This window comes from Actinoplanes sp. NPDC004185 (assembly GCF_053603475.1).
The window spans coordinates 167,068-251,367 of the sequence record NZ_JBSGFR010000007.1 but is presented as its reverse complement, the minus strand read 5'-3'; the positions used below and the strand labels follow the sequence as shown (position 1 = coordinate 251,367).

General features: G+C 71.3%; 77 protein-coding genes, 1 tRNA gene, 1 rRNA gene and 2 pseudogenes (1 of these 81 only partly in view). 50 read left to right on the top strand and 31 right to left on the bottom strand.

What is annotated here, in order from left to right; genetic code table 11:
- Positions 1-88 (top strand): 5S ribosomal RNA (gene rrf / locus ACWEOZ_RS10280); the annotation flags it as partial.
- A 144-nt stretch (positions 89-232) separates the two neighbouring features.
- On the opposite strand, the gene ACWEOZ_RS10275 is transcribed toward rrf, so the two are convergent.
- Positions 233-2,368: a hypothetical protein gene (locus ACWEOZ_RS10275; protein ID WP_451910407.1), complete on the bottom strand. Its 2,136-nt coding sequence runs from the start codon at positions 2,366-2,368 to the stop codon at positions 233-235.
- A gap of 18 nt (positions 2,369-2,386) precedes the next feature.
- On the opposite strand from ACWEOZ_RS10275, the gene ACWEOZ_RS10270 reads away from it, so the two are divergent.
- Positions 2,387-3,250 (top strand): Replicase polyprotein 1ab, encoded by an 864-nt coding sequence (locus ACWEOZ_RS10270; protein WP_451910406.1) that lies wholly within the window; start codon positions 2,387-2,389, stop codon positions 3,248-3,250.
- Complete coding sequence (locus ACWEOZ_RS10265) at positions 3,247-4,224, top strand: HAD-IIA family hydrolase (RefSeq protein WP_451910405.1); 978 nt, start codon at positions 3,247-3,249, stop codon at positions 4,222-4,224. Before ACWEOZ_RS10270 ends, ACWEOZ_RS10265 begins: the two co-directional genes overlap by 4 nt.
- Before the next feature lie 301 nt (positions 4,225-4,525).
- Here ACWEOZ_RS10265 and ACWEOZ_RS10260 read toward each other — a convergent pair whose 3' ends face one another.
- The 5 genes from ACWEOZ_RS10260 to ACWEOZ_RS10240 all read right to left on the bottom strand — a co-directional run bounded on the left by ACWEOZ_RS10260 (position 4,526) and on the right by ACWEOZ_RS10240 (position 8,426).
- Positions 4,526-5,194 (bottom strand): response regulator transcription factor, encoded by a 669-nt coding sequence (locus ACWEOZ_RS10260; protein ID WP_451910404.1) that lies wholly within the window; start codon positions 5,192-5,194, stop codon positions 4,526-4,528.
- Complete coding sequence (locus tag ACWEOZ_RS10255; protein ID WP_451910403.1) at positions 5,191-6,297, bottom strand: sensor histidine kinase; 1,107 nt, start codon at positions 6,295-6,297, stop codon at positions 5,191-5,193. Before ACWEOZ_RS10255 ends, ACWEOZ_RS10260 begins: the two co-directional genes overlap by 4 nt.
- A gap of 5 nt (positions 6,298-6,302) precedes the next feature.
- Positions 6,303-7,124, bottom strand: a complete 822-nt coding sequence (locus ACWEOZ_RS10250; RefSeq protein WP_451910402.1) for an ABC transporter permease — start codon at positions 7,122-7,124, stop codon at positions 6,303-6,305.
- Complete coding sequence (locus ACWEOZ_RS10245; RefSeq protein ID WP_451910401.1) at positions 7,117-8,007, bottom strand: ABC transporter ATP-binding protein; 891 nt, start codon at positions 8,005-8,007, stop codon at positions 7,117-7,119. The genes ACWEOZ_RS10250 and ACWEOZ_RS10245 overlap by 8 nt, the downstream gene beginning before the upstream one ends.
- Before the next feature lie 83 nt (positions 8,008-8,090).
- Positions 8,091-8,426, bottom strand: coding sequence for an SCP2 sterol-binding domain-containing protein (locus ACWEOZ_RS10240; RefSeq protein WP_451910400.1), 336 nt, complete (start codon positions 8,424-8,426; stop codon positions 8,091-8,093).
- 116 nt (positions 8,427-8,542) lie between these two features.
- Here ACWEOZ_RS10240 and ACWEOZ_RS10235 point away from each other — a divergent pair.
- The 13 genes and pseudogenes from ACWEOZ_RS10235 to ACWEOZ_RS10175 all read left to right on the top strand — a co-directional run.
- Positions 8,543-9,088: pseudogene (locus ACWEOZ_RS10235) on the top strand (phasin family protein); the annotation flags it as partial.
- 395 nt (positions 9,089-9,483) lie between these two features.
- Positions 9,484-9,783, top strand: a complete 300-nt coding sequence (locus tag ACWEOZ_RS10230) for a hypothetical protein (RefSeq protein WP_451910399.1) — start codon at positions 9,484-9,486, stop codon at positions 9,781-9,783.
- A gap of 25 nt (positions 9,784-9,808) precedes the next feature.
- A complete protein-coding gene (locus ACWEOZ_RS10225; protein WP_451910398.1) occupies positions 9,809-10,669 on the top strand; it encodes a TlyA family RNA methyltransferase in 861 nt (286 codons plus the stop codon).
- On the top strand, positions 10,666-11,553 hold the full coding sequence (locus ACWEOZ_RS10220; protein WP_451910397.1) for an NAD kinase: 888 nt from the start codon (positions 10,666-10,668) through the stop codon (positions 11,551-11,553). The genes ACWEOZ_RS10225 and ACWEOZ_RS10220 overlap by 4 nt, the downstream gene beginning before the upstream one ends.
- Positions 11,554-11,607: 54 nt before the next feature.
- A complete protein-coding gene (gene recN / locus ACWEOZ_RS10215; RefSeq protein ID WP_451910396.1) occupies positions 11,608-13,365 on the top strand; it encodes a DNA repair protein RecN in 1,758 nt (585 codons plus the stop codon).
- A 114-nt stretch (positions 13,366-13,479) separates the two neighbouring features.
- A complete protein-coding gene (gene steA, locus ACWEOZ_RS10210) occupies positions 13,480-14,658 on the top strand; it encodes a putative cytokinetic ring protein SteA (protein WP_451910395.1) in 1,179 nt (392 codons plus the stop codon).
- Positions 14,659-14,685: 27 nt separating this feature from the next.
- Positions 14,686-15,615 carry a copper transporter gene (locus ACWEOZ_RS10205; RefSeq protein ID WP_451910394.1) on the top strand — a complete coding sequence of 310 codons (930 nt, stop codon included), beginning with the start codon at positions 14,686-14,688 and terminating at the stop codon, positions 15,613-15,615.
- Positions 15,616-15,712: 97 nt separating this feature from the next.
- The gene (locus ACWEOZ_RS10200) at positions 15,713-16,579 is read left to right on the top strand and encodes a hypothetical protein (protein WP_451910393.1); all 867 of its coding nucleotides are present in this window, start codon (positions 15,713-15,715) and stop codon (positions 16,577-16,579) included.
- A complete protein-coding gene (murJ, locus tag ACWEOZ_RS10195; RefSeq protein WP_451910392.1) occupies positions 16,576-18,201 on the top strand; it encodes a murein biosynthesis integral membrane protein MurJ in 1,626 nt (541 codons plus the stop codon). The genes ACWEOZ_RS10200 and murJ overlap by 4 nt, the downstream gene beginning before the upstream one ends.
- On the top strand, positions 18,198-19,331 hold the full coding sequence (locus ACWEOZ_RS10190) for a glycosyltransferase family 4 protein (protein WP_451910391.1): 1,134 nt from the start codon (positions 18,198-18,200) through the stop codon (positions 19,329-19,331). The genes murJ and ACWEOZ_RS10190 overlap by 4 nt, the downstream gene beginning before the upstream one ends.
- 158 nt (positions 19,332-19,489) lie before the next feature.
- A complete protein-coding gene (locus ACWEOZ_RS10185) occupies positions 19,490-22,198 on the top strand; it encodes a hypothetical protein (RefSeq protein WP_451910390.1) in 2,709 nt (902 codons plus the stop codon).
- A gap of 141 nt (positions 22,199-22,339) precedes the next feature.
- Positions 22,340-24,127, top strand: a complete 1,788-nt coding sequence (locus ACWEOZ_RS10180; protein ID WP_451910389.1) for a CTP synthase — start codon at positions 22,340-22,342, stop codon at positions 24,125-24,127.
- Positions 24,124-24,720, top strand: coding sequence for an NUDIX domain-containing protein (locus ACWEOZ_RS10175; RefSeq protein WP_451910388.1), 597 nt, complete (start codon positions 24,124-24,126; stop codon positions 24,718-24,720). Before ACWEOZ_RS10180 ends, ACWEOZ_RS10175 begins: the two co-directional genes overlap by 4 nt.
- Before the next feature lie 46 nt (positions 24,721-24,766).
- Here the strand turns inward: ACWEOZ_RS10175 and ACWEOZ_RS10170 are convergent, their stop codons facing one another.
- Positions 24,767-25,771, bottom strand: a complete 1,005-nt coding sequence (locus tag ACWEOZ_RS10170) for an LLM class flavin-dependent oxidoreductase (RefSeq protein WP_451910387.1) — start codon at positions 25,769-25,771, stop codon at positions 24,767-24,769.
- A gap of 100 nt (positions 25,772-25,871) precedes the next feature.
- Between ACWEOZ_RS10170 and ACWEOZ_RS10165 the strand changes: the two genes are divergently transcribed.
- From ACWEOZ_RS10165 to ACWEOZ_RS10125, 9 genes and pseudogenes are all read left to right on the top strand, one after another.
- Complete coding sequence (locus ACWEOZ_RS10165; RefSeq protein WP_451910386.1) at positions 25,872-26,495, top strand: RNA polymerase sigma factor; 624 nt, start codon at positions 25,872-25,874, stop codon at positions 26,493-26,495.
- A complete protein-coding gene (locus ACWEOZ_RS10160) occupies positions 26,492-27,490 on the top strand; it encodes a CU044_5270 family protein (protein ID WP_451910385.1) in 999 nt (332 codons plus the stop codon). The genes ACWEOZ_RS10165 and ACWEOZ_RS10160 overlap by 4 nt, the downstream gene beginning before the upstream one ends.
- A gap of 137 nt (positions 27,491-27,627) precedes the next feature.
- Positions 27,628-28,743, top strand: coding sequence for an alanine dehydrogenase (gene ald / locus ACWEOZ_RS10155; RefSeq protein ID WP_451910384.1), 1,116 nt, complete (start codon positions 27,628-27,630; stop codon positions 28,741-28,743).
- Complete coding sequence (locus tag ACWEOZ_RS10150; protein WP_451910414.1) at positions 28,740-29,669, top strand: site-specific tyrosine recombinase XerD; 930 nt, start codon at positions 28,740-28,742, stop codon at positions 29,667-29,669. Before ald ends, ACWEOZ_RS10150 begins: the two co-directional genes overlap by 4 nt.
- A 112-nt stretch (positions 29,670-29,781) precedes the next feature.
- Complete coding sequence (locus ACWEOZ_RS10145; RefSeq protein ID WP_203774887.1) at positions 29,782-30,714, top strand: ParA family protein; 933 nt, start codon at positions 29,782-29,784, stop codon at positions 30,712-30,714.
- A gap of 1 nt (position 30,715) precedes the next feature.
- Positions 30,716-31,399 (top strand): hypothetical protein, encoded by a 684-nt coding sequence (locus ACWEOZ_RS10140; protein WP_451910383.1) that lies wholly within the window; start codon positions 30,716-30,718, stop codon positions 31,397-31,399.
- Between the two features lie 124 nt (positions 31,400-31,523).
- Positions 31,524-32,669 carry an RNA ligase RtcB family protein gene (locus ACWEOZ_RS10135; protein ID WP_451910382.1) on the top strand — a complete coding sequence of 382 codons (1,146 nt, stop codon included), beginning with the start codon at positions 31,524-31,526 and terminating at the stop codon, positions 32,667-32,669.
- Between the two features lie 30 nt (positions 32,670-32,699).
- Positions 32,700-32,984 (top strand): annotated as a pseudogene (locus ACWEOZ_RS10130) (peptide chain release factor H); the annotation flags it as partial.
- Between the two features lie 73 nt (positions 32,985-33,057).
- A complete protein-coding gene (locus tag ACWEOZ_RS10125) occupies positions 33,058-34,512 on the top strand; it encodes a vanadium-dependent haloperoxidase (RefSeq protein WP_451910381.1) in 1,455 nt (484 codons plus the stop codon).
- A gap of 89 nt (positions 34,513-34,601) precedes the next feature.
- On the opposite strand, the gene ACWEOZ_RS10120 is transcribed toward ACWEOZ_RS10125, so the two are convergent.
- Both ACWEOZ_RS10120 and ACWEOZ_RS10115 read right to left on the bottom strand, forming a co-directional pair.
- Positions 34,602-35,057, bottom strand: a complete 456-nt coding sequence (locus tag ACWEOZ_RS10120) for a hypothetical protein (protein ID WP_451910380.1) — start codon at positions 35,055-35,057, stop codon at positions 34,602-34,604.
- 35 nt (positions 35,058-35,092) lie between these two features.
- Positions 35,093-37,327: a molybdopterin oxidoreductase family protein gene (locus ACWEOZ_RS10115; protein ID WP_451910379.1), complete on the bottom strand. Its 2,235-nt coding sequence runs from the start codon at positions 37,325-37,327 to the stop codon at positions 35,093-35,095.
- A gap of 92 nt (positions 37,328-37,419) precedes the next feature.
- On the opposite strand from ACWEOZ_RS10115, the gene ACWEOZ_RS10110 reads away from it, so the two are divergent.
- Positions 37,420-39,519, top strand: coding sequence for a M6 family metalloprotease domain-containing protein (locus tag ACWEOZ_RS10110; protein ID WP_451910378.1), 2,100 nt, complete (start codon positions 37,420-37,422; stop codon positions 39,517-39,519).
- Between the two features lie 3 nt (positions 39,520-39,522).
- Here the strand turns inward: ACWEOZ_RS10110 and ACWEOZ_RS10105 are convergent, their stop codons facing one another.
- Positions 39,523-40,119 carry a DUF6518 family protein gene (locus ACWEOZ_RS10105; RefSeq protein WP_451910413.1) on the bottom strand — a complete coding sequence of 199 codons (597 nt, stop codon included), beginning with the start codon at positions 40,117-40,119 and terminating at the stop codon, positions 39,523-39,525.
- A 129-nt stretch (positions 40,120-40,248) separates the two neighbouring features.
- On the opposite strand from ACWEOZ_RS10105, the gene ACWEOZ_RS10100 reads away from it, so the two are divergent.
- Complete coding sequence (locus ACWEOZ_RS10100; protein WP_451910377.1) at positions 40,249-40,626, top strand: VOC family protein; 378 nt, start codon at positions 40,249-40,251, stop codon at positions 40,624-40,626.
- A gap of 4 nt (positions 40,627-40,630) precedes the next feature.
- Here ACWEOZ_RS10100 and ACWEOZ_RS10095 read toward each other — a convergent pair whose 3' ends face one another.
- Positions 40,631-41,917, bottom strand: a complete 1,287-nt coding sequence (locus ACWEOZ_RS10095; RefSeq protein WP_451910376.1) for an ABC transporter substrate-binding protein — start codon at positions 41,915-41,917, stop codon at positions 40,631-40,633.
- Positions 41,914-43,242 carry an L-fucose:H+ symporter permease gene (gene fucP, locus ACWEOZ_RS10090; RefSeq protein ID WP_451910375.1) on the bottom strand — a complete coding sequence of 443 codons (1,329 nt, stop codon included), beginning with the start codon at positions 43,240-43,242 and terminating at the stop codon, positions 41,914-41,916. The genes ACWEOZ_RS10095 and fucP overlap by 4 nt, the downstream gene beginning before the upstream one ends.
- A gap of 136 nt (positions 43,243-43,378) precedes the next feature.
- Here fucP and ACWEOZ_RS10085 point away from each other — a divergent pair, with 136 nt between their 5' ends.
- Positions 43,379-43,867: an inorganic diphosphatase gene (locus ACWEOZ_RS10085; protein WP_451910374.1), complete on the top strand. Its 489-nt coding sequence runs from the start codon at positions 43,379-43,381 to the stop codon at positions 43,865-43,867.
- On the opposite strand, the gene ACWEOZ_RS10080 is transcribed toward ACWEOZ_RS10085, so the two are convergent.
- Positions 43,852-44,736 carry a UbiA prenyltransferase family protein gene (locus tag ACWEOZ_RS10080; RefSeq protein WP_451910373.1) on the bottom strand — a complete coding sequence of 295 codons (885 nt, stop codon included), beginning with the start codon at positions 44,734-44,736 and terminating at the stop codon, positions 43,852-43,854. The two genes, ACWEOZ_RS10085 and ACWEOZ_RS10080, sit on opposite strands and share 16 nt — an antisense overlap.
- A 131-nt stretch (positions 44,737-44,867) precedes the next feature.
- Here ACWEOZ_RS10080 and ACWEOZ_RS10075 point away from each other — a divergent pair, with 131 nt between their 5' ends.
- Positions 44,868-45,584, top strand: coding sequence for a VOC family protein (locus tag ACWEOZ_RS10075; RefSeq protein ID WP_451910372.1), 717 nt, complete (start codon positions 44,868-44,870; stop codon positions 45,582-45,584).
- Between the two features lie 25 nt (positions 45,585-45,609).
- Here ACWEOZ_RS10075 and ACWEOZ_RS10070 read toward each other — a convergent pair whose 3' ends face one another.
- Positions 45,610-46,524: an NADP-dependent oxidoreductase gene (locus ACWEOZ_RS10070; RefSeq protein ID WP_451910371.1), complete on the bottom strand. Its 915-nt coding sequence runs from the start codon at positions 46,522-46,524 to the stop codon at positions 45,610-45,612.
- Positions 46,525-46,597: 73 nt separating this feature from the next.
- Between ACWEOZ_RS10070 and ACWEOZ_RS10065 the strand changes: the two genes are divergently transcribed.
- Positions 46,598-47,200 (top strand): TetR/AcrR family transcriptional regulator, encoded by a 603-nt coding sequence (locus tag ACWEOZ_RS10065; protein WP_451910370.1) that lies wholly within the window; start codon positions 46,598-46,600, stop codon positions 47,198-47,200.
- Positions 47,201-47,204: 4 nt separating this feature from the next.
- A complete protein-coding gene (locus tag ACWEOZ_RS10060; RefSeq protein ID WP_451910369.1) occupies positions 47,205-48,443 on the top strand; it encodes an MFS transporter in 1,239 nt (412 codons plus the stop codon).
- Here the strand turns inward: ACWEOZ_RS10060 and ACWEOZ_RS10055 are convergent.
- Positions 48,406-49,392, bottom strand: coding sequence for a helix-turn-helix transcriptional regulator (locus tag ACWEOZ_RS10055; protein ID WP_451910368.1), 987 nt, complete (start codon positions 49,390-49,392; stop codon positions 48,406-48,408). The two genes, ACWEOZ_RS10060 and ACWEOZ_RS10055, sit on opposite strands and share 38 nt — an antisense overlap.
- A 61-nt stretch (positions 49,393-49,453) precedes the next feature.
- Here ACWEOZ_RS10055 and ACWEOZ_RS10050 point away from each other — a divergent pair, with 61 nt between their 5' ends.
- From ACWEOZ_RS10050 to ACWEOZ_RS10035, 4 genes are all read left to right on the top strand, one after another.
- Positions 49,454-49,942 (top strand): hypothetical protein, encoded by a 489-nt coding sequence (locus ACWEOZ_RS10050; RefSeq protein WP_451910367.1) that lies wholly within the window; start codon positions 49,454-49,456, stop codon positions 49,940-49,942.
- A gap of 88 nt (positions 49,943-50,030) precedes the next feature.
- Positions 50,031-52,361 (top strand): S8 family serine peptidase, encoded by a 2,331-nt coding sequence (locus ACWEOZ_RS10045; protein WP_451910366.1) that lies wholly within the window; start codon positions 50,031-50,033, stop codon positions 52,359-52,361.
- 30 nt (positions 52,362-52,391) lie between these two features.
- Positions 52,392-53,066 (top strand): ElyC/SanA/YdcF family protein, encoded by a 675-nt coding sequence (locus ACWEOZ_RS10040; protein WP_451910365.1) that lies wholly within the window; start codon positions 52,392-52,394, stop codon positions 53,064-53,066.
- Positions 53,067-53,073: 7 nt separating this feature from the next.
- Positions 53,074-53,850, top strand: a complete 777-nt coding sequence (locus ACWEOZ_RS10035) for a glycosyltransferase family 2 protein (RefSeq protein ID WP_451910364.1) — start codon at positions 53,074-53,076, stop codon at positions 53,848-53,850.
- A 21-nt stretch (positions 53,851-53,871) separates the two neighbouring features.
- On the opposite strand, the gene ACWEOZ_RS10030 is transcribed toward ACWEOZ_RS10035, so the two are convergent.
- Positions 53,872-55,044 (bottom strand): hypothetical protein, encoded by a 1,173-nt coding sequence (locus tag ACWEOZ_RS10030; RefSeq protein ID WP_451910363.1) that lies wholly within the window; start codon positions 55,042-55,044, stop codon positions 53,872-53,874.
- A 265-nt stretch (positions 55,045-55,309) separates the two neighbouring features.
- Between ACWEOZ_RS10030 and ACWEOZ_RS10025 the strand changes: the two genes are divergently transcribed.
- The 7 genes from ACWEOZ_RS10025 (at position 55,310) to ACWEOZ_RS09995 (ending at position 63,791) form a co-directional block, all read left to right on the top strand.
- A complete protein-coding gene (locus ACWEOZ_RS10025; RefSeq protein WP_451910362.1) occupies positions 55,310-56,443 on the top strand; it encodes a segregation and condensation protein A in 1,134 nt (377 codons plus the stop codon).
- 476 nt (positions 56,444-56,919) lie between these two features.
- Positions 56,920-57,825, top strand: coding sequence for an SMC-Scp complex subunit ScpB (gene scpB, locus ACWEOZ_RS10020; RefSeq protein ID WP_451910412.1), 906 nt, complete (start codon positions 56,920-56,922; stop codon positions 57,823-57,825).
- On the top strand, positions 57,812-58,552 hold the full coding sequence (locus ACWEOZ_RS10015; protein ID WP_451910361.1) for a pseudouridine synthase: 741 nt from the start codon (positions 57,812-57,814) through the stop codon (positions 58,550-58,552). Before scpB ends, ACWEOZ_RS10015 begins: the two co-directional genes overlap by 14 nt.
- A gap of 56 nt (positions 58,553-58,608) precedes the next feature.
- Complete coding sequence (gene cmk / locus ACWEOZ_RS10010) at positions 58,609-59,289, top strand: (d)CMP kinase (protein ID WP_451910360.1); 681 nt, start codon at positions 58,609-58,611, stop codon at positions 59,287-59,289.
- Positions 59,286-60,692 (top strand): ribosome biogenesis GTPase Der, encoded by a 1,407-nt coding sequence (gene der, locus ACWEOZ_RS10005; protein WP_451910359.1) that lies wholly within the window; start codon positions 59,286-59,288, stop codon positions 60,690-60,692. Before cmk ends, der begins: the two co-directional genes overlap by 4 nt.
- 95 nt (positions 60,693-60,787) lie before the next feature.
- Positions 60,788-60,861: transfer RNA gene (locus tag ACWEOZ_RS10000), tRNA-Pro, on the top strand.
- 860 nt (positions 60,862-61,721) lie between these two features.
- On the top strand, positions 61,722-63,791 hold the full coding sequence (locus ACWEOZ_RS09995) for a heavy metal translocating P-type ATPase (protein ID WP_451910411.1): 2,070 nt from the start codon (positions 61,722-61,724) through the stop codon (positions 63,789-63,791).
- A 112-nt stretch (positions 63,792-63,903) separates the two neighbouring features.
- Here the strand turns inward: ACWEOZ_RS09995 and ACWEOZ_RS09990 are convergent, their stop codons facing one another.
- From ACWEOZ_RS09990 to ACWEOZ_RS09980, 3 genes are all read right to left on the bottom strand, one after another.
- Positions 63,904-65,040 carry a C40 family peptidase gene (locus ACWEOZ_RS09990; RefSeq protein ID WP_451910358.1) on the bottom strand — a complete coding sequence of 379 codons (1,137 nt, stop codon included), beginning with the start codon at positions 65,038-65,040 and terminating at the stop codon, positions 63,904-63,906.
- Positions 65,041-65,180: 140 nt separating this feature from the next.
- Positions 65,181-65,600 (bottom strand): hypothetical protein, encoded by a 420-nt coding sequence (locus ACWEOZ_RS09985; RefSeq protein ID WP_451910357.1) that lies wholly within the window; start codon positions 65,598-65,600, stop codon positions 65,181-65,183.
- Positions 65,601-66,063: 463 nt separating this feature from the next.
- Positions 66,064-67,494: an MFS transporter gene (locus ACWEOZ_RS09980; protein ID WP_451910356.1), complete on the bottom strand. Its 1,431-nt coding sequence runs from the start codon at positions 67,492-67,494 to the stop codon at positions 66,064-66,066.
- Between the two features lie 175 nt (positions 67,495-67,669).
- Here ACWEOZ_RS09980 and ACWEOZ_RS09975 point away from each other — a divergent pair, with 175 nt between their 5' ends.
- Together ACWEOZ_RS09975 and ACWEOZ_RS09970 are read left to right on the top strand one after the other, a co-directional pair.
- On the top strand, positions 67,670-67,954 hold the full coding sequence (locus ACWEOZ_RS09975; protein WP_451910355.1) for a metal-sensitive transcriptional regulator: 285 nt from the start codon (positions 67,670-67,672) through the stop codon (positions 67,952-67,954).
- Between the two features lie 44 nt (positions 67,955-67,998).
- A complete protein-coding gene (locus ACWEOZ_RS09970; protein WP_451910354.1) occupies positions 67,999-68,271 on the top strand; it encodes a heavy-metal-associated domain-containing protein in 273 nt (90 codons plus the stop codon).
- 158 nt (positions 68,272-68,429) lie between these two features.
- On the opposite strand, the gene ACWEOZ_RS09965 is transcribed toward ACWEOZ_RS09970, so the two are convergent.
- From ACWEOZ_RS09965 to ACWEOZ_RS09945, 5 genes are read right to left on the bottom strand one after another with little or no spacing between them, the layout of a single operon-like run.
- A complete protein-coding gene (locus tag ACWEOZ_RS09965; RefSeq protein ID WP_451910353.1) occupies positions 68,430-69,239 on the bottom strand; it encodes a YibE/F family protein in 810 nt (269 codons plus the stop codon).
- A gap of 53 nt (positions 69,240-69,292) precedes the next feature.
- Entirely contained in the window at positions 69,293-69,697 is a 405-nt protein-coding gene (locus ACWEOZ_RS09960; protein ID WP_451910352.1) for a hypothetical protein, read from the bottom strand.
- A 31-nt stretch (positions 69,698-69,728) separates the two neighbouring features.
- Positions 69,729-69,956, bottom strand: a complete 228-nt coding sequence (locus tag ACWEOZ_RS09955; protein ID WP_451910351.1) for a heavy-metal-associated domain-containing protein — start codon at positions 69,954-69,956, stop codon at positions 69,729-69,731.
- A 10-nt stretch (positions 69,957-69,966) separates the two neighbouring features.
- Positions 69,967-70,683 (bottom strand): alpha/beta fold hydrolase, encoded by a 717-nt coding sequence (locus ACWEOZ_RS09950; protein ID WP_451910350.1) that lies wholly within the window; start codon positions 70,681-70,683, stop codon positions 69,967-69,969.
- Positions 70,680-71,762: an urease accessory protein UreH domain-containing protein gene (locus ACWEOZ_RS09945; RefSeq protein ID WP_451910349.1), complete on the bottom strand. Its 1,083-nt coding sequence runs from the start codon at positions 71,760-71,762 to the stop codon at positions 70,680-70,682. Before ACWEOZ_RS09945 ends, ACWEOZ_RS09950 begins: the two co-directional genes overlap by 4 nt.
- Positions 71,763-72,081: 319 nt before the next feature.
- Here ACWEOZ_RS09945 and ACWEOZ_RS09940 point away from each other — a divergent pair, with 319 nt between their 5' ends.
- Both ACWEOZ_RS09940 and ACWEOZ_RS09935 read left to right on the top strand, forming a co-directional pair.
- The gene (locus ACWEOZ_RS09940; RefSeq protein ID WP_451910348.1) at positions 72,082-72,252 is read left to right on the top strand and encodes a hypothetical protein; all 171 of its coding nucleotides are present in this window, start codon (positions 72,082-72,084) and stop codon (positions 72,250-72,252) included.
- A gap of 126 nt (positions 72,253-72,378) precedes the next feature.
- Positions 72,379-72,678: a metal-sensitive transcriptional regulator gene (locus ACWEOZ_RS09935; protein ID WP_451910347.1), complete on the top strand. Its 300-nt coding sequence runs from the start codon at positions 72,379-72,381 to the stop codon at positions 72,676-72,678.
- 48 nt (positions 72,679-72,726) lie between these two features.
- On the opposite strand, the gene ACWEOZ_RS09930 is transcribed toward ACWEOZ_RS09935, so the two are convergent.
- The 4 genes from ACWEOZ_RS09930 to ACWEOZ_RS09915 form a co-directional block, all read right to left on the bottom strand.
- Positions 72,727-74,991, bottom strand: coding sequence for a heavy metal translocating P-type ATPase (locus ACWEOZ_RS09930; protein ID WP_451910346.1), 2,265 nt, complete (start codon positions 74,989-74,991; stop codon positions 72,727-72,729).
- A 12-nt stretch (positions 74,992-75,003) separates the two neighbouring features.
- Complete coding sequence (locus ACWEOZ_RS09925) at positions 75,004-75,951, bottom strand: hypothetical protein (RefSeq protein ID WP_451910345.1); 948 nt, start codon at positions 75,949-75,951, stop codon at positions 75,004-75,006.
- Positions 75,948-76,160, bottom strand: coding sequence for a heavy-metal-associated domain-containing protein (locus ACWEOZ_RS09920; protein ID WP_451910344.1), 213 nt, complete (start codon positions 76,158-76,160; stop codon positions 75,948-75,950). The genes ACWEOZ_RS09925 and ACWEOZ_RS09920 overlap by 4 nt, the downstream gene beginning before the upstream one ends.
- Positions 76,161-76,339: 179 nt before the next feature.
- Positions 76,340-76,774, bottom strand: a complete 435-nt coding sequence (locus tag ACWEOZ_RS09915) for a hypothetical protein (protein ID WP_451910343.1) — start codon at positions 76,772-76,774, stop codon at positions 76,340-76,342.
- A gap of 368 nt (positions 76,775-77,142) precedes the next feature.
- Between ACWEOZ_RS09915 and ACWEOZ_RS09910 the strand changes: the two genes are divergently transcribed.
- Both ACWEOZ_RS09910 and ACWEOZ_RS09905 read left to right on the top strand, forming a co-directional pair.
- On the top strand, positions 77,143-77,589 hold the full coding sequence (locus ACWEOZ_RS09910; RefSeq protein WP_451910342.1) for a DUF6153 family protein: 447 nt from the start codon (positions 77,143-77,145) through the stop codon (positions 77,587-77,589).
- Between the two features lie 96 nt (positions 77,590-77,685).
- Positions 77,686-78,342, top strand: a complete 657-nt coding sequence (locus tag ACWEOZ_RS09905) for a DUF305 domain-containing protein (protein WP_451910341.1) — start codon at positions 77,686-77,688, stop codon at positions 78,340-78,342.
- Positions 78,343-78,818: 476 nt separating this feature from the next.
- Here the strand turns inward: ACWEOZ_RS09905 and ACWEOZ_RS09900 are convergent, their stop codons facing one another.
- Positions 78,819-79,853, bottom strand: coding sequence for a tellurite resistance/C4-dicarboxylate transporter family protein (locus ACWEOZ_RS09900; RefSeq protein ID WP_451910340.1), 1,035 nt, complete (start codon positions 79,851-79,853; stop codon positions 78,819-78,821).
- On the bottom strand, positions 79,822-81,549 hold the full coding sequence (locus tag ACWEOZ_RS09895; protein ID WP_451910339.1) for a molybdopterin-dependent oxidoreductase: 1,728 nt from the start codon (positions 81,547-81,549) through the stop codon (positions 79,822-79,824). The genes ACWEOZ_RS09900 and ACWEOZ_RS09895 overlap by 32 nt, the downstream gene beginning before the upstream one ends.
- 354 nt (positions 81,550-81,903) lie before the next feature.
- Here ACWEOZ_RS09895 and ACWEOZ_RS09890 point away from each other — a divergent pair, with 354 nt between their 5' ends.
- Positions 81,904-82,872 carry an aldo/keto reductase gene (locus ACWEOZ_RS09890; RefSeq protein ID WP_451910338.1) on the top strand — a complete coding sequence of 323 codons (969 nt, stop codon included), beginning with the start codon at positions 81,904-81,906 and terminating at the stop codon, positions 82,870-82,872.
- Positions 82,873-83,146: 274 nt separating this feature from the next.
- Positions 83,147-83,446 carry a hypothetical protein gene (locus tag ACWEOZ_RS09885; RefSeq protein ID WP_451910337.1) on the top strand — a complete coding sequence of 100 codons (300 nt, stop codon included), beginning with the start codon at positions 83,147-83,149 and terminating at the stop codon, positions 83,444-83,446.
- 123 nt (positions 83,447-83,569) lie between these two features.
- On the opposite strand, the gene ACWEOZ_RS09880 is transcribed toward ACWEOZ_RS09885, so the two are convergent.
- On the bottom strand, positions 83,570-84,300 hold the 3' portion of the coding sequence (locus tag ACWEOZ_RS09880; RefSeq protein ID WP_451910336.1) for an alpha/beta hydrolase. The gene runs 358 nt beyond the window's last position; 731 of the gene's 1,089 nt are visible here — the last part of the coding sequence; its start codon lies off the right edge, out of view — the gene reads right to left on this strand; it ends in the stop codon at positions 83,570-83,572.

The following is an 84,300-nucleotide window of genomic DNA, read 5'->3' as shown; positions in this document are numbered from 1 at the left end:
CGGTCTCATTCCGAACCCGGAAGCTAAGCCCTCCAGCGCCGATGGTACTGCACTCGGGAGGGTGTGGGAGAGTAGGACGCCGCCGGACTTAACGTACAGTCGAGGGCCTTCCCCATAGGGGTTGGCCCTCGACTGCTTTTGTGCGTCAGGGCCCTAGTAGCGTTGGATGGACGCGTGCTCGACCCGCGCCCCCCGCGGCTGATGGCTGGGCCGGCACCTGAACGATCTTGTACTACCCGTAGTGATCTGCTCCGTACTTGATGTGCTCCGGCGGCCCCGCCGATGTTGTGAGGGCCTTGCCGAACTTGGAAGGACTTGACCCGTGAACCCAGGACCGCAGGACGGCGGCTCCAGTAACCGCGACGACGAAGGCCGGGACGGCCGCGGTCGCGACGGAGGCTCCGGCGCGAACCCCCGTGGTGACCGGGGAGACCGAGGCGGCCCGCGCCGCGAAGGCGGCTTCCGCGCCGGCGGCGACCGGGGCGGTTTCCGAGGCGGCGACCGCGGAGGCTCGTCCGGCGGCGGTGACCGTGGTGGCTTCCGGGGCGGCGACCGTGACCGTGGTGGTTACCAGGGTGGCGGCGACCGGGGTGGCTCGTCCGGTGGTTACCGCAGCGGCGGCGATCGCCCGCAGGGTGGCGGCTATCAGGGTGGCGGTGACCGTGGCGGCTTCCGGAGCGGTGGTGACCGTCCGCAGGGCGGCGGCTTCCGTAGCGGTGGTGACCGTCCGCAGGGCGGCGGCTTCCGCAGTGGTGGTGACCGCCCCCAGGGCGGTGGGTTCCGCAGTGGTGGTGACCGTCCGCAGGGTGGTGGCTTCCGCAGCGGTGGTGACCGCGGTGGATACCAGGGCGGCGGTAACCGGGGCGGCGACCGTGACCGTGGTGGTTACCAGGGTGGCGGCGACCGGGGTGGCTCGTCCGGTGGTTACCGCAGCGGCGGCGATCGCCCGCAGGGTGGCGGCTACCAGGGTGGCGGCGACCGTGGCGGCTTCCGTAGCGGTGGTGACCGTCCGCAGGGCGGCGGCTTCCGTAGCGGTGGCGACCGCCCCCAGGGCGGCGGCTTCCGCAGTGGCGGCGACCGGCCCCAAAGCGGCGGATTCCGCGGCGGCGACCGCGACCGTGGCGGCTACCAGGGCGGCAGCGACCGCGGCGGTGACCGCGGTGGGTTCCGCAGTGGCGGCGATCGCCCGCAGGGTGGTGGCTTCCGTGGTGGTGACCGTGACCGTGGTGGCTACCAGGGTGGCGGCGATCGTGGTGGCTTCCGTAGCGGTGGCGACCGGCCCCAGGGCGGCGACCGTGGCGGTTACCAGGGTGGCGGCGACCGTGGTGGGTTCCGCAGTGGCGGTGACCGTCCGCAGGGTGGTGGCTTCCGTGGTGGTGACCGTGACCGTGGTGGCTACCAGGGTGGCGGCGATCGTGGTGGCTTCCGTAGCGGTGGCGACCGGCCCCAGGGCGGCGACCGTGGCGGTTACCAGGGCGGCGGCGACCGCGGAGGGTTCCGCAGTGGCGGCGATCGTCCGCAGGGTGGTGGCTTCCGTGGTGGTGACCGTGACCGTGGTGGCTACCAGGGCGGCGGCGACCGCGGCGGTTACCAGGGTGGTGGCGACCGCGGCGGATACCGCGGTGGCGACCGCTCCGAGAGCGGCCCGCGCAGCAGCTTCCAGGGTGGTTCCGGCGGCGGCTACCGGGGCGATCGTCCCCAGGGCGGCGACCGTGGCGGCTATCAGGGTGGCGGCGACCGGGGCGGATACCGCGGTGGCGACCGGCCGGGCAACCGCCCGGACGGCGGCGGCTACCGGGGCGACCGTCCTCAGGGCGACCGTCCTCAGGGCGGCGACCGCGGTGGGTTCCGCAGCGGCGGTGACCGTCCGCAGGGTGGCGGCTATCAGGGTGGCGGCGACCGCGGCGGATACCGCGGTGGCGACCGTCCCACCGGCGACCGTGGCCCCCGTGACGGCGGCTTCCGCGACCGCGCACCCCGCGACGACCGCAGCCCTCGGCCGGACCGGGCGCCTCGGGACGACCGCGGACCCCGCGACGACCGCGACTTCCGCAACGACCGCCCGGCTCGTGACGACAGGGCCCCCCGCGACGACCGCGCGACCCGTGACGACCGGGCTCCCCGGGACGACCGGGCTCCCCGGGACGACCGTGGGCCTCGCGGTGAGCGGGGCTTCGAGCAGCCCGACCTGCAGCAGCCCGCGTTCCAGGCGCCCGAGCTGCCCGAGGACATTGTGGCGACGGATCTCGACAAGGAGGTTCGTGCCGAGCTGCTGAGCCTGTCCCGGGACACCGCCGACCTGGTCGCGCGGCACCTCGTTGCCGCCGGTCAGATCATCGACGAGGATTCCGAGCTGGCGCTGCAGCACGCCATCGCCGCTCGGCGGATGGCTTCGCGGATCGCTGTGGTGCGGGAGGCCGTCGGTCTTGCCGCGTACGCCGTGGGGGACTGGACCACCGCGATCGCCGAACTGCGCACGTACCACCGGATGACGGGGCGGCAGACGCACCTGGCCGAGCTGGCCGACTGTGAGCGCGCCCTGGGTCGGCCGGAACGGGCGATTGATCTGTTCCGTGGTGCCGACAAGGACACCCTCGACAAGGCGGGTGCGATCGAGCTGCTCATCGTGGCCGCCGGCGCCCGTGGTGACCTCGGTCAGCACGACGCCGCTGTGGCGATGTTGCAGGTCCGGGAGCTGACCGCGGACGAGGACGCCGAGTGGGCGGTCCGGCTGCGGTACGCCTACGCGGACGCGCTGCTCGCCGCCGGCCGGCGGGACGAGGCCCGGGAGTGGTTCGCTCGGGCCGCGGCCGCCGACGAGGACAACCTCACCGACGCGGCCGAGCGGCTGCTCGAGCTGGACGGCGTCACGATCGAGGGCGACGAGCCCGAGGACGACGACGACCAGCCCGTCGAGACGCCGGCCGCCGCGGCGGAGACGGACGCCGACGAAGCGGACGAGGAATACCGCGACGAGGCTTTCGCCGACGAAGATGACGACGACGAGGACGACGAGGACGACGATCTGGTCGAGGACGTCGACGCCGGCATCGACGAGGACCAGGTGGACGAAGACCAGGTGACGGAGGCCAAGGCCGCCGACACTGAGGCCCAGGACGACGACACGGAGGCCGAGGTCGCCGACACGAAGGCCGGGGGCGACGAGATCGCCGGCGGAGGCGCGGAGGTCAAGGCCGCCGCCGACGAGGAGAGCTCCGGCGAGGCGGCGGACGACAAGGACAAGGCGTGAGCCTGGTTGAGGCGTACGACCTGGTCATCTTTGACCTGGACGGCGTCATCTACTTGATCGACAAGCCGATCGACGGGGCGGCCGAGGCGGTCGAGCGACTGCGCTCGGCCGGCACGGCTATCGCGTACGCGACCAACAACGCGTCGCGGCGCGCCCCCGATGTCGCCGCGCTGCTCACCGGCATGGGTGTTTCCGCCGCCGCCGACGAGGTGCTCACCTCGGCCGGCGCGGCGGCCGCTCTGCTGGCCCAGCGGCTGCCCGCCGGCTCTCCGGTGCTGGTCGTCGGGGCGGAGGCGTTGCGGGCCGAGGTTCGCGACGCCGGGCTGGTTCCGGTCGAGCGGTTCGAGGACGAGCCGGTGGCTGTCGTGCAGGGTTACGGCCCCGACGTCGGCTGGAAGGTGCTGGCCGAGGCTTCCCTGGCGGTCCGCGCCGGGGCGCTGTGGATGGCGACCAACACCGACCGCACCCTGCCGAGCCCGCGCGGCCCGTTGCCGGGCAACGGTTCGCTGGTGTCTGTGCTGCGGACCGCGCTGAACCGCGAGCCCGATGTGGTGGTGGGCAAGCCGGCGCCCGCGTTGTTCGAGACCGCGGCTTCGCTGTCGAAGTCGCAGCGGCCGCTTGCGGTCGGCGACCGGCTCGACACCGACATCGAGGGCGCGGTCGGCGCGGGCATGGACAGTCTGCTCGTGCTGACCGGTGTCAGCGGGCCCGCGGAGCTGCTCTCGGCCCCGCCGGCGCGGCGGCCGACGTTCGTGGCGGCGGACCTGTCCGGTCTGTTCGGTCCGGCGCCGGCGGCGCGGCTCGCTGCCGGCACCGACGAGCTCGGCGGCTGGCGGCTGGTGGACGGCAAGCTCGACGGCTCCGGTGACCCGGTCGACGCGTTGCGGCTGCTGACCGGATTCGTCTGGGACGGCGGCAAAGCGCAGGCCGGCTCGGACGCGGCCCGCGAGCTCTTCGCCACCTGGGGTCTGTAACCACTGCTCGTGAATTGTCGGAATCCCCCGTGGGCATCACGCCCACGGGGATTTCTGTGTCCGGGTAGCTGGAGACAGCGGACGCGACAATTCTTGGCACGACGGCGATCCTGAGCGCCGGCTGACCCAGCGCCGACCCCACCCGGCGCAGGGCGTCGGGAGCGACATCGCCATTCCTGCGGGCCCCGGGACAATCTCAGGCCGCACCATTCACCGGACGGCGCCGGCGACGCTCGGCCGCCCGGTCAGCCCGGCTAGCCTGGTCTGCCTGGGCCTGCTCGCGCCGGCGGGGGCGCTGCGGTCAGTCGACCAGGCCGGACTGGTAGGCGAAAACCACGAGCTGGGCCCGGTCGCGCGCGGTCAGTTTCACCATGGCCCGGCTGACGTGGGTGCGAGCTGTTGCCGGGCTCAGCACCAGGCGGGCCGCTATTTCTTCGTTGCTCAGGCCTTCGCCGACCAGGCTGACGACTTCGCGTTCACGGTCCGTCAGGGCGTCGAGGCGGGGGTGCGGGCGCAGCACGCGGCTGGGCCGGGACGCGAACTCGCGGACGACCCGGCGGGTCACCGACGGTGACAGCAGAGCTTCGCCCGCGGCCACCAGGCGGATCGCGCGGACGAGTTCGGCCGGCTTGGTGTCCTTGATCAGGAAGCCGCTCGCGCCGTGGCGGAGGGCGTCGAAGACGTAGGCGTCGATCTCGAAGGTGGTCAGGACGATCACGCGGGTGCCGGTCAGCGCCGGGTTGGCGGCGATGCGGCGGGTGGCTTCGATGCCGTCGATGCCGGGCATGCGGACGTCCATCAGGACCACGTCCGGGCGGTGCGTTCTGGTCTGCTCGACCGCGGCCAGCCCGTCAGCCGCCTCGCCGGCCACGAGCATGTCGTCCTCGCTGGTCAGCAGGGTGCGCAGGCCCAGCCGGACGAGGTCCTGGTCGTCGGCGATGACCACGCTGATCGTCCGGTCGGTGGTCATCGGCGTACCGGGAGGGTCGCGGTCACGGCGAAGCCGCCTTCCGGGCGGGGGCCGGCGGTCAGCGAGCCGCCGAGGGCTGACACGCGTTCCTTCATGCCGGCCAGGCCGTGGCCGTCGCGGGCCGGTCGGGGCGGGCTTCCCCGGCCGGTGTCGCTGATCGAGACGGTCAGGTCGTCGCCGGTCACGGCGAGGCGGACCGAGGCGGTGGCCGTGCCCGCGTGACGCAGGACGTTGGTCAGTGATTCCTGCACGATCCGGTACGCCGCCAGGTCGACCGCCGCGGGCAGCGAACCCAGCGGCCCGGCCACGTCGACCGCCACCGGGACACCGACGGCGCGGGTGCGGTCCACGAGCTCGTCCAGGCGGGCCAGGCCCGGGGCGGGGGAGCGGTCGTCGGGGTCGTCGCCGCGGCGTACCGCACCCAGGGTGGCGCGCAGCTCGTCGAGGGATTCGCGGCTGGTGCGGCTGATCGCCGTCAGCGCCGCTTCCGCCTGCTCCGGTTGCTTCGGCAGCACGTGCAGGGCGATGTCGGCCTGCATCATGATCGCGGCCAGGCCATGGCCGACCACGTCGTGCACCTCCTGGGCCACTCGCAGGCGTTCGGCGTCCGCCTGGCGGCGGGCCTCGTCGCGACGGTTCTGCAGCACCTGCTCGCGTCCCACCCGTACGGTCACGCCGATCGCCAGCGGGCCGGCCACCCAGGCCACCTGCGGGGCGACAGCCTCCATGCCGAGGCCGTCGCCGATCAGCCCGGCGATGATCAGCAGGCCGAGGGCGCCGGCCGCCGCGATGGCGGCCTGGCCGAGCGGACGGTGGGCCGCGACCGTGTAGACAGCGACGGCCAGGCTCAGCAGGATCGGCCCGAACGGGTTGCCGCCGAGCAGATAGAGGGACACGGCGACCGTCGTGACTGCCAGGACTGTCACGGGCAGCAGGCGCCGGGCCACGAGCACCAGAGCCGCGGTGACCACCAGGGCGTACGCCCAGCCGGAGACGGACGGGATGCCCTGGTTGCGGCCCGCGGGTGCGGTGCCGGCCAGGCCGATCGCCAGCAGGACGAGCACGAGCAGCCCGTCCGGCAGGTATCCGCGGACCCGTTTCATGACGCTCACAGGATGTCACGGCGACGCAGCAGCGCGCCGCCCGCCGCCGCGAACACCAGCAGGTAGGCCGCCACGATCAGCGCAGCCTGGCCGCCCCCGACCAGCGCCTCGACGCCGGGGGTGTCGCCGCCCGCGCCCAGGGCCGCGACCAGTGAGCCCGCGTTCGGGCCGGGCAGGGCCTTCTGCAGCTGGGCCACCCAGTCGAGCAGGGGCGCGGCGATCAGAGCCAGCAGATTCTGCACGGCGAGCAGCCAGACCAGGCCCAGGCCGACCGGCAGGGCGACGCCGCGCAGGACGATGCCCAGCAGCGCGCCGAGGGCCGTCCACATCGCCGCGATCAACCAGCCCGCGGCGATCCCGGCCAGCACGTCACCGGCGCCCGGCCAGGCGATCGGCCGGCCCTCGGCGAGCGCGACGGCGACGCTCGCCACCGCGCCCGCGGCGAACACAGCGAGCACACCGATGAGCGCGGCCAGGCCGAGCGTGACGAGCTTGGCGGCGTAGACCCGCAGGCGGGCCGGGTCCTGGATGAGGACCGTCTTCCAGGTGCCCCAGGCGTACTCGCTGCCGACGGCCAGCACGCCGAGGATCAGCATCAGCGCCCCGAGGAACACCGGCAGGCCACCGATGGAGTTGCCGACCAGCTGATCCGGCAGCAACGCGGTCAGTCCGCGGTCGGCACGGGGGCCGCCGGTGCCGCCCGCGTAACCGGCGTAGGGAATCAGATAGGTGAAGGTCAGGCTCAGGCCGAGGGCGATCGCCAGCAACGCCCGGATCGCCGGGCGGCGCACCAGCTTGGTCGTCTCGGCGCGGATGTCGTCACGCATGGCTTGCTCCTGAGGTCAGGGCCAGGAAGGCGTCCTCGAGGCTGCGTTCGTCGGCGCGCAGCTCACTGACCGCTATGCCCGCGCCGACCAGGGCGGCGTTCACCTCAGCGGCGCGCTCCGGGGGCACGGTGAGCCGCAGAGCGCCGTCGGTGACCTGAACGGCGTGCCCACCGAGCAGGCTGCGGGCCTGCGCCGCGGCGGCCTCCAGCGGCTCGGCGACCAGCCGCAGGCCCGGCCGGCCGCGCAGCTCGGCGACCGTGCTCTCGGCCACCAGCCGGCCGCCCGCGATGACGCCCACCCGGTCGCACAGCTCCTGCACCTCGGTCATCAGATGGCTCGACAACAGCACCGTGCAGCCGGCCGCGCCGAGGCGGCGCACCAGCAGGCGCATGTCCGCCAGGCCGGCCGGATCCAGGCCGTTGGTCGGCTCGTCGAGCACGACCAGGCGCGGATCCTTCAGCAGAGCGGCGGCCACCCCCAGGCGTTGCTTCATGCCGAGCGAGTAGGTGGCGTAGCGGTCGCCGGCCCGGCCGGTCAGCTCGACCTGGTCGAGCACTGCCGCGACCCGGCCGGGCCCGACGCCGGCGTGGCGGGCCATGACCCGCAGATTGTCGCGGCCGCTCAGGTACGGGTAGAAGCCCGGCCCCTCGATCAGCGCGCCGACCCCGTCGAGCCGCCCCGGAGCGCGGCCGAACAGGCGCACTTCGCCGGAGCTGGGCCGGATCAACCCGAGCAGCATGCGCAGCGTGGTGGTCTTGCCGGCGCCGTTGGGACCGAGAAAGCCGTAGACCTCGCCCGCCTCGACCCGTAGATCCAGACTGTCGACGGCGGTCAGGGTGCCGTAGCGCTTCGTGAGTCGCCGGGCCTCGACGGGTGCTGTCATGAGCCCATCGTGGTCAACCGCGGGACTACACGCGTCCTACCTGAGACGTCATTTCCCGTACGTCTCAGGTCGTACGGCAGTGGCTAGAGCAGCTTGCGCAGCTTGAGCAGATCGAAGGGGTTGGCCTTGATCGACACCTGCCGCGAGGCGATCGCCCGGGTGACGTCGAGCCGGCCCGTGACCAGCGCGATCAGGTCGTCGCCGGCCGCGATCAGGGCGATCTTGGCTTTCGGGTCGTCGCCGTCGGCGATGTCGACCAGGCGGCCGCCGGCCAGGCGGGCGTGGAAGGCGGTGTCCAGGTCGCTCACCCGGCAGGCGAGCGTGCGGTCCAGGTCGAGCTTGCCGCGGGTCTCGGCGTTCGCGTCCAGCCGGGCGGCGAGATCGTGCAACGCCTGCCGGCACTCGTCCACGCTGGCCAATTCCGGACCTCCTCCACGACACCACTTCGACGCTCCGCACGGTACCGCAATGCACCTGCGGGTACGCCCGGTAGCGTTGCACCAGCACACGCGTGGCGCGAGCCGGAGGGAGCAACATGCAGGACGCATGGCGGGCGTATCTGGAGATGGCGCTCGGACTGACCGAGGCACCGCGCAAGCGGGCGCAGCAGGTGGCCGGTGAGCTCGTGAACCGTGGCGGCGCGACGGCCGCGCAGCTGCAGGGACTGGTCGAGGATCTGATGTCGACCGGCCTGGCCAACCGTGAGGCGCTGACGAACATCGTGCGCTTCGAGGTGGACCGGGCGCTCGGCCTGGTCGGCCTGGCCACGGCCGAGGAGGTCTCCGACCTCAACACTCGGGTACGCGACCTGGAACGTCAGCTGCGCCTGGCCCAGGCGCGCGCCGGCACGGTGGAGGGCGCGGCCGGCGGTGCGGGACCGGCTGCCGCTGACGTGACACTGGCCGAGCCCGGCCCGGCCGATGTCGTGCCGCCGGCCAAGAAGGCGGTGGCGAAGAAGGCCGTGGCGCGCAAGGCGGTCAAGGCGACCCCGAACGCGATGCCGGCCGCCGCCGCACCCACGACGACCACGAGGCCCGCCGCGGTGACGCCGGGGCGCAAGGCCGCGAAGGCCGCACCGCCGGCGAGCGACGTCACCGCCCCGGCCCAGCCCGCTCCGGTCAAGGCCGCGACGCCCGGCGCTGCCCCGGTCAAGGGCGCACCGCCGAAGCCCGCGCCCAGCAAAGCGGGTCCGGCCAAGGCGAGTCCCGCCAAGATCGGCCCGGCCAAGGCGGCGAAGGCCGCAATCGCGGAACCGGCGACTCCCGCGGGAACCGTGGCCGCGCCGACCGCTCCGGTGAAGGCGGCCGCCGCGGCGACCGAGCTGCCGCCGGCCACGGCTGCGAAGAAGACAGCCGCCAAGAAGACCGCGGCGAGGAAGACGACCCCGGCCACCGGTGAGCCGGCTGCCACCACGAATATCCCGGCCAAGAAGGCCGCGAAGAAGACGACCAACCCCGCCACGCCGGAGGCCACGCCGTGACGTACCCGAACCAGTCACCTCGCCCCGGCCCGCCGCCCGGCGGCTTCCGGCCGGGCCCGCCCCCCGGTGGTTTCCGTCCCGGCCCGCCGCAGGGTGCCGGACAGCCCGGCGAGCAGACCCCGCGGACGGACCCGGAGTACCGCCTGGACGCCACGGGCGGCACCGGTCACCCGGCCGTCGACGCCGTGCTGCAGTCGCTGGCCAACGCGGCCACACTCGCCCCGGGCGACCAGATCGCCGAGTACGAGGCCGCGCATCAGGTGCTGCAGGAGACCCTGGCCGGCATCGACCGCTGATCCCCGTACCGGAGAATAGGTTTTCATGGCCCGCCGTGCGCGTCTCGACGCCGAGCTCGTCCGCCGTAAGCTCGCCCGTTCCCGCGACCAGGCGGCCGCGCTCGTCGCGGCCGGCCGGGTGCAGGTGCGCGGCACCGTGGCGCAGAAGGTCGCCACCATGATCGACCCGGCCGATCCGATCGTGGTCACCGGCGACGACCCGGCCACCGAGTACGTCTCCCGGGGCAGCCACAAGCTGGCCGGGGCGCTCGCCGCCTTCACCGGGCTCGCCGTCGAGGGCCGCCGCTGTCTCGACGCCGGCGCCTCCACCGGCGGCTTCACCGACGTGTTGCTGCGGCGGGGCGCCGGGCACGTGTACGCCGTGGACGTCGGCTACGGGCAGCTCGCCTGGCCCCTGCGTACCGATGAGCGCGTGACCGTGATGGAGCGCACGAATGTGCGTGCCTTGACGCCCGACGTTCTCGGCGGCCCGGTCGACCTCACCGTCGCCGATCTTTCTTTCATCTCCCTGCGGCTCGTGCTGCCCGCGCTCGCCGCCTGCACCGGCCTCGACGGTGATCTCGCGCTGATGGTCAAACCGCAGTTCGAGGTCGGCAAGGAGCGGGTGGGTTCCGGCGGTGTCGTCCGTGATCCACTGCTGCGCGCCGAGGCCGTCCTCGACGTCGCCGCCACCGGCGCTCAGCTGGGGCTCGGCGTCGCCGGGGTGGCCGCGAGCCCGCTGCCCGGCCCGAGCGGCAACGTCGAGTTCTTCCTGTGGTTCCGCCGCGACGCCCCGCCGGCCGACGAGGCCCGCGTGCACGCGGTGGTCGCCGCCGGCCCGTCCGGCGCGGTAGCCTCCGCCGGGCCGGCACCGACGCCGGTTTCGCCCCTGATGGAGGATTCGTGACGCGGTCCGCCTTGCTGGTCACCCACACCGGCCGCCGGCAGAGCACCCAGCATGCCCAGACCGTCGCCCGCGACCTGGTCGCGGCCGGTTTCGAGGTACGGGTGATCGCCCAGGAGGTCGCCGACCTGGAGCTGCCGCCCGGCGTCACGCCGGTCGACGACCCCACGGCCGCCCAGGGAGTGGAGATCGTCCTCGCGCTCGGCGGCGACGGCACCTTCCTGCGCGCCGCCGAGCTGGCCCGGCCGGCCAAGGCGCCGCTGCTCGGCATCAACCTCGGCAAGGTCGGCTTCCTGGCCGAGGCCGAGCTGAACACCATCGACCAGACCGTGCGCGAGATCGTCGCCGGCGACTACACGGTGGACGAACGGCTCACCCTGGACGTGCGCGCCGAGTACGACGGCCGGCTGATCGCCGACTCCTGGGCGCTCAACGAGGTCAGCGTCGAGAAGGGCCAGCGGGCGCACATGCTCGAGCTGCTCGTCGACGTGGACGGGCGGCCGCTGTCCCGGTACGGCTGCGACGGTGTCGTGTGCGCCACACCGACCGGCTCCACGGCGTACGCGTTCTCGGCCGGCGGCCCGGTCGTGTGGCCCGAGGTCGAGGCCCTGCTGCTCGTGCCGATAAGCGCGCACGCCCTGTTCAGCAAGCCCATCGTCACCGCTCCCACCTCGACATTCGTGATCACCGTCGATCCGTACACGTCGTTCGCGGTGCTCTGCTGCGACGGCCGGCGCACGTGGGATCTGCCGCCGGGTGCGCAGGTCACGGTGCGGCGCGGGGAGCTGCCGGTCCGCCTCGTACGGCTCAATCCGCGCCCGTTCACCGACACGCTGGTGGCGAAGTTCGCCCTGCCGGTCGACGGCTGGCGCGGCAACCGCCGCTGACGGCTGACCGGGCTCGGTGGGCAATTGTCGGTGGGCACCGATACTGTTCGCCCTGTGCTGGAGGAACTGCGCATCACCGGGCTCGGCGTCATCGACGACACGACCTTGAGGCTGACTACGGGCATGAATGCCATCACCGGCGAGACCGGTGCGGGCAAGACGATGGTGGTGACCGGTCTCGGGCTGCTGTTCGGCGGCCGCGCCGACGCCGGGCGGGTCCGCGCGGATCCGGGCCGGGCGGTGGTCGAGGGCCGGTTGCGTCTCGCCGGGACGCTCGGTGACGCGGTGCAGACCCGCATCACCGACGCCGGTGGTGAGATGGACGACGACGGCTCGGTGCTGCTCAGCCGCACGGTGACCATCGAGGGCCGGTCGCGGGCGCACGTCGGCGGCCGCAGCATGCCGGTGGCGATGCTCAGCGAGGTCGGCGAGCAGGTCGTCGCCGTGCACGGGCAGTCCGACCAGCTGCGCCTGCTGCGTCCGTCCGAGCAGCGGGCCGCGCTGGACCGCTTCGCCGGCCCGGAGCACGAGAAGCTGCTGGAGAGCTACCGCGAGGCGTTCACCCGCTGGCGGGCCGTGGTCGAGGACCTGGCCGACCGTCGCCGGCACGCCCGCGAGCGCAGCCAGGAGGCCGACCTGCTGACCCTGGGTCTCGACGAGATCAGCCGGGTCGACCCGCAGCCCGGCGAGGACGACGACCTGCGCGCCGAGGTGCAGCGCCTGGAGCACGCCGAGGGCCTGCGCACCGCGGCCGCGATCGCCGCCCAGGCGCTGGCCGGCGGCGTGGAGGCCGCCGACGACACCCCGGACGCCACGGTGCTGCTGGGCACCGCCCGGCGCACGCTGGAGGCGCAGGCCGGCGTCGACCCGGCGCTGGGCGAGCTGGCCGCCCGGGTCGAGGAGGCCGCCACCCTGGTCGGCGACGTCTCCGCGGAGCTGTCGGCCTACCTGAGCTCGCTGGACGCGGATCCGGCCCGGCTCGAGGTCATCTACGAGCGGCGGGCCGCGCTGCGCGCGCTGACCCGTAAGTACGCCGACGACGTCGAGGGCGTCATCGCCTGGGCCGAGAACGCCCGCACCCGGCTGGCTGCGCTGGACAGCTCCGACGAGCTGCTGGAGGAGCTGGACAGGGAGCGCCTGCGGCTCGCCGCGACCGTCGGTGAGCTGGCCTCCCGGCTGACCGCCGCGCGGGTCGAGGCCGCCGGTCGCTTCTCCGACAAGGTCAGTGTCGAGCTGGCCGGGCTGGCCATGCCGCACGCCCGGGTCGAGATCGTCGTGCAGCCGCGGGCCGGCGGGCGCGACGAGCCCACCGTCCCGGTCGACGGGACCGAGGTGGCCGTCGGGCCGGACGGTGGTGACGAGATCGAGCTGCGGCTGATCGCGCATCCCGGCGCGCCCGCTCTGCCCCTGCAGAAGGGGGCCTCGGGTGGTGAGCTCTCCCGGGTGATGCTGGCCATAGAGGTGGTGTTCGCCGGTGCCGGTGGCCCGCCCACGCTGGTCTTCGACGAGGTCGACGCGGGTGTCGGCGGTCAGGCCGCGGTGGAGATCGGCCGGCGGCTGGCCCGGCTCGCGCGCACCCACCAGGTGCTGGTCGTGACCCACCTGCCGCAGGTGGCCGCGTTCGCCGACCGGCATCTCGTGGTCGCCAAGGACACCGGCGGGGCGATCACCACCAGCGGTGTGCGGATCGTCGAGGAGACCGAGCGCGCCCGTGAGCTGGCCCGCATGCTGGCCGGCCTGCCCGACTCCGACCTGGGCATCGCCCACGCCGAGGAGCTGCTGGCCGTCGCCGACAAGGAGAAGCGCGCCTGAACGGGCCGGGAACGCCGCGGGCCACGATGAGTGACGGGTGATTCATACCTTTTGTCGGTGACCTTGTGCATGTCGCGTGCGGCCCAGGTGAAACGGCGTGTCAGGATGGCCGGGATGCGACTTCCCACCTTGCGCCGGACCCGGAGCGTCGAACCGGGAGCGTTCTCCGGCACCGCCCGACTGGATCGCCGGACCAAGCGCCTGGTCGGACGGCTGCGCCCCGGTGACATCGCCGTGATCGACCACGTCGACATCGACCGCGTCGCGGCCGACTCGCTGGTCGCCGTCGGCGTCGCCGCGGTGCTCAACGTCAAGCCCTCGATCTCCGGCCGGTACCCGAACCTGGGGCCCGAGGTGCTGATCCAGGCCGGCATCGTGCTGATCGACGACCTCGGCGAAGAGGTCTTCGACCGGATCAGCGAGGGTGACATCGTCAGCATCGAGGACGACACCGTGCTGCTCGACGGCGAGCCGATCGCCACCGGCATCCGGCAGGACACCCAGACCGTCGCCGCGGCCATGGCCGACGCCCGTGAGGGCCTGTCCGTGCAGCTCGAGGCCTTCGCGGCGAACACCATGGACTACCTCAAGCAGGAGCGCGACCTGCTGCTCGACGGGGTCGGCGTGCCGGACGTGCAGACCCAGATCGCCGGCCGGCACGTGCTCATCGTGGTCCGCGGGTACGACTACAAGGCCGACCTGGACGTGCTGCGGCCCTACATCCGCGAGTTCAAGCCGGTGCTGATCGGCGTCGACGGTGGCGCGGACGCGCTGGTCGAGTCCGGCTACACGCCCGACATCATCATCGGCGACATGGACTCGGTCACCGACGACGTGCTGCGCTGCGGTGCCGAGGTGATCGTGCACGCGTACCCGGACGGGCGCGCTCCCGGCCTGGACCGAGTGCACTCGCTCGGCGTGCCCGCGGTGACCTTCCCCGCCGCCGCCACCAGCGAGGATCTCGCCATGCTGCTGGCCGACGACAAGGGCGCCACGCTGATCGTCGCTGTCGGCACGCACGCCAACCTGGTCGAGTTCCTCGACAAGGGCCGGGGCGGCATGGCCTCGACGTTCCTGACCCGGCTCAAGGTCGGCGGCAAGCTGGTCGACGCCAAGGGCGTGAGCCGGCTCTACAAGCAGAACATCTCCGGGTCGTCGCTGGTGCTGCTGGTGCTCTCGGCGATCGCGGCGATGGCCTCGGCGGTCACGGTCTCCACGGTCGGCAAGGCCTATCTCTCCGTGATGTCCGAGTGGTGGGACAATCTCGTCTTCCAGTTAGGACAGCTCTTCTAATCCGCGAGTGACCAAGAGGCTTTTGGCGTGATCAACTTCCGGTACCACGTGGTGTCGCTCACCGCGGTCTTCCTCGCCCTGGCGATCGGGCTGGTGGTCGGCACCGCCGCGCTCAACGGGCCGGTCGTCGACACGCTCAAGGATCGCGTCGACGCCCTCAGCAACGACAACACCAACTACCGTGAGCAGGCGAACCAGTACCGCAAGGAACTGAACAGCACCCAGGACTTCGCCACCCAGGTCTCGCCCGCGCTGCTCAACGGCAAGCTCACCGGCCGCAAGATCCTCGTGGTGGTCCTGCCCGGCGGTCAGGACTACGCCGAGGGCACCATCGCGATGCTCAAGGTCGCGGGGGCCGCGATCACCGGTACGGTCACCGTGCAGGACAAGTTCTTCGAGCCCGCGAACGCGTTCGAGCTGCTTGACCTGGCCGACAAGGCGTCGCAGCCGACCGTGCCCGCCGAGGGGCTCCCGCTCAACAGCGACGGCGTCGAGACGTCGAGCGCGCTGCTCGCCGTCGCCCTGCTGCAGAAGCCGCTGGCCGTGACGCCCGGTGACCTCACCGCCGTGCTGACCGCCTACACCGAGCCCGGCTACCTCAACGTCTCCGACGACATCGTGGCCGGCGCCGAGGCCACCGTGGTGGTCTCCGGGCTGCCGCCGGTCGACCGGGACGCCGCCAAGAAGAACCAGAACGCGGTCACCCTGGCCACTCAGTTCCACAAGGACCGGCCGCTGGTCGTCGGGGGCAACGGCATCGGCGACGGCAACCTGGTCGCCGAGATCCGCTCCGACCCGACGCTGGTCAAGGAGATCTCCACGGTGGACAACGTCAGCACCGCGCAGGGGCAGCTGGCCACGGCACTGACCGTCGTCGAGCGGATGGTGGCGGGCAAGGTCGGCCAGTACGGGCTGTCGGCCGGCGCCAGCGCGCTGGTGCCCAAGGCAGCCGCCTGAGTTCGTCCACAGGGTGCGCCGGGCGCGGGCCCGGACCGCCTAGACTCGGCGATCGGTCGCCGAGGGGCGCGGCCCGGCGAGGCGGGAGTACAGGCAGATGGCCGGCAAGATCTGGAAGTCGTTCGGTACCGGGGCCGTGGTGGCCCGCGCGGCGTTGGCCTGGATCCGCCACGATCCGTACGCGGCCCGGCTGGAACGGACCAACTTCCACGGCCGTACGGTCACTCTGGCGGGTGGTCCTGCCCTCGCGCTGGGCGCCACCGCCGGGGCAGCGCTCGGAGCGCCCAGCACGGCCGCGACCGCCGCGGTGGTCACCGCGGGCGTGACCGCGGGGGCCGTCGGCTTCTACGACGACGTGGTCGGCAACCGGCCCGAGCAGAAGGCCGCCAAGGGCTTCGCCGGGCACCTCGGGGCGCTGCGCGAGGGCCGGGTCACCAGCGGCCTGGTCAAGATCGCCGGGGTCGGTGCCGCCGGGCTGGTCGCGGCGGCCCTGCTCGCCACCGACCCGCGGGTGCGCGCCCACCGCGGCCGCCGCCAGGGCGGGGCCGTGCGCGGCGCCACCGACGTGCTGCTCGGCGCGGGCGTCATCGCCGGCACCGCCAATCTGCTCAATCTGCTCGACCTGCGCCCCGGCCGGGCGCTGAAGGCCGGCACGCTCATCGGGGTCCCGCTGGCCGTAGGCCGTGGGGGAGGCGTCGCAGCCGGCACGCTGGGGGCGGGTGCCGCCCTGCTGCCGGCCGACCTCAGCGAAGAGATCATGCTCGGCGACGCCGGCGCCAACGCCCTCGGCGCGCTGCTCGGCGTGGCACTCGCCGCCCGCACCGGCCCGGCCGGGCGGGCCGTCGCGCTGACCGTGCTGGCGGCGCTCACCGCGGCCAGCGAGAAGGTCAGCTTCACCAAGGTCATCCAGGACACGCCGTGGCTGCGCGAGCTCGACGCGCTGGGCCGCCGGCCGGCGGAATGACCGCAACCGCACCTGCGCCGCGTTCCGGGGCCGGGCGCATCGCCGGGGCGGCCGCCCTCATCGCCGGTCTCACCGTGCTCGCCCGCATCGCCGGCTTCGGCCGCACGGTGGTGTTCATCAGCACGGTCCGCGACAACTCGCTCGGCGATCTCTACAACGCGGCCAACACCGTGCCGAACATCGTCTTCGAGCTGGTCGCGGGCGGCGCGCTGGCCAGCCTGGTGGTGCCGCTGCTGGCCGGGGCGGTGGCGGCGGGCGACCGGGAGCGGGTCAACGCGGTCGCGTCGGCCCTGCTGACCTGGACGCTGCTGCTGCTCGTGCCGCTGGCGCTGCTGGTCGCGCTGTTCGCCGGGCCCATCGTCGGCCTGCTGCCGCACATGCCACCCGACGCCCACGAGGTGGGCACGCGCATGCTGCGGATCTTCGCTCCGCAACTCCCGCTGTACGGGGTGGGCATCGTGCTCACCGGCGTGCTGCAGGCCCACCACCGCTTCGCCTGGCCCGTGCTCGCCCCGCTGCTGTCCAGCGTCACCGTGATGGGCGCGTATCTCACGTACGCGCTGGTCGACGGCCGCGGCAGCGGACTCGGTCGGCTGACCACCGGCGGTGAGCTGGCCCTGTCCCTGGGCACCACGCTCGGCGTCGTCGTGCTCAGCCTGTGCCTGCTGATCCCGCTGCGTGGCCTGCGCCTGCGGATGCGACCGGCGCTGCGCTTCCCGGGCGACGCGGGACGTCAGGTGGTCCGCCTCGGCTGGGCCGGCGCCGTCACTGTCGGCTCGCAGCAGCTCATGGTCGTGGTCGTGCTCGCCCTGGCGGCCGGCGACGGCGACCTGACCCGGTTCAACCTGGCCCAGGCGCTGTATCTGCTGCCCTGGGCGGTGCTGGCCGTGCCGCTGGCCACCGCCGCGTACCCGACGTTGTCCGCGACGGCCGAGCGTGGTGACGAGGACGGCTACCGTGCCGCGCTGGCCGGGACAGCCCGTACGGTCGCGCTGCTGGCCTGCCTCGGCGGCGCGGCCCTGGTCGCCGTGGCCCAGCCGGTCGCCGCGCTGCTCGGCACCCCGCAGGCCGCGCCCGGCATCGTGGGATTCGCACCCGGACTGCTGGGCTACGCCCTGTTCGCACTGCTCTCGCGCGCGCTCTACGCCCGCGGCGCGACGGCGTCCGCGGCCGGGGCCACGGCGGCCGGCTGGGCGGTCGCCGCGCTGGCCGCGCTGATCCTGACCGCCGCGCTGCCCGGCGACGACCGGGTGCTCGCGCTGGCCCTGGCCAACAGCGTCGGCATGCTCACGCTGGGGGCGTTGCTGGTGGCCGCCGTACGCCGCCGCGCCGGCCCCGGAGCACTGACGGGACTGCCCCGCGCGGCCGTCGCCGGTATCGTGGCGGCGGTCGTGGCCGGACTGGCCGGGTGGGCTGCGGTCGAGGGCCTGCGGCACGTGTCCGGGGCCACCCCGGCAGGCGGGGCGAGCCTGCTCTCGGGCATGCTGGGCGGTGTCGTGGTGGTGGTCGTCTTCCTTGCGGTGACCTACCCGCTGGACCGCCACGACCTGCGGCCCCTGGTCGCCACCGTGACCGGGCGGATCCGCCGGAAGCCGACACCGGACGAGAAAGGCGCAACGTGACCGACGCAGCGCGGGCGACGACGTGGCACGGCTCGGTCGCACTGGTGCTCGGCTCCAGCACCGGCGGCGTCGGACAGCACGTGGCCTCGCTGACCCGTGGCCTGATCGCGGCCGGCTGCCGGGTGCTCGTGTGCGGGCCCACCGCGGCCGACGAGCTGTTCGGCTTCTCCGCGGCCGGGGCCCAGTTCGCCCCGGTGGAGATCCCGGCCAACCCCGGCCCGCAGGACTCCGGCGCGGTCCGCGCCCTGCGCAAGGCACTGACCGGCCGCGACGTCGACGTCGTGCACGCGCACGGGCTGCGGGCGGCGTTCGTGGCCTCGCTGGCCCGGCCCGCCGCCCCGCTGGTGGTCACCTGGCACAACGCGGTCCTCGCCCGTGGCCTGCGCGGCCAGGCCTCGGCGCTGGTCGAACGGATCGTCGCCCGGGCGGCCACGCTGACCCTGGGCGCGTCCGAGGACCTGGTGCAGCGCGCCGCGGCGCTCGGCGCCCGCAACGCGCGCCTCGGGGCGGTCGCCGCGCCGGCCCTGACCGCGCCCAAGCGCAGCCGCGCGGCCGTGCGCGCCGAGTTCCGGCTCACGCCGGACACCCCGCTGATCCTGTCGGTCGGCCGGCTGCACCCGCAGAAGCGGTACGACGTCCTGGTCGAGGCGGCCGCCCGCTGGCGGGACCTGACGCCGGCGCCGATGGTCGTGGTGGCGGGATCCGGGCCCAGCTACATGCTGCTGGCCCAGCGGGCGTCGGAGCTGCGCGCCAAGTTCTTCCTGCTGGGCCACCGCAAGGACGTGCCCGACCTGCTGGCCGGCGCCGACCTGGCCGTGATCACCAGCGATTGGGAGGCGCGCCAGCTGTTCGCTCAGGAGGCGCTGCATGCCGGGGTGCCGCTGGTGAGCACGGCCGTGGGCGGGCTGCCCGGGCTGGTCGGGGACGCGGCGGTGCTGATCCCGCCGGGTGACGTGGACGCGCTGGACACGGCGGTGCGGGAGTTGCTGGCCGACCCGGCGAAGCGGGCGGACTATGCGGCTCGAGGGCCGCGGCAGGCTGCTACGTGGCCGTCCGAGGAGGACACGGTCGCGGACGTGCTCGCCGCGTATGCGTCGGTGACCGCTAACGCACGGGCAGGCCAGGGGTGAGCGACGCGAATTCCGGCGTCCACTCACCCGATCCGGACGACGAGTCGACGCCCGGGGCGGGCGCGGCGGGGGCTGAGCGCGTGCCTGCGGTGGATGATGCCGCGCGGGGCGACGCGCCTCGCGCAGAGAAGCCGGCCGTGGCCGCCGGGCGGGATGCGATGAGGGCTGATCAGCCCAACGTGGGGGAGGGGCCGGCCGATCGCCGCGACGCGGCGAAGGCGGCCGAGGTCAGCGCGAAGCCGGGTGACACGGCGCGCGTGGCCGGGATCGGCGCGGGACTTGCTGACGCGCAGCCGGCTGACACGACGAGCGTGCCCAGGACCGGCGCGGAGCAGGGCGACACGACGGCGACCACGGCCGAAGCGAAGCCGGATGGTGCGAAGACCGCGACCGGAGCAGATCCGACGGACGCGGCGACCGCCACGAGCAGCACCAGCCCTGAAGGCCTCGAGTCGACCCCGGCCGGGCATGCCGGAGACCGCAAGCCCGCCGGCCCCAGCCCCGAACCGAACAACCGGAAGCCCCGCGGGCCGGCCCGCAGACCCGCCGCGGCCCGGCCGAGGAGGACGGTGTCCGAAGGCCTGGGCAGCTGGCCGCGGAGGGTCCGCAACACCCTGCGCCGGGGCATCCGGCCGGACTCCGCGCCGCCCTCCCGGATGCGGCGGGGGCGGACCTGGCTGCCGTACCTGTTGATCGTGCTCGCCGCGGCCGCCAGCATCGCCGGGCTCGCCGTGCGTCCCGCCACCGGCGCCCCGCAGGACACCGCCGACTACGTCATCCTGGCCGGTGCGGCCGGCCTGCGCTGGGAGGATCTCGACCCGCAGCGCACCCCCGCCCTCTGGCAGGAGGCCACCCGCGGTTCGATCGGCTGGCTCTCGGTGCGGTCCGCCCACTCCACCACCTGCCCGGCGGACGGCTGGCTCACCCTCGGCGCCGGCAACTACGCGATCTGGGCGAACACCCGCGTCACCGGGCAGTGCCCGCCCGTGCAGCCCACCCTCACCCAGCCTGACGCCCTCGGTGCCAACCTGGCTGAGCTGGGCGGTGTCGTGCGCGGCAACCAGGACAACCAGCCGTACGGCGCCCTGCCGGGTGCGCTGGCCGAGTCCGTGCGGTGCACCGTGGCCGTCGGGCCCGGTGCTGCTGTTGCGGCGGCACGGCCGTTCGGGCGCGTCGACCGGTACGCGGCCACGCTGCCCGATGATCCTCGCAGCCTGCTGTCCTACTGTGTGCTCAGCGTGGTCGACCTGGGCACGATCACCGGTTCCGGCGCCGCCCGGCAGTCCCTGGTCGCCCGGGCCGATGCCACCCTGGCGCGGATCGTCGCCGCGCGGCCCGAGCGGTCGCTGATCATGGTGGCCGGGGTTTCCGACACCGACACCACCTCGCGTCTGCATGTGGCGATCGCCGAAGGACCGGGGTGGCAGGGTGGCTGGCTGACCTCCGCCGGCACCGGTCGTGACGGTTATCTGCAGCTTGTCGACCTCGCGCCGACCGTGCTCACCGCGCTGGGCCGGCCCTCGCCGGAGGGGCGGTTCAGCGGCTTCACCGCGCTGTCGGTTCCCGGGCGTACCGCTGATCCGGCCGAAGCCGTCGGGGGCGAGAACAACGCCGACAAGCGGGCCGGTGCTCAGCTCGGCATCGCCGGGACGTTCTTCACCGGGCTGGCCGCCGTACAGCTGCTGGTTTTTCTGCTCGTCGTGCCGTTGATGATCCGGGCCCGGCGGCATGCCGGGCCGACCGGGCCGGCGGCCGCGCCGCGACTGCTGGTGCTGGGCGTCGAGGTGCTGCTCATCGCCGTGGCCTTGGCCATTCCGGCCGCTCTGCTGGCCGACGCGGCGCCCTGGTGGCGGGCCGGGCGGCCGGGCATCGTGTTCGCCTCGCTGACGTTCGCGTTGATGGTGCTGGGCACGGCCGCGGTCCGGCTCGCGCCGCGCTATCCGCGCACCCTCTGGCCGATGGGTGTGGTCTGCGCGGTCGGTGCCGCCGTGGTCGGCTTCGACCTGCTCACCGGCGCGCAGTTGCAGCTCAACGGGGTCGCCGGCTACTCGGCGATCGAGGGAGCGCGGTATTCCGGGGTGGGCAGCGTCGGCCTGGGGGTTTTCGTCGCGGGCATGCTGTTCCTGGCCGGCTGTGTGGCGCAGTGGGTGCGCCGGCCGTGGCGGCCCGTCGTGGTCGTGATGATCGGCGGGCTGGCCGTCGTGATGGTCGGCAGCCCCTACCTGGGCGCCGATCCGGTCGGCGCGATCGCCGTCACCGCCGGGGTGTGCGTGGCCGCGGCGATCAGCACCGGCGGCTGGCTCACGTTCCCCCGTTTCGCCTGGGCGGCGCTCGCCGGGCTCGCGGTCACCATCGGCTTCGCCGTGCTGGACCTGCGCCGGCCCGAGCTCGAGCAGGGCAGCCTGGGACGGGCCCTGACGGCCCTGGGCGACGGTACGGCGGGCCCGGCCATCCAGCGCGCGGCGACCTCCAACGGTCACGCTCTGGACAGTCCGTTGACGCTACTGGCGGTGATCGGCGTCCTCATGCTGGCCTTCAGTCAGTTCTCGCCGTGGGGTGGCCTCAACCGGGTCTTCGGGCTGCACCCGGCCCTGCGCGCGGCGCTGGCCGGCACCACCGTCGCCACGATGATCGCCGGAGTGCTCGGCGGGGCGGCGTTCGCGGTGGCGGGTGCCGCCGCGGCGGTGGCCGTGCCGTTGGCCGTGCTGACCACCTTGCGGGTGCTCGGCCACGCCGCCGACCGCACCCGCCCCGAGGGTGGCACCGACGGTCCCGGCGGGCCCGGCCTGTCGATGCGACCCGGACCGGTGCCGCCGCCCACGGGCGACAAATCCGACTCGGCGGGCGTGACCGTGCGTCAGCTCTGACCCGGACACGCGTGACGACCAGCCCGAACGTGCGCGCGCCGGCGATGGTGTTACCGTGGAATCCCGTGGATGGCGCGATCTACCGATGAGGGTTGAGCGCCGGTCTGCACGATCGCATCTGACCGACCACGGGAGCAGGCCTTGGCTGCAACATCACGCGAGACGCGGCACATCTTCGTCACCGGGGGCGTCGCCTCCTCGCTGGGCAAGGGCCTCACCGCCTCCAGCCTCGGCAATCTGCTGACCGCTCGCGGACTTCGGGTCGTCATGCAGAAGCTCGACCCCTACCTCAACGTCGACCCCGGCACGATGAACCCGTTCCAGCACGGCGAGGTCTTCGTGACCGAGGACGGCGCCGAGACCGACCTCGACGTCGGGCACTACGAGCGGTTCCTGGACCGGGCGCTGGCCGGCAAGGCCAACGTCACCACCGGCCAGATCTACTCCTCGGTGATCGCCAAGGAGCGCCGCGGCGAATACCTCGGCGACACCGTGCAGGTCATCCCGCACATCACGAACGAGATCAAAGAGCGCATCTTCGCGATGGCCGACCCCGACGAGTACGGCCGCACCCCGGACGTGGTCATCACCGAGGTCGGCGGCACCGTCGGTGACATGGAGTCGCTGCCGTTCCTCGAGGCGATCCGCCAGGTGCGCCACGAGATCGGCCGCGACCACGTCTTCTACCTCCACGTCTCGCTGGTGCCGTACCTGGCGCCGTCGGGCGAGCTGAAGACCAAGCCGACCCAGCACTCGGTGGCCACGCTGCGCAACATCGGTATCCAGCCGGACGCGCTGGTCTGCCGCAGCGACCGGGAGATCCCGGAGAAGCTCAAGCACAAGCTGTCGCTGTACTGCGACGTCGACCGCGAGGCCGTGGTGGCCTGCCCGGACGCGCCGAGCATCTACGACATCCCCAAGGTGCTGCACCGCGAGGGCCTCGACGCGTACGTGGTGCGCCGGCTCGGGCTGTCGTTCCGCGACGTGGACTGGGCCAGCTGGGACGACCTGCTCGAGCGGGTGCACCACCCGCGCCGCACGATCACCGTCGCGCTGGTCGGCAAGTACGTCGACCTGCCGGACGCGTACCTGTCGGTCAGTGAGGCGATCCGGGCGGCCGGCTTCGCCAACCACGCCCGGGTGCAGCTGCGCTGGGTCCCCAGCGACGACTGCGACACCCCGGCCGGCGCCGCCTCCGCCCTGAAGGGCGTCGACGGCATCGTGATCCCCGGCGGCTTCGGCATCCGCGGCATCGAGGGCAAGATCAACACCTCCCGGTACGCGAGGGAGAACGGCCTCCCGATCCTGGGCCTGTGCCTCGGCCTGCAGTGCATGACCATCGACGCCGCGCGCAACCTGGCCGGCCTCGAGGGCGCCAACTCGCTGGAGTTCGACGAGCAGGCCCCGCACCCGGTCATCTCCACCATGGCCGACCAGGAGGACATCGTCGCGGGCAAGGGCGACCTGGGCGGCACGATGCGCCTGGGTGCGTACCCGGCGGCGCTGACCGAAGGCTCGATCGTGGCCGAGGCGTACGAGAGCACGGAGATCTCCGAGCGGCACCGGCACCGCTACGAGGTCAACAACGCGTACCGGGACCGGCTCGCCCAGGCCGGCCTGAAGTTCTCCGGCACCTCGCCCGACGGGCGGCTGGTGGAGTTCATCGAGCTGGACCGCGAGACGCACCCGTTCTTCGTGGCCACCCAGGCGCACCCGGAGCTCAAGAGCCGTCCGACCCGGGCGCACCCGCTGTTCGCGGCGTTCGTCAAGGCCGCGGTGGAGTACGCGGCGGCCGACGAGCTGCCCGTGGAGGTCGCCGACGGCACCAAGACCGTCGCCGATGGCAGCAAGACCGTCGCCGATGGCAGCAAGACCGTCGCCGACGGCGGCAAGGGCAAGGCCGGCAAGGCCGCGGTCGCGGCGTCATGACAGCCTTCGCGCACGAGACGCTCTCGCGCACCGAGCGGTACGCGGGACCGATCTTCACGGTCTACTCCGACCAGGTCACCATGTCCGGCGGCGGCACCGCCGGGCGCGACGTCGTGGTCAACAAGAACGCGGTGGTCGTGGTCGCCCTCGACGACGTCGACCGGGTGGTGCTGATCAAGCAGTACCGGCACGCCGTGGGCAAGCGGCTCTGGGAGCTGCCGGCCGGGCTGTGCGACGTCGACGGCGAGGACCTCGTCGTCACCGCCGCCCGCGAGCTGGCCGAGGAGGCGGACCTCAACGCCGGCCGCCTGGACCTGCTGGTGGACCTGCACCCGTCGCCCGGCTTCAGCGCCGAGAAGGTGCGGATCTTCCTGGCCCGGGAGCTGACCCCGGTGCCCGAGGACCAGCGCCACGAACGCACCGACGAGGAGGCCGACATCGAGATCGTCTGGCGCGACCTCGACGAGGCTGTGGCGATGGTGCTGCGCGGCGAGATCACCAACGCGGCCGCGGTCAGCGGGCTGCTCGCCGCGGCCCGCGCGCGCGAGGACGGCTGGGCCACGCTGCGCCCGACCGACACGCCGCCACTCTGAGCCGGTCACCGGTACGCCCGCCCGGCGGGCGTACCGGATCGGGCTGTCAGGCGGCCTTGAGGACGGCTTCGCCGGTCAGCTCGACCGAGCGCACCCGGTCGTCGATCTCCGAGGCGTAGTGCGCCACGATCACCTCGTCCGCCCCGCACGACGCCGCGAAGTCCGCCAGGTAGGCGCGGACCTCCTCGGGCGTACCGGCCGCGGTGTACTTCGTCATCGCGGCCAGCTGGCGACCGTTCGGCGAGGCCAGGAACGCGTCGATCTCCGCGTCGGTGAAGTTGGTGCCGACCGCGCCCCGCGAGATCATCGCCCGGGTGCGGGCCCGGTACGCCACCGTCATCTGCCGGACCGCCTCGTCGTGGTCCTCCGCCGCGAAGACGTTCGCGCCCGCGATCACGTACGGCTGCTCGAGCTGGGCGGACGGCTGGAACCTCTCCCGGTAGATCTCCACCGCCTGGTGCAGGTGGGTGGGGGCGAAGTGCGAGGCGAACGCGTACGGCAGGCCGAGCTGGGCCGCCAGCTGCGCGCCGAACAACGACGAGCCGAGGATGTACAGCGGCACCACCTCAGGCGCCCGGGGCACCGCCTGCACGCCGGGGACGCGGGTCTTGCCGCTGAGGTAGCCCTGCAGCTCCAGCACGTCCTGCGGGAACGAGTCCGCCGACGCGGGGTCGCGCCGCAGCGCCAGCATCGTGTTCTGGTCGCTGCCCGGCGCTCGCCCGAGGCCCAGGTCGATGCGGCCGGGGAAGAGGGTGGCTAGGGTGCCGAACTGCTCGGCGATGACCAGCGGCGAGTGGTTGGGCAGCATGATGCCGCCCGCGCCGAGCCGGATCGTGTCGGTGTGCGCGGCGATGTAGCCGATGAGCACGCTGGTGGCCGAGGAGGCGATCGACGGCATGTTGTGATGCTCGGCGTACCAGACGCGCCGGTAGCCGCTGCGTTCGGCGGCGCGGGCCACGGCCACCGAGGCCTCGAAGCTTTCCCGCGCGGCCTGGCCGGCGGTGATCGGGGCGAGGTCGAGCAGGGCGAGAGGCAGGGGAGAGGCGGCCATGGGTGAATCCTCCGTCGTGGTGGTGCCGCCGCCAACCGGCTGCGACCATGCGTGACGACCGCCACGGGAACCCGGCGTCGCGAGCGGACAGGAAGTGGTTGTGAACCCATCCCAGCGAGCCCGGATCCGCGCCGGTGATCCCGAGACGTTCGGGCAGCTCTTCTCGGACCACGCGCAGGCGGTGTACCGGCACGTCGTCCGGAGCACCGGCAACTGGAGCGCGGCCGAGGACATCGTGTCGCTGACCTTCCTGGAGGCGTGGCGGCTGCGCGGCAAGTTGCGGCCCGACGGGGACAGCGTGCTGCCCTGGCTGCTCGGCATCGCCGTCAACGTGCTGCGCAACAACCGGCGTGCGGCCCGCCGGCACGCCGCCGCGCTGGTCCGATTGCCTCCGGCCGAGGCGATGCCGGACTTCGCCGACGAGCTCGTCAACCGGATGCGGGACAGCGAGCAGCTCGCCGCCGCCACGGCCGCCCTGGACCGGCTGCGGCCGGCCGAGCGGGAGGTGTTCACCCTCTGCGTCTGGTCCGGGCTCGACTACGCGCAGACCGCGGAGGCGCTGGGCGTACCGGTCGGCACGGTCCGGTCCCGGCTGTCCCGGGCGCGGGCGAAATTGCGGGAGCTGGCCGCGGAGCCGGTCCGGCCGGCCCCCGGGACGGGCAGTGCACAGGCACACCTCGGTCGTAGCGATGCGGCCCGATCGAACCAGGAGCACCAGCGATGAAGCAGTCACCACGGCTCGATCCGGCCGAACGGGCCGAAATGGCGCGCCTGCTGCCGCCGCCGGGGGACCCGGAGCTGAGCCGCGTCCGGCACCGCCTGCTCAAGGACGCGTTCCTGCAGCACGTGGCCGAGCCCCGGGCCGTACGGTCCGGTCCTCGGTTCGCCCTGTTCGCCGCGCCGGTCGCCGCCGCGGTGCTGGTCGCGGCGATCGTCGGGGTGCTGGTGCTCAACGGCCGGACGGGCGGCGGTGCGACCTCCGGCGCGGATTCGCGCGTGGTGGTCGCCGCCGGCGACACGACCGGCGTGGCGCGGCTGATGGACCGGGTGGCGGCGGTCGCGGGCCGGGAGCCGTCGGTGCCGCTCGGCCAGGGCCAGTACGTCTACGTCCGGAGCCGGGTGGCCTGGCTGATGATCAACGGAGATGCCGACGCCGATCAGCAGGAGATCGGGGCGGCCGACGCCGTCCTCGACCGGGTGCACGACCGGGAGATCTGGCTGCCCGCGACGCGGGGCAGCGAGGGCCTCATCCGGGAGCGGGGCGAGACGTTCGGTCTGTCCGGCGCGTCACCGAACAGCAGGTACGCGGAGCTGCCCACCGATCCGGCCGAGCTGCTGAAGCGGATCTACGCCGAGACCGAGGGCCAGGACAGCGGTCCGGACACCGCCGCCTTCGGCTTCCTCGGTGACGGGCTGCGGGAGTCGTTGCTGCCCCCGGCGGTGGCCGCCGCGATCTACCGGGCGGCCGCGCGGATCCCCGGGGTGGTGCTGGTGGCCGATTCGGTCGACGCGCAGGGCCGGCACGGGATCGCCGTCGCGCGGACCCGCGAGGACGGCGAACGGCAGGAGTGGATCTTCGACCCGGCCACCTTCGAGTACCTCGGCGAGCGTTCATACCTGGTCCGGGACACCCCGCTGGGCCGGGCCGGCATGCTCACCGGTACGACCGCCGTCCTGCAGCGGGCCGTCGTCTCCGGCCCGGGCGTGCTGCCGCGTTAGCCGCCGGCCGGCACCAAATCTTGATCTTCGCGCAACGGATCGGCAGTATCTTCCACTTGGTGGGACGGTAATCTGCGAAGCAGCCCGTCTCGGGTATGAGCCATCGACGTCTCTCCCGGAAAGGACGGTGTCGACTCATGAAGGTCGGCATTCCGAGCGAAGTCAAGAACAACGAGTTCCGGGTCGCGATCACCCCCGCGGGGGTCTTCGAGCTGAACCGGGCCGGTCACGAGGTGTACGTGCAGGCGGGCGCCGGTGCCGGCTCGTCGATCACCGACGCCGACTACGTCGCCGCCGGCGCCACGATCCTCGACGGCCCGGACGACGTGTGGGCCACCGGCGACCTGATCCTCAAGGTCAAGGAGCCGATCGCCGAGGAGTACGGCCGGATGCGCGAGGGCCAGGTGCTCTTCACGTACCTGCACCTGGCGGCGTCCAAGGAGTGCACCGACGCGCTGATCGACCGCAAGGTCACCGGCATCGCGTACGAGACCGTCGAGCTGCCCGACCGCTCGCTGCCGCTGCTGGCCCCCATGTCGGAGGTCGCCGGCCGGCTGGCCCCGCAGGTCGGCTCCTACCACCTGATGCGGTCCGGTGGTGGCCGTGGCGTGCTCATGGGCGGCGTCCCGGGCGTCTACGCGGCCAAGGTCGTGGTCATCGGCGCCGGCGTCTCCGGCATGAACGCGGCCGCGATCGCGCTGGGCATGCAGGCCGAGGTGCTGGTGCTGGACAAGAACATCGCCCGGTTGCGCGCGGCCGACGCCGACTACCGCGGTCACCTGCAGACGATCGCGTCGAACGCGTACGAGATCGAGAAGGCCGTCATCGACGCCGACCTGGTCATCGGCGCGGTCCTGGTGCCCGGCGCGAAGGCGCCGAACCTGATCTCCAACGAGCTGGTGTCGCGGATGAAGCCGGGCAGCGTGCTCGTCGACATCGCCATCGACCAGGGCGGCTGCTTCGAGGACTCGCGTCCGACCACGCACGCCGACCCGGTCTACCGGGTGCACGAGTCGATGTTCTACTGCGTGGCCAACATGCCCGGCGCGGTCCCGCACACCAGCACCTACGCGCTGACCAACGTCACCCTCCCGTACGCGCTGGAGCTGGCCAACCGCGGCTGGCGCGACGCCGTCAAGGCCGACCCGGCGCTGGCCCTGGGCCTGAACACCCACGCCGGGCACGTCACCTACGGCCCGGTCGCCGAGGCGCACGGCATGCAGGCGCTGTCCCTGGCCGAGGTGCTCAGCTGACCTCGGCCCAACCCCTGCTGCGACGGGCCGTGCAGACGTATCTCGATCACCTGTCGGTCGAGCGCGGCCTGTCCCGCAACACCCTGGCCTCGTACCGCCGGGATCTGGACCGGTATGTGCAGACGCTGGCCGCGGCCGGCGTCGGTGATCTCGCCGACGTCACCGCGGCCCAGGTCACCGGGCATCTGGCCGAGCTGCGGGCGGGATCGCCGGAGCATCCGGCGCTGTCGGCCGCGTCGGCCGCCCGGGCCGTGAGCGCCGTCCGCGGCCTGCACCGTTTCGCCGCCCGCGAGGGCCTCGTGGCGCACGACGTGAGCCGCGAGGTGAAACCGCCGACCCCGCCCCGGCGCCTTCCCAAGGCGCTGGACATCGACCAGGTCACCCGGCTGCTGGCTGTTCCCGGCTCGCTGCGCGACACCGCCCTGTTGGAGTTCCTCTACGGCACCGGCGCGCGGATCTCCGAGGCGGTCGGGCTGGCCGTCGACGACCTGGACTTCTCCGACGAGGCGGCGGTCACCCTGCACGGCAAGGGTGGCCGCACCCGGCTGGTCCCGCTCGGGCGCTACGCCCGTGCCGCCCTGGAGGCCTACCTGGTCCAGGGCCGCCCCGAGCTGGTCGCGAAGGGACGCGGCACGCCGGCGGTCTTCCTGAACCAGCGCGGGGGACCGCTGTCCCGGCAGAGCGCCTGGGCCATCCTGCACCGGGCCGCGGAGGCGGCCGGACTGCCCGTGGAAGGCCCGCACGCCGTGTCGCCGCACACACTGCGGCACTCGTACGCGACGCACCTGCTCGACGGCGGCGCCGACGTCCGGGTCGTGCAGGAGCTGCTCGGACACGCCTCGGTGACGACCACGCAGCTCTACACCCTGGTGACAGTGGACCGGCTTCGTGAGGTGTACGCGACCTCCCACCCGCGCGCTCGTTAGAAGGTGAGCGTCAGTCCCTGCGACACGCCGAACGGCTGACCCCGGTCGGGCGGTCCTTGTGGCGTACAGTCGGGCATCGGCTCCGGCTGCGGGTCGAGAGGGGGCTGGGGACGTGAGCGGAAATCATGATCGCGCTGAGGCGTGGACCAATGCCCTGCGCGACCAGCAGAGCTCGCTGGACCTCGGCGCCGACCTCGGCCCGGCCGACCCGACGGCCTACACGATGCGCCGGCCGATCCCCGAGCCGATGCCGACCGACCGGCACGGTCCCGCGCGGATCATCGCCCTCGCCAACCAGAAGGGTGGCGTCGGCAAGACCACGACGACCATCAACCTGGGCGCCGCCCTGGCCGAGTACGGCCGCAAGGTGCTGCTCGTCGACTTCGACCCGCAGGGCGCCTGCTCGGTCGGCCTCGGCGTCAACCCGCACAACCTCGACCTGAGCATCTACAACCTGCTCATGCAGGACGATGTCACCGCCGAGGACGTCATCATCAAGACCGATGTGGCCGGTCTGCACCTGCTGCCGGCCAACATCGACCTGTCGGCCGCCGAGATCCAGCTGGTCAACGAGGTCGCCCGGGAGATGGCCCTGGCCCGGGTGCTGCGCACCGTGCGCAAGGAGTACGACTTCATCCTGATCGACTGCCAGCCCTCGCTGGGCCTGCTGGCGATCAACGCGCTGACCATCGCGCACGGCGTGCTCATCCCGCTGGAGTGCGAGTTCTTCAGCCTGCGCGGCGTGGCCCTGCTGCTGGACACCATCGACAAGGTCCGCGAGCGGCTCAACTTCGACCTGGAGCTCGAGGGCATCCTGGCGACCATGTACGACAGCCGCACCACCCACTGCCGCCAGGTGCTGCAGCGGGTCGTGGAAGCGTTCGGCGACAAGGTCTACCAGACCGTCATCACCAAGACGGTCAAGTTCCCGGAGTCCACCGTGGCCGGCGCGCCGATCACCAGCCTGGACCCGGCGAGCTCGGGCGCCCGCAACTACCGCCAGCTCGCCCGCGAGGTCATCGCCGCCAAGGCGGAACGGGGCTAGCTTGCTCTTCGCCCTCGGCGAACCGGTCGCGTTCGTCGCGCTGGTCGTCGCCTTCCTGCTCGGCCTGCTGCTGCGGGCCTTCGCGATCCGGATCACCGCGCGCACGCTGCGCCTGAGCGAGCGCCGCGACCCGGTGACCCCGCAGCTGCGCGAGGACGTCGACCCGTTCGGCGCGGTCGCGGCGGCCGTGGGCGGCATGGGCTGGGGCAAGACGATCTCGGTCGACGAGGTGCCCCGCTACCACGGCCGGGCCCGGGCGGCGGCGGTCTTCGCGGCCGGGCCGGTGGCGTGCATCCTGGTCGCGCAGGGGCTGTTCGCCGCGTACGTGGTGCTCTTCCCCGGCAACCTGCTGTCGGTGCTCAACATGTCCGATGTGCTGCACGGCTTCACGCTGCCGCTGGGCGAGCAGGTGCTGCTCTGCCTGGCGGTGGGGTTGCTGGCCTTCGGCCTGCTGGCGCTGATCCCGATCCCGCCGCTGGACGGCTTCGGCATCCTGTGGTCGGCGCTGAGGCGGCCGGGGGCGGGCGCGCAGCAGATGCGGCTGTGGCTCGAGGAGAAGAACCTCGGGGTGCTGATCCTGCTGATCTGCTGCTTCTTCCCGCTGAGCTACCCGTTCCTGCTGATGATCCTGGACGTGCTCGGCGTCCTCTTCCTGCGCCTGTGGGGCGGACCGGTCCCGCTCTGAGGCCGGACCGGGGAAAAGCGGTTGCCGCCGGCGGGTGATCTCCCGCAAGCTGCCTGCATGACGTACTGACGCGCACCGCCTCGCCCAGCCGGCCGTGCCCGTACGTCTTCAGAAAGAGCACTCATTGTCTCAGCACCAGTCTGCCTCCGTCACGGTGTTCGCCTCCGACGGAAGCTGGATCGAGTCCGACGCCGTCGCGCAGTGCCACCAGGTGGCCGCCCTCGACGGCATGTTCCACGTCGCCGCCCTGCCGGACCTGCACCCCGGCAAGGGCGCCCCGATCGGCGCCGCGATGGCGTCGACCGTTCTTTATCCGCACCTGGTGGGTTCCGACATCGGCTGCGGCATCGCCGTGTTCCCGGTCGACCTCAAGCGGGCCGTGCCCGAGCGCCTGGCCGGCCGCTTCCCCGACCTCGACCGCCCGGTCGAGCCGGACGACCCGGCCTGGGCCCACGTGGACGCCGACATCCCGGCCGGCCACACGGAGAGCCTGGGCACCGTCGGGCGCGGCAACCACTTCGTGGAGCTCGCGCGGGTCCGCGCCGTGCTCGATGAAGGCCACGCGGCCCGGCTCGGGTTGTCCGCCGGTGACCTCGTCCTCATCGTGGACAGCGGCTCCCGCGGCCTGGGCGAGCGCATCCTGCGCTCGCACACCGAGGTGCACGGCGCGGGTCCCGCCGCCGACCCGGCGGACTATCTGGCCCGGCACGACGAGGCCGTCCGCTGGGGCTCGCTCAACCGCCGGCTGATGGCGGCCCGGGTCGCGCTCGCCCTGGGGGCCACGCCCACCGCGCCGATCGTCGACGAGTGCCACAACCTGGTCGAGGCCCGCGACGGGGTGTACCTGCACCGTAAGGGCGCCGCGCGCGGGGACGGCCGGGACGTCCTGGTCGCGGGCACTCGGGGCACCCCGTCGTTCCTGGTGGCGGCGCACGCCGGGCCGGAGGCCAACCACTCCGTCGCCCACGGTGCCGGCCGCAAGATGTCGCGCGCCGACGCCCTGGTCCGGGGGCGGGCCAAGCACACGGTCGAGGAGCTGCGCCGCACGCCGGTGGGGTCGGTGGTGGTGTGCGGCGACCGGCAGCTGCTGTTCGAGGAGGCGCCGACGGCGTACAAGCGGATCGAGCGGGTCATCGCGGATCTCGTCGCGCACGGCCTGGCGACGTCCGTGGCCGAGACCGTCCCGGTGGTCACCTACAAGACCGCGGACCTCGGAAGTGCGCCGCGGCGCGACCGCCGCGACCAGCGCCGGGGCCGGGGAAGGTCATGAGCGGACACATGCTTCTGCTGCTGTCGGCCGGGCGCAGCCCGGTTCGCCGCTACGTGGACCGGCACCCTGTGCTGGCAGGCACCCAGTCCCTACGGGACGAGCGCCGGCCGCAAGAACTGGTACGTCATCGCCCAGCCGTGCGAGGCGGACGCCGGGCCCACGGCCTTCGCGGAGGCGGACGTCGACATCGTGGGGTGCCGCACCGGCGGACCGGGCGGCCGGGCCGTCATCACCGGCCGCCGGCAGATCCATGATGCATTGGTACGGGGAAATCCGATCCGCGTCGAACGGCCGGACGACTTTCCCCGGAAATGAAAGAACGGGTCTGTCGATATTGGACTGCACCGATTAACTATGCCTATCGCGCCGTTATGGGATATTGGCGGCGGTGGCAGTCCTGTTCGCCGCGTTCCTGCAAGTCGCCTGGCCCGCTCAGCCGGCCCGCGCGGTCATCGCCACCGATCACGTCACCTTCTGGAACACGGTCCTGATCAACACGTACCGGCAGCTCACCGGCGCCGCCGCCGCGCCGACGCGGATCAGCCGGGCCGGGGCGATCATGCACGTGGCGATCTACGACGCGGCGAACTCGGTGCTGTGCGCCCGGCGCGCGGCGGACTGCCTCGGCCAGCCGTACGCGATCAAGGTGGCCGGCGGCGGAGACTTCAGCACCGCGGTGGACTACGCCGCCTACACGACCCTGACCAGCCTGTATCCGTCGCTCGCGGCGGTCTATCAGAGCCGGCTCACCGAGGCCCAGGACGGGATCGCGGCCTCGCCGCAGCAGACGGCGGGCAGGTCCGTCGGCGAGCAGGCGGCGCAGGCCATCCTGCAGAGGCGCGCCACCGACGGGTCCGACGCACCGATGTCCTACGTGTACGACGGCGTCCCCGGCACCTTCCAGCAGATCGGCACCGGTGCGCCCGTGACCCCGCAGTGGGGGGCGGTGCAGCCCTTCGTGATGACCAGCGGTTCGCAGTTCCGGCCGCCCATGCCGGGCGACGGATCGAACTACGACGAAGTGCTGACCGGCGCCGAGTACACCGAGCAGTTCGACGAGGTGCGGCGGCTAGGCTCGCGCACCTCCACCGAGCGGACCGCGGACCAGACCCGGGCCGCGTTCTTCTGGGCCAGCGACGCCGACGGCACCTACAAGCCGCCGGGCCAGATCTTCTCCCACACGCAGATCGTCGCCAACGGTCAGAACGTCTCGGCGGAGTCCAGGGCCAAGCTGTTCGCGCAGGTCGCGGTGGCCATGGCCGACGCGGCGATCCTGGCCTGGGACGCGAAGTACAACACGCCGGTGGACCTGTGGCGCCCGGTCACCGCCATCAACCAGGCCGACACCGACAACAACCCGGACACCCCGAAGGAGACCTGGCAGCCGCTGGCCAAGGCGACGCCGAACTTCCCGGCGTACGTGTCCGGTCACGCGACGTTCGCCTACACCTGGGCCACCGTGATGAAGCACTGGTTCGGCCGGGACAACATCCGGTTCACCGGTGACCCCGACGACCCCGACGCCACCGTCAAGACGCGCACGTTCGCGAGTTTCAGCGCGGCGGCCGACGAGGACGCGCACAGCCGGCTGTGGCTGGGCGTGCACTGGCACTTCGACGCCGACGCCGTGCTCAACCCGGGAACGGAGCTCGGTGAGTTCTCGGTCGACAACTCGCTCTACTACAACACCTCGGCCACCGAGCTGCTGTACCAGCACCGCGACGGTGTCACCAATCCGCTGTCCACGTGCAACAACACCGGACGGCAATTGTCGAATGAGCACCGCTGGGAATTCTGGCGGTGTGCGGTCAGCGGCAGTTCATTCGATTTGTTCGTCCGCTGATCCGACCGTTCCGCGTTTCCCGCGATCGGAGAAGTCGACATCGGGTTTTCCGATCGCGGGATTCCGCGTGCGGCTTTCTGTTACGCGGCTCAGTCCGCGGCGGGCGAGGAGCCCGGCGTCCAGCCCGACACGTCGCAGAGCCGGCCGCGCCACAGGCAGCCGCCGCGGCCCGCGTGGTCGGGCGAGTGGATCCGGGCGTTGCGCAGGTGGATGTAGCTCGTCGGCGCCATCAGGGCGGTGTACTGCCGGTGGGTCACCTCGCCGCCGGTGTCGCGCAGCTTCATGGCCGCGTGGGCCAGCTCGGACTGCTCCTTCACGTGCTCGGCCATGCCGGTGTAGAAGGCGTCCTCGTTGTTGGTCATCTCGCTGACCTCGGCGAACCACTGCCACTGCGGGATCAGTTCGCCGCTGACCAGCAGCCCGTGCACCGTCAGGCTCAACGGGACACCCGGGTCCACCGCCTCGGTGAGCCGGTCCATCTGGGCGACGTAGGTGTCGAGGACCTTGTCCGGTCCACCCCAGTCGGCCCGCATCTGATCGGACACCGTGCACCCCCCGCTCAGGCTCCCCGGGTCCGACTCTAGGTCAGCACCTCCCCGGCCCGGCCGGTAACCGCGAATTCGGCCTTGACCTCGACCGGGATGCCGTTGAGCACGCTGTTGCCGGAGAGCTGGTCGATCACCGTCTCGTCGGTGAGCAGGTTGCTGTTCACCCCCGGGTGGGCGGCGGCCACCGTCATCCGGGTGCCGGCCAGACCGTGGCCCCAGCCGTGCGGCAGGCTCACCACCCCGGGCATGACCCGGTCGGTGATCTCGACGCGCGCCGACAGCGTGCCCGCCCGCGAGGTGACCCGGGCGTCGCCGCCGTCGGTCAGCGCGAGCCGCTCCGCGTCGGCCGGGTGGACCTGCAGCGTGCACCGGTCCCGGCCTTTCACCAGGGCGGGCACGTTGTGCATCCAGCTGTTGTTCGAGCGCAGGTGGCGCCGGCCGACGAGGACCAGGTCGTCGTGGTCGCGTCCGAGCGCCGCGCGCAGCCGCTCGACGTCGGCCGCGATCGGCTCGCCGTACAGCTCGACCTTGGCGCTCGGGGTCTGCAGCACCTCGGGGAGGCGGGGCTGCAGCGGGCCGAGGTCGACACCGTGCGGGTTCGCGAGCAGCCGGTCCAGGGAGAGCCCGTCGGGGTGCGCGCCGAACCGGTCGCCGTACGCCCCGGTGCGCAGGGCGACGTCGAGCAGGCGTTCGGCCGGATGGTCCCCACCGACCAGCGCCCGGAGCTCGGGCGCGGCGCGCCCGGTCGCTGCGGCGGCCCGCTGCAGTGCCTGCTCCAGCAGCTGCTCGTGCAGCACCGCCGGATCGGCGCCGGCGCCCTGGCCGGCCGCGATGAGCGTGAGCCGGGCCAGGATGTCGCACTCGTCCATGCTCGCCGGGTCGCCCGGCAGCACCGGCGGGGAGTACGCGGCGAAGTTGCGCACCGCCAGCGCCAGGAACGAGAAGTCGTAGTGACCCTTGCGGGCCGGGTCGGTCGGTGGCAGCACGACGTCGGCGTGCCGGGTGGTCTCGTTGAGGTACGGGTCGACGCTGACCATGAAGTCGAGCCCGCCGAGTGCCCGGTCCAGCCGGTCGCTGTTCGGCGTCGACAGCACCGGGTTGCCGGCCACCGTCACGAACGCGCGGACCTGCTCGTCGCCGGGCGTCTCGATCTCGTCGGCCAGGGTGGCGACGGGCAGCTCACCCTTGACCTCGGGCAGTCCCCGGACCCGGCTGTGCCACCGGCCGGTCCGGAAGCCCTTGCCGCCGGCGCGCGGGCGCGGGCTCAGGTGCGCGGCCAGCGGGAACATCACGCCGCCGGGCCGGTCCAGGTTGCCGGTGAGCACGTTGACGACGTCGATGAGCCAGCTGGTCAGCGTGCCGAACTCGACCGTGCAGGTGCCGATCCGGCCGTAGACCGCGGCGGTGGGCGCGGCCGCGAGCTCCCGCGCCAGGCCGCGGATCCTTTCCACCGGTACGGCGCAGACCGCGCTCACCCGCTCGGGGGTGAAGGCACCGGCGAGCTCCCGGACCTCGTCGACACCGGTGACGTGCCCGGCCAGCCCGCCCAGCTCGACCAGGCCCTCGGCGAACAGGGTGTGGACGATGCCGAACAGCAGGAACGCGTCCGTGCCGGGCCGGATGAACAAGTGCTCGTCGGCGTGCTCGGCGGTGCGGGTGCGGCGCGGGTCGACCACCACGAACCGGCCGCCGCGGGCCTGGATCGCCTTGAGCCGCCCCGGGAAGTCGGCCGCGGTGGCCAGGCTGCCGTTGGACTCCCACGGGTTCGCGCCCAGCACCAGCAGCAGGTCGGTGCGGTCGAGGTCGGGCACCGGGATCGTCAGCGGGTTGCCGTACAGGTAGCCGCAGGACACGTGCTTGGGCATCTGGTCGACGGTGCTGGCGGAGAAGATGTTGCGGGTGCCGAGGGTGCGCAGCAGCGGGGTCAGGTAGAGCCCGCCGGCCATCGTGTGCACGTTCGGGTTGCCCAGGTACAGGGCCACCGCGTGCGGGCCGTACCGGTCGATGATCGGGCGCAGACCCTGCTCGACCGCCTGGAACGCCTCGTCCCAGCTCACCTCGACGTGCTGGTCGCCGCGGCGGACCAGCGGCCGGCGCAGCCGGTCGGGATCGGCGGACAGCTCGCCGAAGGTGGCGCCCTTCGGGCAGAGGAAGCCGTGGCTGAACACATGCTCGCGGTCCCCGCGGGCGGCGACGATCCGGTCGTCGCGAACGGTCAGCTCCAGCCCGCAGGCCGCCTCACACAACGGACACGTCCGAAACGCCATGTCGATCACCCGTCTCCCGGTTACTGGTCAGTATCCTGCCATGACGACGGCCTTTCCCCCAGGCATTGATAGGTATCACTCGGACTGCGAGGATGGCTCAGGTGACTGGTGGCGTGGTGGCAACCGTGCGGCGGGCTGTGCTCCCGGCGTTCTCCTTGATGGTGTTGGTGCTGGCCGGAGCGTTGACGGCGACGCCCGCCGCGGCCGCGCCGCCGGACGGCGACCCGGATCATCCGTGGCGGATGCGGCACTGGCCGCAGACCCAGCCGTGGCAGCGTGACCAGCCGGCCGCGCGCCGGGCCGGCGCGGACGCTCCCCAGCCGATCGACCCGCAGAACTACGAACTGCCGGACACCATGACCTGGGACGACTACCGGGCGGTGCCGGGCACCGACTGGTCGGATCCCGCCGTGCCGGGCTCGCTGCGCAATTTCCGCGGCGCCCTGGTGCTCGTGGACTTCCCCAACCAGCCGTTCGTCGTGACCCAGCCGCCGAACTCCACCGTGTTCGGCAATCCGTCCACCGTGCACGACCTGCCGCGGGCCGACGTCCCCGCGTTCTACCGGGACTTCCTCAACCAGCCGGGCGAGCTCAACCAGGGCCACACCATCCACGAGTACTGGATGGAGGACTCCGGCGGTCGCTACGGCATCAGCCTGGGCTCCTTCGGCGTCTACCAGCTACCGGCCAAGAGCCACGAGTACGGCATCGAGAGTTCGATGCAGCGCGGCCTCGGCTGCCCGGCCGGCGACAAGTGCGGCCGTGACCTGCGCGCCGACGCCCGCGCCGCCTGGCTCGCCGACGTCGGCGAGACGGTGGCCGCTCAGTACGACTTCGTCTTCTATCTGGCCGCGGGGCAGGACGAGTCGTCCACCTGGCAGGAGTTCGGCCAGATGAAGTTCGCCGGCCCGGACAGCGTGCCGGACGCCTTCGGGCCGCCCGACGAGGCTTTGCCCAACTGGAACGCGACCCGGTACGTCGACTGGACCTCCTGGCAGGCCTCGGCCACGGTCTGGCCCAACGCCGCCAACGGCAGCTCGGTGCAGGCGGAGAGTTCGGGCATGTCCACCTACGCGCACGAGTTCAGCCACATCCTGGGCGTGGGGGACAACTACAACAACCCGTACTCGGTGCCCGCGCGGCGCGACTACAGCGGGCCGTGGGAGATGCTCAGCCGGGGCACGTTCAACGGTCCCGGTGGTCCGCACAGCCGCTGGCTCATCCCGGGCACCGCCGGGTCGTCGATGGGCGCCCAGCACATGCTGCGCAACAAGATGAAGCTCGGCATCATCGACGACGCCGCCGTGCTGCGCCTCTCCCGCGAAGCGCTGACCGGCTCGGGTGTCGTCGTGGCGCGGATCAAGGCCCGCGCGGTCCGGCCCGGCAGGGGGTTGTCGGGGATCAACGTGACGCTGGACGGCGGCGACAGCAGTCCGGCCTGCGACACCGCCGCCGACCCGTACTGCGACGGCGGCAAGTACGACAACTACACGGTCGAGGTGGTCGACCGGATGGGCTTCGACTCGTTCACCCCCGACTCCGGCGTGCTGCTGGCCAAGACCAAGAACGCCGACTCGGCCCCGTTCATCTGGACCGTCGACGCCAACCCGCAGGACATCGACAAGGTCGACTTCGTACGCCCGGACGGGACCCCGCAGAAGATGACCGTCGGCGACTACCGGCAGCTCTCCGACGCGCTGTTCCACGCCGGCACCGGCTCGGGCAGCGAGTACGAGTACGTCGACACCGCCAACCGGCTGCACTTCTACGTGCTGGACATGCGGCGGGACAGGGCGGGCGTGCTGTCGTACACGGTCGCGGTCCGATCCCTGGACGGCGCCGGACCGCAGGCCCGCGGGGTGGCGGCCGGCCGGGCCGTCGCCGCCGTGGCGCCGTCCGGCTGGGCCCGCTGCCGCATCCCGGTCCGCAACACCGGCCGCGCGGCCGCGACCGCAGGCCCGCTGAGCGCCTACACCGGCTCCGACGTCTACCGCGTGTCCGCCACGGCCGGTGCGGGCTGGACCACCTGGCTGCCCCGGGCGGTCACCGACGTCGCGAACGGCCGTACCGCGTCGGTGGACGTCCACGTCAAGCGCCCGGCCGGCACGCGGAAGGGGACCAGGGTCGCGGTCACCGTCACCTCGGAGAGCAACCCGGCCGCGACGACCACGACCTCGTGCCGGGTGCGGTGAGCCCTACTGGAAACGGGCCACGGACAGCAGGGCGAACCCCACAACCGCCAGGGGTACGGCGAGCAGCAGCGTGACCAGGCGACGCCGCCACGAGTCCACGATCAGCACCGTGATGAGCACGCCGAGCACCACGTCGAGGAGGGCCGGCCAGAGCGACTCGCCGTCGTTGCGCCGCGCGAGCACCACTGCCTCGGCGACCATGACGGCGCCGGGCATGGCCGACGCGGCGAGCTGCCACCGTCCCGGGTGTCGCGCGGCGATCCCGGCCCCGCCGAAGACCACCCCGGCGACCACGGCGAAACCCATCCACATGATCGCTACGGTGTTGTAGAGGTTCGAGAAGTCGTCGTTCTGGATCACCGCCGCCGCGAGGTAGTAGCTCGGCACGGCCACGACCAGCATGACGACCGCCGCGGCGATACCCCGTACCCAGTCCCACCGGCCCCAGTACGTGAACAGGAAGCCGGCCACCGCCCACACGGCGAGCGAGTTGCCCAGGTTCCCGAGCGGGAACGGCACGTACTTGATCCACACGAAGTCGAACGCCCCGAGCAGCAGCCCGCCGACGGGTGCCGCCACGGCGGCGTACCGGTTGATCATCACCTTCGGGAGCTTAGGCACTCACCCGGTCCGGCAGATCGGGCTCCGGGCCGGATTCACCGGCGGCCGGGTCGGCCGAAAGGCCGACCGAAGCTGTCGATTCCCGGCGTGCTCCTGCGTCGTACCGGTATGTCTGATCAGATCCGGCTCAGTGCCGTCACCCTCGACTGTCCCGACCCCCGCGCTCTGGCCGAGTTCTATGCGGCCGTCATCGGCGGCACGGTGACGTGCCTGGACACGCAGTGGGCCACGGAGCAGGGCCCGAACGGCCGCATCGACTTTCAGCGCGTCCCCGGCTACACCCCGCCGGCCTGGCCCGACCCGGCCTCGTCGATCAAGATGCACCTCGACTTCCTCGTCACCGACCGCGCCGCGACCGAGGCCCGGGTGCTGGCCGCCGGCGCGACGAAGTACGACTTCCAACCCAACAGCGGCCAGTGCTTCGTCTACGCCGACCCGGCCGGCCACCCCTTCTGCCTGACCACCTGGGACGGGGTGCTGCCCTGACGCCTCAGCGCTGCGGGATGCGGCCCTGGGAGACGGCGTTCTCCAGGTCGGCGGCGAAGGCGTCCGGGTCCCGGGTGCGGATGTAGGTCGACACCGCGTCGTAGAAGCCCTCCTGGAACGCCGGGCTCATGGACTCGCCGTGGGTGACCGACAGCAGCACCGGCGCGCTCCAGAACGTCTTCGACGCGTCACGCTGGTACGGCGGCAGCGCCGACACGTCCACCGTGCGCAGCACCGGGATCGACCCCTTGGCCCGGCTGAACGCGACCTGGACCTCCGGCTTGCTGATCTCGGTCAGGAAGGCGAGGGCGTTGCGGGCGTTCTCCGCCCGGGTCGCGGCCACGAAGACGTCGACGACGGCCAGGTAACTGTCGTCCGTACCGGGGAAGGCCACGCCGTTGAACTGGGTGCCTTCCCGGGCGCCGTCGGCGAGGAGCTCGCCGTAGGCGGAGTCGTTCATGGATTCGAACGCGCAGCCGGCCGTGGCCAGCTTCTTGGTGGCCGCGTCCCAGGTCAGGCCGCTGGCCTCCGGGTCGGCGTAGGTGAGCAGGCCGCCGAAGGTGCGCAGCGCCGAGGCCACCCGCGCGCTGCGCCAGTCCAGCTGGTCGGCCGCCATGTCCCGCCAGCCCTGCACCCCGATCGTGCTGAGCAGCACGTTCTCGAACAGCTCGACCGTGGTGAACGGGTCCTTGCCGCCCAGGCACAGCGGCGTGGCCCCGGCCGCCTTCACCTTCTTGAGGTCGTCCAGGAACGTCGCGAGCGAGTAGCCGGCCGCCGGCGGGGTGACGCCGGCCCGGGTGAGCACCGCGGGGTTGAACCACAGGACGTTGCTGCGGTGGGCGCCGGTGGGCACGCCGTACGGTTTGCCGTTGCGGCGTACCGACTGCAGGATCGCCGGTTGCATGCTCGCGTCCAGGCCGCCGGCGGCGTAGACGGACGAGACGTCGCGGACCGCGCCCCGTTCGGCGTAGCCCTGCACCGATTTGCCGGCGAAGGTCTGCCACACGTCCGGCGGGTCGCCGCTGTGCAGCCGCTTGGCCAGCGCGACGATCGCCTGGGAGCCGGCGCCACCGGCCACCGCCGCGTTGACGGTCTCGACGCCGGGATCGCTCCGGCGGTACGCGGTCAGGACCGTGCCGAGAGCGGCGGCCTCCGATCCGGAAGTCCACCAGGACACGACCTCGAGCTTGGTCGTCCGGGTCGTGGCACTGGTCGGTTCGTCGGTGCCGCAGCCGCTCGCCGCGAGCACCGTCAGCGCGGCCACGGCCGCCAGGACCCGCCGGGCGTTCATGCCGTCCTCCCCGCGCTCGGCCGGGTCCGCAGGTCATAGAGCGCGTAGAGCCCGACCACGGCGAAACAGAGGGCCGGAACGATGAACGAGAAGGCCGCGCTCGTGCTGTCCACCAGCGTGCCCTGCACCACCGGCATGATGGCCCCGCCCACGATCGCCATCACCAGCCCGGCGGCGCCGAACTTGGTGGCCGGCCCGAGACCCTTGAGCGCGACACCGTAGATCGTCGGGAACATCAGCGACAGGGAGAACGACAGACCCACCACCGCGAAGACGCCCGCCAGGTTGGGGCTCACCATCGCGAAGACGCACAGCACGACGGCCAGCGCGGCGAGCACCGCCAGCACCTTGGTCGCCCGGATCCGGCCGATCACCCACGTCATCAGGAACCGCGAGGCGAGGAAGACCAGCAGGCTCAGCTGCAGATAGAAGCCGCCCTTCTCCAGGCTCCCGCCGAGGGCCTGCTGGACGTACTGGATCAGGTAGGTCCACGCGCAGACCTGGGCCGCCACGTTGAAGAACTGCGCCACGACGCCGTAGCGGTACTGCTTGTTGCGCCACAACACCCCGAACAGGCTGCCGACCCCGCCCTCGTGCGGACCGGCGTCGGGGAACTCCTCGACGATCGGCGGCGCCTTCTGGCTGGCGATCGCCACGGCGATGAGCACCAGGACAAAGGCCAGGCCGAGGTACGGCGCCATCACCGCCCCCAGCTCACCCGCCCTGATCGTGTGCACCTCGGCCGGGGTCAAAGTCGCGATGTCCACCGGGTCGGCGAGCTTGGGCAGGATGAGCGTCGAGGCGAGCAGCACACCGATGTTGGTGCCCACCGGGTTGAACGCCTGGGCCAGGTTGAGCCGCCGCGTCGCCGTCTGCTCGGGACCGAGCGAGAGCACGTACGGGTTGGCCGAGGTCTCCAGGATCGAGCAGCCGGCGGCCATCGCGAACAGGGCCACCAGGAAGGCCTCGTACGTCATGATCTTGCTGGCCGGGTAGAACGAGAACGCGCCGATCGCGGCCAGGCCCAGCCCGGTCAGGATGCCGGTCTTGTAGCCGAAGCGCTGGTTGATGAAGGCCGCGGGCAGGGCGAGCAGGAAGTACGCCCCGAAGTAGGCGAGCTGCACGAGCGAGGCCTGGAAGGTGCTCATCTCGAAGATGCGCTTGAACCCGGCCACCATCGGCGTGGTCAGGTCCTGCGCGACGCCCCAGGCGGTGAAGCAGCCGATGAGGGCGATGAACAGCACCAGCATGCCGCGCCCGAGCAGCGGCTGACCGCGAGCGGCCTCGGTGTCGTCGACGATCGGAGCCGGGGCGATACTCGGCATCCGCAGACCTCCGCCCCGGACGGCACCACCCGCATGATTGCGAAGCGTCACCAATCCATTACGGCGACGCTACCCCTTTCGTTCATCGATGGGAACAACTGGGTGTAGCGTGCGAGTCCTGAAGGGGTGCGTGGTCATGGAGTTCGACGTCACGATCGAGATCCCCAGGGGAACTCGCAACAAGTACGTGTTCGATCACCGCACCGGCCGGCTCCGGCTGGACCGGACGCTGTTCACCGCCACCCAGTATCCGGCCGACTACGGCTTCATCGACGGCACGTGGACCGAGCAGAAGGATGCCCTCGACGCCTTGGTGCTGGTTCGCGAGCCCACCTTTCCCGGCTGCCTCATCCGGTGCCGGCCGATCGGCATGTTCCGGATGAGTGACGAGCACGGGCCGACGCCGAAGGTTCTCTGCGTGCCGACCGCCGACGTCCGCCTGGCGGAGCTGCGCGAGATCACCGATCTCGACCCGTTCCTGCAGCTGGAGATCCAGCACTTCTTCGAGATATACAAGGCGATCGAGCCGGGCAAGAGCGTCGACGTGGGCGGCGAGCGGTGGGCCGGCCGGGCCGACGCGGAGGCCGAGGTCGTCGCCGCCTTCGGCGGTCAGGAGCCGACGTAGGCGAGGGCGAAGCCGATCGTCGGGACGCCGAAGAGCACCGAGATCAGCGCCAGCTTGGTGATGGTCGGGCGGCGGGTGAGGATCGCGTACGCGGCCAGCAGCACCGGCGCCATCACCAGTTGCGCCGTCAGGGTGGACCGCGGCACCAGCACGTCGAGCCATGCGCACAGGATCGAGATCGCCAGGGCGCCGGCCCACAGGGCGATCCCGAGGCGGTGGGCGAAGCGCGCGCCGAAGCGGACCGCGAACGTGGTGTCCCCGGCGCCCGCGTCGGCGGCCAGGTCCGTCACCGTCGTCGGCAGATACAGCGCCGCGGCGAAGAGCACGCCGATCAGCCCGAACTGCCACGGGAACTCCCACGGCGTACGGGTGATCGCCCAGCCCGCCGCCGGCGAGACCAGCCCGACGACCAGGGCGTTGACCGCGACGTCCCAGCCGGGCCGCGTCTTGAGCCGCAGCGGCGGCACGCTGTACGCCCAGCCGAGGGCCAGCACCCCGGCGACGCCGAGCACGAACAGCGGCCCCACGAACAGGGCGCTGAGGATCGCGGCACCGGCGATACCGTAGTACCACCGTCGCAGCCGGGCGGCCGACACTGCTCCGGTGACCAGGGGTGCGGTCGCCTTGCGCGGGTTGGCGCGGTCGCTGCGCAGGTCGTGCAGATCGTTCTGGGCCAGCACCGCACCCCAGACGAGCGGGCCGAGCACGAGCAGAGCCACCAGGGCCCGGGCCGCGTCGGCGCGGGCCGGCAGCCAGGCGTGGCCGGCCAGCACGGTGCCCAGGTAGGCGGGAACCCAGGAAACCGGCCAGAACCAGGGCCGGGAGACCAGGACGAGCAGCGCGGCGGGGCGGTCCAGCACCGTAGTCATACCCGGCATGGTCCATCGTCGTGTCTGTGGGCGCGCTGAGAACCGGCCGCGCGTTAATCGGCTGCGGGCGACCGTGGCCCGCACCTAGGCTCCGATCGACAGCAGTCAGTCCGCACGGGGGATGGTCGGCGATGACGAGCCAACTGCACGCGATCTGCTTCCTGGCCGAGCAACCGCGGCGCTTCGCGCGGTTCTGGGCCGAGTTCCTGGGCCGCGAGCTCGTCGACGACGCCCGCGACGGGGTCGCTCTGCTGCCGGACGCGGACAACGCGTACCGGATCCGGTTCATCGCGCACGACGAGCCCAAGCGCGGCCAGAACCGGGCCCACTTCGACCTGACCAGCGCCTCCGAGCAGGACCAGCAGCAGAAGGTGGCCCGGGCGCTGGCGCTCGGCGCCCGGCACACCGACGTCGGCCAGCTGCCCGAGGAGGGGCACGTGGTGCTGGCCGACCCCGAGGGCAACGAGTTCTGCGTCATCGAGGCCGGCAACAACTTCCTGGCCGGCTGCGGCTTGATCGGTGCGCTGGCCGGCGACGGCACGCAGGCCGTCGGCTACTTCTGGAGCGCCGCGCTGGACTGGCCGCTGGTCTGGGATCAGGACGAGGAGACCGCGATCCAGTCACCCGGCGGCGGCACGAAGATCACCTGGGGTGGCCCGCCGCTGATGCCCCGGACCGGCAAGGACCGGCTGCGGCTCGATCTCGCCGTCGGTGTCCACAGTGCCGGGCCGGCCGAGATCGACCGGCTGATCTCGCTCGGCGCGAAGCGCGTCGAGACCGCCCCGGGCGACGACGGCCGGGTGCTGATGACCGATCCCGACGGCAACGAGTTCACCGTGCGCGCCTGAGCCGGTCGCGTCCGAGCCGGCCGGGTCAGAGCGTCAGCACGATCTTGCCGCGGGCGTGGCCGGTCTCGCTCAGCTCGTGGGCGGCGACGGCGTCCTCGAGCGGGAACGCGGCCGCGAGCGGCACGGTGAACCGGCCCTGCTCGGCCAGCGTGGCCGCCGCGGCCAGCCCGTGCAGTGCCTGCGGATCCGCGCCGGGACCGCCCGAGCGGGACAGATGGACCCCGTACGCCGCCGCGTTCAGGCCCGCCACCGTCACCACCCGGTCCGGGCTCCCGGCCAGGTCGATCAGGTCGGGTAACGAGCCGGAGCCGGCGCAGTCGAGCACGGCGTCCACCGCGCCGACGCGGTCGCGCAGGCCCGGCCCGTACGTGGTCGGTGCCGCCCCGAGACCGGCGATGAAGTCGTGGTTGCGGGCGCTCGCCGTGCCGATGACCGTCGCGCCGCGGGCCACCGCGAGCTGCACGGCGACCGAGCCGACGCCGCCGGCCGCCCCTTCGATCAGCAAGGTCGTGCCGGGGCCGGCGCCCAGCCGGTCCAGGACCCGGGTGGCGGTCTCGACGTTCGCGGCCGCGCCACCGGCCTGCTCCCAGCTCAGCGCGTCCGGCTTGGCCGCCCACCCGGTCAGGACGGCGTAGCCGGCGTTCCCGCCGCCGAGCCGGGCCACGTCGACGACGCCGAAGACCGCGTCACCCGGCCGGACCCCGGTGACTCCCGCGCCGACCTCGTCGACCACTCCGGCGGCGTCGGCGCCCAGCACGTGCGGGAAGGTCAGGGGCAGCCAGTCGCGGAACCGGCCGGACCGCAGGTACCAGTCGGCTGGGGTCACCCCGGACGCCCGTACGGCGATCCGGACGTGGCCCGGCCCGGCGTGCGGCTCCGGTGCCTCGGCGATGCGCAGGACGCCGGCCGGGCCGTACTCGCTGAACTGCAGAGCTCTCATGGCCCGGACGCTAGCGGAGCACCCCGTCCACTTAGCTAAAGTGAGACGTATGCCGGAACGGTTGCCTCACACCTTGCGCTCCGACGCCCGGGACAACCGCGAGCGGATCCTCTCGGTCGCCCGCCGCACCTTCGCCGGCGCGGGCCTGGACGTGTCGATGCGCGAGATCGCCCGTCGCGCCGAGGTCGGCCCGGCCACCCTCTATCGGCGGTTCCCGACCAAGGAGGCGCTGATCACCGAGGCCTTCACCGAGCAGATGAACGCCTGCACGGCGGCCGTGGACGAAGGTCTGGCCGACCCGGACCCGTGGCGCGGCTTCTGCCACCTGATCGAGACGGTGTGTGCCCTGCACGCCCGGGACCGGGGTTTCACCGCGGCGTTCATGTCGTCGTTCCCGCACGCGATCGACTTCACCGCGACCCGCGAGCGGGCGCTGCGCTCGGTCACCGAGCTGGCCCGCCGGGCCAAGGCGGCCGGCAGACTCCGGCCGGACTTCGTCGTCGACGACCTGGTGCTGATTCTCATGGCCAACAGCGGCATCCGGGCCTCGTCACCGGCCGCCGCGGCCGCCGCGTCCCGCCGCCTCGCCGCCCTGCTGATCCAGGGCTTCTCCGCCGAGCCGGGCCCGCGGCCCCTGCCCCCGGCGGTCCGCCTGCCGCTCATGCCCGTGTCGTGATCCGGTGACGGCATCGGCCCGGACCGCGCTCGCTGTCCCGGGAGCGCTGCCGGCGGCCGCCTGGTCGCTGCTGGGCCGCTTCGGGTTCGCGATGAACAACCTGAGCCTGCTGCTCTACGTCGCGGCCCGGACGGATTCCTACGCTGTCGCGGGGACGATCTCGGCGGCCGGCCTGATCGGTACGGCGGCGGGCATCATCGGGCAGAGCCGGCTGCTCGACCGGTACGGGACCACCCGCATCCTGCTGGCCTGCACGGTCCCGTACGCGCTGCTGAGCGCCACCGTGCTCGTCGCGGTCGAGGCGGGCCTGTCCACCCCGCCGCTGGCCGGGCTGGTCGCCGTGCAGTGCGCGGTGCTGCCGACCGTGCAGGTCGCCTCCCGCGCGATGTGGAGCCGCCTCGTCCCGGCCGGTCCGGTCCGCGACGCCGCCTACAGCTACGAGGCGATCAGCTTCGAGATGTGCTGGCTGCTCGGTCCCGCGGTGGCCGCCGTGCTCGCCACCTGGCTGTGGCCCGGATCGGCGCTGCTGATCTCCGTCACGCTGAGCACGGTTCCGGCGGTGGGCTTCGCCCTGACAGCGGCGGCCCGGTCACATCGCGGGGCGACCGCGCCCGAGCCGTCGGCGGCGACAGTCCGGTCCGCCGAGGGCGTGCGCGCGGCGGGTCTGGCCGTCCTGCTCGTCGCCACGTGCGCCTTCGGCCTGACCATCGGCTTCGTCGTGGTCGGGGTCACGGCCGGCACCCGGGCCAACGGCGTGCCGCAGCTGGCCGGGGTGCTGCTGGGCCTGTGGTCGATCACGTCCGTGCTGAGCGGGGTGGTCTACCAGCGTTCGCCCTGGCCGCGGGCGCTCCCGGTCCGCCTGCCGGTGCTGATGGCCGCCTTCGGGCTGGTCCTGGTGCTGCCGGCCGTCATCGGCGGCACCGCGGCGCTCACGGCCGGCGTCGTCCTGGCCGGCGCGACCCTCGTGCCGCAGGTCACCGCGCACAACAGCCTGCTCGACGGGCTCGTGCCGCCGCGGCGGTTGTCCGAGGCCTTCGGCTGGATCACCACGGCCGTCTTCGCGGCCAACGCGGGCGGGCAGGCCCTGGGCGGGTTCGTGATCGAGCGGTACGGCTACCCGGCGGGCTTCCGTACCGCGGCGGCATGCGGGGCCGGCCTGGCCGCGGTGGTGTGGGCCGGCCGCCGACGGCTGCTGCCCGACGCGGTCAGCGAGTCCCGGCGTAGCGGTGGGCGAGGGCGGTGACGGTCGTGGCCATGGCCCGGCGCAGCTCCGCCGGCCCGATCACTTCCACCTCGGTGCCGAGGCGCAGCAGCTCCTGACAGGTGTGCCGGACGTTCTCGGTCGGGATCGTCGCCGTCACCCAGCCGTCCGCGTCCGGCTCGCCCGCGGACCCGGCGACCGCCCGTACCACCGCCGGATCGAGCAGGTCGGGCAGCCGGGCCAGGCCGTCCGCGGACAGCCGGATCGTCGCGGTGCCGGTGAACCGCCGGGCCTCGAACTCGGCGAGGTAGCCCGCCCAGTGTGCCGCCAGGTCGAAGCCGGCCGGCCGCTCGAAACGCTCGGTGGTGACGGTGACCTCCCGCACCTGGCTGACCCGGTAGGTGGCGGCCCGGGCGGCGTCCCCGGTGGCCGCCACGAGATACCAGGTGCCGGACTTGAGGACCAGCCCGTACGGCCGCAGCCGCCGCTGGACCTCCTGCGGCGCCCGCCACCGCCGGTAGCTCACGTCGACGGCGAGCTGCGCCACGACCGCGTCCATGAGCAGCGTCAGGAACGGCTGGGCCGGCGCCTCGTGATACCAGCCGGGGGCGTCCAGGTGGAACACCGCGGCCGTACGGGCGGCCTGGTCCCGCAGCTCGGCCGGCAACGCGGCGAGCAGCTTGAGCCGGGCCGCCGCCACCTCCTCGGCCAGCCCCAGGTCGGCCGCCGGGGCCGGCAACCCGGCCAGGAACAGCGCCCGCGCCTCGCCGCCGCTGAGCCCGGTCAGCCGGGTCCGGTAGCCCTCGACCAGCCGGTACCCGCCGTGCTGGCCGGTCTCGGCGTACAGCGGCACCCCGGCCGCCTGCAGCCGGGCCAGGTCGCGGTACGCCGTCCGTACGGAGATGTCCAGCTCGGCGGCGAGCTGCCCGGCGGACAGCCGCCCGCGGGTCTGCAGCAGCAACAACATCGACAGCAAGCGACCGGCGGGCATGGGCTGATCATGCCGCTGAACCCTGACAGGTACTGACACAACCCGGCTCTACGGTTCCGGCATGACACACGACGGCACCACCGACTTCGACTTCCTGATGGGCCGCTGGACGGTTCACCACCACAAGCTGGCCGACGTCACCGATCGGGACTGCACCGACTGGGTCGACTTCGACGGCCTGGGGGAGGCCCGGCCGGTCCTGGCCGGCACCGGCAACGTCGACACCGTCACGGCGACGCTGCCCGACGGACGCTCGTTCGAGGGCCTGACGCTGCGCCTGTACGACCCCGGGGCCGGCCTGTGGCGCATCTGGTGGTCGTCGACGACCAACCCGGGCCGGCTGGACCCGCCGGTCGAGGGCCGCTTCCGGGACGGCCGGGGCGTCTTCCTCGGCGAGGACGAGATCGGCGGCAAGCCGGCGCTGGTCCGCTTCCTGTGGTCGGCGATGACGCCCACGTCGGCGCGCTGGGAGCAGGAGTTCTCCTTCGACGGCGGCCGCACCTGGGACCCGGTCAACTGGATCATGACCTTCACCCGCCGTACCGGCTGAGTTCTCCTCAAGGAGCGGCGACACCGGCCGATGGTGCCCTCACCTGTGACGTTCCCGCCACGAGGCCCCCGTTCCCCCGGAGCAGTCCATGTCGCATCGGTCCCGGTACCCCGGCACCAAGGCTGCCGCCACGGCGGCCGCCGCCCTGACCGTTCTGTCCTCGGCTCTCGGCGCGCTGCCCGCCGCCGCGGCGGAAGCGTCCACCGCGGGCACGTCCTCGATCATCGTCGGGGTGCGGTCCGGGGCGAGCACGACCGCGGTGGTGGGCCAGCTCGACGCCCGGCCGGGTATCGAGGTGCTGGAGTCCGACCCGATCGGCCGGCTGGCCGCGGCCGACGTCACGGTCCCGGCCGCCGACGTGAGCGCCGCGCTCCAGCAGCTGCGCAGCAACCCGAGCGTGGCCTTCGCCGAACTGAACCACCGGGTCCGGATGACCGACGTCACCCCCAACGACCCGGCCTTCGCCGACCAGTGGGGGGCCACCCGGACCGCGCAGCCGGCGGCCTGGTCGCGTTCCACCGGCAGCGGGATCACCGTCGCCGTGGTCGACTCCGGGGTCAGCCCGATCTCCGAGCTGGCGGGCCGGCTGCTGCCCGGCTACGACTTCGTCGACGACGACAGCGACGCCACCGACGTCAAAGGCCACGGCACCCAGGCCGCGAGCGTCATCGCGGCCAGGGGCAACAACGCCACCGGCATCGCCGGGGTGTGCTGGGAGTGCAAGATCCTGCCCGTCCGGGTTCTGGACGCCAGCGGCTCCGGCTACACCGACGACGTCGCCGCCGGCATCACCTATGCCGCCGATCAGGGCGCGCAGGTCATCAACCTGTCCCTGGGCGGGCCCGATTACAGCCAGCTGACCGAGAACGCCGTCAACTACGCGGTCGCCAAGGGCGCCGTCGTCATCGCCTCGGCCGGCAACTCCGCGGTCAGCGCCCGCAGCTACCCGGCCGGGCACCCCAACGCCATCGCCGTGGCCGGCTCGACCAGCGCCGACGGCCGGTACAGCTGGTCCAACTACGGCACCGCCGCCGACCCCTGGGTGGACGTCGCGGCTCCCGGCAGCAACATCGCCCAGGGCATGAACGGCGGCCTGTACTGGTTCGACGGCACCAGCTCGGCCGGTCCGGTCGTCGCCGGTATCGCCGCGCTCGCCCGGGCCGCGGCCCCGGCCGCCTCGGTGGCGCAGATCCGCGCGGCGATCGAGAACGGCGCCGACCCGGTGGGCGGCTGGGTCGCCAAGGGCCGGGTCAACGCCGGCGCCACCCTGGCCGCGCTGGCCGGCACGCCCGCCACCCCGGCCCCGGTCCCGACCCCGCCGGCCACCCCGGCCGGTCCGGTCATCACCGGCATCGGTCTCACCGCCGGGCAACTCGTCCGCGGCACCGTGACGTTCACGCCGTCGATCACCTCGGCCACCGCCCTGGCGAAGGTGCAGCTGCGCACCCGGACCGGCACCAAGGAGGTCAGCAATGACCTCCCGGTGAGCGGCACCCGGCAGGTCTCCTGGAAGACGACCGGCTTCACCGGCCCGGCCACCCTGACGCTGTCGGTCACCGACACCGCGGGCCGCACCGCGACCGCGCAGGTCGAGTCCATCGTGGACAACACCGCACCGGCCGCCACGGTCACCAGCCCGGCCGCCGGCGCCAAGGTCACCAGGACCGTCCCGGTGACCATCAGCACTGCCGCCACGGATGTGGTGAAGGCCGAGCTGCTGGTCAAGAACGCGGTCGTGGCCACCGCCACCGCGGCCCCCTGGACGCTGACCTGGGACAGCGCCGACGCCAACGCCGGCGTGAGCCTCACCGTGCGGGTCACGGACGCCGCCGGCAACGTCACCACGGTCACCCGCGCCGTCGTCGCCGACAACGCCGGACCGGCGCTGAGCTGGCGGTCCCCGGCGGCCGACGCCGTCGTCGGCGGGACGCTGAAGGTCGAGGCGGGCGCCACCGACGCCTCCGGCGTGGCGCAGGTCGAACTGCTGCGCGGCGACACGGTGCTGGCCACCGACACCACCGCGCCGTACTCCTTCGCCTGGAACACCGCGGGCGCGACCGGCCGGACCGCCCTGGTCCTGCGGGCCACCGACAAGCTGGGCTACGTCTCGACCGCCGCGCGCACGGTCGTCGTCGACAACAAGGCGCCGGTCGTGACCTCGGTCAGCCCGGCCGCCGCCGCCTCGGTCGCCGGCCCGCTGACGACCAGCCTGACCGCCACCGACGAGCAGGGCGTGGCCGCGATCGACCTGCTGGTCAACGGCAAGCGGGCGACCGGCGTGCGGAGCCGCACGACGCTAATTTTCTCCTTCCCGGCCGGCCGGCTCACCGGCACCCCGACGCTGACCTGGACGGTCACCGACAAGGCGGGCAACGTCACCACGGTCACCCGCACGGTGAGCATCGCCGGCCAGAAGTAGGCGGCCCGGGCATTCTGGCAGGATCGACGGGTGGAAGACCGCCGGACCGCCGCCGTGCTGCTGGTGTTCGGGCGCGGTGTCATCGGCGCCGGTGAGCACTACACGCTCACGCCGGCCAGCGCCGCCCGCGTCCAGGCCGCCGCGGACTACGCGGTCGCGCACCCCGGGGTCTCCCGCATCGTCTTCACCGGCGGCTGGGCGGAGGCCACCGAGGGGGCCGGGCAACCCCCGGCGGGCTGGCGGGAGGGCGACCTGATGCTGCGTGAGGCCCGGGCGGCGGGCCTCGACCGGTACGCGGACCTGCGCGCCGAGACCCGTTCCCGCAGCACCCTGGAGAACCTGGTGCACACCGTCGCGGACGGCCTGCTCGACGGGTACGCGTTCGACGCCGTACACCCGCTCGGTCTGGTCTCGCACCGCGAGCACCTGCCGCGGATCCGCATGCTCGCCGCCAAGGTCCTCGCCCTGCCCGCGCGGGCCCTGCTGGACGTGCCCGCCAGCGGGGGAGATTCGCCGCTGCCGTGGCGGTCCGAACGGGCCGCCCGGGTCATCGCCGCCCTCGGCTTCCTCGGCACCCGCGACCCGGCCGCCCTGCTGCGCCGCGAACGCCGGATGGTCGCCTCCCTGCGCCGCGCCGAGCGACTGTTACGAAATCCACCGAAGGAATTGCGCCGGACCCGCGACGGGAGGGGCCCGGCTGGGTAAGGAGGGGGTGCCACCGGGCCACGGACGGGCCGGCGACACCATCGAGGAGAACCACGTGCACGACGAGAACCGGTCCATGGTCGTTCTCCTGCCGGTCTACCAGCCGAGCCACCACCTGCCCACCCTCATGGCCGAGCTGCACCGGGCCGCCCCGGGGTGTCACTTCGTCATCGTGGACGACGGCAGCAGCCCGGCCGCCGCCGAAGTGCTGCGCCAGGCCGGGAACCTCGGCGGCACGGTCCTGCACCACCCCCGCAATCAGGGCAAGGGCCTCGCCCTCAAGACCGGTTTCCGGTACGCGGCGGAGCGGCATCCCGGCCTCGACGTCGTCTGCGCGGACGCCGACGGCCAGCACAGCGTCACGGACATCGTGCGGGTCGCGGACCGCGTCGCGGCGACCGGTCACACCGTGCTGGGGGTCCGCCGCTTCGCCGAGAACGTCCCGTTGCGCAGCAAGGTCGGCAACACGGTCACGCAGGTCCTGTTCCGGGCCGCGACCGGCCGTGGCGTGCAGGACACCCAGACCGGGCTGCGGGCGTACCCGTCGGCTCTACTCGACTGGCTGGGCACGGTCCCCGGCGAGCGCTTCGAGTACGAGATGAACGTCCTGCTCGAGGCGGCCCGGGCGGGGCACCGGATCGAGGAGGTCGTGATCACCACGACCTACCTCGACGACAACGCGTCCTCGCACTTCAGCGCGCTGAGCGACTCGGCCCGCATCTACTGGCCGCTGCTGCGCTACGCGGCGGCCTCCCTGCTGACGCCGGCCCGGGCGACCCGCTGACCGCCCCGGACCGGCATCACGTCAGCACCAGGTCAGGGTCGAGTTCGACCGGGTGACGTTGCTGATGGTGTTGTTCGTGCCGGTGCACGGGCTCCACCGGATGGTGGTGTTGCTGACGGTGAGGTTCTGGAAACGGATGTCCGACGACGGCGGGAAGTCGGTGCGTGAGGAGATCCGTACCTCGCCGCCGCCGCTGATCGTCCCGGACGCGCCGGCCAGCACCACGTTGTAGCAGTTCTCGATCAGCACCGAGTTGTTGCCGGTGTCGGCGATGTCGAGCCGGTCGATGACCGCGCCGCCGCTCTCCGAGACGCAGAAGACGCCCCGGCCGCCGCCGCGCGCCTTGACGGTCCCGACGCGGATGTTGGTCGGGTAGCTGCTGCCGATGCGGCCGTTGCGGTTGGCCATCCGGAACGCGGCGTAGCCGGTGCCGGCGCCGGCGTTCTCCGCGTCGACGGTGCCGACAGTGGCGTTGACCGTCTGGTTGAGCAGCAGCCCGGACTCGCCGACGTTGCGGGCGGTGACGGTGCCGATGGTGATGCCGTCGACCCCGTAGGTCTCCACGGCGTGCGAACTGGCCCCGGAGACGTAGGCGCTGTCGATCCGGATGTTGCGCGACGGCACGCTCTTGTCACCGTAGTTGTCGATGCGGACGCCGAGGCCGCTGGACAGTCGCATGTCGATCTGCCCGAGGATCAGGTTGTTCACGCTGCGCATGAAGATGCCGTACAGCGGGGCGCCGGTGAGGTTGAGGTGGGCCACCTCGACGTCGCGGGTGCCGCGGGAGTAGATCGGGGCCTGGTCGCCGGAGCCCGTACCGGTCACGTTGATCGTGCCGCACACGTCCAGCAGGGTGTAGCTGGGCAGCGAGATGCGGGAGTTGGCGCTGATCGAGCCGGAGCCGCGGACCAGCACGTTCTGCTTGGCCGTCCGGCTGGGCAGGCTGCTGATCGCGGCCTGCACCGCCGCGCGCATGTCGGTGCCGGTGTAGACGGTGCTGCTGCCGCGGCGCGCGGTCCAGGTGCTGCCGCTCAGCGTCGCCTCGGCCTGGTACGACAGGGCGCCGCAGGTGGCGGCCGAGGCCTGGGAGAGGCCGACGGCGACGCCGGCACCGGAGAGCACCAGCGTGGTGGCGGCCAGCAGGCCGGTCCGCCGGCGCCGGCGCGACGGGGTCTTCGGGCTTGGGGAGGTCATGACTGCTCCAAAATCTCGGCTGACGAGCTGACCGCCGTGCGCCCTCACGGCTGTGTCCCGATGCCTTGCGGTAAGCGCTTTCCATACATGGGCATCGATGTGAAGGAGATGTTAACGGTCACTCCTGCGGTGTCAAGGCCGGCCGGGCCGTGACCGGCAGCACCCAGCGGCGTTGAACCGTCGCGGAGCGGTGTTCCGCAGGGCCGGCGGGGGTACGGGGTTGAGCGGGGAACAGCTTGTCGAGCCCGTGGTCTACGGTCTTCACGTGCCTGAACAGCCAGTCTCAGAGTCGGCCGACGCCGCGCCGGAACTCGGCGTTCCCGTCGAGGCCGAGGCCGACTCCGGCAAGTTCACGGTCCGGCTGACCAACTTCACCGGACCGTTCGACCTGCTGCTGCAGCTCATCGGCAAGCACAAACTCGACGTCACCGAGATCGCGCTGCACCAGGTCACCGACGACTTCATCGCCTACATCCGGGCCATGGGCGACGACTGGGACCTGGGCGAGACCAGCGAGTTCCTGCTGGTCGCGGCCACGCTGCTGGACCTGAAGGCGGCCCGGCTGCTGCCCTCGGCCGAGGTGGAGGACGAGGACGACCTGGCCCTGCTGGAAGCCGGCGACCTGCTCTTCGCCCGCCTCCTGCAGTACAAGGCCTACAAGGAAGCCGCGGCCGTCATCGCTGACCTGGAGGGCGTCGGCGCCAAACGCTGGCCCCGCGCGGTCTCCCTGGAGCCCCGGTACGCGGAGGCCCTGCCCGACCTGGTCCTCGGCATCGGCCCGGAACGCCTGCTGAAGCTGGCCCTGAAGCAGTTCCTGCCCAAACCGGGGCCGCCCGAGGTGTCGATCGCGCACATCCACCAGGTCCGGGTCAGCGTCCGCGAGCACGCGACCCTGATCCGCGACCGCCTGCGCCGCGCGGGCAGCGCGACGTTCAGCCTGCTGATCGCCGACTGTGAGAACACGCTCGAGGTGGTGGCCCGCTTCCTGGCGCTGCTCGAGCTGTACCGCGAGGGGCTGATCGACTTCGAGCAGCCGGTGTCGCTGGAGGAGATGACGGTCCGCTGGATCGGCGGCGACCAGGTCGAGGGTGACCTGGACATCGACGACTACGAGGGCACCCCGCCGGAGCCGGACACCGCGGCGATGGAGCTGGACGAGGACGACGCCCACGCCGTGCCGGGGGCGATGGCCGCGGTGGAGCAGGAGGAGGACGAGGACGCCGACGACGCTGATCTCGACGACTTCGACATCCCGGTGATCAGCGAATACCCCGGCTCCGCCCCGGATTCCGCCGACGCGGATGCCGACTCCGACGCGGATGCCGGCTCGCCCGGAGCGGGTATTCCTGGGGCCGACCGCACCGCAGACCGTGTTTCGACCGACGAGGAACTGTCATGAGCGACGAGCGTCCCGAGTCCCTTGCCGCGCAGGCCGCATCCTGGGTGCCGCCCTGGGAGCGGGCGCAGCGGCCGCCCGACCGGGACTTCGAGGCGAAGGTCCGGGCCGGGGAGAGCGACGACGAGGAACTCACCGAGTCGAATCTCACGGATGACGACGACGACTTCGATCCCGCCTTCGAGGGGGCGAACCCGGCACCCGGTGACGGGGTGCCGCCCGAGTTGCCGCCGTTCCCGGAGGAGGTCGGTGGGCCGCCGACCGTGGACGCTCCCCGGGAGATCCCCGGCGACGAGGAGCCGGAGCCGACCGATGTCGGTGGCGGGCCGGAGCTGCCGCTGCCCGGCGCGATCGAGGAGGCCGCCGAGAACGAGATCGGCAACGCCCCGCTGGTCGACGCGCCGCTCGACGGTGACGACGCCGGGGATGTCTTCGACGTGGCCGCCGATGACGATGTCGAGGACGACGCCGAGGTCGACCTGCCGTTCACGGAGGAGGTGCCCGGGCCGGAAGAGGACGACGAGCCCCCCGCCGAGCAGCCTGAGGAATCCGCGTCGACCACCGAGGCGCTGACATCCGCCGACGAATCGGCTGCCCGCGCCGACGACGACGAGCCGGTGGCCCCCGGGGGTGGGTTGGTGGCCGCGGATGCGGCCGCCCGGGGTGCCGCCGACGTCGAGGCCGCGGTGACCGCCGGGGCCGTCGCGAGTCAGCCTGTGGCACGGGCGCGGCCGAGTTCCGGCATTCCCGCGCAGGGACGTGGCAGCAAGGGGGGCGCCGCTGCTTCTGTGGCGTCGTCGACCCGTACCGAAGAAGAAGCCGAACCCCTTCCGCCGATGGACGATGCCGAGTTGCGGGCGGCGCTGGAAGCCATTCTGCTCGTGGTCGACGAGCCGGTCGCCGAGATGCAGCTCGCGCAGATCGTGGAGCAGCCGACCGAGCGGGTCGCGGGCATGCTGGAGGACATCTCGGCGCGGTACACCGCGGCCGGGCACGGGTTCGACCTGCGGCGGGCCGCAGGTGGCTGGCGTCTCTACACGCGGCCGGAATACGCGGCCTACGTCGAGCGGTTCGTACTGGATGGCCAGTCGGTGCGGCTCACCCAGGCCGCGCTGGAAACGCTCGCTGTAGTCGCTTACAAGCAGCCTGTCACCAGGTCGCGCATCTCGGCCATCCGCGGTGTGAACTGTGATGGCGTCATGCGTACGCTTACCACTCGCGGCCTCATCGAGGAATGCGGCACTGAGGGCGAGACCGGGGCATTCCTGTACCGCACCACGGCGCTGTTCCTGGAGAAGCTCGGCCTCAACTCGGTCGACCAGCTTCCGCCGCTGGCCCCGTTCCTACCCGACGATGTGGAAGAAGTGCTCGATGCCTCAGGCTGATCCGGACAGCTCCGTGCGGCTGCAGAAGATTCTCGCCACCGCGGGAGTCGGATCCCGGCGCGCGTCCGAAGATCTGATCTTCCGGGGCCGCGTCACCGTGAACGGCAAGGTCGCCAAGCTCGGCGACAAGGTCGACCCGGCCAAGGTGGAGATCCGGGTGGACGGCGCGCGGATCGTCACGGACACCAAGCTGGTCTACCTGGCCATGAACAAGCCCCGCGGCGTGGTCTCGAGCATGGACGACGAGAAGGGCCGCAACGAGCTCGCCGACTTCCTCGGCACGTTCGAGCAGCGCATCTTCCACGTCGGCCGGCTCGACGCCGACAGCGAGGGCCTGCTGCTGCTCACCAACGACGGCGGGCTCGCGCACAAGCTGATGCACCCGTCGTACGGGATCGCCAAGACCTACCTCGCCGAGGTCGCCGGCCCGCTGCCGCGCAACGTCGGCCGCCGCCTGCAGTCCGGCGTCGAGCTGGAGGACGGCCCGGCCAAGGTCGACACGTTCAAGCTCATCGACGCGGTCGGCAAGACCGCGCAGATCGAGATCACCCTGCACGAGGGCCGCAAGCACATCGTGCGCCGGATGATGGACGAGGTCGGGCACCCGGTGTCGCGCCTGATCCGGACGGCCGTCGGCCCGATCCGGCTGGGCGACATGCGCCCGGGCGGTTTCCGCCGGCTGTCGAACGCCGAGGTGAGCGCCCTCTTCAAGGCCGTCGGCGACTGAGCCGGGCCCGCCCGGCACAATAGGTAGTTGTCTCATCCGACGTCTTGGAGGTAGCGGTGGAGCAAGCAGTGCGGCCCGAACGATGCGTGGTGGCCGTCGACGGTCCTTCGGGATCGGGCAAATCCACCGTTTCCCGGCGGCTCGCCACCGCGATCGACGGCATCTACCTGGACACCGGCGCGATGTACCGCGCGATCACCTGGGCGGTGCTGCAGGCCGGCGTCGACCTGCAGGACCCGGACGCGATCGCCAAGATCTCCCAGGAGACCACCCTCTCCGTCGGCACCGATCCGGTGTCCCCGCACTTCCGGGCGAACGGCGAAGACATCGACGCGGCCATCCGGGGACCCGAGGTCACCGGTGCGGTGTCGGCCGTGGCGGCCGTCCCAGCGGTACGCCGTCAGCTGGTGCAGCTGCAACGCGAGATCATCGCCGCGGCCCCCCGCATCGTCGTCGAGGGCCGTGACATCGCCACCGTGGTCGCACCGGACGCCGAGCTGAAGGTGTACCTGACCGCTTCGGCGGCCGCGCGCGCCCAGCGCCGCAGCGCGGAGGACGCCACCGACGTGGCGGCGACCGAAGCCGACCTGAACCGCCGCGACAAGCTCGACTCCAGCCGCGCGGTCGACCCGCTGCGCCAGGCCGACGACGCCGTCACGCTCGACACCACGGGCATGGGCATCGACGAGGTCGTGGCCACGCTCCTGAGCATGCTCAACAGCAAGGTGAGTTCGTGAGTGACTTTTCTTCCGAGGTCTCGGCCTTGGAATCCGCACTGCATCAATCCATGGCGGAGGAAGGCCCGGTCCCGGTCGTCGCCGTCGTCGGCCGGCCCAACGTCGGCAAGTCGACCTTGGTCAACCGGATCATCGGCCGCCGTCAGGCCGTGGTCGAGGACAAGCCGGGCGTGACCCGCGACCGCGTGCCGTACGACGCGCAGTGGAGCGGCCGCCGCTTCACCGTGGTCGACACCGGCGGCTGGGAACCGGACGCCCGCGACCGCGCGGCCGCGATCGCCGCCCAGGCCGAGATCGCCGTCCAGACCGCCGACGTGGTCATCTTCGTGGTCGACGCGATGGTCGGCGCCACCGACGTCGACGAGAAGGCCGTCCGGATGCTGCGCCGCAGCCACAAGCCGGTCATCCTGGTGGCCAACAAAGCCGACAACCAGAACATCGAGAACGACACCGTGTCCCTGTGGGGCCTGGGACTGGGGGAGCCGTTCCCGCTGTCCGCCCTGCACGGCCGCAACGCGGGCGACCTGCTCGACAAGATCCTCGCCGCGATGCCCCCGGCCCCGGCGATCATCGAGAACGCCCCCCGAGGCCCGCGCCGCGTGGCCCTGGTCGGCCGCCCGAACGTCGGCAAGTCGTCTCTGCTGAACAGGCTGGCCCGCGAAGAGCGCGCGGTCGTGGACTCGGTGGCCGGCACCACGGTCGACCCGGTCGACAGCCTGGTGGAGATGGACGGCGAGGTCTGGCAGTTCGTCGACACCGCCGGCCTCCGCAAGCGGGTCAACCAGGCATCTGGCACGGAGTACTACGCCTCGCTGAGAACAGCCGGAGCAGTCGAAGCGGCCGAGGTCGCCGTCGTGCTCCTGGACGCGTCCGAGGTGATCAGCGAGCAGGACCAACGCGTGCTGACCCAGGTGGTCGAGGCCGGGCGGGCACTGGTGATCGCCTTCAACAAGTGGGACCTGGTCGACGCCGACCGCCGGATCTTCCTGGACAAGGAGATCGACCGCGAACTGAAGCGCATCCCGTGGGCGATCAAGGTCAACATCTCGGCAAAAACCGGCCGAGCGGTCGACAAGCTGGCCCCGGCGCTGCGCAAGGCCCTGGACAGCTGGGAGAAGCGCATCCCGACCGGGGCGCTGAACCAGTGGCTGACGGCGCTGACCCAGGCGACGCCGCACCCGGTCCGGGGTGGCCGGGCGCCGCGTATCATGTTCGCGACCCAGGCAGGGGTGGCGCCGCCGCGGTTCGTGCTGTTCACGACCGGGCCGTTGGATGCGGGATACCAGCGGTTCATCGAGCGGAAGCTCCGTGAGGAGTTCGGCTTCGAGGGGTCACCGATCGAGGTGTCGGTGAAGCCGCGGAAGAAGCTCGGGCCTGGTGGGCGGGGTAAGGCGCACGGGTAGGTTTCGGCCCCGTCCCGGCAGGCCGGTGGTAAGTCGGTTGGGGGGCTGGGGTAGGGTTGTGGTGTTGCCGCGCACTGGGTTCCGGGGCGTGGCATCGGGCTGTAGCGCAGCTTGGTAGCGCACTTGACTGGGGGTCAAGGGGTCGCAGGTTCAAATCCTGTCAGCCCGACTTTTTGGAACGTCTTCGCAGGTCACAGGCTTGCGGAGACGTTCTTTTTGTGGATACTCAGCGATGCGCGGCGTCGATTGACCCCTTTACTAGGCGCTCGGGTGTACGAGCATCCGGCGATGTTTTCCCAGTTCAGAGCCGTTTGTCTGGCAAGGTAACCGTTGCTGTAGAACCCTTGACTCGGCGTCCTTTTCGCATTGCTGATCCACTCCGCCTGGCGGGGTCGCTGGGTGTTGCTGCAGGTCAGTGCGCTGTGTAGACCGTTCGGATGTGCGGCCTTGAGGTCGAGGGGCAGAGGTACGACCCTTTACTCGTGAGCCGGCACCGCTCGGCAGCGGCGCTACACGTTGAGAGATGTGAGCACGCCGCTTGGTGATCCCTTGACTGGGGTGCTCGCGGCGGTGATCAGCGACTCCTTGACTCGGGAGCGGGCGTTGAAGATCGAGAGTCTGCTGTCGCCGCTCTTTGAAGACTGACCCCCTGTGGGTCCTGCGAACCCCCAGGGGTCAATTTTTGGAAATCGGCGACAGCAATGTCGAGCCTCGGCATCACGCGCGGTCGTTGGTGGATTCGTCGAGCAGCGGCAGCCCGGGCGCGGCTTGGTCATAGAGCCGAGACGTCCGACTCGGCGTGACATGCGATCGGCGCGCCCTTGAGCCGACAGCGCCGGGAGGCAACTTCGAGGCTGTGCCAGCGATCCGAATCACTTGTTAGGTACCCCTGGGGGGTATACCCTGACGGTGGAGGTGGTCACCATGCGACGCGGCGATTCCAGCCACGACCTGTCCGTACCTACAGCCCACACGCATGACAACGCGGCTGACGCCGGCCACGGGATCTCGGGCACGGTGACCGACGTGATGCCCCACGGGCACGCCGATCATGGCTCGGCGGCTGGCCCGCACGGCAGTCATGACGGTCACGGGGGCCACGACAAGCACGCCGGCCACGACCCCGAGGCGTTCCGGCGCAAGTTCTGGCTGAGCTTGGTGCTCACCGTGCCGATCGTGATCACCAGCCACATGGTGATGGACTGGTTCGGTTACACGCTGGACTTTCCTGGCATGCGGTGGGTCGGTCCGGTCCTCGGCTCGTTTGTGTTCTTCTACGGAGGCTGGCCGTTCTTGCAAGGCGCCGTCCGGGAGGTCCGCGACCGGGCCCCAGGCATGATGCTGCTGATCTCGATGGCGATCACCGTCGCGTACGCGGCTTCGCTGTCCACCAGCTTCGGCCTGTTCGACCTTGACTTCTGGTGGGAGCTCGCCGCGCTGGTCACCATCATGCTGCTCGGCCACTGGCAGGAGATGAAGGCGATCGGCCAAGCGCAGGGCGCTCTGGCCGCTCTGGCCGCGTTGCTGCCCGACGAGGCCGACCGGGTCGCTGACGACGGCACTATCGAGTCGGTCGCCGTGTCGGATCTGCAGGTCGGTGACATCATTCTGGTCCGCTCGGGTGGCCGGGTGCCGGCCGACGGCCGCATCGTTGACGGGGTCGCCGAGCTCGACGAGTCCATGATCACCGGTGAGTCGCGGCCCGTGTCACGCGGCGTAGGCGAACGGATCGTCGCCGGTACCGTGGCCACCGACTCCGCGATCCGGGTGCGCGTCGACGCCGTCGGGGAGAACACCGCCCTTGCCGGCATCGGCCGTCTCGTGGCTGAAGCTCAGGCGTCCAGCGGCCGCGCCCAGGTACTGGCCGATCGCTTCGCCGCGATGCTCTTCTACATCGCCACCACCGCTGCGGTGATCACCTTTGCCGTGTGGTGGGCCATCGGCGATCTCGAGCAATCCGTGGTGCGCACCGTTACGGTGCTGGTCATCGCCTGCCCCCACGCCTTGGGTTTGGCCATCCCGTTGGTAGTCGCGCTGTCCACCGCCGTGTCAGCCAAGGCCGGCATCCTGGTCAAGGACCGCCTCGCCCTGGAACGCATGCGGACGGTGGACGCGGTGCTGTTCGACAAGACCGGCACGCTGACCAAGGGCGCCCACACCGTCACGGGTGTCGCCGCCGCCGGTGGCAACAGTGAGGACGACGTGCTGCGCATCGCCGGGGCGGTCGAGGCCGACAGCGAGCATCCCCTGGCACGGGCCATCGTCGCCGTTGCTCGGGACCGCAAGCTGTATGCGAAGGCGCGTGACTTCCGATCGCTCACGGGCCGCGGAGTCCAGGCGACAGTCGACGGAACGACGTACGCGGTCGGCGGCCCCTCCCTGCTGCGCCAACTCCAGGTGACGCCGCCGACCAGCCTGACACAAGCAACCAATGGCTGGTCGCGGCGCGGCGCCGCCGTCCTGCACCTGGTCCGGCTGTCGAACCCCCATAAGGTCCTCGGGGCCTTCGCGCTGGAGGACGAGGTCCGCCCCGAAGCTCGCCAGGCCATCACGCAACTGCGTGAGCAAGGCATCAAGAAGATCGTGATGATCACCGGCGATGCCCGTCCGGTGGCTGAGGCAGTGGCCGCGGACCTCGGGTTCATCGCCGGCACCGACGAGGTCTTCGCCGAGGTGCTCCCGGCCGACAAGGACCGTGCGGTCGCGGAGCTGCAGGGCCGGGGTCTGAGCGTCGCGATGGTCGGCGACGGGGTCAACGACGCACCCGCGCTGGCCCGCGCCGACGTGGGCCTGGCCATCGGCGCCGGCACCGACGTGGCGATCGAATCTGCCGGAGTGGTTCTCGCGTCGTCTGACCCGCGCAGCGTCGCCGGCGTCATCCGGCTTTCCCGGGCCACCTACCGCAAGATGGTCCAGAACCTGGCGTGGGCTGCCGGTTACAACGTCATCGCGATTCCGCTCGCCGCCGGCGTGTTCGCCTGGGCGGGCATCTCACTGAGCCCAGCGATCGGCGCGGTGCTCATGTCCGCCTCGACCATCGTCGTGGCCCTGAACGCCCAGCTGCTGCGCCGTGTAAGGCTCTCACCTGATTCACCATGACATCTCGACCCCGCGGTCGTCTCGGCTCGCCGCGAAGGGGCGAGGTCGTCGGTGCGGGAGCGGGGCGTACGACCAGCGGGAGGCCAGTCGTACGCCACATGATCACCGCAGCTCAGTTCGGCCGACGGTAGCCCGCGATCGGCCCGATGTCGTCGATACCCGCCATGCGTACGTAGTCGCCGGTGTGCGGGGCGTGCACGACGGTGTCGTTTCCGACGTACATGCCCATGTGGTGCAGGTCGCTGAACCAGAAGACGAGGTCACCCGGCTTGAGGTCGGCTCGGTCGACGGGCGTCGTGTCACTCCACTGCCACTTCGTGTAGTGCCGCAGTGTCACCCCGACACTGCGCCAGGCGACGAGTGTCAATCCCGAGCAGTCATAGCCGCTGGGCCCCGCCGCGGCCCAGATATACGGCTTGCCGATCAGGCTGCACGCCTTGGCAGCGGCCTTACCGCCGGCGTCATTGGTGTACGCGGCCGGGCACGGGCCGGTGCGTAGCTCGCCGGTAGCGCCCCCACCGGCACCGTAGGCCCTGTTCCGCAGCTTCTGCAGCCCGTCGATCTTCTTCTGGATGTCCTTCTTCTTGGCTGCCAGGTCGGCATCCCGGGTGGCGAGCGCCGCGGTGAGAGAGTCGAGATCCTTCTTGTCGGCGGCGTACTTGTCCCGCAGTTCGATGACGGTGCTGACCTTGGCACGTTGCTCACGAGCGATGAGGTCGAGGTAGGTCAGCTTGTCGGTCAGATCGGTTGGCGATCCGCTGATCAGCATGCTGGAAAGGCTGGATCGCCCTCCCTGCATATAGGCCCGGCTTGCCAGGGCGCCGACGTCGGACAGCGCCGCGTCAACCTGCGTCTGCAAAGGCTTCAGCTGTGCGGTGAGCTTCTTCTGCCGGAGCCGGTTGGTCTGGAGTTGGCTGTGGGTGCGGTTGTACTGCTCGATGATCGGCTCGAGGTTGTTCCACGCCTGGTCGATCTGCTTCTCGATGGCTTGCGGCGATGGTTCGGCGTGAGCCGGGGTGACAACACCAACAGACATGGCCGCTGCCGCAAGCCAGCAGGCCAGAGCGCGCAGCGCTGAACGGGTTCTGTGGTTGCGATGAAACACGAAGACCGGGGTCCTTCCTTCGTGCTGAGGGTGCGCTGATGGCAGTCGAAGGCCGTCGTTGCCGTCGCAGGCGGCCGAGGCGCACAGTGCCGGGACCGTCGGGCCGGGGATGCGGACGAAGCGCTGCAGATGCTCTGCAGCCACGGCCGAGCCACGGGGTTGATCGCGACGGGAAGCCGGCGATCAGACTGAGATCAGCGAGCCTGAGAGAACGAGACGCCGCGCTGCAGCACGGCAAGGGGCTGTCTCCGGAAGCGACGACAGGCCTTTTCCGGGTGGACCGGTCACGTCCGGATGACGGCGAGCCTGGTGAGAGTGAGGCCCAGCGACATATGTCGCAGCCCCGTTGGCGGGCCGGAACGGCGCCGCATCGTCGCCGAGATGGCCCAGCCGAACACCGCGATCAGCGCCAGCGCAGTGGCAAGCGCGCCGGTGCTCAGCGTGTCGAGCGCGGCGAGGCAGACATCCCAGCGCTGCGAGCTGTCGCGGCCGGTGCCGGGCATGAGAATTTGGTGGCTGCAACCATCTCCGTCGCAGCCGTCGCTTTCCTCGATCGTGGGGACAGCCGACAGGGCCAGAGCCGCTGCGTGATGATCTGTGTCGATCACGGCTGCGTGGCCGACGGTGTGCAGTGCGGCGACGCCGAGCACGGTGCACAAAAGCAGGAGGAGTCGCGCGAAGCGCTGCGTCGCTGCCGTTTGCACGCGGCATACGGTAACGGGTGACGCCCTGGTTGGCGAGTCTACTGGTGAGGACTGCCGCCCGAGTGGATAGGCTCGAGCATCGGCGGGGGTACGCGGAGCTATCAACGGTGAGCGCGCCGTCACGCATCCGTTGCTGCGCTCCGCACCGAAGGATCGCGGGTCGCGGTGAACCCTCGAGACGTCGGTGAAAGGTCGCCGGCCCGCCAGTGGTCGCGGCAATGTCGCGAAGGGTGCGACGTGGCTCCGACCGGGCACTTCAGCGTTGCGGGGACCATCGAGCCGGTAGCGACGGCCTCAGTCGCAGGTTCCCTTTCGCCGCCGTCACCGCCGTGGCAGCCAGGCCGTCGCTGCTCATCGTTCCCGCCTGGAAGCCGCCGCCGGAAGCGCCTACGCACGTGCACTGCCTCGCAGGCAGGCGCTGAGCGCTCTGCCGACTCGGCGGAGCGCTCAGCGACAGGTGGGTTTACCGGTTCGCGGATGGGGCCTCGGCCGCCAGGGCCTCAGCGGTGTCGGTGTTGCGACCGGTCAGGGTCAGCGCGGCGACGACCGCCGCGACGGCGGCGATGCCGGCAGCGCCGAATAGTGCCACGGAGTAGCCGTTGGTCAGCGCGGCCGGATCCCCGAGGTCGTCGGCACCGTGGGCTGTGGCCAGCGCTGTCATGGCGGCCAGGCCGAGAGCGGAGCCGACTTGGTAGCTCGTGTTGACCACGCCGGAAGCCAGGCCGCCCTCCTCGGGCCGGGCGGAGGACAGGGCGGTGCCCAGCGACGGGATGAAGGCGAGCGCCATGCCGAGCGCGGCGACCAGTGAGGCCGGCAGCACGTCGATCAGGTAGGAGCCGGTGGGGCGGATGAGGCCGAGCCAGCCGAGCCCCGCGGCCAGGACGGCCAGCCCGGTGACGATCGTGGCCTTTGGGCCGAACCGGGCGATGGCGCGTGGTGCGAGCGTGATCATGCCGGCCATGATCAGAATGGTCATAGGTAGCAACGCGGCGCCGCTGGGGAAGGCGCTGTAGCCGAGGACCTGCTGCAGGTAGAGGTTGAGGTAGAACCACATCGGGATCCACGCCGCGCCGAGCAGCAGCTGGGCGGTGTTCGCTGCGGTGAGGTTGCGGTTGGCGAACAGCGACAGCCGCATCAGCGGTTCGCGTCGCTTGGCCTGGATGGCTACGAACGCGGTCAGCAGGACGAGAGCGCCGGCCAGCGTGGCCCACGTCTCGCCGGAGTTCCACCCGATTTCCGGAGCGCGGACGACGCCGTACACGGCGAGGGCCAGACCGGCGGTCACGGTCAGCGCGCCGGCGAGGTCGAGCTTGCCGCGCCGAGCACCGCCGGCGGGCATGAGCGCCGGGATACCGATCAAGGCAAGCACGGCGATGGGGATGTTGAAGTAGAAGATCCAGGGCCAGCTCGCGTACTCGGTGATGACGCCGCCGAGGAATACTCCGGCGGTACCGCCGGCGGGGGCGGCTGCTCCGTACACGGCGAGGGCCTTGGTGAGCTCGCCCGGCTGGGCGCCGAAGAGCATCATGAGCAGGGTCAGTGCGGCTGGAGCGATCAGCGCGGCGCCTGCGCCTTGCACGGCGCGGGCGGCCAGCTCGACCTCGACGCTGTCGGCCAGGCCGGCGGCAATCGAGCCCAGCAGCAGGACGACCCAGCCGGTCGCGAAGATGCGCCGCGCGCCGAACAGGTCAGACAGTCGGCCTCCGAGCAGAAGCAGGCCGCCGAAGGCGACGACGTAGGCGTTGAACACCCACGACAGATCACCTGGTGAGAAGCCGAGATCCTCGCGCATGCGCGGTAGTGCGACGCCGATGATCGACGTGTCCATGATGACCATGAACTGGGCGAGGGCGATGAGCGTGAGGGCCCACCACCGCTGAGGACTACGGGACATGACGAACCTCCTGGTACCCCTGGGGGGTATTAGCGTTGGTCGCCATTGTTACCCCCTAGGGGTATGGGAAGGCAAGTCTGAAATCCAATCGCCTTCCATGTCACACCGACGGGCTCCGACTTGGTCGAGTTACCCTAGGGGGGTACGGTATGGGCTTGGTGATGGGAGAGCGGCGATGTCGCACGGATACATCAAGGACAAGGACGGCTACCTGAAGCGGCTACGCCGGATCGAGGGCCAGATCCGCGGACTGCAGCGCATGGTCGACGACGAGGTCTACTGCATCGACATCCTCACGCAGGTGTCCGCGGCCACGAAGGCGCTGGAGACCGTTGCGCTGGGCCTGCTCGATGACCACCTGGCTCACTGCGTCGTCGACGCGGCCCGCGAGGGCGGCCCGGACGCGGAGGCGAAGCTCAAAGAAGCCTCCGACGCTATCGCCCGGCTCGTGCGGTCCTGACCCGCCCTCCGTCACCGGAATCTCGCCAACAAGGAAGGAAGACCATGTGCAGTGAGAACAGCTGTGGCTGCTCGACCGAGGCAGTCACCATCCAGGCCGATCAGACAAGCGGCGTGCGAACCGAGTACCAGGTCGCCGGCATGACCTGCGGCGGGTGCGCCTCGCGGGTCAGCAAGCAGCTCACCGAACTCCCCGGCGTCAGCGCCGTCAGTGTGGACGTCGCTGCGGGCACCGTGACGGTGACGAGCGCTGCTGAAGTCGCTGACGAAGCCGTCGACTCCGCGCTGACGCGAGCGGGCTATCGCCTCGTGCGCTGACTGCAGAGCTGCCCGCGCCTGGCTGGGGCACCACCCAGCCAGGCCCGGGCACCTGCCGAAGCCGGTTTACAGGTTCAAGCAAAGATGCACCCCACCGTACGGACGGCATCTACCGCGGTGCTCACCTCGAGCGATCCGCCGGTTCCGTCCTCAGCGCGTCATTTTCCGAGCCGACTGCGGTCGTCTTCAATGAACGCCGTCCACGGATCCTCCGCGGGCCGCTTGGCGGGGAGAGTGAGATCCTTCTCGGCGCCGTGCTTGGTCCGGGTGGCAACCAGGACGGCCAGCGCAGTGGTGATCGGCACAGCCGCGATCAAGCCGATGGTTCCAACGGCGCTGCGCACCAACTCCTGAGCGATCAACTCTCCGGTGAGCAGCTCGCTGACCGGGGTGTTGCCGGCGGAGAACAGCAACATCAGCGGCAGCGACGCACCGGCATACGCCAGCACGATCGTGTTAATGACCGAGGCGATGTGCGCCCGGCCAATGCGGGTCGCTGCTGCGTACAACTGCCGAAAGCCATACGCGGGGTTGGCCAGCGCCAGCTCAGTGACGGTGGCGGACTGGGTGACCGTGACGTCGTCGAGCACGCCCAGGGCGCCGATCACGATGCCCGCCAGCAGCAGCCCTCGCATGTTCACATCGGCCTGAGTGATGCTCACATAGTTGGAGGTCTCGTCAGCGACACCGGAAAGGTGGACGCCGGCGGTGGCCAATGCCGACAGCAGTGCCGTGATCGTCAAGCTGATGAGAGTCCCGGCCACGGCGATGGTGGTGGTCCGGCCGAGTCCGTGCGTGAGGTACAGAACCGTGAGCATGATCGCGGCAGCGCCGACGACCGCGACCGCCACCGGCGAACGGCCGTCGAGGATCGCCGGCACGATGAAGAACAACAACACGCCGAAGGTGACGCCCAGGCCCGCCAGCGCGGTGAGGCCACGCCAGCGCCCGAAGGCGATGACTGCCAACGCGAACGCGGCACCGAGAACCCACAGTTCCCGGGAGCGCTGGAAGTCGGCGATCAGTAGCTGGTCCCGCCGTTCTCGTCCTGCAGAACCAACAGGACGATGTCGTCGCCGGGTAAAACGGCTTGAGCGCCGGGGCCGGACGGGGCATCTGTGGTGATCTGCTTGCCCTTGTCGGCGCCGCCGGTGACCACGACGGTGACGATGCCGCACAACTGCCCCGGCTGCTCTTGGCCTTCCGGTGTCGGCGGGCACGGCGCCGGGGTCACCGTGCGTACCTCACCCGTGGCCTCGATCGGCCCGTCGGCGACCTGGGCCGATTGCGGAGCGTCGTGCGGCCAGAGCAGCAACATGCCGATCGCGGTAGCCAGCACGGCGGGGAGCAGGAGCAGCAGGGTGAGTCGGCGTTCCCGGGGAGTGGTCCGGTGGCCGGTGGTGTGGTGGTGGGTGTCCTGGCTCATCGGGGTCCTTGTCGCGGTACGGCGGACGTGGTCAGTGCGGGTCGAGGGTGGCGGTGTATCCGGTGGCGTTGATGACCGCGAGCAGGGTGTCAGGGTCGGTGCTGACCGGGTCGGCGTCGACGACCGTGCGACCGGCCCGCACGGATGTCTGGGCGCGATGTACGCCGTGGACTTCCTCGAGCGCTTCGTCGATCAGCAGGCCGCAGCTGCCGCAGTGCATGCCTGTCACCGTGAAGCTGTACGTGATGGCGTCGTTCATGGTCAGCCCTTCAGAGCAGCGTGCACAGGTCGGTGACGAATCGGCGTGCCGCGGCCAGGTGTGCGAAGCGGCCCGGTACGTCGTAGGTCTCATGACGCCACTGCCGCGCCGCGTCAGGATCGGTTTCGGGACCCTCCGGTGTGCGGCTGTGCACGGCGTACCGGATGGGGGTGACGCCCATGGTCGCGGTCGCCGGCCGCAGGCCCCGCAGCGCGGTGGTGTGGTTGTCGAAGAGTTGCTGGTCGGGGGTGCTTTCCACGACGTAGCGGTATTGCTCCGGTACGGCGTCAGCGGCCATCGCCCTCACGTAGGCGTCTGCCTCGGCCGGCAGGTCCGCGGGTCTGCACGGGTCGACGGCAACCACGGCGTGGGTGGCGTACCGGGCGGCGAACAACGTGGCCAGTACGGCCGAGGTGCCGTGCCCGACCACGACGGGAGCGCGGCGGATGCTCAGGCTGTCGATCAGATGCGCCAGGTCGTCGACCAGTTCGCCCGGATCGTAGAAGGGGCGGGCGGTGGACCCGCCATGCCCGGGCAGGTCGACGGCGACCACCGTGGCGTGCGGCCGCAGGTCAGCCGCTGTCGGCCACCAGCTTGTCCGGCCGAACAGCAGGGCCGGGATGAGCAGCACCGGCCTGCCGTGCGTGCCCCACAGGTCGAAGCACAGGGTGCCGGCGTGGGCCGGCAGGTAATTGGTGCTGCGTAGCGGCGGCAAGGTCTCGGTCACGCCGGCTCCTCGGCGGTGACGGTCAGCCGACCGGTGTACATGCCCATGCCGCACGAGTAGCGGAGTCGCCCGGGCTTGAGCGCACCGAGCTCGATGACGGTGTCGCCGTTGACCGGCAGGATCTCCTGCAGGTTGCGGGAGGGGATGACGAAAGCCCGCACGCAGCCGCCGGCATCGTCGGAGCGAACGATCAGCCGGGTGGAAATGCCGGCGCGGATCTCGATGTTGGCGGGCTGATAGGCGCCGGTCACCGCCGTGACGATGACCTGCTGGACGCCGTCGGCCGTCATCGACAGCGGGGGAGCGTCACCCGGGGCCGCGTAGGCGGTCACGGGCTCAGGACCGACGCCGACGATTTCGGCTATACGCGAGGCGGCCAGGGGCGATCCGGACAGTTCCAGGCCACCGTTGAAGGTGTAAAGGCCCATGGCCAGTACCACCAGCCCGGTGACGGTGGCGAGTTTCGTCCGCCATGCGCCCGATGCCTTGCGGGCCAGGTAGCCCAGGACGGTGAACAGCGGGGCGGTGCCCAGCACGAACACGGACATGATGGCCGCGCCGTGCATCCACGAGCCGGACGTGAGGGCGAGTGCCTGCACGGACAGGGTGACGCCACAGGGAATCAGCACGCTCAGCAGACCGAGCACGGCCGGTCCGGCCGCTCCGGCGGCGCGGGTGCGGCCACGGACCAGGCGAGCCCAGCTGGCCGGCGGCTCGATGACGACGTCGCGGAAGCCCGGCACGCCGAGCTGGGCCAGGGCGAGCACGATGATCAGTACGCCGGCGGCGATCTGCGTCATCATCCGGACTGTCACAGATAGCTGCATGGTGGTTCCCAGGGCGCCGAGCAGTCCGCCGAGCAGCGTGTGCGAGATCAGCTTCCCCGCGAGGAAGGCGCTGACCGGAGTCAGGTCGTTGGCGAGGCGGGTGGTGAATCGTCTCAGCTCCGCCGGACCGGGCGGAGCTGGTGCGGGGTGGCGGTGGCGCAGGACGACAGCGGTGAGCAGGCCGCCTTGGACGGCAGCGCAGGACACGCCGCCGGCCAGCAGCCCGGTGAGCAGGATGGCGTAAAGGTTCATGGATCGGCTTTCGGCGCAGGCGAGAACGTGGGACTCCGCCACGGCATAAGCGCAGCGAGATGCCGGCGCAGACAGCGCCGGAAGGGCTCGGTCGCGGCCGGCTACGGCGACGCGACGAGGCGGGATCTCACGTACGACTGACGCAGATGTCCGTCAGCTGCAGGGCGCGCGGTGTTCGCGGTGTGTGTGCTGCCGGTGGCACGGCGACCGGCAGAGTCCGCAGTCCTGTCGGCGGATCGACGACAACGGTCGTTACGGTCGCCGAGGTAGCGGGCGCAGGTTGGCCTTCGCAGATGTTGAGAGCCGTGTGCGGCGATTCGTGATCGTCGCCGACGGCATGCTGATGGCTGTGCTGTTGGTGAGCAGCGGCGACGGAATGGTCGATACCCGCCACGGCATCGGTCAGGCAGTGGGCACCCTGCAAGGCACCCGCTCCGACGAGAGCCACCAAGGCGAGCAGCCAGCGCAGGACCCGCATGCGGGTGCCTGACGGCCGACGCTGCCTCATAGGGTCAGGCTACGACATGGTCAGCAGCGCCTTCACAGTCCCTGCACCCGCGCGCCGCCGGCTTGCAGCTCACAGGGACGCATACCCAGGTGGGGTAACGTCTTGACCATGGATGAGGCGACGCCGACCGGGCCGCACGGGTACTCCGCCGACAAGCAGGCGCTGCTGGCCCGGCTGCGGCGGGTGGAGGGCCAGATCCGCGGATTACAGCGGATGGTCGACGAGGACACGTACTGCATCGACGTGCTGACGCAGATTTCGGCGGCGACCAAGGCGCTGCAGGCGGTCGCGGTCGGTCTGCTGGAGGATCACCTGCGGCACTGTGTTGTACAGGCCGCCGCCGAAGGCAACGCGGACGCGAAGATCAAGGAAGCAACGGCGGCCATCGCCCGGCTCGTGAAGTCCTGAGCACCACGCCGCCCGCCCGGTAGGTGCATGGCGGGCGGCGCAGCGGTGTCACTGCTGGGCGGTCGTGCCGGCGAACCGGCGCAGTCGCAGGCTGTTGCCGACGACGAAGACCGACGAGAAGGCCATCGCCGCTCCGGCGATCATCGGGTTGAGCAGCCCGGCTGCGGCCAAGGGCAGCGCGGCGACGTTGTAGGCGAAGGCCCAGAACAGGTTGCTCTTGATGATGCGCAGGGTGCGCCGGGACAGCCGGATCGCGTCGACGGCGGCGAGCAGGTCGCCGCGGACCAGGGTGAGGTCGGACGCCTCGATCGCGACGTCGGTGCCGGTGCCCATGGCCAGGCCCAGGTCGGCCTGGGCCAGCATGGCGGCGTCGTTGATGCCGTCCCCGGCCGCGGCGACGACTTTGCCGTCGGCTTGCAGCCGCTTGACGACGTCGACCTTGTCGGCCGGCAGGACTTCGGCGATGACCTCGTCGATGCCGACCTCGGCGGCGACCGCCTGAGCGACGGTCTTGTTGTCGCCGGTGAGCAGCACCGGGGTCAGACCGAGCCGGCGCAGCGCCGTAATCGCTTCGCGGCTGGTCGGTTTGACTGCGTCGGCGACGGTGAGCACGCCGCGGGCCGCGCCGTCCCAGCCGGCGACGACGGCCGTCTGCCCGGCCTGCTGGGCCGTGGTGACCGCCTGCTCGACGTCCGCGGGCACGGCGTAGCCGCGGTCGCGGAGCAGCTGTGGCCGGCCGACCAGCACGGTGCGACCGTCGACGCTGCCGGTGACCCCGAGCCCTTCGAGGTTGGCGAAGGCGGTGACCGGTGGCAGCGGGGACCGGTCAGCACCGGCGCGGGCGATGGCCTGCGCGATCGGGTGCTCCGAGGCGGCCTCGACGGCGGCGGCCATTCGCAGCAGTTGTTCGCGGTCCTGGCCGGCCGCCGGGACGGCGTCGATCAGGGTCATCCGGCCGGTGGTGACGGTGCCGGTCTTGTCCAGCACGATCGTGTCGACCGTACGTGTCGATTCGAGCACCTCGGGTCCCTTGATGAGGATGCCGAGCTGGGCGCCGCGGCCGGTGCCGACCAGCAGCGCGGTCGGGGTGGCCAGGCCGAGCGCACACGGGCAGGCGATGATCAGCACGGCCACGGCAGCGGTGAACGCGGCCGTCCAGCCGTTGCCGGTGCCGACCCACCAGCCGAGTGTCGCGACGGCCAGGGCGATCACGATGGGTACGAAGGCGCCGGAGATGCGGTCGGCGAGGCGCTGGGCGGCGGCCTTGCCGGTCTGCGCCTGCTCGACCAGCTTGGCCATCTGCGCGAGCTGGGTGTCGGTGCCGACCCGGGCGGCGCGCACGATCAGCCGGCCGCCGGCGTTGACGGTCGCGCCGACCACGGTGTCACCGGGGCCGACTTCGACCGGGACCGACTCGCCGGTGAGCATGCTGGCGTCGACCGCGGACGCGCCGTCCTCGACGATCCCGTCGGTGGCGATCTTCTCACCCGGCCTGACGACGAACTGGTCGCCCACCGTGAGTTCGCCGATCGGGATGTGGCGTTCGGTGCCGTCGCGCAGCACGGTGACGTCCTTGGCGCCGATCTCGAGCAGGGCGCGTAGGGCGGCGCCGGCGCGGCGCTTGGAGCGGGCCTCGAAGTAGCGTCCGGCCAGGATGAAGGTGGTCACTCCGGCGGCGGCTTCGAGGTAGATGGCGCCGGAGCCGTCGGTGCGGGAGATGTCGAAGGTGAACGGGTGCGTCATCCCGGGCGTCCCGGCGGTGCCGAAGAACAGCGCCCACAGCGACCAGCCGAACGCCGCCAGGGTGCCCAGCGACACCAGGGTGTCCATGGTCGCGGCGCCGTGCCTCAGGTTCGTCCAGGCCGCCTTGTGGAACGGCAGGCCGCCGTAGACGACCACCGGTGCCGCGAGGGTCAGTGACAGCCATTGCCAGTAGGTGAACTGCCAGGCCGGGACCATGGCCAGGACGACGACCGGGACGCTGAGCGCGATCGCGGTGAACAGGCGGGTCCGTAGGCTGCGCAGCCCGTCGGCGGGCTCGGCCCCGGCGGGCGGTGCGTCGGCCGTGGCGGGTGGTGGTGGCAGGACGGCCGTGTAGCCGGTCTTCTCCACCGTGGCGATCAGGTCGGCGGGGGAGATGTCGTCTGCGTACCCGACCGACGCTTTCTCGGTGGCGTAGTTGACGGTGGCGGTGACGCCGTCCATCCGGTTGAGCTTCTTCTCGATCCGCGATGCGCAGGAGGCACAGGTCATGCCGCCGATCGACAACTCGATCTGGTTCGGCGCCTGTTGCAGCGGCCGGGCTGTCGCCATGGACGCTCCTCCTTAATCGTGGGTGTGGCCGTCCGAGCCGTGGCCCGTGGGGCTGGGCGACGGTGCGGACGCGGTGTCGGCGGTGGGGGCGCCGGCGATCGCGGTGAACTCGGCGATGCGCACCTTGCCGGCGTGCTGGAAGTCGAGGTAGAGCCGGTAGCTGCCAGTTGACGGCACGTCGGCGTGGAACGTGGTCCCGGGTCCGGCTGCCGTCCGTCCGTCGCCGGGCGTGCCGTCGGGATGCACGTGCAGGTAGGCCAGGTCACCGTCGCGCAGGGCCACCAGGTGACCGTACGCGCCGAGGTAGGGCTGCAGGTCGGTGACCGGCTTGCCGTTTCTGCTCACCGACAAGGTGAGCTGGGACGAGGCGCCCGGCTTCAGCGTGCCGGTGAGCGTGACGGTGTAGCCGTCGACTGTGGTCGTGGTGTCGACCGGCGGTAGCGGTCGGGGCTGGTAGTCGCCCGGTGCGGGGATGTCCGTGCCGAGGGTGAGCCCGTCGGAGCGTCCGGCCGGCTGGAAGTCGGCGAAGACGCGGTACTGACCGGGTGCCGCGACGGCGAGCGGCAGCGACCAGGTGCCGTCGGTGGCCAGGCTCGGGTGCAGGTGTTGGAAGCCGGACAGGTCGCGGCGCACCACGATCAGGTGCAGGTCCTTGTCATGGCTGGTGGTATATGAGGTCACTGAGTTGCCGTCGGGCCCGATGATCCGGAACTGGAACGGCTGCGGGGCGCCGGTTGAAAGCTCGCCGGTCAGCGGAAGCAGCCGGTAGCCATCCTGGCTCACCTGGAGCCCGGCGGGCAGCACCTGCTGCTCGGCGGGTCGCTCGTCGGTACTGCTGTGCTGAGCGTGAGTGGCGGCGGGGGCCGGGTCCGGGCCGACGGCGCTGCCCAGACCCAGGGCGGCGGTGAAGACGACCGCCAGCCCTACGCCGAAGGCACCCAGGCGGGCTGGAGTGTTCACGCCGGCCTCGCGAGCTCGTAGCCGGCCTCGTCGACGGCCGCGGCGACGGCGTCCTCATCAAGCGGCTGGGCGCTGGTGACAGTCACCGACCCCGAACCCAAATCGACCTGCACATCGGTGACGCCGGGAAGCTGCTTGATCTCGGTGCTGACCGAGTTGACGCAGTGCGAGCAGGTCATACCGGTCACGGTGTAGGCCTGAGTAGTCATGGTGTCTCCTTCACAACGGCGAGCCGGGCGGTTGCTCCCTCGTCCTCTACTATACCCATACCCCCCTAGGGTACCAAGTCGGTATGGCGAGAGCCCCACGCTGGCCTTTTCCGGCGACGCGGCAGCTATGCGTCTGCTGAAGTACCGCCGCGGCGGATCGGGAGCCGGTCGAACGCCCGCTACAGCAGGACGTTCCGATCGGCCGGCTCATGAAAGCCCTGGAGTGCCGTCCCGAGCTCCCAGGTCTGCCGTTCGTCGCCGACGCGCGTGATCTCGTACAGGATCCTGCTGATCAAGCGGCGACGGCCGATCGCCACGAGTTGCTCACTGTCACGTACGGGAGCCACGACGGTCGGAAGCGCAGGTGTGGGCAGGAACGCCCGGCCGAAGCTGTTGGCGACGTACCAAGGATCGAGAGTGACGACCATGCCGATGATCGGCCGGTCCACCGGGATGTGCGCGAACTCCGGCGCACCGGACTCGATCTTCCCGAGGGTGCGACCCAGCTGACCGAACGCCTTGCCAACCGTCGTCGAATAGGCGTCCTGGACGGTGGCGTCGGCGGCGCGCGCTGCCAAAGGGGAGCGTGTCGCCTTGGTCTCGACCAGCAGCACCAGGTCGTCGAAGACGACACTGGCGTCCGACGTAGTCCTCGTGCAGTTCACCGAGGTCCCGCGTGAACGCCGTTCGCCACCGGCTCAAACCGACGTAGTACGTGCCGCCCGCCGAGCTGGCCACCTACTGCCTGCACGCGCTCGCAGTGGCCGCCGAGCTGCATTCGCGCGCCGCGGGTGATCGGCTCGTCGCCGTCCCGTTGGCTGGCCTTGACCCTGCTCGTACGTGAATCGTAGGCGCTCCCTGCTCCGCTTCAGGCACACGCGCACGACATTCCCCCCCCCCCAGCTTGGAGCGGCCGTCGTTCGCCTCCGGCGGCGGTAGGGGCTGCCGAGCCTGCCCGTATCCGCGCGCTACCGTGGACGGCGTGCAAGCGGCAGATGCAACGACGCTCGGGCGAACCGCCCGATGGATGTTGCTGTTCTGCACACTGTTCGGGCTGGCAACGATGCACACCCTCGGCCACGCGGGCATGCAGATGGACTCTCATGCGGGCGTCACCTCCATGTCGAACGCTGAGGCCGGCCCCGCACACGCCGCGGTACTCGATATTGGGGCCACGGCCGCGCCTTGCCCGGATGGCCACTGTGGCGATGGGCACGGCACCGGCGGAATGGATGCCTGGAGTGTCTGCGTGGCCGTTCTCGGCGGCCTGGCCATGGTGTTCCTGCTCGGCGCACTACTGCTGAGCCGCCGCACCGGCTCCGCACGCTCACCCGACCGGGCTACCGGGGATCCGCCGGCTCCCCGCGCTCCACCTGGGTGGCGGTATCAAGGATTGCGTGTCGCGTCGCTTGCGGTGCTGCGCATCTAGAACGACGACTCGTCCCGTGAGGCTGCCACGCAGCCATCCCCGGGGCCGTTGTTCTGCGCTCACCGTTATCCGACACCCGAAAGGTCACCAATCCCCATGATGCGCTCTTCTTCCCTGCCCGCTGCTGTGCTGCGCCAAGGCCTGTTGGCCGGCGCCGCCGTCACCGTGACGCTGGTGCTCTCCGCCTGCGGCGGCGACGACTCTTCATCCGGCTCGGGCATGGACCACGGCGGTATGGCGACATCCGCCGCCCCGTCGTCCAGCACGGCGACGTCCAACGACGCCGACATCTCGTTCGCCCAGGACATGATCATGCACCACCAGCAGGCGATCACGATGGCAGCGCTGGCCGACACCCGGGCTGCCAACGTCGACGTCAAGCAACTCGCCGGTAAGATCAAGGCGGCTCAGCAGCCCGAGATCGACACCATGAATGAGTGGCTGACCACATGGGGCCAGGCCACACCGATGCCCAGCATGGGCATGGAGTCCTCCATGCCAGGCATGGACCACGGGTCGATGCCCGGCATGATGACCGACGAAGACATGAAGAAGCTGATGGACGCCAAGGGCGCGGCGTTCGACAAGCAGTTCCTCACCATGATGATCAGCCACCACGAAGGCGCGATCCAAATGGCTCAGCAGGAGGTCGCCCAGGGGTCGAATCCTGACGCCAAGGCGCTGGCCCAGAAGATCGTCACCGATCAGCAGGCGGAGATCACCACGATGAAGGATCTTCTCCAAAAGATCTGACGCTGAGACGGCGGCCGGATGGAAGGTCACCCGGCCGCCGACTCACGCCGGGCCGCGTCCGATCAGTGATGCCGATTGGCCTGGTCGAGCGCGTCGGAGGCGGCGAGGTAGTGCCCGCTGGCCATGGCCCGGCCGAGGTCCTCGACCGCCTGTGAATGTCGAACCGTCGTGCGATCGTCGGCTGACGTCGGTGAAGCACGGCACTGTCAGCTGGCGATGACGACATTCTCGGCGGTGACGCGTTTCTGCCGGTGCTTGTGGCTGGCAGGACGCCACCTCAGGCCGCGTGGCTGGGGCGTTCACCGATGCGCTCGCTCCGGGCCTGGTCGTCGCCCAGACGGTCGGCCGGTGGGCAATGGCTCCATCAAACCCGGGGTGGAACAGTTTCAGGGCTGGGCTTGTCCGTGTAAGGAGGTCAATGCCCGCCATCGAGCGCTTCGCTGAGGCGGCGGCGGGTGCGCGGCTCGGTTCCGAAGTCACCGTCGTGTGAGGACGTGTCGGCCGGCTTGGCGGACCATCGCGAGGAGTGCCGCGGTCCAGGCGGTCAGGGCTACCCAGGTCGCCACCCGGCCGATGTGGTGGATCGGGGTCATGTCGAGCACGTCGCCGATCTTCATGCTCGCCGTGGCGTACATGCCCAGGGGGAAGACCATGCTCCAGACGCCGGCTTCGTAACGCAGTGGGCGGCGGCGTACCAAGTGCCGCCACACGCCGAAGACGAGGAGCAGCGGGATCCACCAGGTGCCGAAGGACCAGAGGACGAGGGCCGCGCCGGAGACGAACGGTTGGGTCGCGGCCGACGCGGGAGAGTCCGGTAGTCGCAGAATGTGGGCGGCGGCCAGTACCGAGATGGCGGTGGCGCCGGTGAAGATCCAGTAGGACGGCGTCATCGTGTTCGGCGAGTTCGGCACGGTCAGCAGCCGTAACAGGACAAGGGTGGCGAGGATCAGGTAGAGCACGATCCCGACGCTCCAGAGCCCGACGGCGATCAACGGCCGGATGGTGCCGAGTCCTAGGTCGACGACGCTGACCACGATGGAGACCGACTGGGTGCCGACGACCCAGAGGAACCAGGTGCCGTCGATCGCCGCCGACACCGGCTCGGAGTGTGATCGCAGCATCAGGCCGGCTGGTATCGCGTACACCAGGACAACCCACAGTGGGATGGCCGCGGCGGCGAGAGCGACCGCCCACGTGCTCGCGCCCGCTTGGGCGGCGTGTGCCGCGAGGACGCCGAGCGCGGCGATGAGGGTGAAGTAGCCGAACGCCTTGGCCGGGTTCTGGCCGTCCTCGACGGCGGCGCGCGGGTGCAGTACCACCCGTAGGACGGCGATCGGGAGCAGCACGGTTAGGCCGGCGGCCGCGGCGCCCAGCAGGATGCGGGACACGATGGCGGCGCCGGCCTGCGCCAGGGCGGTGGAGAGGATGCCGGATGCCATGACGAAAGCGAACGCGTTGACCGGCGCCCGCCGGAGAAGCTCAGATGGGCTGGCGGTAGCCGAAGAATTCATGGTCGTTGTTGTAGCCACCGAGGCCGCCGCCGATCTCGTCGAAGTTCTCGACGAACTCGATACCTTTGATCCATTTGACCATCTTGAAGCCGAGTTCGACCTCGTTGCGCAGCCGGACCGGCGCGCCGTGGTGGTAGTTGAGCGGTTCGCCGTTCATGTCCAGGGCGAGCATCGTGAGGTGGTAGCTCATTTGCTCGATGGGCTGGGCGTCGTAGTAGATGCCTTCCTCGGAGCCCTGCGCGAACGAGTAGAAGATCACCCACTTCGCTTTCGGCCCGGGGTTGACCACGTCGAGGATGGTCTGCATGGAGACGCCACCCCATTTGGCGACCCCGGACCATCCTTGGATGCAGAAGTGCTGGGTGATCTGCTCGTGATATGCCATGGCCCGCAGATCCTCGAGGCTCAAGGAGGCCGGGTTGTCGACCAGTCCGTAGACCTGCAGCCGGTAGTCGCGGAAGTCGTCCTGCTGCAAGGCGCGGTATTCCTCGCTTTCCGGGACGCGGCCGTTGGCCCAGAAGTGCGGGGAGATGTCTTTCTCGGTGTAACGGCCCGGCTTGGAGTCGATGTGTTCGAACAGTCGCTGCACCGGGCCGATCAAGGCGTATCCGACCCGGCGGATCAGCCGCGGGTGCCGGTAGGTGACCGGCGTCGCCGCGGCCCAGGCCACCGTCATGACAATCATCGACGCGCTGAAGATCGCAAATCCGGTCCACGAGTCGGTGTCGTTGGAGGCGTACATGTGATTGAGATTGCGCAGAACGCCGGTGGTCAGGACCAGCGTCACGTGGATCAGGATGAAGAACAGGAACCAGCACAGCACCAGGAAGTGCAGTGACCGCGCGAGCTGGATGCTGAACACTGAGCTGATCCGGTGGAAGCGTGTCGACAGGGCCGGCGACATGCCCAGGCCGGTGATGAGCGCCGCCGGAGCGGCGACGAAGACCGTGATGAAGTACGCGAATACCTGCAGACTGTTATAGGCGACCCACCCGTTTTCGAGGGGCCAGTCCAGCGACAGGTACTGGATCGCCACCGACGCGGCATGCGGGATGGAATCCACGCCGGTCGGAGTGATCCTTCGCCACTGCCCAGTGACGAACAGCAGGATGATGAAGACTATGCCGTTGGTCAGCCACAGTACGTCGACGCCGAGATGCCACCAGCGGGCCAGCCCGATGGAGTGCCGCCGCCCGGGCAGGCCGAACCCGTCCGGCAGGGTGATCGAGTCGGCCTTGGCGGTGTAGTTGGGGTCGTCCGGGACCGGCTTCTGCATCCGGTACCACTCGGAACCGGGTGTGGAATTGCGGGTCCAGTACAGCCGTGGGTGGTCGGCCAGCACCGACAGGCCGGACCGGATGATGAAGATCATCAGGAACATGTTGAGGAAGTGCTGCCAGCCCAGCCAGGCCGGTATCCCGATCGGTGTCCCGGCCTGGGGCTCAGGAACTCCGGGGTAGCGGTCGATGAAGTCTTCGACCGCTGGGATGCTCCGCAGACCCTTGGCGACCGCGATCCCGACTACCAGCAGCGCGAACCCGATCGGGACCAGCCACAATAGGTTGAACCACTTGGTGCGGCCGACCCGCACGCGTGGCGCCGCGCCGTACTGCGCGGGCAGGCCGCCGGCCCAGCGTTCGTCGACTCTGGTGTGGCGTTGCTGATCGAGTTGTTCACGGAAGCCCGGATCCGACACGCTTCGCCCTCCATCTCGACCTGGTCAGTCCCCGCGGTGACCACGCCAGCCTGAACAGTCACCCTGACATGAGTGATCGTGTACGAACAAGGATTTGACCCAAGAGCGGCCAGCGCCGGGTCGGCGGTGTGGTACCGACGGTCTCGGCGGGTCCGGGCGGAATCGTCTTGTGGCCCAGGAACTTTCGGCTGTTCTTGTGTGCGCCAGTTCCGGGCCCACCCGCTATGACTCTCCTGCGGCGGAGGCCCGAGCTCTGCCGGTGCCGTCCGGCGTGACGTGCAAGGCTGGGCGGTGTGGCCGCGCGGCGTGCCGACGGTGCGCCTGAGTCGTGCTGGCTGATTCGGGAGGTAACTAGTGGAGTTCACTCGGCTGGGTCGGACCGGACTGAGGGTGAGTCGTATCGGGCTGGGGTGCATGAGCTACGGGCAGGCTGCGGCCGGCATGCACCAGTGGACCTTGGACGAGGATGCCGCGGCGCCGTTCTTCCGGCAGGCTGTCGAGCTGGGTGTGACGTTCTGGGATACCGCCAACGTCTACCAGGGCGGCACGTCCGAGGAGTTCGTCGGCCGGGCGATCTCCCGCTTCTCCCGGCGCGAGGAGATCGTGCTGGCGACCAAGGTCAGCGGGAAGATGCATGACGGACCGGGCGGCAGCGGCCTGTCCCGCAAGGCCATCCTCGAGCAGGCCGACGCCTCGCTGCGGCGGCTGGGCACCGACTACATCGACGTCTACTACATCCATCGCTTCGATCCCGAGACGCCGGTCGAGGAGACCATGCAGGCCCTCGACGACCTGGTCCGGGCCGGCAAGGTGCGCTACCTCGGCGCGTCGTCGATGTGGACGTGGCAGTTCGCGAAGGCGCAGCACGCCGCCGTGGTGAACAGCTGGACGACGTTCTCGGCCATGCAGGACCAGTACAACGTGCTCAAGCGCGAGGAAGAGCGGGACATGATTCCGATGTGTCTCGACCGGGGCGTCGGGTTGACACCTTATTCGCCGCTGGCGAAGGGCCGAGCCGCCCGGCCTTGGGGTCAGCGGACGGCCCGGTCATCGTCGGACGACGTGGCGAAGGCGTTCGACCGCGACGTCGACGAGCCGGTGGTGAACGCGATCCAGCGGGTCGCCGAGGCTCGGGGCGTCGCGATGGCGCAGGTTGCGCTGGCCTGGGTGCTGTCCAAGCCGGTCGTGTCCTGCCCGATTGTGGGAGCCACCAAGCCGCACCACTTGCCGGACGCCGTCGCCGCCCTCGAACTCGATCTCACCGCTGGTGAGATCGCCGAACTGGAGGCGCCCTACCTGGCGCAGGACAACTACTGGTGGTGATCCCCGGTCGATGACCCGGATGTGAGGCGGGAACCCGTTCTCCAGGGGCTTGTTTCCCGGTTCGGGTTCCACCTCGATCGGGTGGATTCGATGTTCGGGAGTTTCGGCCCACCGTGACGGGTGGGAGCATCGGCTGGTCTGGACGGGATCCCGCCGATGCCGCCGATGTCGAAGGTCGACCCGTTCGCGGCGATTCGGCGAGACTCCCGGGCAGGCATGTCAGTGCGGGGCCTCGCGCAAGTATGAGGTCAGCCGCCGCACCGTCTGTTCCGCTTTGACCTCGGCATGGCCGGCGCCGCGCAAGCCGATGCCGCCCGGGCCGTCGAAGCTGGACGATTTCGAGCGGGTCATCGACGACATCCTGCGCGCGGACCTGGACGCGCCGACCAGGCAGCGGCATACCGTCAGCGGATCTACGACCCGTCTGATCGACGAGCACGGGATGCGCGAGGTGTCCTACGCGGTCGTGCGCCGCTACGTCGCTGACCGCAAACCGAAGTTCGCCGTGGCGGTGCCCTCCCTCGATGCAACGCAGAATGTAGGCGCGTTGAGGCCCGTGGCCGATCCGGTATAACGGTTGGCAAGTACGGCGTCACGCACACTAGGCGGATCTCATCCGTGCTGCAGGCCGCTCAGCACGCTGGCTGGATCCCGCTCGCCGTAGCCGTGCTGGCGGGATGGCAGCTCGCTTGGTCGATCACCAGGCGTCGCTGACGCCCTGACGACGTTGCGGACTGGTGGTGTGGGCGCGCAACAAGGCCACGATGTGCTTCATAGCTTCGCGCGCCTGGGGAGTGTCGAGATCGAGAGCGTATTCGTGGCCGATGCCCGGATCGGTGGTGGCGCGGTCAAAGAAAAGCGCGTCGACGTCGACCTTCTTGGTGCGCAGCGCCTGGGCCATCGCTTCCGAATGTGACAACAGGGGGTCGTACGGTCCTGTGGTGATGAAGGTCGGTGGGTAATTTGCGGTGACATTTTGCGGCAGCGACGCCAGCCGGAATCGTGGATCGTCGGCGAAGTTTTTCTTGCCGGAGTACGCCCACATCACGGTACGGAGGAACCAGCCGAACTGTTTGTCCTGCAGATGGTCACGGGCCTGTTCGATGTCGGTCGCCGCGGAGGTGAGAATGACGGCGCGTAGCTGCTGCGGGGTTATCGTGGCTGATAGTTGTGCCTTATCGGCGTAGGCCGGTTCGCTGATGGCCAAGGCGGCTTGCCCGGCGATCTGACCCCCGGCGGAATCGCCGGCAAGAACGAACTGGGTCGGGTCGACATGAAGTCGGTCGGCGTTGTCCTGCAGGTGCCGCAGTGCCTTGTTGAGCTGAAGGATAGGGCCGGGGTATTTCGCTTCTGGGGCGACGGTGTACTCGACATTCGCGACGGTGTACCCGTGTGAGGCTATGACCGCGAGATAATTGGGTAGTGCCG

Bases quoted from the DNA above. Each gene is read 5' to 3' on its own strand.
- ACWEOZ_RS10270 (WP_451910406.1), top strand. From the start codon at position 2,387: ATGGCTTCGCGGATCGCTGTGGTGCGGGAGGCCGTCGGTCTTGCCGCG.
- ACWEOZ_RS10260 (WP_451910404.1), bottom strand. From the start codon at position 5,194: ATGACCACCGACCGGACGATCAGCGTGGTCATCGCCGACGACCAGGAC.
- ACWEOZ_RS10255 (WP_451910403.1), bottom strand. From the start codon at position 6,297: ATGAAACGGGTCCGCGGATACCTGCCGGACGGGCTGCTCGTGCTCGTC.
- ACWEOZ_RS10250 (WP_451910402.1), bottom strand. From the start codon at position 7,124: ATGCGTGACGACATCCGCGCCGAGACGACCAAGCTGGTGCGCCGCCCG.
- ACWEOZ_RS10245 (WP_451910401.1), bottom strand. From the start codon at position 8,007: ATGACAGCACCCGTCGAGGCCCGGCGACTCACGAAGCGCTACGGCACC.
- ACWEOZ_RS10225 (WP_451910398.1), top strand. From the start codon at position 9,809: ATGGCCCGCCGTGCGCGTCTCGACGCCGAGCTCGTCCGCCGTAAGCTC.
- steA (WP_451910395.1), top strand. From the start codon at position 13,480: ATGCGACTTCCCACCTTGCGCCGGACCCGGAGCGTCGAACCGGGAGCG.
- ACWEOZ_RS10200 (WP_451910393.1), top strand. From the start codon at position 15,713: ATGGCCGGCAAGATCTGGAAGTCGTTCGGTACCGGGGCCGTGGTGGCC.
- murJ (WP_451910392.1), top strand. From the start codon at position 16,576: ATGACCGCAACCGCACCTGCGCCGCGTTCCGGGGCCGGGCGCATCGCC.
- ACWEOZ_RS10185 (WP_451910390.1), top strand. From the start codon at position 19,490: ATGAGGGCTGATCAGCCCAACGTGGGGGAGGGGCCGGCCGATCGCCGC.
- ACWEOZ_RS10175 (WP_451910388.1), top strand. From the start codon at position 24,124: ATGACAGCCTTCGCGCACGAGACGCTCTCGCGCACCGAGCGGTACGCG.
- ACWEOZ_RS10170 (WP_451910387.1), bottom strand. From the start codon at position 25,771: ATGGCCGCCTCTCCCCTGCCTCTCGCCCTGCTCGACCTCGCCCCGATC.
- ACWEOZ_RS10160 (WP_451910385.1), top strand. From the start codon at position 26,492: ATGAAGCAGTCACCACGGCTCGATCCGGCCGAACGGGCCGAAATGGCG.
- ald (WP_451910384.1), top strand. From the start codon at position 27,628: ATGAAGGTCGGCATTCCGAGCGAAGTCAAGAACAACGAGTTCCGGGTC.
- ACWEOZ_RS10115 (WP_451910379.1), bottom strand. From the start codon at position 37,327: ATGGCGTTTCGGACGTGTCCGTTGTGTGAGGCGGCCTGCGGGCTGGAG.
- ACWEOZ_RS10110 (WP_451910378.1), top strand. From the start codon at position 37,420: ATGGCTCAGGTGACTGGTGGCGTGGTGGCAACCGTGCGGCGGGCTGTG.
- ACWEOZ_RS10105 (WP_451910413.1), bottom strand. From the start codon at position 40,119: ATGATCAACCGGTACGCCGCCGTGGCGGCACCCGTCGGCGGGCTGCTG.
- ACWEOZ_RS10100 (WP_451910377.1), top strand. From the start codon at position 40,249: ATGTCTGATCAGATCCGGCTCAGTGCCGTCACCCTCGACTGTCCCGAC.
- ACWEOZ_RS10095 (WP_451910376.1), bottom strand. From the start codon at position 41,917: ATGAACGCCCGGCGGGTCCTGGCGGCCGTGGCCGCGCTGACGGTGCTC.
- fucP (WP_451910375.1), bottom strand. From the start codon at position 43,242: ATGCCGAGTATCGCCCCGGCTCCGATCGTCGACGACACCGAGGCCGCT.
- ACWEOZ_RS10085 (WP_451910374.1), top strand. From the start codon at position 43,379: ATGGAGTTCGACGTCACGATCGAGATCCCCAGGGGAACTCGCAACAAG.
- ACWEOZ_RS10080 (WP_451910373.1), bottom strand. From the start codon at position 44,736: ATGACTACGGTGCTGGACCGCCCCGCCGCGCTGCTCGTCCTGGTCTCC.
- ACWEOZ_RS10075 (WP_451910372.1), top strand. From the start codon at position 44,868: ATGACGAGCCAACTGCACGCGATCTGCTTCCTGGCCGAGCAACCGCGG.
- ACWEOZ_RS10070 (WP_451910371.1), bottom strand. From the start codon at position 46,524: ATGAGAGCTCTGCAGTTCAGCGAGTACGGCCCGGCCGGCGTCCTGCGC.
- ACWEOZ_RS10055 (WP_451910368.1), bottom strand. From the start codon at position 49,392: ATGCCCGCCGGTCGCTTGCTGTCGATGTTGTTGCTGCTGCAGACCCGC.
- ACWEOZ_RS10050 (WP_451910367.1), top strand. From the start codon at position 49,454: ATGACACACGACGGCACCACCGACTTCGACTTCCTGATGGGCCGCTGG.
- ACWEOZ_RS10045 (WP_451910366.1), top strand. From the start codon at position 50,031: ATGTCGCATCGGTCCCGGTACCCCGGCACCAAGGCTGCCGCCACGGCG.
- ACWEOZ_RS10030 (WP_451910363.1), bottom strand. From the start codon at position 55,044: ATGACCTCCCCAAGCCCGAAGACCCCGTCGCGCCGGCGCCGGCGGACC.
- ACWEOZ_RS10015 (WP_451910361.1), top strand. From the start codon at position 57,812: ATGCCTCAGGCTGATCCGGACAGCTCCGTGCGGCTGCAGAAGATTCTC.
- ACWEOZ_RS09995 (WP_451910411.1), top strand. From the start codon at position 61,722: ATGCCCCACGGGCACGCCGATCATGGCTCGGCGGCTGGCCCGCACGGC.
- ACWEOZ_RS09980 (WP_451910356.1), bottom strand. From the start codon at position 67,494: ATGTCCCGTAGTCCTCAGCGGTGGTGGGCCCTCACGCTCATCGCCCTC.
- ACWEOZ_RS09975 (WP_451910355.1), top strand. From the start codon at position 67,670: ATGTCGCACGGATACATCAAGGACAAGGACGGCTACCTGAAGCGGCTA.
- ACWEOZ_RS09970 (WP_451910354.1), top strand. From the start codon at position 67,999: ATGTGCAGTGAGAACAGCTGTGGCTGCTCGACCGAGGCAGTCACCATC.
- ACWEOZ_RS09960 (WP_451910352.1), bottom strand. From the start codon at position 69,697: ATGAGCCAGGACACCCACCACCACACCACCGGCCACCGGACCACTCCC.
- ACWEOZ_RS09955 (WP_451910351.1), bottom strand. From the start codon at position 69,956: ATGAACGACGCCATCACGTACAGCTTCACGGTGACAGGCATGCACTGC.
- ACWEOZ_RS09945 (WP_451910349.1), bottom strand. From the start codon at position 71,762: ATGAACCTTTACGCCATCCTGCTCACCGGGCTGCTGGCCGGCGGCGTG.
- ACWEOZ_RS09935 (WP_451910347.1), top strand. From the start codon at position 72,379: ATGGATGAGGCGACGCCGACCGGGCCGCACGGGTACTCCGCCGACAAG.
- ACWEOZ_RS09930 (WP_451910346.1), bottom strand. From the start codon at position 74,991: ATGGCGACAGCCCGGCCGCTGCAACAGGCGCCGAACCAGATCGAGTTG.
- ACWEOZ_RS09920 (WP_451910344.1), bottom strand. From the start codon at position 76,160: ATGACTACTCAGGCCTACACCGTGACCGGTATGACCTGCTCGCACTGC.
- ACWEOZ_RS09905 (WP_451910341.1), top strand. From the start codon at position 77,686: ATGATGCGCTCTTCTTCCCTGCCCGCTGCTGTGCTGCGCCAAGGCCTG.
- ACWEOZ_RS09900 (WP_451910340.1), bottom strand. From the start codon at position 79,853: ATGAATTCTTCGGCTACCGCCAGCCCATCTGAGCTTCTCCGGCGGGCG.